Raw genomic sequence first — 115343 nt, forward strand, 5'->3', positions numbered from 1 at the left:
TCCAGACGAAACCCCCAAAACATAAGGATCAGCCAGCGGGTTGCGCAAAATCCCTTGAAACACGGTGCCGGCAACAGCCAGCGTTCCACCGATCAACGCAACCAAAATCACCCGTGGCAACCGCAATTCCCATATGATCACCGCATCCGGCTCCATGCTTGCGCCATTTCCTGTTAAAACATGATCGACAATCACCCGCCAGACTGTGCCGATTCCGATCTCCGCGCTTCCCACCGACACGGCGGCGGCCAACGAAAAAAGAAGGCAGAGGAACAATCCTCCGCCCCAAACTAACGCTTGCCCCTTACTCACCTCTGTTCACCGAATCTTTCAGGGTAAAATTGCTCGGCCATTTCCTTCACCCCTTGGAAGATCCGCGGACCGGGGCGGTTGGTCAGATTCGGGTCAACCACATAGACGCGTTTCCCTTTGACGGCATTCACCGTCGACCAGCCTTGGCGTTTCAGGATTTGGTCTGTGCTTCCATAAGAAGAAATGATAATATCAGGATTCCATTTGACCACTTGTTCGGCCGACACTTGGGGCCATCCTTTCAACCCGGCCGCCACATTCTCACCACCTGCGGTTGTGACCAATTCATTCATAAATGTGTCACCGCCGACAGTGTACAGTGTCGGGTCCAACTCCACAAACACTTTCACCCGCTGATCCTTGGGTACATTGACCACTTTGCCGTAAATGTCGCGATGCTCTTTCTGCATTTTGGCGATCAACAAGTCTGCTTCGCGCGCCGTATTGGTCGCTGTGGCGATGATTGCAATCGAACGGTAAATGTCTTTAAAACTCTTAGCGTCCAATACCAAAACAGGAATGCCCAGTTTTTTCAACTGCTCCAGCGTCGCTTTGTCATTGGCGCCGTTGGCCAGCACCAAATCCGGTTTCAAGCTGACCACTTTCTCCACATTGATCTTAAAGTCGCCCACTTTGGGCAATTTCTTCACTGCGGCCGGATAATCGTCATTAGTCGTAACACCGACCATTTTTTGATCAAGGCCAAGTGCATAAGCGATTTCCGTGTTGCTGGGCATCAGTGAAACAATGCGTTTGGGCTCTTGCTTGATAGTCACCTTGTTGCCCGCTTGGTCGGCCACCTCTACCGGATATTTCACCGCTGCCGGTTTCACTGGCGTGTTGAGGCGTCCCTCCGTCCCACCGGATGGCGCGCAACCCACTGCACCAAGCACCAGCAACAGACTCAGGCACAGCAGTCCCCATCGTTTTTTCCACTTCACACTCATGTCTTCCGCTCCTTTCTTGATGCACACATAAAAACCTGTGCTTCCTTTGAGGGCACAGGCTGGAGAAAGGCATGCGAAACAACGCGGGACACTGACCCGCCACGCACGCGGTTCTCCTTAACCCACGAAGGAGAACGCAAGTGGACGTATGGAAAAGGCAGGTCTCCTGGCTTAGGGTTCATCGTCCAACTGCGCCTTCCCATCGACGAAGCGACAGTGGCCAGCATACGCTTGCAGTTTTCCTCTCCCTTCACAGTGGCGGGACCGCGCCGGATTCGCACCGGTCTTCCCTCTTCGCTCTCTTATATAAGAAAGACCTTTTCCCCTATTCACTTCGTTCGTTATCATTATAATGGAAAGGGAAACCCGTTGCAATTTTGCAAATTCAGGCATCTTATCTCATTCGACCATCACAGGAGGAATGTTATGAACCGCATATCATTTGCGCTCGACCTGGGCAAAGAAGAACGCGTCATCCGCGGAGACTTGTTTCTGCCGGAAGACACCGGTCGACCCGCTCCTACCGTACTCGTCTGTCACGGATTTAAAGGGTTCAAAGATTGGGGCTTTTTTCCTGAGTTGGGGCAAAAACTGGCGGAAGCCGGATTGGCGGCCATCACGTTCAACTTCTCCATGAATGGCGTTGGCAAAGACCTCGAGCATTTCACTGAGTTGGATAAATTCTCACGAAACACCTTTAGCCGCGAACAGGAGGATTTGGTCCGCCTTGTGCAAGCGTTGCGGCAAGGAGAGATCCCACAGGCAACACGATGCGACCTGACGCGATTGGGCATCATGGGCCACAGCCGTGGCGGCGGCAATAGTTTGCTGTACGCATTGGACCATTCCGAAGAGGTGAAAGCGGCTGTCGTCTGGAACAGTATTCACCGCGTTGACTTTTTCCAACCTGAACTGCTGGAAGAATTGCGAAACAAAGGCATTACCCATGTCATGAATGCCCGGACTGGTCAACGCTTGCCGATTCGGCGCGAAGTCTTGGATGACATTGAAGCGAACCGCGACCGTTTTAATCTTTTGGGACGATTGCCTCAACTCACCCAACCGCTGTTGCTGGTGCAAGGAGGACAAGACCTGCCCGGCTTATATGAAGGAGCCGTGCGGATGGCTGAAGCCGCACCACAAGCAACACTGCATGTGATCCCAGAAGCTAACCACACCATGGGCGCTGTACATCCGTTTGCCGGGGTGACTCCCGCGCTGGAAGAAGCAATCCGGGTCACCGCCGAATTCTTCACGCAGCAATTGGAAAAACAAGGATGAGTTGGGATTACCAAGTCCGCAAAATTGCGCTTGCCAAGCAGGACGGGTAGACTAATATATAGGAAGGGCCATGGACTCACCGCCGTGAACAAGTCAAGGAGACGGCCCAACGGCTTAACTACAGGAAGCGGGTGATATGAATGGAACCGCGTCAATCGGAAGAGCATCCCGCCTGTGCCAACCCAACCGAACGGAAAAGCCATCATTCCGAGAAAGTGAAAACCAACCTTACTTCCCGCCTAAACCGGATCGAAGGACAAGTGCGCGGGATCAAAAAAATGATTGAAAATGATACGTATTGCGATGATGTGCTTAATCAGATCTCCGCTGTACAATCTGCATTGAACAGTGTCGGCAAAATCCTCTTGGAAGGGCATTTGCGCAGTTGCGTCACGGAACGTCTCCAAGAAGGAGACACAGAAGTGATTGAGGAACTGCTCACCACCGTAAAAAAACTGATGAAATGAACGAAGCGGCTTGCGCTAAAAGAAGCAAGCCGCTTTCGTTTGTTGACACAGCTCTTTTATTGACAAACTCCAATCTAGACAAAGCACTACCGTTTTAACTTTTGCATTCAGTTCTCCACTTGATTAAAGCTCCAGTAACAATGCTTTTCCCAAAACGATCTGCAATATTAAATCAACTCCCTAACATACTCATTTCATTAAAATCAGCTTTCTCATCACCAGCCAGGATTTTCCTGGATTTTTATATACTTACAAAATTGATTTAAAATAGTTATAAATGTTAGGTGATATATCCTTCAACAAACAACAAACCGCCCTCCCGCGAGGACGGTTTGCTTTCCCCATTATAAACGGCGTAACACCTGTTCTTTTAATCGATGCTTCATTACTTTGCCCAAACCGTTTTTGGGCAACTGCTCCACAAACATCACTTCCGGCACTTTGTAAGCCGCCAACCGCTCGCGGCACAGATGAATCACCTCTTCTGCTGCAAGCGCGCTACCCGATTTTTTAATAATGCATGCGCATGGCGCTTCTCCCATCACTTCATGCGGAACGCCAATTACCGCCACTTCTAACACATCTGGCAACTGATGGATCACTTCTTCGATTTCATCGGGGTACACATTGTCCCCACCATACACGATCACATCTTTATAGCGGCTCGATATATACAAAAAGCCTTCTTCGTCCACATAACCAGCATCGCCCGTATGAAACCAACCATCGCGCAACACCTTGGCCGTTGCCTCTGGATTGCGCCAATACCCTTGGAACAGATATGGACTTCTGACCACGACCTCCCCAATCTCACCCGGCGGCAACGGCGCGCCTGTTTCGGGATCGGCAATTTTCAATTCCACGCCCGGGGCCAGTTTGCCGACTGAATCAGCTTTGTTCAGACCCATGGTCGGATTCCACCCGCTGATGGCCCATGCTTCCGTGCTACCATAACCTTGCCCCATCACCAACCCCAGTTGGCAATACTCTTTGATAAGCGAAGCGGGCACATGTGTCCCACCGGAGGAGAGAAAGCGCAAGGAAGACAAATCCCGGTGTCCATGCTTCAACTCCTCCAGCATGTAGCGGTATACCGCCGGAAACGCGAACATAACGTTGATCTTCTCCCGCTCGATCGTATCCAAGATGGCAACCGGACGATCATCGGCCAAAAATACCATGGTAACGCCATGCTTAACATTGCTGACCATCATCATGGTGCTACTCATGTGAAACAACGGATGCACGGCCAAAAACTTTATTCCCGGTGGAAAGTTCTGCCGAATCTGTTCGGCGCTAAAGTAAGCGTCCACTCCCTTATGTGCAATCATGCAGCCTTTAGGCAAACCCGTCGTTCCCGACGTGAACAGCATAAAAGCGAGATCATCATCAGCCGGCTGAACCTCAGGCGGTTCCGTAACCGGATACTCCGTGAACACTGCCGCAAAACTCTCCACCAACGACAAACCTTTACCCACGGGTAACACATGCGGCACGGTGGCTTTTTCTTTCACAAATTGCAACGCATCTGCATACTCTTCATCATAAAATAAAACCTTTGGTTCAGCGCTCTCCATAATGTTAGACAGTTCATATGCCGTCAATCGCCAATTCAAGGGGATCACCACCGCACCCACCCGAATGGCGGCAAACAGGATTGTTGGAAAAGGATGATGGTTTTTGCACAAGATGCCAATCCGATCCCCTTTTTCCACACCCAGTTCGAGCAAGTAGTGCGCCAATTGGTTAACCCGCTCATAAAATTGCCGATAGGTAAACCGTTCTGCTCCTCCGACTACTGCTTCTACTTCCGGTGTGAGCTCAGCACGTTCCCTTAAGTATGATTGAATGGTTCCCATCGCCCATGTTCCCCCTTTATCTAATCTACTCCCTGTTCTATTTTAATAAATGAACCTGTGTATGTATATTTTAGATTACCGAAATAAATACAAAACAAAAAGACCGGCCCAGAAAGCTCCGGTCTTTTATGCGATAGGGGTTATGGCGTATTCACATGCGTGTGCATCTCCACCTCACTATAACATAAAACTCTCATTATAAAAATGTATTTTCATTAAAACATCACTGAAGAGCTGGTACTTTCAAAAATTTTGATCGCCGTTTTCTCTCGCATGTAAACAAGGTACCTCTTGTACAAACGCCAAATGGCCTGCCACACTTCATCATTGTACGGCATGTAAGTGATCTTCAGCCCGATCGCCATGGCTTCTTGGTAATTGATCACCGACCCATGATTAGGGTACTTTTCGATGTTGGTCAGTGTTTCGGCGATTCGCTTAGCGGCGAGCGGGTTGTTTTTGTACATGGACCGGGACAGCCACTTGACGGCTAAACGTTTTGAATGTTCAATCGATTTATAACAAAAATCGATCAGGGCGGCATCAACGCCTTGCAAAAACGGTAGATACGCCGCATTGAGAGGTTGTCCGGCCGCATGCTCCCGCTTGATCATTTCCAGTCCGTTCAAAAAAGCTTGAGCCGGTCGATACTGATACCCAAAAGCCGTGGGTATGGAAATCTGCGGATCGATCGGCCCCAATTCCGAAGTGTTGCTCATCACGATCTCATCACCGGCGAGGCTGATCAACGTCGCTGCGCTTTTCGCCGCTTGCGGCACAATCACGCGCAAATGACTCGTCTTGGACAACAACGTATGCACCAGCGTCTCCGCCGCATTCGGGTCCCCGCCCGGACTTTCAATAAGCAAATCCACATTGCAATCATCTTCCAAAGAAGCTACAATCTCATGAAATGGCGCAATATCCTCCCGGGTGATGGCACTTTCCGGATGTGTGATATTCGCAATGTACACCAACAGCCTGCGCCCCGTCACCGTCTCGATCTCTTTGATCAGCTCCTGCCGCTCATAGCGATCGCGATGGATAGCATGGAACAAAGGCGTTTGCTTCGGCATATGAAGTTGACTCATAGATTGGTAGTCTCCTTCACTTCGATAATCTATTCCCCTCTAAAAGGTCTGCCATATAACTTCTCCTTACTGGGCTTAATCCCCAGCACTTCCATGTCCTTCTTCAGCTTCTGTACGGACTTGGCGAACATCTCGTACTCGTTCTCTTGGTTGTTATGGCGTTTGGACAACAGCTCATCTCTGGCTGCCAACAGGGCGTGAAACATCATCATCTACCCTCCTTACCTCGTGAGCAACACTAATTACATTATACTATATGCACACCATATCCAAAAGATACAGACAGTTGACATGGAGGTGTAGCATAAACTTTTCCTTTCAGCGCCATATCCGGGATAAAGCGAACCTCCCTCACAATGGATCAAACAAAGTGTCACAAAAAAATGAATATTTCATTCTATCATTTCTTCCAAGTTTCTCCAACCTTGCACCTCCCAATGACCTTCTGCTAGACTTGATGAATGATAGAATCAAACCTGTCGCAATTTCTGAATACCTTCACTCGATAAATAGCACATTCCAATGCGACGGCCACATTTTTCACTACAGATGAAAGGCACAAAGGAGACATTCCCTTGAAACATATCGGATTTTTGCAAGCACTGGAACACGAGCCGGCTGATCGGATCGAATATCAGTTGCGGCTCGACGATGAGAAGATCGCCCTCAACGAACTGTTGGGGCAATCGATTGAGCTCTCCTTCTTGGACGAGCTTCAATGCATTTACTGCGGGCGCATAACCAAAAAGTTTTACGGCAAAAACAATTCCTGCTATCCTTGTTACCGCGATCTGCCTGAAAACGACTTGTGCATCGTCAAGCCGGAGTTGTGCCACTATCATCAAGGCACTTGCCGAGATGCAACTTTTGGCGAACTTCATTGCCTGCAACCCCACATTGTTTATCTGGCTTTGAGCAGTAACGTCAAGGTCGGCATCACCCGCAAAACCAACATGATGAAGCGCTGGATCGACCAGGGCGCTTCACAAGCTGTGGCGATCATGGAAGTACCCAGCCGCAAGGACGCTGGAGACATCGAGATTATCCTCGCCCAATACGTCAAAGACAAAACAAATTGGCGCAAAATGTTAAAGAACGAAATCGCCGATTGCGACTTGCTCGCCATCCGGGAAGATCTTATCACCAAGTTGCCCGAACCTTATCATGCTTATCTTATTCCCGATCCTGAAATTGTTCCGCTCACTTATCCATCCTTGTCCACTTTGGAGAAAATCACTCCTCTCAGCTTGGATAAACAAGCAACCATCAGCGGCAAACTGATCGGGGTGAAAGCGCAATATCTCATTTTGGACACGGGTGTCTTTCAAGTGCGCAAGCATGCCGGGTACAAAGTGGCATTCGCGGTGTAAACCAATCATCGGCACCAAGCCATGTTTTACAAGCGAAAAAGAAGCCGTTCGTTCGGCTTCTTTTCTTGTTCATATAAACGCTCTCCTTGTCTCCCTCACCACCGCTTGCGCCATGGCGGTTTCTTATATTTAGAGTGGTTGCGCGGCGTTTTTCCCCACCATCGCGACAAGATCACCACACACAACACCAACACGATCAACCACACCATCACATGCGTCGCCAGCACCATCCCAAACAAGAACAACGCGGCCCCTGTCAACAGTGTCGCCACAACCAAGCTTCGCATCAACAACAACGCCAATATGAAGATCAGCACTCCCACCACGACCAAAATGGGGCTTAAGATCAACAGCGCGCCCGCCGCCACGCCTAAGCCGGTTCCGCCACGGAAATCGAGAAAACAAGAATACACACTGCCTACCACGACCAAGATCGCCGCCAGATAAGCACCCACCCAGCCCAATAGCGCAATTCCGAGCAAAGTGGCTGCCATCCCTTTCACCAGATCGATCACCAAAAGCAGAAACGCCTCTTTGAGGGGAAGTTGCGTATATCCCACCCCATGTTGTTCTGAATGGGAGCGGGACAATGCCCACCAATGGCAAGGCAAAGCCCCTATCACATAAGCTAAGCCCAAGACGAGTAACCAAGTCATGTCCGCTTTCCTCCCCTATCCCGCCGGCATCCGACGAAAGACCATGAAGCCGAGCACGACCAAGCCGCAATAGCCAAACAGGGGATACAGATAATGTACCAACGTGGGAAAGCCGATCAAGGAAAACACATACCCCATCCCAAATATCAACAACATGATCAGCGGCTTGCGCAATGGCACCACCTGACTCAGATTGGCAGCCAGTCCGTAGACATTGCCGATGAGCGATGTGAAAATCTCTGCCCACATCATCGCCAAAAAGAAAAATTTCACGCCTACGCCAAGTGTGCTAATCACATGGCCCATGGGGATATCCAACCGCGACACTTCCTGCCAGTGCAACTGCAACGCCAGATTGCAAGCAAACAGCATAATCCCTAACCCAATCCCACCGATCCAGCCCCCCAACTTGATCGTCCGCTCATCGGCGATTTCCGCCCCTAGCGGCACCAACACCGCCTGCGTCAACACCAGGTTGAACGACACATATACCAAGGCCGACGGCAACCAGTGGGCGTACCGGGGCTCGGGAATCAGCGAAGCCACAGATGCCAGCTCACCCGCCTGCCACGCATGAGATGCCACCATCACGATAAACAAAAACATGACTGGTACCACCAACGAATTGACCGACAACACTCCATCGATCCCTCGCAAGATAAAAAAAAAGGAAAAAGCCACCGTAAAAATCACGCCAGCATGGAACGACAACCCCAACTGCTCTTCAAACAGCGAACCCGTCCCCGACATCATCGCCGCCGTGACTCCCAGCAACATCACACTGATCATTGCCGCCATCATCGGTCCCCAGCGCTCTCCAAATAAATAGTGGTTAAAATCTTCATACGACCGCGCCTGCAACCGACATCCCAATAGCATCATCCGTGTCCCCAACCAGGCAAACAACACCGCGGCCACAAATACACCCCAGACGCCCCGCTCCCCGAACAACGTGAAAAACTGCATGATCTCCTGCCCAGAAGCAAAGCCCGCGCCCACCACTGTCCCAATATAAGTAAAGCCGATGCGACTGGCGAGCACCCACCGCTCCATCCCCAACACACGTCCCTTCTTGTCCTTCTGTTAGGACTAGTCTATGGGAGGAAGCTCGGGAATAGAACCTAACCCAGTCATCGCTAATGAATATGAGCGCGATATAAAAGTGTCTACAGCCAATACGAAAAAGAGAGACCCCAGCATGAAAGCTGGAGTCTCTCTTCGTTCACTTACGGCGCTGACTCATTAAAACGGCCAACCACCGATATTTCCATTGTCATTGCCATTGTTTCCACCATTGTTATCGCCATCGCCTCTTCCGGGACGGCCATTGCCGTGGTCGCCATTACCGCCGCCATCTTGTTCCTTACCCGTTCGGGTCGGATCGTTCGGGAATTTGTCCTCATGGTCATTGACGCCGTCACCATCGCTATCTTGCTCGCGGTCATCGATGCCATCATTGTTTTTATCGAATTTCGGCTTCTGTTCTTTCTTCCCGGACTTAAGCTCCACGGTGATTTCACTTGATTTCTCTTTGTTGGCCGGATCGGTCGCCTGCGTGTCAATTGCCACCACTTTGTAGCGGTAGACTTTCTTCTTCTCGCCGCCGCCACCAAAGAGGTCGCCCAGGTCAAAGCCGTCATCTTGCGGAGGCAAGGCAGACGGGTCTTTCCAGGAGGTGGAGCCAGCTGGCAGATCAGCTACTTTCACGAAATTGCCGCCATCGGCACGGAAGACTTGGTAAGTCACTTGCTCTGGTTGCTGTTGCCATTTCAACAGAACACCGTCTGGATGCGATTCATAAGACAAGTGTGGTGCTTGCAATTCGAATGGTCGTTTCGGCTCTTCCACACCCGGCGGTTTTTTGAATGAGTGTGGTGGAATTCCTTGGTGTGCCTCAGACATCACATAGCTGAAGATTTTAGCCGGCACACTACCACCTGTCACTTTCACAATCTCTGCGCCTTGTATTGGATACATGACATTGACTGCTGCCACCAGATCAGGGGTGTAACCAACAAACCAAGCTGCTTTTTCACCCTGGATCGTCCCGGACTTACCGGCCACATCCCGACCGTCTTTCAGTCGCGCATTATGACCCGTTCCATCATCATCAGAGATGACATGCTTCATCATCCGTGTCATATACCAAGCCGTTTTTTTGCTGAACACTTCTTTCGGTTGTTTATATTTATCCGGATCTTTAGGTTCCACGACTTCATCGTTTTGTGTTACACTCACAATCGTGCGCGCTTGATAATATTTACCTTCATTGGCAAACACGGCATAAGCTTGCGCCATTTGTTTTGTATTAACGCCGCCGTTTACACCGCCAAGCGCCAGAGCCGCGTACGACGTCCTGTCTGCCTCTTTCAAGTTCAATCCCAGCTTTTGCGCATAATCGAAAGCACTATTCAGGGTAACCACTTCATGTAACAGCCGCACGGTCGATTTGTTAAGCGACTTCTTAACCATTGTCAGCATAGGAATATTCCCCTGCGGCGGCATACCACCATAGTTAGACGGATTCCAATCTCCCGCAAAGTCAACAGTAATATCCTTTACAATCGAGTACTCATTGTAATCATGATCATTCACTGCTGGAGCGTATACAGTTAACGGCTTAATGGTCGAACCCGGTTGCACGGGCAACAGGGCGCGCTTGTCATATCCCGGTTGATACTGGCGACCGTTTCCGACTGCGACGATCAACCCGTTTTTCGGGTTTAGCATCACTATACTTGCATCCGCGTCTTTCATATACTGGCCTTTATTCACAAAAAGCGATTTGTCCTGCAATGCTTTTTCAACGGCCGTTTGTGCTTGCTGATTAAGAGCCGTTTTAATCACATATCCGCTTTTCCCCAGTTTTTCCGGGTTAATACCATAATCTCGTTTCAGTTCTTCTTGTACAAAAGCTTTATAATGATCGTATTTGCCCGCTCTTAGCTTTTGATTCCAACACTCTGTTTTCGGGCATGTCTTGACCGGCAATTTGGCTCTCTCCTCAGCCGTTTGTTTATCCACAATCGGCGGGATCACATCATCGACCGGCAAAACTTGAGTTAAAACCACATTGCGCCGCTCTTTGGCAGCTTCCGGGTTTTTTAGTGGATTATATTTATATGGTGCTTTCGGCATCCCTGCTAACAAGGCAATCTCTTCGATTTCCAAATGATCCCGTGTAGGATCCTTGCCGAAGTATACCTCGGAAGCAAGCTTGATACCATTGACGCCACCAAAATCAATAAAGTTTAAATATGCTTCCAGAATCTTATCTTTGCGCTTTTCACCCAGTTCTTTCTCCAAGTTTAGCGCACAGCCAATCTCTTTAATCTTCCGGGTATAGGTTTTATTAAAATCACCCAGTACAATGTTTTTACAAACCTGCTGGGTAAGGGTACTCGCCCCTTGGGCATTACCCATCGCGATAATGTTTTTGATTATCGCACGTCCCAAGCCTTCATAGTCAATCCCGTTATGCTCATAAAAACGACGGTCTTCCACTTTGACGAAGGCTGTCAATAACTCCGGATTCACTTTCTTAATTTTTTCAATTTCTACCCATTCCCGATATTCGTTGCCAAACACAGCTACTACTTTATTATTGCTATCGAGAAGTTTGGAGTTGGTCGGCATTTTCGTCGGATCTTTCGCTTTTTCCAAATCCAACGTTTCCGCCGACATCATCACCGCGGTACAGCCACCGACCATAATCAATAACGAAGTCAATAAGACCAGCATCATCCATTTCCAGTTAAAAAACCGTTGCCACCCTTGCTTTTGCGGGCCGCGTCCGCCGGTGCCCCTGGGGCCGCCGCTACGGCTAGAGCGGGAACGGGATCCGGCGCGTTCACTGCGAGTCCGTGGTGGCATGGGGCTGTATCCGCTTTTCATGCTCACCTTACGAAAATCGTCCATCGCGTCTACCTCCTGAAATACTGATCGTTCATCGCAGTATCTCTACCTGTCTGGATTTTCCTTCTATTAACAACTTCTTTTTCGGCTTTTGTCGGCTAGTTCCTGCCTCCGCACTTGTGCTATAGTGAAGCGGGAGGTGAGGGATAAATGCACGAGCGAGCCGCTATTTTTGCGTGTCGCTTCACCGGAGTGGTTGGGCTGCTGTTTTCCTTATTCTTATGGAAAGTCAGCGGACTCCCCTCTTTCATTGCCGGCTTAGTCAGCTCCTGTTTCTGGTTTGCCTTGGCGTGGTGGATTCAACGACGCGCAGGGTCTGCGATAAAATAACACATTCCATTATAACGGAAAGCCTATTGAAATGGTTTGTCATTTTTAAAAAATATTACAGTAATATTACAATGACTTATGTAGATTTTACATGAAATCTCCTGATAGTCAAACCCCCGGTTATTGGCATGCGGAACCAACCATGACACTGGCACAGAGCGGGCGAAGAGGAAATCAACTGCATCGTTTGGCCCGCTTCTGGGTCGTGTCTCGCGATTACGTAGATGAGAAATAACAAAGCCCCTTTTCCGATAAGTGCCTCATCATACGAGAAGCAAATGGGCAACGATGCCGCCAGCCCTTGGGGCCCATGAATTCCATTCCCGCCTCATTAGACGGCTAAACGCTAGACCACCGAACATAAGTGGCGATGAACCGGTCTGATTTGCTTCAAGGGCCTACTTTAATTCATTCGACACACTCTACTTTTTTATATTCTATTTCGACACCTTGTCGATGATTGATCACATTTTACCTCCCCTGTTTGCTCACCGGCCACGGGGTCTATGTCTATTATTTATGTAGTATTCTTTCATATTAGAAGCGGTGCCGCACGGCCAAGTTCTGGCGGCAGTTGGCATCAGGCGCATGAACAAGAACAACCCCGGATCACCTTGATATGATCCGGGGTTGTTTCATTTACTTATCGATATATACTGATTTGACCAATGTGCGGGCATACGCTTGCCCATCTTTCGTTTTTCCGCTCAATTCCACGGTGATGTTATACACACCCGCTTGCGATCCCGACACCGCACCAGTCAAGGCGGCGTCCGCTTTTTTGCTTTTGTTCAACGCCATTTCCTTCACTTGTCCTTGGGGATCAACAACCTTGATCTTGCCAGTCAAGGAGGCGAGGTCTACGCTCTCTAAGCCCTTTATCTTCAATTCTGCCGAAGACTGTTTGTTCAGTGCCGGCAGATCCAGTTCAACAGTGGTTTTGCCGATAAAATGGGTTGTCAGCAGGTATGCGTCTTTCTGTTTGGAAAGTAGCTTCACCTGCCAATTGCCCGCTTCTGGCTTGGCGACACGGATCACTTGCACTGTGGCGCCGCGGAAGAACGCCTGATCCTTGCTTTTTAGCACTCGATTCAGCACTTTGCCGGAAGGAGAAACAAGCGTCACCTGAGTGTCAGCAGCTTTGGTACGCACCGTGAAGATGGCTTCTTTCACACCCGGTTCCACAGGAACTTGCTGAACATGTTGTTTACTGATAGGCAATGCGCCACCACGGACAAAGGTTTCTTGTTTGTCGGTGCTGTTTACTGCCGCCGATGGTTGGCTAGCTTTCGGCTCAGTCGAAGCCGCAGCTGTCGCTGTGCTTAAAACAGACTCGATCTTGCTAAACACAGCACGGCCGATGCGAATCTCATCATGGTCGAGGTCAGAGGCAGTAAATAGATGGGTTCCATAAGGGAGGTCGGTGCTCCATACGTTGACTAACCCGTCATTCTCCCCGTATTGGGATAGATAGACTCCACCCAAAGCCAAAGCGGAGAAAGTCGGCCCCCAGCTGGTTCCAGCAGCGGTGTAATACTTGTTCAGGCGAGCGTTGGCGTGGTTATCCGTCTGTGCGCGGTATTTGGCCATCTCCCCTACTTGCAGGGAGTACGTACCCGGATCTTGTTTGCCCAGCAAAGCTGCCAGCCATCCGGCCCAGCTGCTGTACGCCAAGTCGGCCAAATGGGAGCCTTCATGGGGTGAACCCAAGGTGACCACTTTGTTGACATAGCGGTAAGCGCCATAATGGACCAAAGCGGCTTGAGAATCGGGGCCGCCCTTGCTGTGGGCGACAATATTCACTTTTTGGCCGAAGTGATTATAGATTTTCTCCAGCATACCGGCGAGCAGGCGCCCGTTGTCCATCGGAGTGGCCGCATCACCGCCGGGTGCGTCGTACAGCTGAACGAACGCCGTCCGATACCCTTTGTTGTATGCGGTTTCATACATATCATTTACACCGTGGTTCTTGGTTTCTTCCCACCAGCTTTGCGCCCTGCTGTGCAAGCCTTGCACAAAAACAATCGGTGGTTTGCTGAGGTCAGCATTGGCCGGGGTAGCCCCGATGAACCAAGTTCCCGGAGTGGTGCTGTTGCCCGGCGCTGGTAGCGCTTCCATTTGTGCCCCGTCGAAGGAGACTTGCCCCATCGGTTGCGGATCAGGAATTTTCCCGGTTGCTCCAACTGTTTGGTATGGCATAATCAGTAGCACACTGATCAGCAACATCAACCACACCTGCCGGCGCTTTCGCATGTAACATCCCTCCATTTTTAATGAAAACGGTATCCGCTTATCCCCTTTGTTGCTTTTGTAAAATTTCCATAAATTTTCAATCAACCCTGCTCGTAACAAAGGTAAAATAACAATGATTTCTTGCTTGAACACAAAAACGGTGCTGAGATAAGCGCATCCAATCCAATTGTATAATATTAAAAACATTAATTCTATAAAGATTGCATAAAATATTCATTAATTAATTTAAATAATCAATTTATTCAGAACGAATAAACCAAAAAAGCCTGACCACCCCAGATGGGTGTGTCAGACTGGCGTTTACCTCGTCATGCTGAACACATAGGAGAACCGTGTTAGAATCCCCACACTCCTCAACTCCTGCAATCCGTTTGCCGCAACCGCTCCACGAGTTGTTGCATATCAGCAGGCAATGGAGATTCCCAAGCCATCCACTCTTTCTGACGGGGGTGAAACAATTTCAAGTAAGTGGCATGCAAAGCTTGCCGGGCGATTAAATCTTGATCCCCACCTGTGCCATATACTTCATCACCGATGATCGGATGGCCGATGGAAGCGAGATGCAAGCGGATTTGGTGCGTCCGACCCGTTTCCAGTGAGAGCCGCACCAAGGTGGCCGCAGCCATCCGTTCCACCACTTCATAATGGGTCACCGCCGGATACCCTTCACCGGACTCACTGACCGTGCGGCTGATTTTTTGTTCGGGATCGATGTAAATCGCTTTGTCGATCGTGCCTCGGTCACTGGCAAAGCGGTGATGTGTGCAAGCCAGATAAACACGCTCATATCGTTTTTCCGCCATCTGCTCGGCCAAAAAAGCGTGGGCATAAGCATGTTTACCAACGACCAACAAGCCGGAAGTGTCACGGTCCAGCCGGGTGACCGGACGCATACGGTGTTTCTCCCCTCGTTCAGACCAATACTTCATCAAGCCGTTGGCCAAGGTTCCGTCTGGATACCCCCGGGTCGGATGAACCACCAAGCCAGGCGGTTTGTCAATCACGATGAGATCCTCATCCTCGTAAACAACGGTAAAATCGACGGGCTGAGGCGGGATATGATCCGTCTCTTCCGTTTGCATGCGAATCACGATCTGATCGCCGGCCTTAACCCGAGCCGTAAAATAGATGAACTCCCCATTTACCGTCACCAGGCGGTTTAGCTTCATCCGCGTCATAAAGCGCCTGGAAAAGCGATATTGGCGGCGCAACACTTGATGAAGCATCAGGCCGTCTTCCTCCAACGTGACAGTGTGTGTAAATGAAGCCTTGTTTTCTTGTTTCATGAACCGATTCAATCCTTCATCTCAGAGTATGAGTCGATCGCTCCTCAAGTGGCTGATGGTGATCCGCGGCCGCCTTGGGGAGGTTGGCTGATGGATGTAGTATATCACGCCCACCTTGGAAACGAAACGCGCCTCTTCTTGTCTCTGCACATAAATCCCTATGGACAAGCAGGGTTAGTTTCCGTATAATGAGCCCGAAACAACATACAAACCCATGGGGGAGCTGGATAATGGCCGGCTGAGAGTGTGTGCCGACACACAGACCCTTTCACCTGATCCGGGTAATGCCGGCGTAGGGATTTGGATTGATGGACATATCTGTCTGGCTAAACCAACGCCTCCCGGTCAGGGGGCGTTTTTTTGTTACGCGCGCGTTGGCCAATGCATGAAAACGCTATATCCACCTCCATGGGCGCATCAGGGAGCCTAGTGAAAAGAAAAGGAGCGGTTGTTAATGAAGAAACAATGGTGGAAGATCGGACTGACCATTGCTCTCTGCCTGTCCGCCGTGGCTTGCGGCAACCCCGCATCGTCCGGGACGACAGACGAGCAAAACACAGGAAAGAAGATCACCTTGGTCCTTGATTGGACTCCCAACACCAACCACACTGGTCTTTATGTGGCCAAAGAGAAAGGTTATTTCAAACAAGCCGGATTGGATGTGGACATCATTCAACCAGGTGAAAGCGGAGCGGAGCAAATGGTGGCCGGCGGCAAAGCTGATTTCGGCGTAAGCTACCAAGAAGCCGTTACACAAGCCCGCGTGCAAAAGGTGCCGATTGTTTCAATCGCCGCAGTGATCCAGCACAATACGTCTGGCTTTGCGTCTCCTGTTTCCAAAAACATCCAAAAACCGAAGGATTTTGAAGGCAAAACCTACGGCGGATTTGGCTCGCCAGTGGAAAAGCAAATGCTTGCTTCATTGATGCAACGGGAGCAGGCTGATGTGAACAAAGTGAATATCATCAACACCGGAAACACGGACTTCTTCACTGCGGTAAAACGAAATGTGGACTTCATGTGGATTTATTATGGATGGACCGGCATCGAAGCGGAGTTGAAGGGCCAAAAACTGAATATGATCTATCTCACTGATTATGCCAAAGAGCTAGATTATTACACCCCTGTTCTCATCACGAACGAGCAGAAAACCAAACAGGACCCCGCAACCGTGAAAGCGTTCATGAAAGCAGTCAGCCAAGGGTACCAATTTGCGATCAAACAGCCTAAGGAAGCGGCCGACATCCTGAGCCGGGCAGAGCCTGACCTCGACCCGAAACTGGTGCAGAAGAGCCAAGCCTGGTTAAGCCCGCGTTACCAAGGAGATGCTCCCGCGTGGGGAGTGCAAAAGAAAGAAGTGTGGTCGGGTTATGCTGAATGGATGAAACAACACGGCTTGCTGGAAGGCTCGTTTCAACCTGAGCAAGCATTTACCAACGCCTTTCTGCCTGAGGAGGGTAAATGAAAATGGCACAAGCGCTAGTCAGCGTGCAGATTCTGCCGCACACCCCAAATGGAGAAAGCGTCATCCCCTATGTGGACAGAGCGATCGAAATCATTCAGCAAGCAGGGGTACCTTACCGCGTCGGCCCGTTGGAAACGACGATGGAAGGGGAATTGCCTGAGTTGTTGGCGATTATCGAGCGCATGAATGAGGCCATGATCGAAATGGGCTGTCCCAGCGTGTTGCATCAGGTGAAAATCTACTTTAATCCCGCCGGCGCATCGATCCGCGGGTTGACAGGCAAATATGATGAAAAACAGTAAAGCGTTGGCCCCATTCGGCATGATTTTGTTGCTGTTAGCCGGATGGGAACTAACCGTCCGCACCAAACAGGTGGAAGCGTGGCTGTTGCCGTCACCCTCCGCTGTATATGAGGCTTGGACGGCATCTGTGGATCGGACACTGGAACACCTTGGGGCGACAGTGGAGATCGCCTTGAGCGGACTGGGCTTTGGTCTTGTAGCTGGACTGCTCCTCGCCACGCTCTTTCATCTGTCACCTTTGTTGCGCGCCATGTTCCAACCGCTGGTGGTATTGTCGCAAAATGTGCCGATGATCGCCTTGGCGCCACTCTTAATCATGTGGCTAGGCTTTGGCATCATGCCCAAAATCTTGGTGGTAGCGATCGCTTGCTTCTTTCCGATCGCCGTATCTACGATGGATGGATTCCGACAGACCGACCGCACCCTGCTCATCTATATGGAAATGGCCGGGGCCACACGCTGGCAACGCTTTAGCAAGCTGGAATGGCCTTCCGCCTTGCCTGCCTTTTTCTCCGGCCTTAAACTGGCGGCCACATACAGCGTGATGGGCGCCGTGATCGCCGAATGGCTGGGAGCCAAAGAAGGGCTCGGCGTCATGATGCAACTCGCCTCCGCCTCTTTCCGCACGGACCGGGTGTTTTTGGCGATGTTTTTCATCGCCGGAGTAAGCTTGCTTCTGTACGCCGCCATCTGTCTCATCGAGCGGCTGGTGGTTCGATGGCGCCCGCAAGTGAAGGGAGGGGCACCCCGATGAAGTTGGAAGTTAATGGCCTTTCCTTCGCTTATGGACAACGTCCTGTGATCGATGACCTGCATTTTGTTGTGCGTCAAGGGGAGTTCGTCTCGTTGATCGGCCCATCCGGGAGTGGCAAAAGCACGTTGTTTTATTTGCTGGGAGGCCTGCACTGCCCGCAAGCGGGAGACATACTTCTGGACGGCCAACGGATCAACGGTGAGCGTGGTCACTTGGCATATATGCCACAACAGCCCTCGCTGATGCCGTGGCGCACGATTCTTGATAATGTGCGCTTGGCCCAAGAACTGAGCGGGCTCAAGAACCCCACGCAACTCACACATTTGTTGCGTGGGGCTGGATTGGCCGAGGTCGCCGACCGCTATCCGCACGAGCTGAGCGGAGGCATGCAGCAACGGGCGGCTTTTATCCGCGCGTTGGCAAGCAACCGCGACTTGCTTTGCCTGGACGAACCGTTCGGTTCCTTGGACGCACTCACGCGAACCCGCATGCAAACTTGGCTCTTACGTCTCTTAGAGCAAGAGAAGCGCACCATTTTGTTTATCACGCACAGCATTGAGGAAGCGATCTTGCTGTCTGACCGCATCTTGGTGTTAAGCGCGTCGCCGATGAAGGTTATACGGGAAGTGCCAGTGCCTTTTGCACGCGGACAGGCCCGTTATGAACGGCGCGGCACGAAGGAATGGTTGGCATTGCAACGGGAGCTTGAAACGATGTTGCTCGGTTAGGAAATGAAAAAAGCGGGGAAAATGCTGCGAACGTAAAGCTTTCTCCCCGCTTTTTCTTGCTCTCAAACACCATATCACACCAACAATACCAATCCCCTGCACAGCAACATGCGCAGGGGATTGGTATATTTAATAGGAAACGCCAGTCCGCTTGTGTGTCCGTTTAAATTCATCAGGTAACGGATCAAAGAACTGCATATCCAGTCTTTTTACGAAACGGCCATCCGGTGTAATATGCCCGGAACCCCAAGTCGGGTCCATCGTCACCCAACGTCCGTTCAACTTGGCTTCTACCCAAGCATGACGTTGCCCACCCGCCTCGCCTTCCACAAAGCGACTGGGGATGTCTATGCTTCGTAGCAAAGCGAGAGTCAAGAACACATAATCCTGACACACTCCTTTGCGAGTGGACAACGATTTAATCGCACTGTCGTTCCAAGAGAACCGGTTATTCCGAAACTTATCCATGTCATAAGTCATATTTTTGGCTACATAGGTATAGATGGCGCGGGCTTTCGCGCGGTCGGTCAATTTGCCTGCGGTGATCTCTTTGGCCAAATCGACGATCAACGGATGATCGGATTGAATCCCGCGGCCTGGCAAAAGATCACGTCCATCCATTTGCGCCCGGCTGGTCACGCGAAAGGTCGCCACTGTGAAAAAGCGGAAGTAATCGCGGTTTTGCGAGGTGATCTCCGGCGCGTACAACGTCACATTGTATTCTCCCGCTCCAAAGCGTAACCAAATCTTGCTGTCAAATTGATAGCCTCCCACAGGCAAGAAATAGGTCGCTTTGTCCTTGCCTTTCTGTATGCGGACAATCATGTGCGTCGTTTGTTTGGCAAAAGGTGCAGATTCATCAATGCGGCCCGCGATACGATAAGTCAGGTCGGCCTGCTCGCCACCCACCAGCGGTGCTGTCAGGTGAATCCCCCGTTCGGCGTAAAGCCTGGTGAAGCGTATGGGTTCCTTCTCCTCCGCCAGCGGGTGATTCACATACAAGGTGGCCCCGTCCAGATAGGTTCCTTTCCGCTTGCTGTCAGGCACCAATATTTTCAGCTGATGAACCCCTTGCCCGTAAGTCAGGGGAATTTGTTCTTCAAACTGCCCTTTTTCCACAGAGACGACCCGGCGCGTTTCCCGTGCCCCCCGCTTCAACTGCACCAATACGGTACGCACATCGGAACGGATACGCCCTTTTAAGGAGACCGCTTCCCGCTTCTCGCTGTATCCCATGACCGGCTCATCCAGTTTGAGCTTCGCTTTTGCGGCCGCGACGCTGTATGACACATCCCGCTCCACAACATCGTTCAGATTCGCGGCGATAAACGAAGCCATCAAATAATAAGTATCTTCCTGTTCCTCGCTTGGCAATCTCAGTGTAACCCGATATTCCCCTTTGCCTTGAAACAGGCGAATCTTCTCATTAAACTGTCCCTGCTTGACGGGTGCGTAAACATCCTGTTCATCAGGAAGGTCGGGGTTCCCTCCCTTGCCCATGTATTTAATGTGTATCCATACGTATGGTTGGGACAGACTTTGATACTGGGTGATTTTTCCCGCCACAGGCAACATCGTGTCCACATGCATCTGATTGTGCGCAGGCTGGTTTAAGGTGGCTCCCATCTTTTTGGCATAAGGCTCTAAGGTGATCTCCTCGTTACTATGCCGTTTGTTTTCATCTTCCATAAGCTCTTGAAGCGTCGGCTTCTTTAACGCGGACGACACCCATTTGTCAGGGGCGAATCCCCCCTCCTCATATGTAGCCATGCCAATGACACAAACTGTCAGCAGTGCGCAACAGGTCACTATCCATCTCATGTTCATCGCTCTCCGGCCTTTCCGTCATTCTTTTCGGTCAAGCTCTTCGGACAAACGTGTTTTTTCACTTCTCATCACATATTTAAAACAACTCAGAAAAGATTATTTGCGAACCATCCCTTTTCCCCCTACCGCGACGGTTGCCGAATCGATGCCTTCCACGGGTTGGTTCATCTTGTAAACTTTATGGTTAATCACATCGCTGATCGTCTGGATATCCAATTCATCCCGCATCTGGTTAACCAGTGACTGATACAAATTGGAAAATTGAATCGCCACTTCTCTTGTCTCCAAACATTTCGGATTAAACAAAATCCCTCCTGTCTGTGAAACGGAGAAGAGGCTCTGGATTTTGGACAGCGTCGCCAAAATGTCTTCCGGCAGAATCCACATCGATTTGCGACGAAAAGTGCGCAACCGAAAGTGCGACTCAATGATCTGCGAGCGATACTCTTGCTTCTTGAGAAAAAAGTAAGCAAGCAATGCCTGATTGAGATCATGCATAATGGTGCTCAATTCCTTGTACAACGCCAATCGCTCCTGCATCAAGAGTTGCGTTTTGGGCCCCAACTTCAACGCTTCCGAAGTGAGCACCGTATTCACTACTATGGTACCGCAAAACAATAATGTCGAAAACAGGCTGGAGATGATCGCCGCATCGACTTCCGGGCTGAAATTGAGTTTCCATGATAATCCCACCAGCCCCAGCAACAACAAGACAAGCCCCACGCTGATGTATATCCACTTCTTGCGCAATCTCTTCTGCATGGTTTCTCCTCCGTCAAATGAAACGGGGCATGAAGTCCCGCCTCACGCCCCGTTCATCTCGTCACTTCGGCAAATGTGCTAAAAATGTTTCTTCGTCCCAGACCGTGATCCCCAACTTATTCGCCTTATCCAATTTGGAGCCTGCCTTCTCTCCAGCGATAAGCAGGTCAGTTTTCTTGCTCACACTGCCAGTCACCTGGGCGCCTAACGACTCCAGCAATTCAGATGCTTCCTTGCGCGACATGCGCTCCAACGTACCAGTGATGACCACGGTCTTGCCCGCAAATGGACTCTCCTCCGCTCCATCCCCAGCTCGGACAGGTGCAGGGCCGGTATAATGCATATTAACGCCCGCTTCTGCCAAACGACGCAGCGTCTCACGCACTTCTGGCTTCTTCATGTAAGTGGTAATGCTAGCCGCCATCTTCGGACCGATTTCTTCCAGTTGGGTCAACTCTTCCTCCGTCGCCGAAAGCAACGCGTCCATGGAGCCGTAATGTTGCGCCAAGATCTTGGCGCCCTTGGCCCCCACAAAGCGAATGCCCAAGCCAAACAACAGCCGCTCCAGCGAGTTGGATTTGCTCGCTTCAATGGCGCGCAGGAGATTGGCCACCGATTTTTCTCCCATGCGTTCCAAACGCAACAGATCTTCGCTTTTCAGATAGTATAGATCGGCCACACTGCGCACCAACCCCCGCTCAAACAGTTGGGTGACCACTTTTTCGCCCAGACCCTCGATGTTCATCGCGCCGCGCGACACAAAATGGATGATCCCTTCCCGGGTTTGCGCCGGGCATGCGGGATTGATACAGCGCAGGGCCACTTCCCCCTCCAAGCGGACCAGCCGGCTGTCGCATTCCGGACAGTGCGTCGGCATGGTGAAGGGCCGTTCGTCCCCTGTCCGCTTATCGGTGAGCACAGCCACCACTTCCGGAATGATGTCACCCGCTTTTTTCACTATCACATGGTCTCCCAACATCAAACCCTTTTCCCGAATCATGTCTTCATTATGCAACGAAGCCCGTTTGACCGTCGTTCCCGCCAGCGAAACCGGCTTTAGCACCGCGGTGGGCGTGACGACGCCGGTGCGCCCCACATTTAGCTCGATCTCCTCCAACCGGGTGACTGCCTCTTCGGCGGGGAATTTGTAGGCAATCGCCCAGCGCGGACTTTTGGCAGTGAAGCCCATCTCTTCCCGCAACGCTAAATCGTCCACCTTGATTACGATGCCATCGATATCATACGCCAGGTCAGGACGGCGTTCCTGCCATTCTTGCACGTACTGGAGCATCTCTTCGACACCTTCAACCGTCCGCCGTTCGGGGTTTACTTTAAATCCGAGTTCGGACAGGAATGCCAACGCTTCAGTATGGGTCGTAAAAGAGAGTCCCTCGCTCTGCCCAATTCCGTATAAGAAAATGTCCAATGTCCGTTCTGCGGCCAGCTTGGGGTCCAATTGCCGCAGGGAACCGGCAGCAGCATTGCGCGGATTGGCAAACAAGGCTTCCCCGCGCTCCTCCCGCACGCTATTCAAACGCGCAAACGCAGCTCGCGGCATGTACACTTCCCCGCGCACTTCTAAGCTGACTGGCTGACGCAACTTAAGCGGCAACGAACGGATCGTTTTCAGGTTTTGCGTGATATCCTCCCCCACCGTTCCGTCCCCACGAGTAGCGCCGAGCACAAACCGGCCATCCTCATATCGCAGGGAGACAGCCAAACCGTCGATTTTCAACTCGCATACATACCGCACCGGCTTGTCTCCGGCCGCTTTTCTCACCCGCTCATCAAATTCCCGCAAGTCTTGTTCGTTGAAGGCATTACCCAGACTGAGCATCGGAGACAGGTGCTCCACCTTCTCAAAATGGGGCAGGATTTCCCCACCTACACGCTGGGTCGGCGAATCAGGAGTGGAAAGCTCCGGAAACTCGCGCTCTAACTCAATCAATTCCCGCAGCAATTGATCGTATTCCGCGTCAGATATGGTCGGTTGATCCAACACATGATACCGGTAATTGTGTTCATTCAGTATGTCATGTAACGCTTGTACGCGTGCTTGGGCTTGTTCCAAATTCAATCCGTTTCATCCTCCTAAACTTAAGGACTGCATGTGAGTGGGTAAACACAGGCCACATGACGCCTTACGCTTTTTTGATCGGGGCGTACTTGGCCAACAGCTTTTTCACGCCGATCGGCGCCGGAAATGCGATGTTCAATTCCAAGTCCTCGCCTTCCCCTTGTACTTTTACCACTGTTCCCAAGCCCCACTTGGCATGTTCGGCTTTATCTCCCACCCGCCAATCGGCCACCACATTGGGGGTCGGCCGCACGACTCTGCGCGGGGTGGCGTTGCTGACTGATTGCCTGCTACCAACTTCTTCCACCAACTCTGCCGGAATCTCCTTCAAAAAACGTGAAGGTAAGTAGGAGGTGGTTTGTCCATAGATCGTTCGCGTCCGGGCGCGCGTCAGATGCAACACTTTCTCTGCCCGTGTGATGCCCACATAGGCGAGCCGGCGTTCTTCTTCCATCTCGTCTTCGTCATCCAACGAGCGCATATGCGGGAAGATCCCCTCTTCCATACCTACCAAGAAGACGGTGGGAAATTCCAACCCCTTGGCACTGTGCAGGGTCATCAGCACCACTGAATCCCCCTTGTCCGCCTCTTCCTGCTCGTCCCCCAATGCATCCAAATCGGAGATAAGTGCCAAATCGGTCAAAAATGCAACCAGCGACTTATCTTCATTGTGCTTCTCAAATTCTTGGGCCACCGATAGGAACTCGTCGATGTTCTCCAACCGGCTGGCAGCTTCCAAGCTGTTTTCCCGTTTCAATTCCTCGCGATAACCACTACGCTTTAAGACCTCTTCCGTGATCTCCACCGCCGACAAGTACTCGATCATGGCGTGCAGGTGGCGCACCAAGTCCACAAATTCGCTGAGCGGCTTCAATGTGCGTTGCGTCAGACCGATTTCCTCCATTTCCAACAAAGCACCAAACAGCGACAATCCGTGTTCACGGGCATAACTCGCAATCTTGTCCAATGTCGCTGCGCCGATGCCGCGCTTGGGCACATTGATGATCCGCGTCAAGCTCAGATCGTCATGCGGATTGACGATAAGGCGTAGATAAGCGAGCACGTCTTTGATCTCTTTGCGCTCATAGAATTTGATTCCGCCGACAATCGAATAGGGGATGTTGGCCTTCATCATCACTTCCTCCAACACCCGCGACTGGGCGTTGGTGCGGTAGAGAACGGCGAAGTTTTTATAAGGTTGCCTTTCTTTGCGACCCTGTAAAATATGCTCGGCCACATAGTGCGCTTCCTCATGCTCCGTCCCCGCCTCAAACAGGTGAAGCATTTCTCCCTCATCATTGTCCGTCCACAACTCTTTCGGCTTGCGCTCGATGTTGTGGGCAATCACATGGTTAGCGGCGGCCAAGATCTTCTTGGTTGAACGGTAGTTTTGTTCCAATTTGATCACGGTCGCTTGGGGATAATCGCGTTCAAAATTGAGGATATTGGTGATATCTGCACCGCGGAACCGATAAATGGACTGATCCGAATCGCCCACAACACAAAGGTTTTGATGTTTTTCGGCCAGCATCTTGGTAAGGATGTACTGCACATGGTTGGTGTCTTGGTATTCATCAACATGGATGTATTGAAACTTCCGCTGGTAATAATCTTTTACTTCGGGTTGGGTTCGCAACAACTTCACCGTCACCATCAACAAATCATCAAAATCGAGCGATTCGTTGGTGCGCAGTTTGTCTTGATATTTCTCATACACGTCAGCCGCTACTTCATCCATAAACGTCTGGGCATGCGCCTTCATGTCACCCGGTTCGTACAACATATTTTTGGCATGGCTGATCTTGCCCAGCAAAGTGCGCGGCTCAAACTTCTTGGGATCAAGGTTTTGCTCTTTTAACACTTGTTTGATCACCGTCAACTGGTCAGATGTGTCCAGGATAGTGAAATTGCGGGAATAACCCAGCCTGTCGATGTCTCTGCGCAACATGCGGACGCACATGGAGTGAAATGTGGAGATCCAGATTTCTTCTGCCATCGGGCCCACCAACTGGCCAATGCGCTCCTTCATCTCCCGCGCCGCTTTATTGGTAAATGTGATCGCCAACACATTCCAAGGATGAATCCCTTTCTCCGCTAACAAATACGCCACGCGATGTGTCAGCACGCGGGTCTTGCCACTGCCCGCTCCCGCAATGATCTGAACCGGCCCGTCGGTTGTTTCCACGGCCTGCTTCTGCATCGGATTTAGTCCCCGCAGAAGTTCCTCACCGGTTTTTAACACGCTGATCACCCTTTCTATTCGTCTCTTTCACCCACTTGACCGTCTTAGCCGCCCGTTCTGCATGGGTGTAGATCAAATTGCCGACGACGACGGTGTCGGCAAGCTCAGCCGCTGCCACCGTTTGCTCCTTTGTGGTGATACCACCGCCGTAAAAGATACGGCTTTTCCTGCATACACGTTGTGCAGCATCCACCAACGCCATATCACCAAATCGTCCGCTGTATTCGATATACAGCACCGGCCAGCAAAACAAATGTTCGACCAAACGCGCATACGCGACCATTTGCTCCTCCGTGCAAGCCGTCTCCGCCTGCGTGAGGCGCGCCACTTTGGCTTCCGGATTTAGCACCGTATACCCCAATAACAGCACTTTGTCCCACGGGATCAGGTCTCCGTACCTGCGCAAGGCATCCACATGCGCACCGTGAATCCAGCGCGCTTCCTTCGTATTGATAACGGTGGGAATCAAATATCCGTCAAATCCCGGTACCACCGCATTGATCTCCGAAACCTCTTGCACACACAAAACTCCATATTCACGGACACGATGGAGCAAATCCCTTGTGTTTTTAAACGTAATCCCATCCGTCCCGCCGACGATAATCGCATCCGTCCCCGCATTGCATACCAGCTTGAGGGCCAGATCGGAAATCGTCCGGTTCGGGTCTAATTTAAACACATGCCGCCACCTGGCGGCCCGCTCTCTCAATATTGTCATTGCTCATCTCGCCCCCAAACCTACAAGCATTATTATACACTGGGTATTGTGGCAAAAGAAAACCCCGCCTATATGAATAAGCGGGGACTATTTGGTGACAAAGGGCCGGAACCGTTTTTTGCGCGCTTGCCTCCCGCGGTCACGTCAGCGAAAAAAGCAGTTGTTGCCACGATCGCTCTTCGGGGTACCGGCCTTCTTGCCTGCGATCAGGCTTTGTTGCCTTCCTCTTTATACAGGCGATCCAAAGCGAGCTTATACCCATCCGTGCCGTAATGAAGACACCGTTTGACGCGGGAGATCGTAGCCGTGCTCGCTCCCGTCTCCGTCTCAATCTGGTTGTAGGTGTAACCCTCTTCCAACATGCGCGCCACTTCCAAGCGTTGCGCAAGGGATTTGATCTCATTCACGGTACAGAGATCTTCGAAGAATCGATAGCAATCTTCCATATTCTCTAGATGAAGTACTGCATTGAACAATTGCTCGACTTCTTTTTTATTCAACTTGTTGAGTTGCATCCTTTTTCCTCCTCATGGCGAGGGCTTATAGCTTTTACTCTTTAAAGTAACACATTCTTTCATGTGTGAAAAGATTTTTGTCCTATTCCCTTTTAACCAAATGCCCTGATCCCTCCGCATGTGCAGCTTACCGCACGTGGGTGGGAACAGTCGGCAGAAGCCCCACTATTCATAAGAGTAAGCGCTTTCTGTCTGTGTCCATTTACAGTATACAAGAACTACTTGGTTTTGGCACGTCTTTTGCGATCATCCCCGATGCCACTGATCTGCTCGACATAGGTGGCTGAAAAATTATTCACGGGCGAAAGATGCGCACCATGATGCACAATTGGTACAATGGAGGAAAGAGTTTCCACTGACGAAACGAGGTGATGGTTTGTGTATCAAGGTGAAACATAAGAGCTACAAGAGTTCAAGTAATCCACTGCGTCAGCAAAGACCGGAAGCAGCAGGCGCTCTTCCGTGTGGAGCAGCCAGGCTTCGCCGGTTTCGGCATAAATAAATCAAATCAACCTTTCATCCTTCCTCAACCCATTTTTTACAAAAGCCACCTAATATAAAATATAGGGAATTTTTGCTTTCAATGGAGATGACAGGCTTGCGCCGCCTCGTCCATCACCTTCACGGCCAAAGGGGCATCATCCAGCTCCTCGCTCCTGAAGTCAATAAAGGCGAACATGTCGTCGATCAAGTCGCTCTTTCGCGAGTTTTCCCTTTTTTCTGTATCCTGATTGTTTGATTCCCTCTTCGATGAAACGAGTACCGTCGACGGATGCCTGAGAGAGGGCGCCAATCACACATCGGACGGGGTGTCGCCGGGTTGATGGAACCATGTTTGAAAAGAACGGCTCAACTTGCAAGGGAGGCAGAAACATGCACATCGGAGTTATCGGATTAGGCTATGTCGGATTGGTGACTGCGGTTTGCCTGGCCACTCAAGGGCACCGGGTCATCGGCGTGGACGTCGCGCAAGCCACCATCGACCAGTTGCAAAACGGAAAACCACCCATTTACGAAACAGGGCTTGCAGAGCTGTTGCGCCAAGCGCAGTCCGGCGGCGCAATCCGCTTCACGACGGATATCGCACATGCCATCAAAGAATCTACCGTCCTGTTTGTGACGGTGGAAACGCCTTCCCTGCCAGATGGCTCGCCCGACCTCAGCCAAGTGTGGGAAATATGTGACCAGCTAGCCATTTACGGGCAAGCGGGGCAGTTGGTCATCATCAAAAGCACCGTTCCGGTCGGGACAACCGATGCCTTCGCCGAACGGCTATCCAATAACCATCACATCCAATTTCTCGATGTGGTCCACAATCCAGATTTTTTGCAACAAGGGCGGGCGGTGGACGATTTCCTTTCCCCTGACCGCATCGTTGTCGGCTACGAAAACGAATCGACCATTCCTTTGATTAACGAACTGTATCATTTCAATCAAACGCCCATTCAATTTTGCCGGCGTACCAGCGCCGAACTTATCAATTATGCGGCCAACGCTTTTTTGGCGATGAAGATTTCCTATATCAACATGTTTAGCCAACTCTGCGAGACGTTTGGCGCAGATGTCACTGATATCGCGCAAAGCATTGAAAACGATCCCCACATGGCCCCGCATTTTCTCAAAGCGGGTATCGGCTATGGCGGTTCATGCATCCCGAAAGACATCCACACACTGATTCAGACGACTCGGGCGGAGGGAGTCCCCTTGCCGCTATTGGAAGCGGCTGACCGAGTCAACGCTTGGCAAATGACGCGCTTCGTGGAAAGAATCGAACAACGTCTGGACGCGCTAGCCGATAAACGCATCGCCTTGTTCGGACTCTCCTGCAAACCGGGAACTGACGATATCCGAGAAGCCCCCTCCCTTCGGTTCACCGAGATCACCTTGGCCAAGGGGGCCCACATCGTTGCGCACGACCCATTGGTGAAGGCGTTTCCTTATCCTCAAGTGGAATTATTTTCTGATCCATACACCTGCATGCAAGGCGCAGATGCCATCGTCATTCTGACGGACTGGCCCGATTTCCGCGCCATTAATTGGAAACGAATGTGTGAATTACCTAAAGAACCGCTCTTATTTGATGGGTGCAACCTATTCTCCATTCAAGAAATCAAGATGTTAGCCGGGTCTTGCCCGTTGGAGTACCATTCCATCGGTCGCCCCTGTGTAAAGACATTTGAATCCGAGAAACAGGTAAGGTAGAATGAGAAACGTATTGCGAAGAGAGGAGAGTTCCACATGGCGATCAAAGGCCGTATCGAACTGGAAAACGGGGGCCAAATTCTGATTGACTTTTTCCCCGAAGCTGCACCTAACACCGTGAAGAACTTCCAAAAATTGGCGAACGAAGGGTTTTACAACGGACTCACCTTCCACCGGGTCATCCCCGGCTTCGTCAGCCAAGGCGGTTGCCCCCATGGCATCGGCACGGGAGACGCAGGATACACCATCCCTTGCGAAACGAAAAACAACCCACACCGCCATGTACCAGGTGCGCTATCCATGGCCCATCGCGGCCCAGACACAGGTTCCTGCCAATTCTTCATCGTGCATGAGCCCCAGCCTCATTTGGACGGGGTCCACACGGTATTTGGTCAAGTGACATCCGGCATGGAATACGTAACCAGCATGAAACAAGGCGAAAAAATGAAAACCGTAGAAGTATGGGAAGAATAAACCCAACAAAAAGACTGCTACCCTAATCAAGGTTAGCAGTCTATTTCAATTCTTTAGCTGAAAAATCACTAAACACTCGCCTCTTCTTTCCGTCTGCATTTATAAATGCGGGCAATGCCGTCAGCGATGCACTTGGCGTACTCTTCTAAAAATGATTCAAGGGATAACAGGTGATTGTCTTCTTCATGGGTGATATATAATGATTTGACTGCAATCGCCGGCATCTTCACTTGTCTCAGCTCCAACATCTGTCCGTCAATCCACTCCGTGTCGTTCTTCTTTCCCAAATCCGCCACCCCGTGCTTGCGCATGAATAAGGCGATTTGATTATGCAGCCAACATTGGATCCGGCGTGTTTCGCATCCGGCGACCACGCTGACATAGGAAGCGAAGCCCGATGCTTTCGGATCAAGGGAAGCGTTGGTATGGATACTTAAAAATAAATCCGCACCGCACTGATTGGCCCATTGAATGCGCTCCTCTGTACTGGTCGTGACATCCATCGAGCGTGTCATCGTCACCTGAAGGCCATCATAGCGAAGCAGTTGCCTGCGGATGTGACGGGCGATGTTTAAGCACACCTCTTTTTCCGATAATTTATTCCCAACCGCTCCGTAATCCGCACCACCGTGTCCCGGATCTAAGCAAACTAACACCACAATGTCACCTCACGACTCACCATTCTCCACTCCTCGTCGTCTTATCCATTAGTTCCCGTCTTACACTATACCAAAACACCATTCCACGCCAAACTTTTTCTTTTTTCGTGGAGCGGGCCGATTCGGAAAAGAAGGAAGGCGACATTCCACTTGGAACATCGCCTTAAAAACCCGTCACGTCAAAAACGGTCTTGAATCACCAATTGATCGAGCGGCAACCGGTTGGTCGGACGGGCCGGAGCTTCGGCTTTCCCCACAGATATCAACATAACAGGTACATACCGTGCGGGAATGTTAAATTCCTCGATCAGCGCCTGCCGGTTGAAACCGCCCATGGGACAAGTGTCATACCCCTTCGCTTTCGCTGCCAACATCAGTTGCATAGCCGACAACGACGCATTCATTATCGCTTCATCGCGCGCAAATTGCGGGTTGTTGGTATACGCGCCATCAATTTGCGAAATCATGTTGTCGTGGATTTGTTGGGTGATGTGCCCTTCTTTCAACGCTTCGCCATAGATCTGATGCCCCGTTTTATTCGCTTCCAAATCCCCCAGCACCGCTATCGTGACGCAAGAGTCAACCACTTGCTCTTGGTTGTAAGCGATCGGTAACAATTTTTGCTTTTGCTCAGGCGAAGAGATGACGAGATACCGCCAATGTTGCAAGTTCCAGGATGAAGGGGCTTTGGCCGCCAGTGTAAGGATTTCCTCCAGATCCGCTTGTGGCATTTCCACTCCTTTTTGGTACTTGCGCACACTGCCGCGAGCTAGCATCACTTCGATAGCCGACGCTGCTGTCGATTGTGTCATGAGCGATTTCCACCTTTCATAAAAAATAACTCGTTAAACTCATTTTACTATATTATAGTAACTAAGTATACAAAAATAATAAAGACCTCAAAAACAAAAAAAACTTTCTTTCACATGCTTGCCACTGGTTATGAGCGAGGCTCCCTCACCAACAGCGTACAACACTCCACATGGCCCGTTTGTGGAAACATGTCTACCGGTTGCACTTCCTGCACCCGATATCCCAATTCCAGGAGCAACTTGGCATCCCGGGCAAGGGTGGCGGAGTTGCAGGAAACATAAACCAACCGCTCCGGACGCATGTCAGCCACCGTCTTAAGTAACACAGGGTCACACCCTTTGCGCGGTGGATCAACAATGACCACATCCGGTTTAATCCCTTCTTCCAACCATTTGGGCATCACTTCCTCCGCGGCTCCGACGGCGAAATGAGCGTGAGTGATCCCGTTCAATCGAGCGTTGGCTTTGGCGTCGCGAATCGCCTCAGGCACGATTTCCACGCCGTACACCCGTTTGGCGTGTTTAGCCAAGTACAGGGCAATGGTACCGATGCCGCAATAAGCGTCGATGACGGTCTCGTTTCCGGTCAAGGCGGCATAGCGCAAAACCTGATCGTACAGCACTTTGGTCTGGCTGGTGTTCACTTGGTAGAAGGAATGGGGAGAGATGGCGAATTTCACATCGCCAATGGTATCGTGAATCACTTCTTTTCCCCACAATCGCTTGTTTTTGGGACCCAAGATCACATTCGTCCGTTTGCTATTGATGTTTTGCACCAACGATGTCAGCTCTGGAAACGCCGCCACCAGCCGTTTAACCAACTCCTTGCGCTTGGGCAGGGATTCTCCGTTTGTGACTAGCACAATCATCATTTCTCCGGTGTTGGAACCGATTCGTACCATGACATGGCGCAACACCCCCGCATGTTTTTGCTCGTTATAGATGGGGATGCCCAACTCCTCGGCCTGCGCCTTGACGAAGCGAATAGCCGCATCATTTAATTCGTGCTGGATTACGCACGATTCCATGTCAATGATATTATGAGACCCTGGTGAGTAAAAGCCGGCGACTACTTTTCCCTGCCGCCGCCCGAACGGCACTTGCGCTTTATTGCGATAGCGCCACGGATCACTCATTCCCAACACCGGATGGATCAGCACATCATCCATCCCGCCAATCCGTTTGAAATGGTCAGCCACCTGTTGCCGTTTGTGCTTCAACTGCGCTTCATAGGAAAGGTGCTGGGACTGGCAGCCACCGCAAGCCTCATAGACGGGGCAAACCGGTTCGATCCGATCGGGATGGGCTTGCACCAGCTCCAACAGCTTGCCGCGCGCGTAATTTTTTTTGACGGATTCGATCCGTACCCGCACAGTTTCACCGGGCACAGTCAAAGGGACAAAAACGGCGAATCCCTCATATTTGCCCACACCGGCTCCGTCATGAGCCTGTCCCGTCACCTCTAACTCAATCATTTGTCCTGGCTGCACAACCAACAGTCATTCCTCCATTAGCTATCATAATCTTCTATACTGTTCCGCCTGCTACAAGGCCCGATGGGACGTGCGGCTTTTATCCATTCATGAAAAAAACGTCCACCGCTGTATGATGAACGCTAAGGGCAAAAAATCTCGAGACGGCGCGGCATAATCTCAAACCTTCCCACCAAATGGCCGCCATGTTCCCCATCCAAATTCAGCTTCAATGTTTCAGGCGAGTCTACGTCGATTTGTTCCGTTTGGAAATAAACCACCCGCGAATCATGCACATGCTCCCCCTTCATGGCCAATGTTGCCAATTGCAGGAGATCTGTCATGTTGGTCTTGGGCACTACCAATACATCAAACAGACCATCACTGATATCGGCCGTGGGCGCCAACCGTTCAAAACCGCCTACCGACACGCTGTTGGCAATAATAAAGAGCAGGACTTCCGCTTCCCACTCCCCGCGCGGAGTCTGCAAACGCAACGGAAATGGCTTATGCAAGGTTCCCAGCTTCTCAATCGCTTTTGCATAATAAGCGAAAGGACCCATCATGGTCTTCAGGCGGCTGGGCGCTTCATAAGTAACTTCGGTGATTCTTCCCGCAGCGGCCACGTTGATGAAATAACGCTCACCGAATTTGCCCACATCAACCAAGGTGGTTCGGCTCCCAGTGATGACATCGCATGCTGCCAAAATGTCCCGTGGCAACCGCAACGCCCGCGCCAAATCGTTGGTTGTTCCCGCTGGCAAGATGCCCAATTTGGGTGGATGCTCACATCCGGCCAAGCCATTGACCACTTCATGAATCGTCCCGTCCCCTCCCGCAGCGATCACGACATCAAACTTCCGTTCCGCCGCCTGGCGCGCTTCCTCCGCTGCCGTCCAACGTTCGGTCGTTGCATAGCAAGAGGTTTCAAACCCGGCTTGTTCCAATTTGGTCAGCAGCTGTGGCAATTGCTTGACGACCAATTCCCGACCCGCAGTTGGATTATAAATCAGGCGAGCGCGTTTCATTTCACTGCCACCCCCCTGTATGCTTTCACGGATGCTTCCATTATGATTTTAGTTTACCCAACTTCCACCCCGACTTCACATTCAGATCGAACAATCCTGTGTCGATTTCCCCCGCCAACTGCCAACTCCCCGTTATCATGAGCGCAAAAAAGCCTTTTCCCGTAGCCAAATAGCCGGGAAAAGGCCAGGACACATGTTTCAATCAGTGTGGCAAGTAAACCAGTTGGAACAAGAACAGCACAGCAAACATATAAACCAGTGGATGAACCTGCTTACCTTCTCCTTTGCACAGCTTCATCAACGGATAGGAGACAAAGCCCAACGCGATACCGGTAGCGATGCTGGATGTCAATGGCATGCTCAGAATCACCAGAAAAGCAGGAAACGCTTCATCAATGCGATCCCACTTGATATGGGCCACATGCCCCATCATCAGTGAACCGACCACGATCAGTGCGGGTGCGGTGATTGCCGACAGCCCTGACACGGCACCGATCAACGGGCTGAAGAAAGCGGACACCGCAAACAGCAAAGCCACTACAACCGCCGTCAATCCTGTCCGTCCTCCTGTCGCTACACCTGATGCCGATTCAATATAAGCAGAAGTTGGGCTCGTTCCAAAAATCGAACCGATGAGAGTTGCCAGCGAATCGGCCAGGATGGTCCGCTCCCCGCGCGGCAGGTGATCCCCGTCCATCAGCTTCGCTTGTTTAGCCACTCCCAACACGGTGCCGGTGGTGTCAAACAGCGTCACCAGCAAAAAGGAAAATACGACTGCATACAAGCCGAAATCAATCACATCCTGCACAGCGGTGACCGGATTGGAAACCGCCAACTGTTCAGGTATGCGAGGCAAAGACACGATTCCTTTGTCAAATGACAATTTCCCCATCAAGGTAGCGATGATTCCCGTACCCAGCATCCCGATAAACAGAGCACCATTGATGTTTAGTGCCAGGCAGATCAAAGTAATCGCCAAACCGATCAAGGTGAGAATCACCGAAGGGGAGTGCAGATCGCCAAGTGCTACCAAGTTGCTTGGATGATCTACCACCAACCCTGACATGCGCAATCCGATAAACGCGATGAACAAACCGATTCCGGCGGTGATGGCGCTTTTCAAATTGCCGGGAATCACTTCGATCAGTTTGGTTCTCAGAGGAGTCAAGGACAGCAGAACAAACAGCACTCCCGCGACGAAAACAGCGGCAAACGCAGCCTCATACCCCAATCCCTTGTGCCCCTGCACCACAGAATAGGCAAAATAAGCATTCAACCCCATCGCCGGCGCAATCGCAATCGGATAATTGGCGAACAATCCCATGATCAGGGTACCGACAATCGTTGCGATCACCGTAGCCATAAAGCTCATTTCAAACGGAACACCGGCATCTTTCAAAATAATCGGGTTGACCACAATAATATATGACATCGTGAAAAACGTCGTCAGACCGGCGACGATTTCATTTCGTACAGTCGAGCCAGCTTTTTTGATATTAAACATGAATGAGTTCCTCCGAAACACGAATATTAAACATCACAACAACAATATTATTCGTTTTTTAATCTTTTTTCAATGGGTGATTTTTCTATCTGTGCTAACCCGGTCAATAACAGGATGCATCCTCCCCTCCCAAACCATGCAAAAAAACAGCACCTTTCCCCAGTTGATAAGGAAAGGTGCTGTTTTCGCTTTCGTTCTTTTGCCGATTATTTATCCAGCCATTGGGTGTGAAACACGCCTTCTTTGTCCACCCGCTGGTAAGTGTGCGCTCCAAAATAATCCCGTTGTGCTTGCAACAGGTTGGCAGGCAGCTGCTCAGAGCGGTAGCTGTCATAATAGCTCAGTGCGCTGGCAAACGCCGGTACCGGGATGCCGTTGAGCACCGCTGCGGCAACCACTTCACGCCATGCTTCTTGATATTCTTCCACAATGCCTTTGAAATAGGGATCCAAGAGCAGGTTGGTCAAGCCGGGATCGCGGTCATACGCTTCCTTGATGTTTTGCAGGAAGCGAGCACGGATGATACAACCGCCACGAAAGATCATCGCGATTTCACCCGGCTTCAAATCCCAACCAAACTCGTCGGAAGCGGCTTTCATCTGTGCGAATCCCTGTGCGTAAGAACAGATTTTGCTCGCGTAAAGGGCTTTTCTGATCGACTCCACAAACGCTTTGCGGTCTTGAATTACGGTACAGCCCGGTTTCGGCCCAGAGAGCAGCTTGCTCGCTTTGATCCGCTCATCTTTCATCGCTGACAAAAAGCGTGCATACACCGATTCGGTGATGATAGTCAAAGGCACACCCAAGTCCAGCGAACTTTGGCTGGTCCATTTGCCTGTCCCTTTTTGGCCAGCGGTGTCCAAAATCTTTTCCACCAACGGCTCGCCGGTCTCTTCGTCCACTTTGGCGAAAATGTCAGCAGTAATCTCGATCAGGTAGCTGTCCAATTCGCCTTGATTCCACTCGGCGAACACTTCATGCAGTTCCCGGGCATCCATGTTCAAAAGGTGTTTCATCAAGAAGTATGCTTCACAGATCAACTGCATGTCCCCATACTCAATGCCGTTGTGAACCATTTTCACATAATGACCGGCTCCGTCCGGACCGATATATGTACAGCAGGGCTCCCCATTCACTTTGGCGGAGATGGCCGTCAGAATCGGCTCCACCAACTGATAAGCTTCACGCTGTCCGCCTGGCATGATCGCTGGCCCTTTCAACGCCCCTTCTTCACCGCCGGATACACCCGCGCCGATAAAGTGAATGCCCGCTTCAGACAGCTCTTTGTTGCGGCGAACCGTATCCTGATAGAACGTGTTCCCACCGTCGATCACGATGTCCCCAGGTTCCAAATACTTTTTCAACTGGGCGATCATATCATCCGTCGGCTTGCCCGCTTTCACCATCAACAAAACCCGTCGCGGACGTTCCAACGAATTGATAAATTCTTGCATCGTGTATGTGCCGACCAGTTTGCGTCCTGCATGCTCTTCCAGCATTTGTTTTGTTCTTTCCGGTGACCGGTTGAACAAGGACACGGTATATCCTCTGCTCTCAATATTCAAGGCCAAGTTTTTGCCCATGACTGCCAGGCCGATTACGCCAATATCACTTTTCGCCATCAGGCTCCACCCTTTCTTCTCATCACATTGGCCTCATCGGTGTCAATCTACCGTGAGGCTTTACAAATCAAACATCGGAATGTCCCATGCAAACGCCCGTTCCACAAACCAAGCCAGCCCGAACAAGGCGATTACGATGGTTAAGCCACGTGCCACAAGGACAGATGGCTTGTACCGCCAGGCATAAGTCAGCAAGGGCCACACCAAAGCGACTAGGACGATTTGTCCCACTTCTATCCCAATGTTAAACGAAAACAATGCCGTCAACAAATGGTTTTTCGGCAACTGGATATCCGCCAAAGAACCCGCAAATCCCAAACCATGAATCAATCCAAAATAAAATGTCAGCACCCAGCGCTTTACCCATGGTTTCCCTTGGGCCAACCAAACATTTTCCAACGCCACGAACAAAATGCTGAGGGCGATCAACGCTTCCACCCATTTAGACGGAACAGCCAAGATATTCATCATCGCCAAGAACAATGTGATGGAATGCGCGACGGTGAACGAAGTAACCACCTTAAGCATCTCCCGCCAATGATCGCGCACCAGTAGAAGCGCCAGCAAAAAAGCCAAGTGGTCAAACCCAAACCAAATATGCTCCACGCCCAGCTGGAAAAATTCTTGCGCGGCCACCCACCAAGACAGAGCCGTTCCGGCATGAACCGTCAACTCCCTGACACTCTCGCTGAAGACAAATGTGCTCTTCGTTCCATTTTCCAAGAGGGTCAGCACATTTTGATGCTGTTTACCTGCTACGTCAAAAAACAGGTCGTCTACAAAGGATAGCTTGCCCAATTTTTGATTGGATGAATAAACCAACTTCAGTTCCACATGCGCATGGTTCTGCCACTCTGCAGCCATTAAGCGCATCTGCATCGGCTGATCTTCATTGCTGATCTTAAAAGATTGACGGATTACGCGCTCCAGTTTGGATTTGGTTTCAGGTGACAATGGTTCATTTTGTTGCAATCGAATCCCATCGATCCGCGCCAATAAGGCTGCTTCCACCAACATCTCCACGGTGAGAGATGTCTTTTGCAACGAGGCTTTCGTCGACACAATGGTCAACGGATGGGCGGACGTTTGATGCACAGGCAATAACAAAAATAAGGCCAGGACGAAGGTCAACCACCTGCACCACCCGTTTTGCATCGGCATCACTCCTTGTCAAACATACTCACGATTATATCACGTTTGAACGAAGGCATTTGCCCAACTAGCGAAAATGTTCATACGCCTATGCACCTCGGGTGTTGTCCTTTTGCTTTGAAATCATTAGAGAGTAGCATAGTCTGAAGCCCCCCTTATAGTCAAGGGGAGCTTATCGGTTTCACTGCCCATACTTCCTGCACAACCGCCTCGATCCAGCGCGGAATCAAAGGGCTGGGCAAATAAGCTTGCCCCGTGTACAGCACCTCGGCGCCACTGAGTCGCTTTGGCAACTTGTTCCGGGTAAAAGTGCCCTCGCTCAAAAAGAGGGGCACAACCAACACCCGGTACCTTGTTGACAACGCTAAAAGCTGCTGTCGTACATTGTCTGGCAACAAGGTCGCACAGGCAACAGCGGCAAATCCCAGCTTGGCTTGCAATTGCCGAGCCAAACTCTCCATCATCGCCTGCCACCGTTCCTGAAAACCAGTCTGGTCACTCCCATGCCCCACCAATAATAACGCTTCTTCTGCTGGCTGGGTAGATAGAGAACCCGCCCGTTCGGCCAGTACCTTCACAATCAACGGATGATCATCCATGGCTGGGCACAAGCGAACAACCAGATCGCCTGGCACCGCCTGCTGAATCATTTCCTTGTGAGATTCGCCCCCCATGCCCAGCAGGTGACGGATCTCTTCTATATGGGTGCTTCCAGAGGAAACGAATAGTGGCACCGCGGCAAGGTCAGTCACCCCTTGCTGTTTCAGCGACGCGATCCCTTGCGCTACCGACCGTCCAGGCACATACTCCAAAAAACTGGTCGCCAGCGGAGCATCTACTGCCGCTTGGGACACAGCACAGTCAACCAAGTGCACCCAATCTTTGTTTTTTGAACCATGCGCGATCACCAGCACACCGCGTTTACCCATCCAGCCTCACCCCTGTGTTTTCAACTGCCTGTTTATGCTCTTTTTCGATAGATGCGGCGGTACGATTGCAGGCAGAGAAAAGCGAAAAACACGCTAACCAACCCGCTCAATATGCTTTCAGACACCAGCAATAGATTCACCAACCCGTCGGCCACCAGCAACCCGATTGTAATCAAATACACATAACGGGAAAACGGCTTACCTCTCAGCTCATAAAAAGTGACATAAAAATAAAGTGCTACCAAAAATGAATGTACGGCAAAGACGGGCAATTGAGCGACAAACAGTTGATAAAGCCCTCCGCCGAGAAACAAGACAGCGATGATCAGGTAAAAGCCCAACATCTCTGTCGCCCCCTTTTTAAAAGGAGCCCGCCTCTTTGAAAGGCGAGCTCCCCAACCTTTTATAGTCCGATTTCTTCTTTAATCAATTTATTGACCAGTTGCGGATTGGCTTTCCCTTTGGTCGCTTTCATCACTTGACCCACGAGGAAACCGAGTGCGCGGTCTTTGCCGTTTTTCAAGTCTTCCACCGACTCTTGGTTGGCCGCCAACACTTTGGTCACTTCCTCACGCAACTGCCCTTCGTCGCTGATTTGGACAAGGCCCTTCTCTTCGACGATCACATTTGGTTCTTTACCAGTTTCAAGCATCTCTTTAAACACTTTTTTAGCGATTTTGGTGCTGATCGTCCCTTTTTGGATCAGTTGAATCATGCCAGCCAGATGAGCGGGCGTCATCACGATGTCCGTGATCTCTTTCCCTTCCGCATTGAGGTAGCCCAACAGATCAGTAATCACCCAGTTGGAGGCCAATTTGGGGTCGACATTGGCCGCAACCACTTGCTCATAATAATCGGCAACTGCCTTGGTATTGGTAAGAATCGTGGCATCGTAGTCGGACAGTTGGAATTCTGTCATATAACGCTCCTTACGAGCATCCGGCAACTCCGGCAACTCGCGACGGATCGCTTCTTTCCAATCCTCTGAAATATGCAGGCGCACCAGGTCCGGTTCTGGGAAATAGCGGTAGTCATGCGCTTCTTCCTTGCTGCGCATCAACTTGGTGCGATTTTCATTTTCCAACCAGCGCAAGGTCTGCTGAGTGATCTTCTCGCCCCGATCCAACATCTCCGCTTGGCGTCCTTGCTCATACTCCAGCGCCCGCTCCACATTGCGGAACGAGTTGAGGTTTTTCATTTCCGTTTTGGTGCCAAACTCTTTTTGTCCCACCGGCCGTAAGCTGATGTTGGCATCACAGCGAAGCGATCCTTCTTCCATCTTCACATCGGACACGCCGGTGTACTGAATGATCTGCTTCAATTTCTCCAGATATGCTCTGGCTTCCGCCGGAGAGCGCAAATCAGGCTCTGATACAATCTCGATCAATGGCACTCCGACCCGGTTGAAATCGACGAGAGAGCCTTCTCCCTCTTCCAGGTGGTTCAGCTTTCCTGCATCCTCTTCCAAATGCAGGCGTGTGATCCCGATTCGTTTTTTCTCCCCATCCACCTCAATCTCAATCCAGCCGTTTTGCCCGATGGGTTGGTCATACTGCGAGATTTGATACGCTTTGGGTGAGTCTGGATAGAAGTAGTTTTTCCGATCAAACTTGCTGTATTCGGCGATCTCGCAGTTTAAGGCCATAGCAGCCTTGATCGCGAAGTTGACCGCTTCTTTGTTAAGCACCGGCAGCACTCCGGGATGTCCCAGGCACACCGGGCAGGTGTGGCTATTTGGCGGAGCCCCGAATTCCGTAGAACAGCCGCAGAAAATCTTGGTTTTCGTGGAAAGCTCCACATGGACTTCCAGTCCGATCACCGTTTCATATTTGCTCATGCTTGTTTCCCTCCCAACGGCGGAACAGGCAGTCGTTCCGTTTCTTGCTCAAACGCGTGTGCCACACGGAGTACGGTCGCTTCGTCAAATGCTTTGCCGATGATTTGCAGGCCGACCGGCAAACCTTCAGCCAAGCCGCACGGCACGCTGATCGCGGGCAATCCAGCCAGGTTGACAGGGATGGTCAAGATGTCGTTCATGTACATCGTCAACGGATCGTTGATGTTTTCTCCGATCTTAAAGGCTGTCGTCGGCGTCGTCGGACCAACGATGACGTCATAGTCAGCGAATACCCGTTCAAAATCTTGACGGATCAAGGTGCGCACTTTTTGCGCTTTCAAATAGTACGCATCATAATAACCCGAGCTAAGCGCATACGTACCCAACATAATCCGCCGTTTCACTTCCGAGCCGAATCCTTGGCTACGCGTTTCAAGGTACATGTCCAACAGGTTTTGCCCTTGTTTGCGCACACCATAACGAACCCCGTCATAACGGGCCAAGTTGGACGATGCTTCCGCTGGAGCGATCAGATAATAAGCAGCCACGGCATAGTCGGAGTGAGGCAACGACACCTCTTCCACCACCGCTCCCATTTGTTCCAGCTTCTTGATCGCCGCTTGAACGCGCTCTTTAACCCCCGCATCGATCCCTTCACCCATCATCTCTTTGGGCACTGCCACTTTGAGCCCTTTGATATCGCCCGTTAAGGCGGACAAGAAGTCAGGCACGTCCACTTGGGCCGACGTAGAGTCTTTGGCATCATGCCCGGAAATCGCCTGCAACACATAAGCGGCGTCTTCCACGTTTTTGGTCAACGGACCGATCTGATCCAGCGATGAAGCAAAAGCGACAAGACCGTACCGGGAAACCCGTCCATAGGTAGGCTTAAGGCCGACCACGCCGCAAAACGCCGCTGGTTGCCGGATCGATCCGCCTGTGTCAGAGCCCAAAGCGTAATAAACTTCTCCCGCAGCGACAGCTGCCGCAGAACCGCCACTAGAACCACCCGGCACCCGGGAGAGGTCCCAAGGATTGTATGTAGGATGGAAACCGGAGTTTTCCGTAGAGCCACCCATGGCGAATTCATCCATGTTCAGTTTGCCGACAGTCACCGATTCAGCTTCAGCAAGCTTATCGACAACGGTGGCATTGTAAATCGGGTTGTAGTTGGCAAGCAACTGGCTGGCACAAGTAGTCGTCAGCCCCTCCGTGCACAAGTTATCTTTGAGCCCGGCCGGCAATCCTGCCAACAAGCCGCGTGTGGAGGAATTAGCCCACTTTTCATCCAGCTCTGCTGCTTGTTTGCGCGCCCCTTCTTCATCTACTTTCAAAAAAGCGCGCACGTCGCCGTCCACTTTCGCAATTTGCGCCAAGGACTCTTCAACCAAGTCACTTGCCGACAATTCGCGAGTGGAAAGTCGTTTATGTATTTCCTTCAATGAGTCACGCAATAAAGACATTCCCTTTCCCCCCTATTATTCAAATACAGCTGGCACACGGAACATGCCGTCTTGTTGCTCCGGCGCATTGGCCAATGCTTTGTCCCGCTCAAGCGAAGGCCGAACCTCATCTTCCCGAAGCACATTCTGCATGGGCAGGACATGGCTCGTCGGTTCCACGTTTTCTGTGTCCAACTCGTTCAGCTTTTCCACAAATTGAAGAATATCGTTAAGCTGGGTGGTGTATTGTTCCGCTTCTTCCTCGGACAACTTCAATCGGCCCAGCATCGCTACTTTTTGCACTTGTTCTTTGGAAATAGACAATTTTCTTCACCTCCGCAAACAATAAACCTTGCATCATAAGTCAAATCTTTTCACAGTATAGCACAAAAAGAAAGCCAACACTCACTAAGGAGTGCCGAGACGGATGACAAAGTGCCCTGAAGCGGGCTGTCTACCATCTGAACACTCGCAAAGGAATGTCGGCAACAGCCTGATTCACCTTTTACACAATAACAATCGAAATATTCCATCTCTTCTTGACGAAGCTTGTCTGCTTGTGAAATTATGTTCTGTATTGGCGGAAGTAGTCCTTGATGATCGCCACAAACGGCTCCAGTGTCTCCACTGCTTCCTCTTTGCAAATGAATACGATGCTCTCCTTTCGGTATTGTTTGGGGATGGGATAACTGCGAATCCATCCTTCCTGCACCAATTTGTCGCTCATGGAACGAGAAACGAGCGCCACTCCCATTCCAGAGCGCATGCACCCCAGCAAATTTTCAATCGTATAAAATTCTATTTTTTTATGAGGGATGATCTGTTCCTCAGTCAACCACCGTTCCAACTTGGCCCGGTATCGACATCCCTGCCGCAAAAGAAGCAGCGTTTGATTTTGCAAGTCTTTATACGAGGTCAACGGGGGATGAGAAGCGTTCATAATCAAAACCAATTCTTCGTCGATAATGTACTCTTTGGCGAGCTTCACTTCTTTGTCGAAGTCAATCACCAACGCGCCATCCAATTCATTGGCAAGCACGGCATTGGTAAGCTCTTCGGTGGTGCCGGTCGACAAGGATAGGTTTACTTGGGGATGCAATTGATGGTAAAGGGAGATGATGGGTGACATGTGGAGATTGGATGTAATGACTGTCGCACCAACAGCCAAAGAATCGGGGGCGGGTGGCAGGTGATGGATGGACTGTTTCATTTCTTCATAAAGAGCTAGAATTTTTTTGGCGTATTCCAAAAAATCTTTTCCCTTCGGTGTCAATTCCACGCCCCGACCTGTTCGGTAAAACAACTGTGTCTGAAACACCGACTCAATCTTTTTGATCCGGTTGGAGACATTGGCCTGAACATAATTCAAGCGGACGGCCGCCTTGCTGATGCTTTTATGGGTGGCCACGGATTTAAATACTTCCAAATCACTGATATTCATGTCCCAGCATCACCTGTGTATGATTTTTTTTGATATCTATTATTAACACTAATAGTTTAACATAAATAAATTTAAACATTATAATGCAACCGCAAAATAATTGTTTAAATATTCCGTATAATGGAAGTGGATAGCATGGCTTTAACTTATCCAAAAGTGATCTCAAACCGCTATGAACAATGCGATCTTCAAGTGGGCGGACTCTGGCATCCGTGACATCCTCATCGGTTCCGAAAACCACCTTTTTAACTTTGCTTCCCTTCCCTCTTTTCTCTTTACCGCTCACAGTATGCATCATTACGATGCAAATACGATTTGCCATTTTAAAAATTGTATATATAATTAGAATAAAATCTCTATTTTAACACTGCTCTCTTGAGGAGGTAGGGTATGATCCGTTCTCGTTGGCTTTCTTATCTGCTATGGACAGGCATCTCTGTGCTTGGCGCCGCCGCTTTCGCCATCCTTGCACTACAACGCGGTGAATCGGTCAACGCCATCTGGCTACTGACGGCTGCCATCTGCTCTTATGCCATCAGCTACCGCTTTTACAGCCGTTTTTTGGCCAGAAAAGTATTTGAATTGGACGACAATCGCAAAACGCCAGCCGAGGTTCACAATGACGGCAAAGATTTCGTCCCCACCAACAAATGGGTCTTGTTTGGGCACCACTTCGCAGCAATCGCTGGCGCCGGCCCGCTCGTCGGTCCGATCTTGGCCGCGCAAATGGGATATCTACCAGGCACCCTGTGGATCATTGTCGGGGTCGTAATCGGTGGCGCCGTGCATGATTTTATCGTTCTCTTCGGTTCCATGCGCAGAAACGGAAAATCCATCGGCGACATCGTCAAGGAAGAGATCGGGCCCGTCGGGGGCTTCACCGCCCTGATCGGCATTCTCGGCATTCTGATCATCTTACTCGCCGTGCTGGGCTTGGTAGTCGTCAAAGCGCTCGCCGACAGCCCTTGGGGCATGTTCACCATCGCCATGACCATCCCCATCGCCTTGTTCATGGGCGTTTATATGCGTTATTTGCGGCCGGGGAAAGTGCTGGAAACCTCATTGATCGGATTTGCCTTGCTCCTTCTTTCTCTCTATCTGGGGCAATGGGTGTCCACCCATCCCACGCTAGCCGCCTACTTCACCCTGGAAGGCACCACCATCGCTTGGCTCATGATTATTTACGGCTTTATCGCTTCTGTTATCCCGGTTTGGTTATTGTTGGCTCCCCGCGACTATCTGAGCACCTTCCTGAAAGTGGGCACGATCTTCGCGCTGGCCTTCGGTATTTTGCTTGTACTTCCTGATTTGCAAATGCCCGCCATCACTAAATTTATCGACGGCACTGGCCCCGTGTTTGCCGGCGACCTCTTCCCGTTCGTCTTCATCACCATCGCTTGCGGCTCCATCTCCGGGTTTCACGCCCTGGTGTCATCTGGCACCACTCCCAAAATGATTACGCGCGAATCCCATGCGCAGATGATCGGCTTCGGGGGCATGCTGATGGAGTCACTCGTCGCGGTGATGGCACTGATCGCCGCCTGCCTGCTCACACCAGGCGTCTACATGGCCATGAATAGCCCGGCAGCCATCATCGGCACCGACGTAGCCTCCGCTGCTGCTACGGTTTCCAAATTCGGCGAAGTATTCACGATCACACCGGCCGACCTGCAAAATTTGGCCAACGACATCGGTGAACAGTCGATCTTGTCACGCACGGGCGGCGCCCCCACCTTGGCAGTTGGTATTGCTACCATTTTCTCCAGCGTGATCGGCGGAAAGACACTCATGGCCTTCTGGTATCACTTCGCCATCTTATTTGAAGCGGTGTTCATCCTGACGACGATTGACGCCGGCACACGGGTCGGCCGTTTCATTTTGCAAGATCTGCTGGGGCATTTCCATCCCAAGTTAGGAAAAACAGACTGGTATCCCGCCAACATCATGGCCAGCGGTCTGGTCGTGGCCGGATGGGGTTACTTTTTGTACCAGGGCGTAATTGACCCACTGGGCGGCATCAACACCCTGTGGCCGCTATTCGGCATCGCCAATCAGATGTTGGCGGTTGTGGGATTGGTGGTAGGCACGACGATTCTCATCAAAATGGGTAAAGCGGTGTATGCTTGGGTTAGTTTTGTTCCGCTCGTTTGGCTCACAACGGTGACGATGACCGCGGGGTGGCAAAAACTATTCCATGACTCCCCCTCTGTCAGTTTCTTGCAGGCAGCCGATAAATACGAGCAGGCAATCGATTCCGGACAAGTGCTGGCACCGGCCAAATCCATTGCAGAGATGGAGCGCATCGCGTTCAACAACCACATTGACGCGGTGATGACTATCCTCTTCATGGCCTTGGTGGCAATCATCATTTTCGATGCGGTGCGCGTCTGGTACAAAGTGCTGGTCAAGCGAGAAAACCTTCCGCTGAAGGAGGCACCCTATATCCCACGCCAACCTGGAGTATAAGGGAGGGAAAGTCATGGAGAAACAAGCGACTTGCCCAATCTGGCTTAAAATGTTGAAAGCGCTGGCATCCTATCTGAACGGCATGGCCGGGGTACCAGACTACGAGCGGTATCTCGCGCATTTTCACAAGCATCATCCTGGAGAAACCCCACTTACCGAAGCGGAATTCCATCGTCGGGCCACCGATGAGAAATATGGCGGCGGGAGCATTCGCCGGTGCTGTTAAACAAAAAGCCAGACGGCCATATGGCTGTCTGGCTTTTTGTTTGCCGGCGCATCAGATCCCTTAGTTAGTTTGCGGCTTCACTTCTTCTTTCTTCACTTCGGCTTTAGCGGAAGCAGGTTCCGTCACAGTCGCCTCAATTGCCTGAGGCTTCTCTTTTTTGTCGTCATCATCCATCAAGCCATTGGTCGCGTTTTTAAACTCGCGAATCGACTTGCCAAGGGCTCGTCCCAAATCCGGCAACTTCTTCGGCCCAAACAGAATCAAGGCCACGATAAAGATCAGAATCCACTCGATCCCATTGATGCCCATGATTTCCCTCCTTCCGGCAAAAAAAGATCGGGCACATGCTCAGTTGTATTATACAGCTATTTGCCACCAATAGAAAAGAAAAGCCTATTTTCCCCTCGCACTGGGCTTTTCCTTTTAAATCTTCACCTAAACAAAAAAAGCACTGTCCAACAGCGCTTTTCACATCAACCCACGCTTTTGTCCATCAGCTTGGACAACTCCTTTTTTTGCTCCGGCGAGCAGAGCGCCAACGCTTGCATGATCTTAGATTGCCATTCTTCCTCTCGTGCCAGCTGTTCATCAAATGTTTGTTGCCGATGTTGCATCGACGCGATCTCCTGCTTGATCTCCTTCATGTCCTTTTCCAATCCGACCCAATGTCGCTCCCACTTCTCCAAACGCTGTTCCAACCGCACCATATCTTCATGCATCCGGTTCATGTCCGTCTTCAACTGCTCCACGCTCGCTCCTTGGACATCTAATCGTTCAAGCACCGCATAGATGAGCGATTTGATCTCCTCCATAACCATCAGCCCCAACCCTCTTAGTTATTCTCTTACGCTTCTCTTTTCTATCATCAACCTTCTACAAAAGCCTTGTTACTGATCGGCTCCTTCCCAACCCGCACGACAATCTCATGTATATTATATAATAACCTGAATATCCAAAATATGTCTATCCTGCTAATTTTTTCTCCAACTGTCTGCTTGCTTGCGAGAGACCATAATTGATCACAAAATAGACCAACGACACAAAAATCAGCAATGGAACGGTCATGTTGTAATAACGGCTGTACACGATTTGTGCGTTATGCATCAATTCGGGCAATGAAATGGCTACCGCCAGTGAAGTATCTTTCAATAATGAGACAAATTGGCTCACCATCGGCGGTATCATGCGTCGCAATGCTTGCGGCAACACAATGTGCCACAAGGTTTGCACATAAGTCAAACCGGAAGCCCGCGCTGCCTCGATTTGCCCCTTATCAACCGAATTTAGGCCACCGCGCACGATTTCCCCGACCAGCGCTGATGTGAAAATGGTCATGCTGATGATCACCGATATGGTGATCGGCAATTCCCAGCCCCATTCTTTGAAAGCAAAAAAACCGAAGAAAATGATCAACAAAAGCGGGAGGTTGCGAACCGTTTCAATATATAGTGCCGCCAAGTGGGACAACACGGGTATTTTGGTGTAGCGTAGCGTCCCCAAAACAATGCCGCAGATGAAACTAAACAAAATTGAAAACAAGGCGACTTCCAAGGTGACCAACAGCCCGTCCAGCAATGTCTTCATGATGTCGGCGCGTGTCAAGAAAGAAAAATCCATCGCTTCCCCCTCCATCTAACTTGATTTCCTGCCCAGCCAACAGCGTTCTAAAAAATGGACCAACAGACTGAGCGGAACAGTGAGCAGCAGATAAACGACGGCAACAAAAAGATATACGGGCGTCACATCGGCTTCCGTCGTCGCCACATCGGTGAAATACATCAGTTCTCCACCCGCGATCACCGCCAACACGGACGAGTTTTTCACCAGATTGATAAACTGGTTGCCAAGCGGCGGGACAATCAGCTTAAACGCCTGTGGCAAAATAACGTACCACATCGCCTGGACATAAGTCATTCCCGACGACCTGGCCGCTTCCATCTGTCCGCACGGCACGGATTGAATTCCGGCCCGAATCACTTCTGTAATATAAGAACTGGTGTAAATGGACAATCCAATCGTCCCCACCGCAAACTGTGAGAGCTTGATCCCCACCGCAGGCAAAGCGAAAAAGACAAAGAAAATCTGCGCGACGAGGGGGGTGTTGCGGATGAACTCAACATACGCCGTTCCAAAACCAGCCAACGCCTTAACACCGGAGATGCGCAACACGGCAATCACCGTACCTAAGATCAGGCTGAAGACCAGTGCGAACAAACTAACGGAAATCGTTGTCCACAACCCATCATAGAACTCTTGCTGATAAAACTCCAAAAAACTGAAATCCACCTGCACACCACTCCTTTCTCATTCCCGCTCGGCTGAAAGCAACTTTCACATCATTTCAGCGGAAAAGGATGTTTTCCGACCACAGATCAGTGACACCGTTGGAAAACATCCTTTCCTTCCTTTGCTCCCGCTTCTATTTCCCAGGCGAAGCTTGTACCGCCTGTCGGGGCAGATCTTTAGGCGGCGCTTGTTTAAACCACTTCATGTACAGATTGGCATAGGTACCGTCCGCGATGATTTGATCGAGAAATTGATCGACATAAGCTTGTAGCTCAGTCGCCCCTTTTTTCAAGCCAATGCCGTAAGGCTCTTTGGTGAATTGGCCCCCAACCAATTTGAAATTAGGATCTTGTTGTTGCATACCCATCAATATACTGTCATCCGTGGTCAAGGCGTCCACTTGACCCGCGCGCAAAGCAGTAAACGCATCAGCATAATTTTCGTACAATTGAATTTGCGCGCCAGGCTCCACTGACTTCAGGTTATTTCCGCTGGTCGCCCCTTTGGCCGTGGCCACTTTTTTCCCTTTGGTATCATGCACTGTTTTGATGGAACTGTTGTTGGGAACAAGCAACGATTGACCAGCCATGAAATAAACGCGGGAGAAATCGACTTCTTTTTCTCGTTTCTCCGAAATCGTCATTGTAGCGCAGATCAGATCGATGTCTCCGCCATTGAGCAGCTTGATCCGCGTTTTGGAATTCACTTCTTTTAACTCCAACTTGGACTCATCGCCCAGCATGCGCTTAGCCAACTCTTTCATCAAGTCGATTTCAAACCCTTTGACCTGTCCGTCCGCAGGATCTTTATATCCAAACAGGTACGTATCGTATTTGACACCGGCAACCAGCTTTCCACGTTGCTTAATCTGTTCGAGCGAGTTGTCATCGGTTCCCTTTCCTCCACCGCCGGTTCCGTTGCAAGCGGCGCCAAACAACGCCAAGGCGACGATCAGTAAAAGAGCGCACCATTTGCGCATGCCAATCTCCCCTTTTCATGTGCCTTCTCTCCACTCCACTGTTCCTATAACACGTCCTGCCCCACGCGTGGCTCAATGTTTTAAGATTTTGCTCAAAAAGATTCGTGTCCGCTCTTCTTTCGGGTGATTGAAAAATTGGTCAGGAGTAGCGTCTTCCAAGATACGGCCCCCGTCCATAAAAATAATCCGGTCGGCCACTTCACGGGCAAATCCCATCTCATGTGTCACCACAACCATGGTCATCCCTTCATTGGCCAGCGTTCGCATCACATCCAACACTTCACCGATCATTTCGGGGTCCAGTGCCGATGTCGGTTCATCAAACAGCATGATCTTTGGCTTCATGGCCAACCCACGGGCAATAGCCACGCGTTGTTGCTGTCCGCCTGACAACTGAGACGGATAGCTGTTCGCCTTTTCCGGAATGCCCACTTTGGCCAAGTATTGACACGCGATGCGTTCCGCTTCCTCTTTGGGCATTTTGCGCACTTTGCGGGGTGCCAACGTAATGTTTTCCAACACTGTTTTATGCGGATACAAATGAAAATGCTGGAACACCATACCAATTTCTTGGCGCAAGCGATTGATGTCCGTTTTTTTGTCCTGCACATTGCATCCATCCACAATCAGCTCTCCGTCCGAGATCGTCTCCAACTGATTGATACAACGCAACAACGTGCTTTTGCCCGAACCACTCGGGCCCAAAATGACGACCACCTCACCTGCTTTGATCTCAAGATGGATATCGCTTAAAACTTGAAAGTCGCCATACCATTTATTCACTCCCTTAAAACGGATGATGGCTAATCCCCCCTTCATTGCAAAAACAGCAGCAATATTCAATCCTTTATTCCGGTCACCCGGTCATGCTTTTAGCTTACATTGAAGGTTTCAAAAAACATCAAATCGCTACAATAAGTTACAATTCGCCGCCATTTCTTTTTTCCATGGCAAATAATAAACCCCGAACCCCACCTGCACGGGTGAGATTCAGGGTCTTCCGCAGTGTGATGAAGGAGGCATGCCAATGCCAACCCAGTCGCTCGCGAGGCGTAATGTGAACGTCACCATCCCTCCTCTTTATTCAGTTGAGCAAACCTAATCGATATGATTTTAAAGCCTTTGAGATCTCCTCCATCACAAAATGATCCTGGCTGTCCCTGTAAAGAAACAAAGGTTCCAGATGATGCGTCAAAATGGCGTCAATCTTGGCTGGCGGAAACTTGTCCGGTCGGAGAATGCTATGTATTGCTAATCCGTCTACCAACGCATACAGCCGCTCTGTCTCCAAATCAAGGTCAAGATCAGGTTTTAATAAGTTCACCTGCGTCAGCAAGCGTAACGCTCCCCGAATAATTTGGTGCAAGTCTTCATACATCTCTTCATTCAGCGGCTGTAGCTCAGGATCATGCAGCGCCTTGGCTGAAAACGAATGCCACACTTCCACTTCCAATTGCCTGTCCTCATCCAATGGGATGAACTGCTCCAGCAACAGCTTGAGGTCATTGAAGGGAACTCCCGTGTAAGGGATGGTTTCCAACCGATGCGCGATGCGGTCAATCAGATGCTTGGTGGCAAACACGAACAGCTGCGACTGGTTGGAAAAATAATAGCGCATCGAGCTGACCGGCAATCCCGCTTCTTTGGCAATGTTGCGCACAGTGCATTGCTCCAGCCCTTCATTACGAATGACCCGCCAAGCAGCTTCCGCGATTTTCTGTTTTTGTTTTTCGTGATCCACTTTTTTTGGCATGACCTGATTATAGCATACTTGATTTATTTAGCACAATTGTGCTAATTTTTATTCAGCACTGTCGTACTAAATAAAACCAAAGGATTGGAGAGGAAGCATAAAAGATGGCACACGCCAAGCGAATCAAAACGCTGGATATTTTGCGGGGGTTGGCGATCTTAGGCACATTGGGGACCAATATCTGGCTATTTGCGTATTTGGGTGACTTAAATTATCTTTTAACCTTTACCCATAGCGAATGGTGGTCCTCAGCAGACACGTTTTTGCGCATCTTGATGCTTGCTTTGGTCAACGGAAAATTGCTCGGTTTGTTAGCAATCATGTTCGGTATCGGATTAGAGTTGAAATATCAACAAACGCAGCGATTGGGACGCCCCTGGCCGGGCATGTATATATGGATTTCACTCATTTTGCTGTTGGAAGGGTTTCTGCACTTCACCTTGGTGATGGAGTACGACATTTTGATGTCCTATGCCGTGACGGCGATGTTAGTCGCCTTCATCGTCAAGGGGGGAGAAAAAGTCATACGCATCGCCATGATCGTCTTCGCGGTCATTCACGCTTTCTTCATCGGCTTCGTCAGCTTGGGGGTGCTGTCTCATCAAGTCAACGCCGACACAATGTCCACTCCCCAAGCAGTGCTCACCCTCTATCAAAGCGGAACCTGGTGGGAACAGGTGCAATATCGGCTCAGTGATTTTTGGCTTCTGCGCCTCGAAGCGATCTACGCCATTCCTTACAACGCCCTTCTGTTTTTGATCGGTGTCAAATTGATGCGAAAAGGGGCCTTCCAAGATGACGTCAACGGACGGAACCTGCGGAGAAAATTGATGAAAATCGGTTTGCTCGTCGGCTTGCCTCTCAATATGTTGTGGTTTGTTCCTGGCGGTTATTTCGACTTTCCGGTGCGATATCTATTCGCCCCGATTCTGTCGCTCGGTTACATGGGGTTGATCGGGTGGTTGGTAGACAAATTTCGTTCCTTGTCTCTGTGGGGCTTCTTGGAGAACACAGGTAAAATGTCTTTGAGTTGTTATGTATTGCAGAATATCGTGTGCTCCATTTTGTTTTACGGATGGGGATTTGGCTTGGGCGGCAATCTCAACTCACTTGCGGTCATCGTCATTTGGATCGCGGTCTGCCTGTTTCAACTGCTTTTCGCCTGCTTATGGCTCCGGCGCTTTCCCATGGGACCGATGGAAACCGCCCGCAAGGTGCTGACCGGATTGCTGGAGAAAGAAAAACAGACGGAAAAAAGCTTGCGCGCCTGATTGCGGGGCGATACGACAAATAAGCCGCCGGGTCGATGCCCGACGGCTTGTTCTTTGCACAAGCTTACAGTGCTTCGGATACCAATTTTGCTTGGGTGAACAGCAACAGGTAGTCACGGCCACCTGCTTTGGAGTCCGTACCAGACATGTTGAATCCGCCAAACGGATGAACACCTACCAGCGCACCCGTGCACTTACGGTTGAAGTACAGGTTACCCACGAAAAATTCTTCGCGTGCGCGTTCCAAGTGCATGCGGTTGCGGGAGATGACGGCACCGGTCAAACCATAATCGGTGTTGTTGGCAATTGCCAAGGCATCCTCAAAGTCTTTCGCTTTGATGAACGCCACCACCGGACCGAAAATTTCTTCTTGGGCAATCCGTGCATCAGGTGCCACATCCGCAAACACGGTCGGCTGGATGAAATAACCGTTTCCTTCGGCTTTGCCACCGCCAGCCATCAGGCGGCCTTCTTGTTTACCGATCTCAATGTATTCAAGGATTTTGTTGTATGCTTTGTCATCCACAACCGGACCCAAGTCAATGCCCAAGGTTTGTGCTTCGCCAACGTTAAGTTCTTTCGTTTTGGCAACCACTTTTTCCAACACTTCATCATACACATCTTGGTGGATGATGGCGCGAGAGCATGCGGAGCATTTTTGGCCGGAGAAACCAAATGCCGACTTCACAATGCTGTCTACTGCCAAATCGATGTCGCAGTCACTGTCTACTACGATGGAGTCTTTTCCGCCCATTTCAGCCACTACGCGCTTAATCCATTTTTGGCCTGGCACGGTTTTAGCCGCCAACTCGTTGATGCGCAAGCCGACTTCACGGGAACCGGTGAAGGAGATGAAACGGGTTTTCGGATGGGTCACAAAGTATTCTCCCACTTCTCTGCCTGGTCCTGGTACATAGTTGACTACACCATCAGGCAGGCCAGCTTCTTTGAGGATCTCCATGAATTTGTAAGCAATCACGTTGGTTGGGGTCGCTGGTTTCAGCACGACGGTGTTCCCTGCCACTACTGCGGCGGTGGTCATACCTACTGTGATCGCGAGCGGGAAGTTCCATGGCGGAATGATCGCACCCACGCCAAGCGGGATGTAGTAAAGGTTGTTGTCTTCGCCCGGCAATGGGGTCAGCGGTTGACGTTCGCTCAAGCGAATCATTTCACGGCCGTAGAACTCCATGAAATCAATCGCTTCCGCTGTATCCGCATCTGCTTCTGGCCAGCTTTTGCCCGCTTCCAATACCATCCAAGCCGAGAATTCATGCTTTTTGCGGCGCAGGATGGCAGCAGCTTTAAACAGCACACGCGCGCGTGCTTCCGGGCTCACTTTTTTCCAGCTTTCAAAAGCGGTGAGAGCCGTTTGCATCGCTTTTTCAGCCAATTCGGTATTGGCTTCGGACACAATCCCGATCACTTCATCCACATTGGATGGGTTGATCGATTTTACTTTGCGATCGGTTTTGATGTGCTCGCCGCCGATGATGATGTCATATTCTTTGCCCAGCTCAGACTTCACTTTGTTTAAAGCGGTTTCAAAAGCGCGACGATTAGCTTCTTGGGAAAAATCCGTAAACGGTTCGTTGCGGTACTCGATCATTTCATAACCTCCTATAGCTTGATCGTTCCTTGATAGTGTAGCCCACTACCCACCCTACCATGAAACGACGGGCAAAACGAGCCTTGTTTATTTTTATTTCAAACTATATAATAAAAAGACCTTTTCACCTAATACTATACAATAATAAAATTCCAAATGAAAGTAAGAGTTCCTTTAACCTGTGACCGCTCCAACTTAAGCACCCATCAATAAAAAAGGCTGGTTCCCCATCAAGGCTATCGCTTCCACTTTTCACTCTCCCTCTTATTCCATTTTCATCCATCCGGTATTCCATCAAACCAATTCACTCTCTCCACAAAATAATATTATCATCTGTCTTTAAAATTTTATAATCATGCAATAAATTGCATAAACATTCGCTTTATTCCCGCGACTACTGCCCATTTTCTCCGCATAACATGGTACGGAAATCGCATGCAAGGAGGAACAAACATGTCCGATATCAAACAGGCCACACATTTTGAACAGCGGTTTTGGCTGGCTGTGTTGCGGGATCATTGCCAATTCATTCTTGATGCACTCGGCCCCTCCGAGGAGAAAGAAATCGCCCAAGCGCAGGCGCTGTTGCAACGGTTTACCCATTTGGCTGACCACACCCCCTTTGACCTAAACGCGTCACAGGAAGCCGCTCAATCGTTGAGAGAGCTGAAACTCTATCTTTTGCGCCGCTTGTTAACCGAATCCATCACCTTTCATTTGCCGCCAACCTTCATCAATCATATGGTGAACGAAATCGATGAGTATCTACGCATTTTGGGATGCCTGATCAACAATCAAGTTCCGCCCCTTGAGCATCCTTTGCACCACCACCTGCTTTGGTTGCCCGACGCGGCCGGACACGCGGAAGGGATTCAAATCAATACGGATGGTACGGAAAAAGAATTTAAACGCAAACAACGCTATTTCATTAAAAAATTTGAGGAATTTTACATAAAAGCTATCGAGTTAACCGGGTATTTACGCACCCAGCTGGCTCATTTCCCCGCCTTGTCCCGTTTTAACAAGGAAGTGGATTTGGAGATCCGAGTGTTTCAATCATTTTTGCGAGAGGTAGAAGAGCTTCGCCTCAGCAACAAGTTGTTGGGCACCCTCGCCCCGCTGATGGCCGACCACATGTACAGAGAAGAATGCTATTATCTGCATAAGCTGGCACAAGTATCAGAAATTAAAAAACCCCGTTGCCGCCCAATAGAAAATTAGGCGGGCCCCCTAGTCATTCCACCACACTTCATGTTCCTCCCCTCATAGGATATAGCAATACCAATATTCTCTTAGGGGAGGAACATAACCGCCATGGACAATATCATAAGCAAGCAGCATAACAAACGATTGCTGCAACAAGACCCTCTCTTGGCTCCCCACCTACCCAAGACGCTCCCCCTCACTTTGTCCAACCTCGATGACATGCTAAAACGGTACGCTTTTGTTTATTTGAAACCGGATAATTCCTGCCAAGGCAAAGGGTTATTTCGTGTCGACCGCCTCGACCCTTTCCATTACGCCTTGCGTTCACGCGAAGAGCACCGCCCCCGTGTCTACCAATCCCTTCACACCCTATACACTGATCTGCTCAAACATAAAATGCGCCGTCGGTATTTGATTCAGCGTGGAATCCGTAGCCAGACATTAACTGGGCAAATGGTAGACATCCGCGTGCACTTGTCCCGTGTGCACGGCAAGTGGGTGGTGGCAGGGATCGTCGGACGCGTCGCACCCCATCGCCGGATCGCCACCAACGCCTACAGCGGCGGAAAGTCTGTTCATGTCTATCCCCTCCTGACCAAAGGCATGGGATACACACACCACGCCGCGCTGGCGACCATTGACGACATGATCACGCTATCCCGTCGGGCTGTTGCGGTCATGACCGCCCGTTATCCCAAATGGCCGGAATATGGACTGGATATAGGCATCGATGGCAATGGTCACCTGTGGATCTATGAAATCAATATTAAGCCTGGCGGTTTGGTGTTCAAAAACTTAAGCGCCAAAGCGTATAGGCGGATTCTGCTGATGCACCGCCTGGCTCGCTGACGAGGAATTGGGCGATTGATTCTGTCTGGGGAACGGGTATAAGGTACTTTCATCCGTGGCATGCTAGAAGGAGATGACAAACGCAAGGGGCGAAGGTTGATGAGCCATCCGTTTCAGTTATTAGTGAAATTTATTTATACCAGTCTCATTCTCTACCTCATATTGGGCTTTGCCTATCATGTCCCGACCGCATGGATTTTGCTCACCAGCATTGCCTTGACTTTATCGGGCTATGCAATGGATGTCTATCTCCTGCCGCGGATCGGCAATCTGTTTTCAACCCTCTCCGATTTATTTGTGAGCTTCACTTTGGTCTGGTTGATCGGCACCTACACATTTGATAGCGACATCGGACTGCAATTGTATAAGCTTCAAAACATCCCGCTTTTTCAGCTTTCGCTGACGGTTTCCATCATCTATAGCGCGATTGAATGGTTCTTTCACCGCTGGATCCATCGTCTGAGCGGAAAGGAAGAAATTTTTCCGTAAAAAAGCAACCCCCAGCCTTGGGCCGAGGGGTTGCTCTTTTTCCTCGTTCAATTATACAACGTATTTTTCCGCATCCAAGATGCGCGCAGCAATGGTCCGTTTCAACGCCACTTCGTTCAGCGGTTCGAGGCGTGTGAGTCTCTTCAGGATAGACAGTTGCGTACGCAACACATCTCCCTCTTCCAACGCTGCCAGGGTGTGGCGAGCGAACGATTCCACCCGCTGGAACGATTCGTAGATGAACGCGCGAGTCAAATCGATTTTGGCTTGCTCTTTGTCTTCGCCATTTTTGGAGATGGCTTTTTTGGTGCGCAACAGCGCGCTTTCCATAGCGAACGTCTCAATCGCGATGTCTGCGATGTCACGCAGAATCTCTTGTTCTTTGTTCAATTCGGCCTCGTATTTTTGCACAGCCAAGCCTGCGACCATCAGGAAGACCTTTTTGGCGTTTTCCACCAGATGCTCTTCCGCTTCCAAAGCAGGAGCGTCTTCTTCTGGGATGTATGGCATCATGGACAGCAGCTCTTCTTGAAGTTCCATTCCCGCTTGCAGGAGCGGCAGCTCGCCTTTCATCGCTTTTCTCATCAAGGTCGCCGGAATGAGCAAGCGGTTGATTTCGTTGGTTCCTTCAAAGATGCGGTTAATCCGCGCGTCACGGTACATATTTTCGATCTCATACTCATTCATGAAGCCGTAACCGCCGTGGATCTGTACCCCTTCATCCACCACATAGTCCAGCACTTCCGAACCGAACACTTTGGCGATAGAACACTCAATGGCGTATTCTCCGATCGCTTCAGCAACAGCTGCACCTTCAGCGTCTTCTACACCTTCCAGTCCGGCGTCAAACATGCCGCCCACCCGGTAGGCCAAGCTTTCCAACGCGTAAATTTTGGTAGCCATCGTCGCCAACTTCTCTCGAATCAAGCCGAATTTGGCAATCGGAATATTAAACTGTTTGCGCTCTTTAGCGTATTTGGCGGAGATCTCCAATGCCCGCTTAGCCGAACCCAAAGTACCTACAGCCAGTTTATAACGGCCGATGTTCAGGATGTTGAAGGCAATTTTGTGCCCTTTGCCTACTTCACCGAGCAGGTTTTCCACAGGCACTTGCGCATCTTGCAGGATCAGTGTCCGCGTGGAGGAACCTTTGATCCCCATTTTCTTCTCTTCCGGACCGACGGATACGCCCGGGAAATCACGCTCAACGATAAAAGCGGTAAACTTGTCGCCATCTACTTTGGCGTACACGACAAATACATCAGCAAAGCCGGAGTTGGTGATCCATTGCTTTTCACCGTTCAAGATGTAATGCTTGCCGTCCGGGCTTAACACTGCAGTGGTTTTAGCTCCCAGCGCGTCGGAACCGGAGCTCGGCTCGGTCAAGGCGTAAGCGGCGAACTTTTGTCCCGTAGCCAAGCCGGGCAGGTATTTTTTCTTTTGTTCTTCATTACCGAAGAACACAATCGGCAACGTACCGATTCCGACATGAGCACCGTGGGACAAGCCGAAAGCGCGACCCAGGGAGATCTTTTCGGTAATGAGGCTGGAGCTGATTTTATCCAAGCCGAGTCCGTCGTATTTCTCCGGCACATCGGCACCAAGCAAACCCAATTCGCCCGCTTCGCCCAAGAGGCGCACCGTGTGCTCAAATTTGTGCTCTTCGATTTCGTGCAACACTGGCCACACTTTATCTTTAACAAAGTCTTCTGTTGTTTTGGCAATCATCTTTTGCTCTTCGTTGAACTCTTCCGGAGTAAACACATCTTGCAAGTCCGCCTGTTCCAGCAGAAAAGCGCCGCCTTTTACTTTTTTATCCGCCACTTTTGTCATCCTCCCATAGTCAAAGTGAATATAAGATATGCTGGCGTTTGCCGGCGCCGTGCTGTCGCGCCGGCATGGTTGTCTGTGTTACGAAACCCGTTCAATCAAGCCGGCCGCGCCCATACCGCCGCCGATACACATGGTTACGATTCCGTATCTTCCATTTCTCCGTTCAAGCTCGTTTATGATGGAAACAGTCAGCTTCGCTCCGGTACATCCCAGCGGATGGCCCAACGCAATGGCACCACCGTTGACATTGACGATCTCCGGATTGATGCCCAGCTCCCGAATCACCGCTACCGCTTGCGAAGCAAATGCTTCATTCAGTTCAACCAGGTCGATCTCATCCAAGGAGACTCCCACTTTGTCGAGCAGCTTCGGTACAGCTGCCACCGGTCCGATTCCCATGATCTCCGGAGCTACTCCGCCCAAAGCGAACCCGCGGAAAATGGCTAGCGGCTTCACACCCAATGCTTCCGCTTTCTCACGGGACATGATGATTACCGCTGCCGCGCCGTCACTGGTTTGCGATGCATTTCCCGCGGTCACCGTGCCATTCACATGGAAAACGGGACGCAGCTTGCTGAGTGTTTCCAAGTTGGTGTCCGGACGAACCCCTTCGTCGGTGTCAAACACTCGCTCCGTAAACTGCAACTTGCCTTTGGCATCGAAGGAATGTTCTTTCACCGTGATCGGTACGATTTCGTCTTTGAATTTGCCCGATTGGATGGCCGCATACGCTTTTTGATGGCTGGCGAGCGCAAACCGGTCTTGGTCTTCACGGGTTACATTAAACCGCTTCGCCACTTCCTCGGCCGTGTGTCCCATGGACATGTACGCCTCCGGCAAGTGCTCCATCAAATAAGGGTTGGGTGCTGGCTTGTAGCCACCCATCGGCACCATGCTCATGCTTTCCACTCCACCGGCGATGATGATGTCGGCGAAACCGGCCATGATTCTCTCCGCAGCGATTGCAATCGTCTGCAAACCGGAAGAGCAGAACCGGTTTACTGTCATCCCCGGCACATCGTTTGGCAATCCGGCACGCAAAGCGACGAGCCGAGCCATGTTCATGCCTTGCTCTCCTTCAGGGAAAGCACACCCCAACACCACATCTTCAATCTCTTTCGGGTCCACCTGCGGGACGCGGCGCAATAAATCTTTTACCACCTCTGCGGCCAAGTCATCTGGGCGGGCATGTTTCAAAGACCCTTTCCCCGCTTTGCCGACCGCCGTTCTCGCCCCGGCGACAATCACAGCTTCACGCATAATCTTTCCTCCTTCTCCCTCTAGTTGCGCAACGGTTTGCCTTTTTTCAACATGTATTGCATCCGCGCCTGCGTTTTCGGCTCCCCGATCAAGCTGAGGAACGCCTCCCGCTCAATATCAAGCAGATATTGCTCGCTCACCAAGGTTCCTTCCGGCACGTTGCCTCCGGATAAGACAAACGCAAGCTTATCTGCGATTTTATAGTCATGTTCGGAGATGTGGCCGGATTTCAGCAGGCCGTAAGCACCCAATTTCAAGACGTTGTACCCCGTTTCGCCGACTACGGGAATCATGCGCGGCTTCGGAGCTTGGTAACCGGCTTTATATAGACCCAGGGCGACTTGTTTCGCATCGTGGACGAGATGGTCGCGATTGGCGGTGATGCCGTCATATGCGCGAAGGAACTTATACTTCCGCGCTTCCAAGGCGCTTGTCGACACTTTGGCCTGACCGATAGCCATAAAGATGTGATTAACCAGCGGTTGCAACGAGATGCGATCTTTCGGATCAACCCCTTCCGTCCAGCGCAGCAACATCTCTTTGTTGCCGCCGCCACCCGGAATGAGACCCACGCCGACTTCCACCAATCCCATATACGTTTCTCCCGCCGCTTGGATGCGATCGCAAGGCAGACACATTTCTACACCGCCACCCAGCGTCAAGCCGTACGGAGCAGCCACAACCGGACGATCCAAGGTACGCAGGGAACCCATCGCGTTTTGGAATTGGCGCACCATCAGATCGAGTTCAAACCAGTTTTGATCTTGCGCCTCCATCAGCATCATCATGATGTTGGCCCCGACGCAGAAGTTGGCAGCTTCCGCCGAGATGACCAATCCCCGGTAATTGGCGGCTACTTCTTTGACGGCAGCGTTGATCATGGAGATCACATCTGCACCGATGGCCTGCTTCAGCGGATGCAATTCCAGGCAGGCGATGTCGTCCCCGATATCGATCAAGCTGGCCCCGCGATTGCCTTTGATAAGCTTGCCTTGCTCTTTTAAGTGAGCGAGGGAAATCACTTTTTCGTTTTCTTCCACTTCACCCCACTTGCCGCCGATATGGAAGGAATGCCGCTTGCCTTCCTTCACTTCGTAGAAGCGGGTGTTTCCGTCCGCAATCCACGCCTCTACCCAAGCCGGAATGGTCTCTCCTTCTTCTTTCATCCGTTCTACCGATTTTACCAATCCGATCGCATCCCAGGTTTCAAAGGGACCCAAATCCCAGTTGAAGCCCCATTTCATCGCTTGGTCCACACTGACGATGTCACCGGCGATCTCTTCCAAGCGCTTGGCGGAATACAGCAACACTTTCTTAGTGATGGTCCAAGCCAATTTGCCCGCCACATCGTCGGCGTACACCAGTGCTTGCAATTGCTCCGGCAAGCTTTTAGCCTTCTTGGCCTGCTCCAATGAGCGCGTTTTCAACTTCTTGCGCGGACGATACTCCATCGTCGCCAGATCCAATGCGTGAATCTCTTTTCCGGACTCGGTTTTCACTTTCTTATAGAAGCCTTGGCCCGCCTTTTCACCCAGCCATTTTTTCTCCACCATCTGTTTCAAGACGGGGGATACTTCAAACGCTGCTTTCTCCTCTTCATCACTCGCGTTTTCATGGACATTGCCTGCCACATGCACAAAGGTATCCAAGCCGACCAAATCCAGTGTGCGGAACGTGGCGCTCTTGGGACGGCCCATTGCCCGCCCGGTTACGTCATCCACTTCATCCGGCCCCATGCCCAGATCGACCATCGCTTGCAAGGTGATCTGTAAGCCGTAGGTACCGATGCGGTTGGCGATAAAGTTTGGCGTATCTTTGCAAAGGACAACTCCTTTGCCCAGCACCTCTTCGGCAAAGTGTTTCATCTCTTCAACAATCTGAGGATCTGTATCGTTTCCGGGAATGATCTCCAACAACTTCATATAGCGGGGCGGATTGAAAAAGTGTGTCCCCAAAAAGTGACGGCGAAACGCTTCGCTTCTTCCTTCCACCATCTTATTGATGGAAATGCCAGAAGTGTTAGAACTAACTACCGTTCCCGGTTTCCACACTTTTTCGAGGCGTTCGTATAAGCCCTGTTTGATAGCGAGATTCTCCACAACCACTTCAATGATCCAATCAACTTCTGACAATCGGTCGAAATCATCTTCCATGTTGCCGATTTCAATCAGTGCCGCTACGTCCTTGGTATAGAGCGGTGCAGGCTTCTCCTTGAACAAGCGCTCTTTTCCTGCTTGCGCCAACCGATTGCGTTCTTTCTTATCCTTGCTCTCCACCGACTCGCGAGGCACGATGTCCAAGAGCAAGGTGGGGATGCCCACATTAGCGAGATGGCCGGCAATGGCTGCCCCCATGACGCCTGCGCCCAAGACTGCCGCTTTTTTGATGCGTGCCAACGATGATTCCTCCTCTCAAAGTCCGCCCCTCATCTGAATGAACAGTCATTCATTAAGAGGTCTGAAAAAAACCCCTCCAACCGGATAGAGTTTCGAGTAAGCGTTATCATTTAGAAATGGGTAAATTTTATATCATTTAATAATATTATTTCTCTGTTTTTTTCATGCGTCAAGGGGCTAATAAAAATTTTTTGCCAATTTCTTTTCTGAATAAACAAAAACCCTTGCCGCTGAAGGTATATCCTCTTTCCCCAAAACATCATCTCTTTGGTGTATCTGGCAAATCAAGTGGACGGGAAAGAAGCAGCAAAATGATGAACATGGTTTTGATGCGCTGACCTATTCATCAGACACGCCCTAGTAAAAACAGCACGAACATCCCACACCTCCTATCGGTTTAGCGGCTTGTCGCACACCTTGGAAAGGCCCCTTTTCCTTTGCACAGGAATGAGGTATACTCGGCGTATAAATTATAACCTGGTACTAATATAAGGTACTAATACCAAGTATCAAGGAGGCCCCATGATGCATTCCCTAGCGAAAATCACCGGCATTGGTACACATGTGCCAGAAGAGCGGCTCACCAATGCCGATTTGGAGCGAATGGTTGACACCTCTAATGAGTGGATCGTCCCCCGCACCGGCATCAGAGAGCGGCGCGTCTCGGCACCTGATGAATGGTCAAGCCATCTGGCAATCAAAGCGGTGGACAATATGTTGGCACGTTATCCAGTCACCTTGAACCAGGTCGATCTGATCTTGGTCGCCACTGCGACGCCTGACACCACTTTTCCAAGTGTCGCCTGCCAGATCCAAGACCATTATGGGCTGCCCGACACAGGAGCCCTTGACATCTCTGCCGCTTGCGCGGGTTTTGTCTACGCCCTTCACCTCGCCAATGGCATGATCACATCAGGGCTTCACCGCAAAATCCTCGTCATCGCCGCAGAAACACTGACCAAAATCACAGACTACACGGATCGCAACACCTGCATCCTGCTGGGGGATGGCGCCGGCGCAGTCATGGTTGAAGCCTGTCCAGCCGACCAAGCGAGTTTTATCCACACCCGCATGACAACAGACGGATCAGCGGGCATCCATTTGTACAAAAGCGACCTCGCCACCCATATACGGGGGCAGGAGATCATCAAAAACGGATACATGATCCAAAACGGACGAGAAGTGTTTAAGATCGCCGTCAGCACCTTGTCGCGCGAAATCCCGCTCTTGTTGGAACAAACAGATTACACGCTTGACGACATTGATTGGTTTGTGCCACACAGCGCCAATTTGCGCATCATTGACGCCGTCTGTGGGCGGCTTGATTATCCGACCGAAAAGACCCTGTTTAGCGCGGAGTATTATGGCAACACCTCGTCTGCTTCGATTCCGCTGGCATTGCAAATGGGGATAGATGAAGGCAAAGTGAAACAAGGGGATTTGTTGTTATTGTCCGGCTTTGGAGGAGGATTTGTTCACATGAGCTCACTGCTTCGCTGGACCGCGTGAAGGCGTCAAGCGTGGAAACAGAGCACAAAAAAAGGGGTTCTACCTGTTTGGTAAGACCCCCTCTCTCTGGCGCGCTTTCCTGAATCTGCCCATCCAATCCCTTCCTTACGCTTGTTGCACCCGCGAAGGTGACGTCCGCGGCCGCAAGGCAGGTGTTTGTGGGATGTACTTTTTCATTTGCTGAAACGACAAAAAGACCCACCACAGATAATGAATCAAACAAAAAACAATGGCGTGTATCCACCATTCCATCTGCGGCAAGATGTCTATCGCAATCAAGTAGGAAGGCAAGATGGCCCATTGTGCCTTTTCGCCAACTGCTTCCGCCATATCCCAATAGTACACCTCTTCCACCCGATTCACTCGGTCACGATAGGCCAGTTTCAGAAACGGACGGACACAGTTGTAATAGAAAAAGCCGGGGATTCCCAACAATCGGCGATTCGCGGCCATCATCAGATAGGTCAGGATGATGAGCAAGAGATAGGTCATGTGATCACCCCGATGCGAAAGTTATTATTTAAAATAGTACTATACACTCTTCTTTGTTTTTGACTGATTTCCTGCTTTAATCCGTTAATTTCACACCGATTCCAACACATTTATAAGAAAAGGGAAAAACAAAATACAATTTAATAAAATAACAAATTTTCTCCGCAAAAGCAAGTGGCAATCACAGCAGCCTATTACGAGCCTTTATCATCCTTTTTATCACAACACAAGCCGGGTAGTGTTTAACGCACCACCCGGCTTGTTTGGCATGTTTTATCCGTTTTTTTCCCTTCCAACAGCAACACGTGATAAGTGGCCATCACCCCGTCTGGTACCGCATATTCGCGGTCATACCGGTTCATGACTTCTTTGAGCAACCGCCGTTCGGTCGCCAAGGGTAAGCGAGATTGGCTGTGGCTGGCCCCCGTCTTTTTCAACACCGATAAAAATTGACGACAAGATGCGAATTCCACTGTTACCCTCTCTTCCCGTACCTCCGTCTCCATCCAGCCAGCACCATCTAGCCACGCTTTCCAACGCGCTGCCGACAACAGCGGCAAACCATGCGTCTGCGGCGGCAAGCCCCACTCTTTTTCAACTGTGGCACAGATGCGGTGCAACTCCACAAATGTATCTGACCCAAATGTGCCCGCAACCATCCGCCCACCCGGACACAACAAGCGGAACCAATGTTCAAGCACCGTTTGCGGCTGGGTAAACCACTGAATGGCGGCATTGGAGATAATCAGGTCATAGCTTCCCTTGGCCGTAGCCGACCATGTTTCCGCATCGGCCACAATAAATGTAACCCTATCAGTCGCCACCCGCCGTTTCGCCTCGCTCACCATCGCTTCGGCCAAATCGAGCGCCACCAACTCTGCTTTCGGGAATACCTCCGCCAACAACGCCGTCAAATACCCCGTTCCACACCCCACTTCCAACACCCGCTGAGGCGATGGACCCCCTTGTATGACAGAGTCGAGCAATTGGCGAGCCATCTTCCGTTGCACGTCCGCATATCGGTCGTAAGTGGCCGCGGCCGCATTAAAACTGCGGGCGACTCGTTGTTTGTCAATCAATGTTGCACCTCTCCTTCATCCATGCGACAAATCGATCCGGTTGGCTCAAAAATGGCGCGTGCCCCACCTCCGGCCAGACTGTCAGATCGCCTTGCGGCAACAGTTCCGCCAACTCTTCTGCGCCAGCCACAGGGCAAATCGGGTCCGCAGCTCCACTGAGCAAGTGAACAGGAAATGGCAGCCAGGGCGCAAGTTTACGAACGGAAACCGTCCGTAAATAGCCAAGGCCGTCCAGCAACATTTTCGCATCAGGCACACAGCCGCGAATCACTCGTTTGGTAGCGGAAATGCACTTGACTTCCATAGCGGTGAACAAACGCCCGTCAAACTCCTGCAACACCTGCTCCAGGTCTTCAGTCACTCTGCGCATCATCCTCTCAAGCAGGCGCGCCTCCCGTTTCTGTGTGATGAATTGGCTTGCACCACTGACCACGCACACCTCCGTCACATGTTGCGGATATGCGGCTGCATACTGGAGCGCCAGAAAAGCACCCATAGACCAGCCAATCAGCACAAACGGGGGTGCAATGTGAAGGCGGCTCGCAATCTCCTCCGCAGAGGGCGGCATATCAAGAAAAGAGATCACCTGGTGTTCAGCCTCTGGCAAGCGCTCGATGACTGGTTGCCAACAGCGCTCATCGGCCGACCAACCCGCCAGCCAAACACAGCGAACCCGTTGATTCATCGCACCGCCCCCTGTTCAGCCACCCGACGGATCGCCGCTACCGCCTGTTCCACCTCTGCCTTCGTATGGGTGGCCATCAGAGAAAACCGCAGGCGGCTCTGCCCTTCCGGCACAGTCGGCGGACGGATGGCTACAGCCAACACGCCTTCCTCAGCTAAAGCCCGGCTTAGCTTAATCGCCTGTTCGCTCTCGCCCACAATCCACGGGACGATCTGGGTAGTCGATCCGCCGATGGATAGGCCTGCCTCTTGCAACTTTTGTCGAAACCACGCGCTTCGTTCATGCAGATCGCGGCGCAGATTGTCCCCCGCTTCAACCAGACGCAAGGACGTGCGGATCGCCGCCACTAACACCGGTGGCAAGGCGGTGGTGTAGATTAATGGGCGACAACGGTTTACTAGATATTGAATCCACTCCTTTTTACCAGCTACATATGCGCCGTACACGCCAAACGCTTTGCTAAAGGTCCCCATATGCAGATCGACGTCCTCCGCCACCCCCAGATGGTGGGCCATACCCGCCCCGCCGGGTCCCCACACCCCTGCAGCATGTGCCTCGTCCAACACCAATGCGGCGTTATACTTCCGCTTCAATTGCACCAGATCGGATAATGGTGCCACATCGCCATCCATGCTGAACACCGAATCGGTAACAATCAGCTTGCGCTTGGCTCCTTTGGCATCGGCCCGCTTCAACAGAACTTCTAAATGTTCCAGGTTCAGGTGACGGTAACGGTATGATTGGGCACCGCTCAACCGAATCCCGTCTACAATGCTGGCATGGTTGTACTGGTCGCTGAATACCGCATCTGACGGCTTCAGCAAGGCGGACAACAAACCCAGGTTAGCCATGTACCCGTTGGGAAACAACAAGGCCGCTTCGGTCCCTTTGAAACGGGCGATTTCCCGCTCCAGCGTCTCCGTTTCCTCGTTGTGACCGATAATCAGCCGGGATGCCACCCCGCCAACCCCTTGAGATGCCGACTCAGCCACAGCCAGCCCCAACTTTGGGTGAGTGGCCAAGCCGAGGTAATTGTTAGAAGAAAAATTAAGGAGTCGCCGCCCCTCTCGGATGAGAACAGTTTGGCCCGCCTGTTGTGCTGGGATGAGCGTACGGAGCAAATGCCGCTCCGCCCACGCCCCCGTTTCTTCGCGTAACGTGCTCTCCCAACTCTCGCTCACTGTGCGCACTCCTCAATCTCAAAACCCATGTCCATTATCATCTGATGGTCAGTCAAAACAGCTTGCCCTTCCGTCGTCAAATAATCGCCGACAAAGATGGCGTTGGCAGGGTATAGAGACAACGGTTGCAACTGACGCAAATTGGATTCGCGCCCTCCGGATACCCGGATCTCTTTGTCGGGCAACAGGAAGCGAAACAGAGCCAGCACTTTGAGGCAATAGAGCGGGTTGAGCTCATCCAAATGTCCAAGCGGGGTACCCGGGATAGCGTGCAAGAAGTTGACCGGTACCGAATCCGCATTCAACTCCCTCAACCCATACGCCATCTCAACTACTTGTTCCATCGTCTCGCCCATGCCGATAATGCAACCCGAACAAGGGGAGATTCCGGCCGCTTTGGCCATCTCCACCGTACGCACCCGGTCTTCATACGTATGGGTAGTCGTAATGTTGGCGTAATGTCCGGCGCTGGTATTCAAGTTGTGATTATATCGGTCCACACCGGCTTCTTTCAGCTGTTGAGCTTGCTCTTCAGACAAAATTCCCAAGCAGGCGCAGATCTTTAACGGCATCTCTTGCTTAATTTCTTTCACCGCGGCGATGACTTCCTCCAATTCTCCTTTGGTCGGTCCCCGGCCGCTGGCTACAATGCAATAAGTTCCCGCTTTGCGGCGTTGCGCCTCTTTGGCCCCTGCGATCAGCTGATCTTTCTTTAGCAAGGTGTACTTCTCGATGGGCGCCGTGGAAACGATCGATTGCGAACAGTAGCCGCAATCCTCAGGGCACAAACCGCTTTTGGCGTTCATGATCATGTTGAGCTTTACCTTCTTGCCAAAATACGTCCGGCGCACGCGGAAGGCCGCCTGCAACAGGGGCAACACCTCATCGTCCGGCGCTTTTAGCACCGACAACCCTTCCTCCAACGACAATCTTTCTCCCGCCAAAGCCTTATCCGCCAGCCGTTCCCAATTACCCATTTGTGTTTCCCCCTTTTAACGTTTCCATGACCAGTCCGACATCCAGGTTCGCGCACCCCGCTTCTTTAAGCACTGCCCCGGTAAGCTTCCCCGCAAGCCAAGGCAGACTTCCCCAGACAGGGAGTTTCGCCACTTGCCTGATCAGGCGCGGATTGTCCGCAACGCTCGGATCGTCCAGCCCCGCAGACCAGCCGTTTAAGATGACCCCAGCCGGCGTCAAACCTTGCTGGCGAATAGCTAAGGCCGTCAACGCCGTATGGTTGACCGTTCCCAGGTGTCCATGCGCAACGATCACCACCGGCCACCCGATTTCAGCAGCTAAGTCGGCAATGGTCCAATCCGCGCCAAGCGGAACCAGCCATCCACCCGCTCCCTCAACCAGCATCACATCGCATGCTTGCACCTGTTTTGCCAGCCTGTGCAAGATCGACTCGCGCGCAATCTCCACCCCGGCCCATTCAGCGGCCAGCCCTGGTGCCACCGGTTCGGGAAAGTGGTAACAGACGATCTCATCCACTGGTTCAGAAAGATCCAGCCACGTCTTCAACCGCATCCCATCCGTGTCAGGGTCTGTCAAACGGCCTCCGCTTTGCACCGGCTTCATCACTCCGACGCGGAGTCCCTGCTCCCGCAGAGCCCACGCTAAGGTTGCCGTGACCACGGTCTTGCCAACTTCCGTTCCCGTTCCGGTGATAAACAAGCCGCTGCCCGGAATCACGCTGTCCCCTCCCTGATCGCCTGTTCGAGAATCCCAACCATCGCTTGCAAATCGGCGAAGGGGGTAGCTAGTGGTGGCATAAAGGTGACGACATGATCCAGCGGCCGGGTGATCAGACCCAGTTCCCGTGCCCGCCGGCAAACCCGCGCCCCGATCGCTTCCTCCCACGGATACGGTTCTTTGGTTACCTTATCCTTCACCAGCTCAATGCCGACCATCAAGCCGAGTTGACGCACTTCTCCGACGTGGGGCAGAGCCTTCATCGGCTCCAGCAACTCCGCCAGAAGCTGGCTGGCCTTAGCCACATGCTCCAGCACACGCTCTTCTTCATACAATGCCAAATTGGCTAACGCCACCGCACATCCCAGCTGGTTTCCCGTATAAGAATGTCCGTGATAGAACGTTTTACCTTCATGGTGTTCGCCATAAAAAGCGTCATACACCTCATCAGAGGTGAGTGTCGCTGCCACCGGCAGATATCCGCCAGTCAGCTTTTTGCCGACCATCATGATGTCCGGTTGCACCGCTTCGTGCTCACAGGCGAACATCCGCCCAGTCCGTCCAAATCCGGTAGCCACTTCATCAATGAGCAACAACACCTTATGCGCCCGGCAAAGCTTTTCAATCTCAGCCAGCGTTCCTGGCGGCATCATGATCATGCCTCCCGCACCCTGCACCATTGGCTCGACGATCAATCCTGCCACTTTGTCCCCATGTTCCGCCAACACGCCAGCCAACTCATCCAAACAGGCTTGCCGGCAGGCCTCCGGTGAACCATCAAAACGATACGGATACGGGTAAGACACTTTCAGCGTTGGAAACAGCATCCCGGAAAACGTGGCGTGAAACGTATCCATCCCTCCTACGCTCACCGCTCCGACCGTATCGCCGTGATAAGCGTTCTTCATGCTGATGAACACTTGTTTCTCCGGACGTCCCCGCAATTTCCAATACTGGTAAGCCATTTTTAACCCGATTTCCACCGCTTCCGCCCCGCTGTCGGAATAAAACACTTTTTGCAACCGTTCCGGGGTCAACTGCACCAGTTTCTCCGCCAGCAGCAACGCGGGGACATTTGACATCCCCAACAACGTGCTGTGGGCCACTTGATCCAGCTGTTCTCGAATCGCAGCATTTAGCTTCGGGTGCCCGTGGCCATGCACATTGAGCCATACTGACGCATTGCCATCGTAATACGCCCGGCCCCGCACATCGTAAAGCTTAACCCCTTCTCCCCGTTCGATGATCAAGGGCTCATCTTCCAAATACCCCTTCATCTGTGTAAATGGATTCCATAGAAAGCGCCGATTTTTCTCCAGCAACTCGTCATAACTCCACGTCGCCAAGCCACCATCCCCCCTTTTTGTAAACCAAAAACAAACAAAAGGTTTACATTAATGATAGAAATGATTCCGCTATATTGTCAACAAGATTACATCATTAAGTTTACAATCGTTAACCAACCACTCTCCAAGTTAGCATGAATGAAACAGGTGCCTTCCGTGTAGGCGAGATACAATTTCATCTCCGTGTTGTACTGTCAGCTAAGGAAACCAAACCGAAATCTTCGTTCCCGTCCACTTGGCTACGGATGTAAATATCACCCCTATTCCTTGTCCCGTAATACGCACAAAAAAGCCACCCATTTGCAAGGTGCCTTTCCATCATGACTCTCCCGAACAACGTAAAATACCATGTGATAAGCGGCGTAGAAAAAAGCAAAAACCAAGCCTGATCTCACATGGCTTGGTTTTTGCGTCTTTATCAGCGCCTGTCGGCATCTTGTGCTGGCCGCTTAGCCAGTTAGCCGATCAAGTCTTTGGAGTGGTGATTGATAAACTGCCGAATCGTTTCCGCGGCGTACTCGCCAGAAGTGAGATCGGCTTTGGTAAACACAAACCGTCCCTTCTTTTCATCCAAATCCAATTCATCAGCCAACAGACCGAGTAAGCCTTTGCCCTTTTTGTCCAGCTCGAAAAAGCCAGCCACCCCGTTTTGCGTATGTGCCGGCTGGAACATAAAGACGATCTCGTCATATTCGCCGCGCAACCATTCCGTCGGCCGGAACTGGATGATTTGGAAGCCGCCGCCTTTCTTACCGGTGTAACCTTCTTCTTGCGGCACAAAGCCGAGCTTGTTAAACCCATCCCAGAAATATTCTTGCAGGCCGGATGGGTAAACATCCACAAAGTCGCGATCCTGCGCATCAATGCCGCTTTTGATCTCCAGATTGGTTTGGAAATAATATCGCGTATTCACTGATGACGCCGGAATAAATTCTGGGCAAACAAAAGTGAATGGATACTCTCTCGTTTCTTCTGGGGCCACCTGAAAGGTTTCCTCGGTAACCGGAATGGTTGCGATCGTTTCGTTGACATTGACGATATTGTCCCCACGCTGATAAGCGGAAGCCAAGCGAAACTCCACTTCCAACCCTTCGATGGCTTGTTCGACCTGCCCTCCGGTCAAGACGATTTTCCCTGTCACAGGCTGTCCCATTTTCAGCCGAAAATCATCTAATACCAGGTCGACCTTTGCAGCGCCGAACCCAAAAGAAGCAAAGATGTTTTTTAACATTCATTTTCAGCCCTTTCGATGTTTTCAACCTAATCCTATCATAAATTCATGTTATTTAAACAGCATTACCTCTGATGGGTCATCTGTCTTTTCAAAAAGAAACTGCAAAAAATGCATGGTGGCATACACTCCGCTTCCACATCGGTGTGCCCGTTCATAACGCCGGATCACCTCCAGAAGTATGCGCCGTTGAAGCCAAAGGGGATGGCTCGTCCGACCAGCCGCTTCCCCCACCGCCTTGATCGCTTTCAAAAAGGAAAGGCCGTTCGCATATTCCAAGCGCATCCAACTCTCCCACGAGTCGATTTTGGCAAGTCCAGCTGCCGTCAATAACTCTTCCCACTCTTTCGATGAACGGGTGGGAAACAAGTGTTGCTCGCGAGGGAGATTCCATTCTTCCTCCACTTGGCCAAACAGCGCACCCAATTCAGCGCAGTTGTCCGGCCCGTAAATGGAAGCTAGCAGGCGGCCGCCCGTTTCCAGATTATCCGCCAATCTGCCAAACGTCTTCAGCGGCTCCCGAAACCAATGGCACACCGCATTGCACACAATCAGACCAAACGGCCCCAACCCGCTCAAGTCGACATCCTCCACATCGCCGACCACCACTTTCAGCCGGGAGCGATCATCCCCCACCTTCTCACAGGTGGCCCGCACCATGCGGTCAGCGATATCCAGAGCGACGACCTCCGCTTCCGGAAATGCCTCCAGAATCAATTGCGTCATATGGCCCGTCCCGCATCCGACATCCAATATCCTACGCGGTGGCGGCCACCCATGGCGATCCAGTTGCATCAGCAGACGACAAGCGACTTTCCGGTAACTCTCCGCATAATCGTCATAAATGAGCGAAGCCCGGTTAAAGCGATTGACGCGCTGTTGCTTCTCCTTCTCCCTATCCACCGGCTTCTCCTCCCCTTTTGACACCTTTGTCGCCATCTTCGGCGGCAACCAAATGCTCAAGCCGCTTACAGCAGCTTCTCCGGGGTCATCCCGCCCAAGGGTCGCTAGAAACAAGATCGCCTGCCGACGGGATAACTTTTCTTTCATCTGCCTCTGATCTCCTGCACTCCGCCGAAAAGGGAAAAATCCGGTGGAATCCCAGCCGGATTTTTATTATTGCTTCTGTTTTTTCTCCTTCTGTTCTCTCAGATACTCTTCGTAATTATCCTTGTACAACTGTTTGTACTTTTCGTAGTAATAGCTTACACGAGCCACATAATGGCGTGTCTCACCGTATTTGATCTGATCGAGGTTTTGCCTCGTCCCGTCCCAGACCCCGGAGCTTATCCATTTGTCCACATTTCCCAAGCCGCCATTGTACGCGGCAATCACAGCTACATAATTCCCTTTGTAACGGTCACTTAAAAACTTGATGTACCAGCTACCCAACCGGATATTCGTCGCTGGGTCAAACACATAGTCGCGAACAGCTGGCGAAAAATGTCCGTCCCGAATGATATCATTGACTGTTGACGGCATAAGCTGCATCAGCCCTTGCGCGCCAACCGCCGATTTCTTGTCTGGATCAAACTTGCTCTCCTGGCGGATCACCGCCATGACCAGAAATGGATCCGCTCCCGTCTCTTGTGCACTATCAAAGATGTACTCTTCATATTCAAGCGGATACATCAAGCGATTAAACAAGGGAATAGCTACCATCACAAACACCAGCAGCACGGCAAACGCCAGCAGAATCACCCGCTTAGACGGAAGAGCTTCCACCGCTGGCTTGATCCACTTTTTTATATTCATCTGCTCCATTATTGATCAACCTATCTTTCCCCTTGTGGAAGTCCGATTGTCATGCTTGTAAACATTACCGTCAATAATCTATCTTCCACGATAAACTTAATTTTAAGCGGCGTCAATTCACAACCTTCGCGATCAATTAAACGATTTGTGTATATTTTTCGCACACAGACGAAGACGGCCCAGCACCAAACTGCCCCACCCCCGCGAGTTATGATGCGCAGGGATGGGGCGAGGCTTAACGCCCGAGGTGCAACTCGTCTGCTTTCCGCTTCAGATAAGCGATGTAAGGAGCAATCGTCATCTCAGAACCGGTCGCTCGCCGCACCAACTCCTTCGCCGTCCACCTGCTTCCGTGGCGGTATACGTTCTCCTTTAACCAACCATGGAGGGTCGATACGTTTCCGTCCGCGATTTCGTCCGGTATCTGCGGATGGACGCGGCATGCGGCCTCATAAAATTGGCAACTGAGGATGTTGCCAAGGGTGTATCCTTGAAACATTCCGCCGATGAAGTCTGCGTACCAATGAATATCTTGAAGCACTCCGTGGTTATCATCCGTCGGACTGATACCAAGATCGCTTTGGTAGCGGGAGCGCCACATCTCCGGCAAATCTTTGACTTCCAGTTTTCCTTCCAGCATGGCCAATTCCAAATCAAAGCGGATGATTACATGCAGATTGTATGTGAATTCATCTGCTTCAATGCGAATAAGCGACTTCTCCGCCCGGTTGATCGCCCGCACGAAGTCATCCAAGGAAACATTCCCCAGCTGGGAGGGAAAAGCGGCTTGTAAAGAAGGATAGTGCGCTTGCCAGAATGCCCGGCTTCGGCCGACGACATTTTCCCACAAGCGGGATTGGCTTTCATGGATCCCTGACGAGGCTCCCTTGTGCAACGGTGTTCCTTCCAAATCAGCGTCTATGCCCAACTCATAAAAGGCGTGACCCGTTTCATGGATGGTGCTAAACAGCACCTCCGTCACATCCTCTTCATTGACCCGCGTTGTAATTCGCACATCATCGTGTGCCAATCGAATCATGAACGGATGAGGTGACAAGTCAAGCCGCCCACGGTTAAAATCAAATCCCATAGCGCTGATCAGTTGCTTCACATAAGCCAATTGCTTTTCTTTAGCAAAGTGCTGTTTAATGCAGGCTTGCGACACCTCCGGACCGGCTGTCACCTGCTCCACCAATGGTACCAACTGCTTGCGCAACTCCCCGAACAACGCTTGTAGCTCTTTGGCTTTCATGCCATAGTCGGTGCGGTCGATCAGCGGATCAGCCACATGATCAAACCCGAAGAAATAATGGGCGTATTCCCGGCTCAGCTCCAATGTCCGTTCCAGATGCGGAACCACCTTGTCAAAACGATTTTCCTCCCGGGCGGCCACCCAAGCCTGATACGTTTCGGCGGAATTTTGATAGAAGCGGGAAATAAAATCAGCCGGCACCTTTGTTTCCCTGTCAACTTCTCTTTTTGCCGCACGGATCAAATCCGCTTCAAGGGAGTCAGACGGCCATTGACCATCCAGTTCTTCCAACAGTTCACCCAAGCGGGGATCAGTCAGCTTATCATGCGCAATTCGCCCCAATGTCGCCAATTGGCTACCCCGCGCACCTCCTGCCGCATGGGGCATGTATGTATTTTGATCCCAATCCAACAGTGCGATCACAGATTGCAAATCATAAATTTCCTTGAGCCGCTTTTTCAACTCTTGCCATTTCTTTTCCATTTTGTTCCCTCTCTTATCTTATGCGCTGAATCGGTCATTCTTAATTGAATTTCTTCATATAAGACATTCTTCCTGCTCTCGAAATAATTTCCGCAGAAAACAGCGCTTCTTAATCCCTTAACTTGCCAATCAATCCTAAGGAATCCAATCGACAATTACTGTGCAAAGTGTGTATGATAAAATCACCAACTTTTACACGGAGCGAAAAGAAGTATGAAAAAACTTGATGCCATCCATCAACAACTGAGCAAACAGCCAGCAGGAACCACTGCGGGAGAGTTGGCAAAGCAGTTGGACTTAGACCGTTCAACCGTCAGTCGTTACCTCAACCAACTTGTCAAACAAGGGTTAGCGGAAAAAATTGCCGGACGACCAGTTTTGTACCGTCCAACCCAGCCAGAGGCTCCATTCCCGATGCAAGCGGCCCATTCCGGGATCGCCGACCTGTTGAAAGAAGCATTGGCGGCTTTATTGTATCCCCCACACGGATTACCCATCTTGCTCACTGGTGAAACGGGGGTAGGAAAAACGTACATGGCGCAAACACTGGTTCAAGTGGCCACGGAAGCAGGCCACTTATCGCCGGGCACACCGTTTATCACCTTCAACTGTGCCGAATACGCCCAAAATCCGGAACTCTTGCTGGCCCAGCTATTCGGGGTGAAAAAAGGCGCCTTCACCGGAGCCGTAGAAGACAAGCCAGGCTTGGTGGAACGAGCCGATCGCGGCATTCTTTTTTTGGATGAGATCCACCGCCTTCCCCCATCGGGCCAGGAAATGCTGTTCTCCCTGATGGATCAGGGGAGCTTTCGTCGGCTAGGGGAGACCCATGCTGAACGAACGGTGGCCATCCGCCTGATCGGTGCTACCACGGAAGCACCAGATACCGCCTTACTGCCCACATTGATGCGCCGTTTTTCAGTCAAGCTGACCATTCCTCCGCTGCGTGAACGCCCTCCACAAGAACGGGCGAAACTACTCTCCACTTTCTTAAAAGAGGAAGAAACCCAAATGGGAGTACCCTTGACTGTAACAGAGGAATGCCGGGCCCGTTTTTTGTCTTATCCCTGCCCGGGCAATATCGGCCAATTGAAAAGTGACATTCAAATCGCTTGCGCCAGGGCCTTTTTGCGTCAGCTTGGTCACCGCAAAGACCAAGTGATCGTCACCATCAACGATTTGCCGACACACTTGCGCCAACAAGGGCCGGTGACCACGGCCATCGCTTCCCGCTTGAAACAGGTACCCTCAGACAATATTTATGAGCAACTGTTGCATCGCCATGCCCTGTTGTCACAGCAAGGAGCGACACCGCTGGAAATGGAACGGGAACTTCAGGAAACTGTCAATTCCTACATCCGCCGCTTGGTCACCTCATTCAAGCCGGGCGATTCCCAGGAAAGCGAACCGCCGCTGGACCCACAATTGCTCCAATTGTTGGAGCGGACACTATCACCGTGGCGTGACAAACTCCCGCAAGCGGCACAGTCATTTCCCTTGAAAGCATTGGCATTGCACATCCAAGCCTTCATCCGGCAACCCGAACGGCGCCCAGCCCAACCCGTGCCATCCGACTTGCCTGTCCTGCCTCTGCACAAAAAAATAGCGCGGCAAATCGGCCGTGCTTTGGAAGAGCATTACCGACTGCGCCTGCCTGAATATGAATTGGACTTGATCGCCCTCTTTTTCTCGCTGGATGGACAAACCGATCAGACCAAACAGCGGTGCATCGCCACAGTCTGTCTCACCGGGGAAGGAGCCGCGTCCACGCTGGAAAGTTGGTTAAAAAAGCGCCTGCCGGCCGCCGACAGCGATGTGGTCATCCGCTCGGCGCAAATCGATCCGTTTACGCGCCGGTCCCAAGGGTTAGTACAACTGCAGGAAACCTATGACCTGATCGCCATCGTAGGCACGGTTCCGCCCGCTTTGACGGATATCCCTTATTTCCCGGCATGGGAGTTGTACCAACCAGAAGGATTCCGCAAGTTGACGCACCATTTGGCTAAGACCCGCAAACCACAGTTGGTGCAAGAATCGGAAATCCCGTTGACGCCGAAACGGGTGCCCGAACTCATCCTTCAAGGGCTTTTGGACACAATAACCCATTATAACCCCAAACGATTGGTGCGATTGATTGAGCAAGAAGCGCCCCGCTTTCGGGAACTGTTCGATTGGACGCCCGAACGGGAAATGGGTATGTGGATGCACGTGGGCATTTACATGGATCAACTCCTCGCTGCCCAATTACACCGGGCGCAAGCCAAAGTGACCACCCAAAGTCCACCTGCTCCCAAACCGCCTACCGCCCATCTGACGCTGTGGGAGGGTTTTCTGCAACAATTGGAACAAGACATGGGTGTCCGTTTTCCGCCCGCCGCCGCGCATGAACTGGCTCGTTTGTCTGCTGAACCACCAAACAGACCCATTTCTTCATGAACCGTGCGAAGTGTGCAACCTGTTTTTGCACACTTTCCCGGTTCATCTTCATTTACCGCCCGTTACGAGGGTTGGCATCAAAATTGCACGTCATATGGGTGCCATCCCCCGAAAACGGTTTTTCCATCTTGAAGTAAAAAACCTGTCACCGGGGAGGGACAAACCGATGGGTCGCACCATCCGTTTATTGCTTGTGTGCAGTTGGGGCGCCTCTTCCGGCGTGCTTTGTCGAAAAATCAATGAAGCCGCGCAGGACAAAGGGGTTCCATTAGTGGCTGAAGCCGTCGGGATCCATGAGTGCCAAGCGAAGTTGCCGCTGGTTGATGTGATTTTATTGGAGCCGCAAATCGGACATCATAAGCGTGACCTGCAAAAAAAGGCGGATGCCCATGCCATCCCCTTGGCCATGGTGAACCCGGTAGCCTTCGCCACCATGAACGGCGAAAAAGTGTTGGAGCAAGCAATGGCGCTCGCCTCCATTCCTTTCTCCTCTTGAACCATAACGCCTTTGGCACACAGACAAATGAAAGCGTACAACAAAAACGCTGTTTCATCTGACACCTTAAACTGTCACAAACAGCGCCAGAAGATGAAAAAAACATCGCGGATCTTCCCGCCAAACGGGGGCATCCATTCTGGCAGGCATGCGAGCCATTCTCGGGAAGGCCGTACGCCCCATTCAAATAAACCGTAAGAAAGGATTTGTGAAGACCTATGGAAAAAACAGTAACCATTACCAACGCAAGCGGATTGCATGCACGTCCAGCAGCTCTTTTGGTGAAAGAGGCTTCCGCATTCAAAAGCGTTATCAAATTAGTGAAAAACGGAAAAGAAGTAGACGCTAAAAGTTTGCTCGGCGTAATGTCCTTGGCTGCCAAACAAAATGATGAGATTACGATCCGCGCTGAAGGCGAAGATGCAGAAGCAGCTGTCAATAAATTGGCGGAAATCATCGCAACGCTTTCGTAATGATTAAGGGGGATTCCACAGTGAGCCAAACCATCCAAGGCGTAGGCGCCGCACCGGGCATCAATCTGGGTACCGCTGTATGGTGGCGCAAAGAGCAACCCACAGTCACGGTGAAAACGGTTGCCGACACGCAAGCGGAAACGGCAAAGTTGAAACAAGCCATCAATCAAACCAAAGAGCAAATCAACACTTTGCGCCAAACAGCGGCGGAGCGCATGGGCGAGGAAGAAGCGCAAGTGTTTGACGCTCATTTGGCGTTTTTGGACGACCCCGGTTTCACCGGTGAAATGGAAAACCGCATCCATAGCCAGAAAAAAAACGCAGAGGCGATCTGCCAAGAAGTGACGGAAGAGATGAGCGCGTTGATGGCGTCGCTCGATGACGAATACATGCAGGCCCGTGCCGACGACATCCGTGATGTGGGCTCTCGGTTGTTGCTGAACCTGCTTGGCAAAAAGCCGTTCGACCCCTCGCAGTTGAAAGCGGGAGATGTGGTTGTCGCCGAAGAATTAACCCCATCAGACACCGCACAGTTTCCGGAAGGCATCGCCGGCATGGTGACAGCCAAAGGAAGCAAAACCGCGCACGCGGCAATCATGGCTCGCACCTTGGGCATTCCGGCAGTGCTAGGGTTGGGTGCATTGATTAACCACATTCAAGATGACGACAAATTGATCGTGAACGGGGATAAAGGTACGATCATCCTCAACCCTGGCGAAGCAGAAGAACAAGAGGCTCGCAAACTCATCGCCGCCCAAAAAGAAGCACGGGAAGCCGCTTTGAAAGAGGCAGCAGCTGATGCCTATACGGCAGACGGCAAACGGATTCAAACATTCGCCAACATCGGCAGCTTGAATGACATCGAGCTGGCAGTCAAAAACCATGCCGAGGGAGTCGGCTTGTTCCGCACCGAATTCTTGTACTTGGAAAGCGATCACTGGCCAACCGAGGAAGAGCAATACCAAGCTTATGCCAAAGTGCTCTCCGCCTTTAACGGACGACCAGTGGTGATCCGTACCTTGGATATCGGCGGGGACAAAGACCTGCCATATGCTGATTTGCCGAAAGAGGAGAATCCTTTCCTCGGCCACCGCGCCATCCGCTATTGCTTAGCCAACCCAGACGTCTTCAAAACGCAATTGAAGGCGCTGTTGCGGGCAAGCGTACATGGTAACTTGTGGATCATGTTCCCGATGATCGAGAACCTGTCTGAAATCCGTGCAGCCAAAGCCTTGTTGGAAGAATGCCGGCAAGAACTCACCAGTGCAGGGACAGAGGTCGCCGACGACATCAAAGTCGGCATCATGATCGAAGTACCGGCTGCAGCCGTGACCGCCGATCTCTTGGCAAAAGAAGTAGACTTCATGAGCATCGGCACCAATGACTTGACTCAGTACACCTTGGCCGCAGACCGTGGCAATGAGCAAGTGGCCCATCTGTACGACGCTGCCCATCCCGCGGTGTTGCGTTTGGTCAAAATGACTTGTGACGCTGCCGATCAAGCGGGTATCTAGGTAGGCATGTGTGGAGAGCTGGCCGGAGATGTAACCATGACGGAAATCTTGGTCGGTCTCGGATTGCATGAGCTGTCCATGAGCGCATCCGCGATTCCGGAAGTGAAGCAACGCGTGCGCCTCATCGACAGCGCCAAAGCCAAAGCGCTGGCGGACAAAGCCCTTCAGTTGGAAGATGGCGATCAAGTCCGCGCACTGATTCATTCCCAACAATAAAAATAAAAAAACCGACTCGCTAGCGAGTCGGTTTATTTTATTTCTTCATGCGCAAAATTAAGTAAAGCCGACTAAAATCTCCCATCGTGAGACCTTAGTCGGCTACCACATGTTTTCTATGTTCAAACAGTCACTTCTTCTCTAGTCAACGTAGCTACGTCTGGTTGGATGACCTCAATCGGCCCTACACCTCTGCGAAGCACTTTCGAAAATGCTTGCGTCGGCTTCAGCACATCGATCATGTATTTGATGGCGATCATGGGATCAACAGTGTGACCACAGGTGTAACAATCCAGGGCAGCGAACCCTTTTTCCGGATAGGTATGAATCGTCAGATGACTTTCTGAGAGCATCACAAGCACTGTGGCCCCCTGGGGCTCAAATTGTTGGGATTGTACAGACAAAATCGTCGCCCCACATGCTTTGGCAGCTTCTTTCATATGATGCTCCAAAAACGCAACATCATTGATCAGATCAAAGTCAACGCCCCACGCGTCCATCGCTACATGTCTTCCGAAAGTAGAAAATTCCATATCTTTCGGCCCCCTTCCTAGCAAAAAGTTGGTGTGAGCCAAATTCCGCTAGGATCTGCTTGTTCACCACGGGGGAAGGTTAGTCCAGTGAGGTCCCAACCCTTTAAGTGAATCCTGGATCCTACTAGCTCAATGTCACAATCATTAACTTAACACATCTCTTTATGAACTGCAACAGTTATTTTAGGCAAAAATGATCTCACTCCTGCCCCGTTTTTTACCACAACCAGATGGACACACTCATCCCGTCTTCATTGTAAATTAATGTCATTTCAGCCGTTTGCTTTCAAAGGGTTTCATGCTCCTGGCAGAGAATAAATCCGATTAACCGTTTTGCCATTTCCAATACACAACAGAAAGGATGAGGAGCATTGACCGCCATTTGCCAAATCAGGCAACACCTCTTTGAAGAGTTGGATTTAATGGTTCGCACCACTGCTGCATTGATTGAAAAAATCGAAGACAAGGATTGGCATTACCAACCGCAATCCGCGATGCGCACTCTCCTTGAAGTTGTCAATCATCTCGTCCAAATCCCCACTGTCGATTTAGCCATCATTCAGGAACAAGACGAAATCTCCATACGTAAACTGGAAAAGGAACTGTTTACCCACAATGCGGTGGAACTGCTGAATCTCTTGCACTCCGGCGCAGACCGCCTAAAATCATACATGGCGGACTTAACCGTCGAGGACTTTGTCCACAAAACGGGCAAACCGTTTTACAGCCAGGAAGGCATTGCCTATTCCAAATGGCTGATCGAAATTTTGACCCACCTGTCCCATCATCGTTCCCAACTCTTTGAGTATTTAAAGGAATTGCACTACAACGTCAATATGTTTGATCTATATTGATTCCAAGAGGTGTCTGTTAAATCAAGTTGGTGGGGAAGGAGCGCCGATGCACCAGTGAAGTAAATAAGAAAATGGTTTGGGAGCCGCTGGCCTATTTATCAGACACACCTCTAGTCCCGAATGTCTAAAACCCTTTGAAACGGGAAGGATAAGGCATTAGGGTAATCGGATTCGCAGAATTCGCCCCATACGCACATCCTTCACCGCAGGAGGCTGAACGATGTACTTATCCCCCAGAGAGCGAGGTATCGTCATTCGGGCGCTAATTAAAGTGCTGGCGATGGAGCCGCGCGCAAATGAATATAAAAAATTGTTGGATCGCTTGCGAGAAGAACATGAACGAGAAGGGGAAATCTTGTTGTTTAACGGTTTCATCTGCAACATGGACGATGGCTAAAATCATAGGAGCATGCATCACTCCTTTTCTTCGTATGTTGTAGAAAAGGAGTGATTTTATTATGTATTTGATTGTGATTGAATTAAAACGATTTCGGCTATACCTATACCAAAACGGCAAGCTGATCAGATCTTATCCCATCGCAATCGGCCGGGCGGCCAGCGCCACCCCCGAAGGCACGTACCGCATCATCAACAAAGTCCCCTACCCTAACAGTTATCCCGGCGGACCCCTTAGCCCCTTCGGCACATACTGGCTGGGACTGTCTCGGCCCCATTATGGCATTCACGGCACCAACCGCCCGTCTTCGATCGGCAAACGGGTTTCCAGAGGTTGCATTCGCATGTACAACCATCATGTAAACGAATTAGCCCGCTTGGTTCCGATCGGCACCACTGTCATCATCCGCTGATTCACCATCCAGCCTTGGGGTGTTTTTTCAACACCACGTCAGAGATCAGCAAGTAAGGGGAATATTCTTCAGCGGCTAATGGCTGTGCCGTGATCAACATAGCAAACGGCTCCTTTGTCCGCTCGTCCGCCAACAGCACCCCGGCGTGTTCTTTGGCAAAAGCAATTGCATATTCTTGGCCGTCAGCCAATTTGAAACAATACAAATAAGCATCATTCGCCCGATCATACAACCAGACGGATTGCATTTCCCGGGTCAGTGCCTGATTCGATTCCGTCCATTCCGGAATGGACAATATCAGCACTGCGCCGTTACTCAATTCCGCCCATCCTCCGTCTTCCGGTATGACTGCCTGCCGAATCTGTGGAATATACCTTGTCGACATCTTAGCTTTCTCCTTTCTGGCACCGTTCCACCAACCGCTGCAGCAGCGGTGCAATACAGCATAAATTCCACTCAGCCACTTGCCCGTCTTCGATCGCCCCGATATCTCCGGCCACCAATGTCGGAACCGGGTTCATGGTATGGGTGCGCACGCGCAAGTCCTCCATATTCCCATGGTCGCTCACCAGCACAATCGTATCTTGGCGTTGACGCAACCGTAGCATGGCTCCCAGGAACCGGTCCAATGTCTCCACCACCCACCGCACCAGCTCAGGATCATGCTTGTGCCCCGCGCGATCACTCAAAAAAAATTCATGCACCACCAAATCATGGTCGCGTCCCAAGCGGGTGAGATGTTCGGCCGCCGTTTCGGGCGTAATCTCGTCCACCTCGGGCAAATGCTCCTTCAACGTGTGCCTGGTCAAATCATGATATACCGCTTCTCCCCGCAACAAATCTGGCAGGTATCGAACCGGCATCTGCGCTGAAAGCATCGTCGCGGTTGACACGGAAATCCAACCACGTTTGGTCGCTGGTCGCTCAAAATATTCCTGCGTGTAGCTATTGGCAAATGTCGCTTTCCAACCTTTGCGGGCAAATTGCTTATAGATATTATCTTCCTGAACCCATTCGCGCAACCGGCGAAACGGCAGCCCGGCCATATGCATCCCCATTGCTTGCGGCGCATTTCTACCGGTAAAAATGGCCGCTTGGCCTGTTGCACTCTGCGGCAATCCCTCCACCCCGAGCCGGGTGTCCGTCGCAATCAGGTGCACTTCTTTTCCATGTACACCAACCGCCGCACGGCTAAGGGGTATTCCGCTCAACCAGCTTCTGATATGCGGCGTCGGCTCAGTCACCCAAGGATTGTATTCCGCATCGTCACCCAACCCTACTCCATCGACAAATAGCAAGAAAACAGTAATCCCCTTCACCTCCAGTCTTTTTCATTGTAACATGTGATTGTAATACAAAGGAGGAAACGAAGATGCGCTTCAGCCAGATGGACAAAGAAACCCTTGCCGAAACGATTCGCCAGCTGGAACAGGAAGAGAAGTGGGCGAGAGAACACGGATTAGACAGCCAAGTAAATATCATCAGCCAAAAACGCAAACTGGCCCGCTCGTATTTAATCGATCCCGCCACCATCCCTCCGAAACAATGGTATGCGGTGGAAGGAGAAACGCGCCGCTTCTATGTGGATTATCTCAACGGGGTGATGGCTTGGGGGAATTGGGAAGGGACTGAAGAATTGGTCGCTCTCCCCTTGGCCGTGCTAAAAAGTTAATTTTTTTGGCAAATCCGGGTTAAATTTCGTCTTTTTGAACATACTACATCTAGGAGGTGTGTTCAAAAAGATGTATTATGTCATAAGAGATTCTGAAAAATTACCACCATCCATCATTCACGAGGACAACTACTTCGCCTGGTATAATCCCATGAAAAAGGATCATCAGGTGGAATTCCGCGGTACCATGAACCAATGCTACGACTTCATGGCTACCCGCTACCAACAAAGATGACATGCTTACGTTTCACCTAATTGTTAGAATAATCAAGCACATCCATCCAACAAAAAACCGGGGTTACCCCGGTTTTCTATTTTTGCCGATTTAACTTTTTCTCTCGCACTGGCGGCAAGATTTTCTTCATGTCCACTTTGCGCTCAATCACCCAAGTGCTGGGATCGTTCTCATCAAACTGCTCCAGAAACTGAATCACTTCGCGGGTAATCGGCGTCGGGGTGGATGCGCCCGCCGTCACGCCCACTTTTTTCTTCCCTTTCAGCCACTCGATGTTCAATTCCGTCACATCGCTGATCCGGTACGCCTCTACGCCGGCGATCTCTTTGGCCACCTGTGCCAAGCGGTTAGAATTGTTGCTGCGCGGATCTCCTACCACAATCACCAAATCTGTCTCTCTGGCTTGTTCGGCAACTGCTTCTTGTCTCTCTTGCGTTGCAAGGCAGATTTCATTGTGAATCTCAACCGTCGGGAACTTGGCGCGCACTTTATTCATCAAATGCGCTGTATCCCATTGGCTCATGGTCGTTTGGTTGGTAACCAACAGCCGATCTGTGTTCAGCTCCAGCTTCTCGATATCTTCTTCCTTCTCAATCAGGTGCACACGCCCCGGAGCGACGCCCATGGCTCCTTCCGGCTCCGGATGGTTCTTCTTCCCAATGTAGATCACTTCATATCCGTCAGCCACTTTTTCGCGAATCAAATCATGGGTACGAGTTACATCCGGGCATGTGGCGTCCACAATCGTCAGCCCTTTGGCCCGCGCCTTCTTGCGCACCTCTGGCGAAACGCCGTGAGCCGTGAAGATCACCGTCCCCTTGTCCACTTTATCAAGAAGCTCGAAGCGATTTTCTCCATCCAGGGTGATGATGCCTTCATCTTCAAAGGCGTCCACGACATGGCTGTTGTGAACGATCATGCCCAAAATGTATATCGGACGCGGCAAGTCCAGATTTTTGGCGGCTTGCCGAGCCAAAACCATGGCATCGACCACGCCATAGCAGTATCCGCGCGGTGTGATTTTCACTACTTCCATTCCTGTTTCCCTCCCGACCCCGTTTGGTCCGAGGCATAGTCCATCTCATTATAGCTTATTCTCCAACTGGAACCAAGGGAAGGTCGCCCGGCTCAGCCATCCCAAAAGATGGGCTGGTCTGCACGGTACATTCGCACGGGGGCATTCATAAGATACACTGTCATCACAAATGAAGGAAGTGAGAACATGGAAAGACCGCAAAAACCTTACACGCCGCCGGCACCACCTGCAAAGCCGATGCCACCGATGCCACCAATGCCGCCCATGCCACCCATGAAACCGATGCCGCCATGCCCGCCCATGAGACCTTGCCCGCCGGCGCAACCGATGCCCATGCCAATGCCCATGCCAATGCCGCATCCATATCCGGGGCACCATCATATGATGCACCGTTTGCCGTGTGATCCCCATGCTTTGAGAAATCTGTATATGCAATTGAAAATCTGCCATAAATTCGAAATGGCAATGCTGAAGTGGCATATGAAATATTGTTGCAGCCGCCGCCGTCCCCATCCCGTTCCTCCGCGTCATTGTTCTTCCTCACACGTATCTTCATCAAGACGGCACGAAAGCAGTTGCTGTTGTTAACAAACCGCCTTCCCTCCATACAATTTGGGAGGGCATCCTTTCTTTTTTGCACAAAAAAACCCCACCATGCTCCGCGAGGTTTTTAAACCAATAATGAGTGCTTATAAAAAACGGGTTCGACCGAGCAAAGCGGGTCCGGCGATTGTGGCCGGGTGAAGTTGCAAGCCTAGCTCTCCTTGTTTTTAATGCGTTCGCGTATGTACAGGCCCGCCAAAATAAATGAGATCAGCATGGAGAACAGCAACAGGCCATGTTCCAGAATATTCGCATACATCTCCCCGGCTTCCCTCCTTCGACTCATTCGCCTTTAAATTTATACTATATAACAGAATAAACGTAAAGAAAAAGCTACTTTAATTCAAAATATGGACAATTCATCCCTGTTTCTGTTCAATTGTTACTGTTTGTTAAGCAAATTTCCCCATTTGGAAAATGATTAACTCCCAGGACACGACCAACCTCCTGCCCAGGAGACTCAATTTCTCTCACCTAATACAAAATTAAAATTCATCTTTTCTCATGATTTTGACATCTCTTGTCTTGTTGTGTCGAATGAAAGGAATGCAACGAATGCTCGTCAAATAGTTATCCGAAAGTCCAATCATTCCAATGGTTGCAACATAAAATCTAAAAAAATGATAAAAAGTTGACACAAAATCGTTTGTCGCCTCGAATGATTATGTACCTGAACTTTTTCATCTCAGTTTTGGTTTGGTTTTGGGTGTTTCCATGGTTATCCCCCCTGTAACAACAGGGGGGATTTTTTTTGCCTGTGCAGAGCCGGTCTCCATCAGGCCCGCAAAGCAATGTGTTGGCTGTCGTATTGATGGATGAAGCGGATCAGCTCCTCAGACATCTGCCAATATGAGAAGGGAGTAATCAAGTAAATCCCGTTGAAACGGGATAATGCCACTTCCAGCAATTCCTTCGCTATCGCCACGCCTTCCCGGCGCCCTGCCGCTTTGTCTGGCTGTTGCTCCATGCGCTTTAACACTTCTGGCGAAATTTTTATCCCTGGTACTTCATTATGCAAAAATAGCGCATTGCGATACCCCGTCAACGGCATGATCCCGATGAAGATGGGAATGGGGATGTGTTTCGTCGCTTCATGCACATCGATGATTCCTTGGGCGTCGTACACAGGCTGAGTCATAATGAAATCGGCCCCTGCCTCCACTTTTTTCTCCAAGCGGCGCACAGCAGCGTCCAATTGGCGCACGTGCGGATTAAACGCTGCCCCGACGACAAACCGGGCTTTTTGTTTCAATTGGCGTCCGGCAAAGGAGATTCCCTCATTTAGTTGCTTCACCATGCGGATCAGCTCAAACGAAGTAACATCATAGATGGAGCTGGCCCCCGGCAAGTCGCCCATCCGCGTGGGATCTCCGGTGATGACGAGGATTTGGTCGATGCCTAACGCATGAAGGCCCATCAAGTGTGATTGTTGCCCCAATAGGTTGCGGTCGCGACAGGCAACATGGACAAGTGGCTCAATTCCCATCTTCTCTTTTAAAATCGCCCCCAAGGCCAAATTGCTCATGCGGGCAGTGGCCAAGGAGTTGTCGGCCATCGTGATCGCATCAACCCCTGCTTGTTGCAATCGGCTGGCACCATGCAAAAAAGCAGAAATGTCCAAGTCCTTGGGTGTGTCAAATTCGCACACGATCGTCCGTTTATGGCGCACTTTCTCTACAACCGTCGGTTTGACGCGCTCGGTTATCTCCACCGCTACCGGTTGTGCTGTCTCCCGATTCTGCGGATTGCGGCGTGGCACCGGCTTTCTTCCTTTCAGGCTTTGGGCCAGCAACCGGATGTGTTCAGGGGTCGTGCCGCAACATCCCCCCAACAAGCTGACCCCTTGCTCCACCAACAACTCCGCTGTTTGTTCAAAATAGGCGGGATTGGATTTATATGCCAACTCCCCATCAGTGATCCCTAACCGGCTGGCATTGGGAAACGCGGTAATAACCAATTGTTCCGGCACCACCGTTTTCTCCAATCCGCGCAATAATTCCATCGGCCCCAAACGGCAATTGAGACCGACGCCATCTACCCCCTGCTCAGCCAACAACTGAAACGCGGTAGAGATGGAAAACGCATCACGCGTCCGGCCCACTTCCAACATGGAAAACTGAGCCAGCAACGGAAGGTTGGTCAGAGGACGGATCACTTCGACAGCCAACAGCATTTCCTTTACATCGAGAAATGTTTCCAACAGAATGCCATCCACTCCGGCATGCAACAGCGCTGTAGCTTGCTCTTCATACATGTCGCGGTATTCCTCTTCATCATAGGCGGGCACACGCCCGGCACAGATGGAACCGATCGAGCCCAAGATGTAGGCATCATCCCCCACCGATTCCCGGGCCAATCGCACCGCTTCCCGGTTGAGGCGCGTCACTTTCCCTTCCAGCCCATACCGCGTCAACCGCTCCCGGTTGGCACCATACGTATGCGTCTCTATCACTCGCGCTCCCGCTTCATAATAAGCTTGGTGCACTCCCGCCACCAGTTTGGGATCGCTTAGCACCAACTCTTCGGTACATTCGCCGATGGAAACGCCCTGCTGATACAAATAAGTGGTCATCGCCCCGTCGCCCACGAGCAACTCGCTCCGCAACCGTTCAATCAAATTTGGTCTGCCCATTCATTTTCCTCCTTATACCACACTGAAATAACGGGCTTCAGGGTGCGCAAACACCATCGCCGACACCGACGCTTCTGGCTCCATCATAAACCCTTCCGTCAGCGCAACCCCGATCTCTTCCGGCTCAAGCAATCGGAACAGCTTGACTTGGTCTTCCAGGTCGGGACAAGCCGGGTAACCAAACGATACGCGAATCCCTTGATATTTGGCGGCAAATCGTTCTTTCATGGTCATGGTGACCGGGTCAGGGAAGCCCCAAGCACTACGCATCACCTGATGAATCCGTTCCGCAAACCCTTCCGCCGTCTCCAATGCCAATGCTTGCAACAAGTGGGAACGCAAGTAGTCGCCCTGCTCTTTCCACGTTTCCGCTTGCTCACGCACTCCCAAACCGGCGGTGACGGCGAAAAAGCCGACAGTATCCATCTCTCCCGACTCCACCGGCCGCACAAAGTCAGCCAAACAGAGATAAGAGCCTTTTGTCTGTCTTGGGAAAGTAAACCGTTCAATAATCCGACTGTGATCGTTGGGGTCATAAATCAGAATTGTATCGCCATCCGCTTGTGCCGGAAAAAACCGATAGCAGCCGTGCGGCCGGATCAAGCGGTCGGAAATAGCCGCGGCAAACAACTCATCCACTTGTGCTTTCAATTGGCAAGCTTTCTCATCACCAGCTGCCAACAGCTCCGCCACATTTCCCTTCAGGCCCAAATGCTTGCCCAAGAGCATCTGCTCATTGATATAAGGACGCAATTGCGCGAGCGGCACATCCCGATACACATGTTTTTCATAGTCGGGCGGGACGAACACCGGGGCTTGGCGGTTGATCTCACTGACACGCCGTACAGCCACCTGCACACTCGCTTTCACTTCGGTGTTCGCCGCTTTCGCTTCAACCCGCTTAGCCCGCAACTCGGCCTCCAACGCAGCTCTCTCTTCCGGATTCATCAAACGATTCGCCAATTCAAGCCCATTCATGGCGTCCCGGGCATACAAAACGGGGCCATTGTATTCGGGAGAGATGCGGGTATCCGTAAATTTGCGTGACAGCGCTGCCCCACCGACGAGCATCGGCACATGGATGTCCGCTTTTCGCAAATCCTGCGCAGTCACTACCATCTGTTGGGCGGACTTCACCAACAGGCCGGATAGCCCGATCATATCTGGACGCTCACGCCGCGCCGCTTCGATCAGTTGTTCCGGCGGCACCTTGATGCCGAGGTTTACCACCTCGTAACCGTTATTGGCCATGATGATTTCCACCAAATTCTTGCCGATGTCATGGACATCACCTTTTACTGTCGCCAAGATCACTTTCCCCCTGGCATGCGTCTTCGCTTTGTCCATATGCGGCTCCAGATAAGCAACGGATGCTTTCATCACCTCGGCACTCTGTAGCACCTCAGCCACAATCAGTTGGTTGTCGTTGAACAAGCGCCCCACTTCATCCATGCCCGCCATGAGCGGCCCATTAATAATATCAAGCGGTTTATATTTGGTCAGCGCCTCATCCAGATCGGAGAACAGGCCGTCTTTGCTTCCCTCCACCACATAGCGCGCCAAGCGCTCCTCCAATGTCAGATGGTCTGATTGCTTTTTCTCTTCCACTTTTTTGTCTCGATAAAAGGCCGTAAATTCAGCCAGTACCGCATCGTAATTAGCTTGGTTGGTATCAAAGAGCAATCGCTCCGCCAATCGGCGTTCTTCTTCCGAAATCGAAGCGTAGCGCTCCAGTTTTTCGGTATTCACGATGGCATAGTCCAAACCGGCTTTGGTGCATTCATACAGATAAACAGCATTAAGGACTTCGCGACCGGCCAATGGCAAGCCGAAGGAGACGTTGGACACACCCAAGATGGTGGCAGTGCCGGGAAGCGCCTCTTTGATCAGGCGGATCCCCTCCACCGTTTCCACAGCCGACCCAATGTACTGTTCATCACCTGTGCCCACGGGGAACACCAAGGGATCGAAAATGATGTCCTCTGGCGCGATGCCGTATTTCTCCACCAACAACTCATACGATCGCAATGCCACTTCCAGCTTGCGCTCCCGTGAAACAGCCATACCCTGTTCATCAATGGTTCCTACCACCACCGCGGCTCCAAATCGCTTCACCAGCGGCAAAACCTCTTGGAAGCGCTCTTCGCCGTCCTCCAAGTTGATGGAATTGATCACTGCTTTGCCTTGCGTGTAGGTCAGTGCGCGGGCAATCACTTGGGGGTCAGTGGAGTCGATCATCAGCGGCGCTTTGACTTTCTTGGTGACAAACGTCAAAAACTTCTCCATATCGGCCAATTCATCACGGTCAGGATCAGCCAGGCAGATGTCGATTACCTGGGCTCCCCCTTTCACCTGCTTGCGAGCGATCTCTGATGCTTCCTCATAACTCCCTTCAGCGATCAAGCGTTTAAACTTGCGCGAACCGATAACATTGGTCCGCTCCCCTACTAAAATAGGGCGATTGTCTTCCAAGAAGACCGCCTCAATTCCCGATACAGCGGGAGCATGCGTAGCTTGCAACTGGCGTGGCTGAATGCCGGCCAATGCTTCACTCATCGCCCGGATGTGATCAGGCGTGGTGCCGCAACAGCCTCCGGCGATATTGAGCCAACCGTTATTTGCAAATTCGGCCATTTTACGGGCCAGCGCTTGCGGCGTTTCCAAATAGTCACCATTTTCATCAGGCAAACCGGCATTCGGGTAGCAACTGACGGCGCACCGAGCCATCCCCGCCAGGGTGCGAATATGGTCGGTCATAAACTCGGGGCCAGTCGCGCAATTCAAGCCGACAGCAAACGGTTTGAGATGCTCGATCGACACATAAAAAGAGTCGATCGTCTGTCCCGCAAGCATGGTTCCCATCGGTTCAATCGTGCCGGAGACCATCACCGGCAGAGTGACACCTAATTCAGCAAATGCCCGCTCAATACCCACACTCCCTGCTTTGACATTTAACGTGTCTTGCGATGTTTCCAACAAGAGAAAGTCAACGCCCCCTTGAATCAAAGCTTTCGCCTGCAAATAATACCCTTGGGCCAGCTCGTCAAAGGTGGTGCCACCTGTCACGGACAGCGTTTTGGTGGTCGGACCCATCGCTCCGGCAACATAGCGCGGCCATTCCGGCGTTGAGAACTTGCGGCATGATTTCACCGCCAACCTCGCCGCCGCCAAGTTGATCTCTTCCGTCAATTCAGGCTTTTCATACTCTGCTAACACGATGGGAGTCGCTCCAAAGGTGTTGGTTTCTACAATATCTGCCCCCGCCGCAAAATAAGCATCGTGGATCGACTCGATCAGATCAGGTCGGGTCAGGTTCAGCATCTCGTTACACCCATCTAAGGCTTCCCCCCCAAAGTCCGCCGCCGTCAACCCAGCTTGTTGCAACATCGTCCCCATCGCGCCATCCAAGATGAGGATTTTCTCTTTCAGTCGTTCAGACACACACTGCTTGGCCATGCTGGCTCCACCCTCTCCTCAAAATAAAAAAAACACCATTCATCTCCGAAAGATGAAAGGTGTTTGCCGCTCGCTTATCACTCTCATCTTTCAGAGAGAACACTCTCTGACAGGAATTAGCACCACATTGGAATATCCAACAGGTTGCCGGGCTTCATTGGGCCAGTCCCTCCGCCACTCTGGATAAGAGATTATTTTTATATCTCAATAATATAGCTATTTCGCAAAACCGTGTCAATCAAATTCACAAATACAGTTTGTTTTTGTTGAGCTCTTTCTGCGTTTGATACATCAGTTGGGTCGCTTCCTGAAATTTCGCTTCTTCACCAATTTTTTCATAACAATCTGCCAGTTCATAATAACACAGGTAGACGCGGTCTTTTAACTTATTTTTGTCCGCAATCTTGCCAGCGCTTTGGAAATATTCAATAGCATCCAGATAATGGTTCATATTTTTCATCGCTTGCCCCAACAAGATCAGTGCCGTGCTGGTCAACAAACCATGGTGAATGCGTTCGGCCATATCCAAAGCCTGCTTCAGTATATCTCGCGCTTGTTCCATTTTCCCTTGCATGAGATAAACCTGTCCCAACGAACAGCTCGCCTGCACCAAATCTTCTTTATCGTTCACATGCTCTCCCAGCTCCAGTACAAACTCAAATGCAACCTCTGCATCAGCCAATTGGCCCGCGTCTTGATAGGAGTGTGCCAGCACCGACCACAACCGGAACATTCCCCCATACTCCTTGCTGCCCACGGCGATTTGGCTTCCTTCGCGAGCATAGCGGATCGCATCTTGGTAAAGCTTCATCTTACGCAGGAGTTCTGCCCGAAGCGCATACGTCTGGAGGATCAACTGGCGTGAGCGAATCTGCGGCAACAGAGCCCATACCTCGTCAACACCGCGCAATGCCTCATCGGCCCGATCCAGCTTTTGCAGATTTTCAATACGAGCGAGCAAAAGCTTTACATGCATTTGTTCGAAAATTTCTTCTTCATCAGTTAAAGCGTCCAGCCCTCGCTCAACATATTTCAGCGCTTGCTCCCAGTCCTTGTGTTGCATACGGCATTCCGACAGACACAAGTAACTGGCCGCCTCCAAGTTGACTTTGGGGGAGTAGGGGTCCTGATAAGCGAGACGGATGGCTTCGCTCAGTTCCCTTTCTGCTTTGCGCCAATCTCGCTTGATAAAGTGAATGCGCCCTTTGAGGTAGTGAATCGTTGCTTGGTGTTGAGAGGTAACCTCATCGGATAAATCGGACAACAGAGCTAAAGCACGCTGGTAGTTGCCAAGTTGGATCATGGTTTCAATCGCGGTGAATCTCACTTGCAAGCTTTCGATGCTCCCAGTGTCCTTTTCAATCATGTCGGGCACTTCACTCAGATCCAAACCCAGCTTGTTCATGAGATACAACACTTTGTCTTTGTTCACATGAGGTACGCCACGCTCGATATTACTGATCGTGGCCGTGGAGATATGCTGGTCAGAGAGATCTTCCAGCCGCAATCCCCTTTCCTTTCTCACTTTACGAATGTATTTGCCCACTTCACTCATTTCCAAAATGTTCATCGCGACCTATCCTTTCCGAATTCTTGTTATTTCTATATTACTCCATCTATTTCATTTTATAAAGGAATAAACATATAAATTTTTCCATATAAAGGAGTGTAATTTTTTCCAACTACTTAATTTTTTATTCCTTGCCCTCGAAAGCCCCCGCAATATCACATAAAACGATAAATAATCTGAAAAAAACACAAAAAGAAACCGTTTCCTCAACTCTTTCGGGACAAGAAATATTTTCTCATTACCTCTATCTTCTCCATAAAATGAATCTTTATGCCAAATTTATGATTTTTGTTTTATTTAATTAATTGGACCAACTTTAGTGCACCATCCACCACGATGACAGAAAGACCCCAGCCGCTGAGCAGGCCCGTCGCCACGCGGAGCAAATTGTTGCTCTGGCGCCAACCCAGCCATTGTGTCCCCCCGTCGATCAGCATCGGCATCTGTGCCAACAACCCGAATGGCCAAGGCGGCACAAGCGGAATCAACAGCAGAATCGGAATAAACAAATAGCCCATCATGATGCCCAGGCAGCGCGCACAGACGGGTAAGGGTTGTCCCCCCATATGAAAACACCGTTCTGGCTTGCGGTGGCAGGGCACGAACTTCAACCAATCAAGCCAGTGTTCCATTCGCTTCTCCCCTCGCTTTAGTCCGAACAATTGCAGTCCACGCACTTGCAATCCACGCAGTCACAGTCAATCACATCGCATCCGCAATCAAAGTCGTCACACTTCTTCCGGCGCCGCCTGTAATAGATGAACCACAGCAAAAAAAGGACGCCACTCGTAACCAAACAGGCACTCCCTTCCAAGATCAGCCCCTGCGCCAACAAGATTCCCCCGGCAACCGCCAACAACAGAATCAATGCCAGACTCACGAAGAACAATCAGCTAGCCCCTTTCTTACCAATGTGTTCGCTTGCCGTGGTGATCGGCGACGCAAGTCAAATCGAGCCAACTGCGCCCGCCAACAGTAAACAAAACATCCGGAAACAAGCTTTTCGGCAATCATGTTGCAATCAATGGAAATTCTGGAGATGAAGCTGTTCATCTCCCTTGTGCGGGACTCACCTCATTTGTCAACGCGTTCCCATCCCTTCGTCTTGACCATTATCGGCCACACAGTGAAAGGAATGCTGTTGCACCAACAAGTGTGAATCAACGCTTGGGATTGGCGCTTTCTCACTATCCCTGTTACCTCAATTCATAATCAACAGAAGGCAATCTGTTTGTCAATATGATTTTGTTTACCGTCATGATATTTCCTCTTTTGATTTTACTAATTTGGTTACAAATTATTTGTAAAAGTTTGCATTTTATGTAGATTTATCCCATTTGTTTTGAATGAAAAAGATAGAAAATGAAAGAAATTGATTGATTAAGCAAACGACATCCGCTATGATAAGAAGGAAGCGAGGTGAACGAAAACGCTTACAATTCAACGACACCAAGTGATCTTGGATCTGCTGAAACAAAAGGGTGCTGTCAAGCTGCAAGAGCTTGTCCTAGCGACAGATTCGTCAGAATCCACCATCCGCCGCGATTTGATCGAGTTGGAACGGCGCCGTCTCCTCAAGCGGATTCACGGCGGAGCCGCCTTGCTACAAACCAAGGGAGCCGAACCAACCATTGCTGAAAAATCAACCAAAAACCTTCAAATCAAACAGCGCATCGCTGCAGCCGCCGCTTCCTTGGTTGAGCCCGGTGATTGCATCTATCTCGATGCGGGCAGCACCACATTGGAAATGGTGCCCCACCTGCAAGCCAAAAATCTGACCGTTGTCACCAACGGCTTCGCGCAATTGGAAGCACTGGCTGAACGGCAAATCCGCGCCTACTTGCTGGGGGGAATGATCAAATTGTCCACCCGCGCGATGATTGGGAGCATGGCCTTGGAGTCCTTGCGCCTCTATCGTTTTGACAAGTGTTTTTTAGGCACCAATGGCATTGATTTGGAGCTGGGATACACCACACCCGATCCCGAAGAAGCCATGATTAAAAAAACGGCGGCGCGCTTGGCCAGCCAGGCATATGTGCTGGCGGACGGCCAGAAGTTCCATGAAGTGGCCTTCGCTAAAGTCGCTGACATCCATGAGATGCGCATCATCACCGACAAGCTCCCGGAAGAACAGCGGCAATCCTATTTAAATCAGACCGACATTATTGAGGTGGACACATGATTTATACAGTAACACTCAATCCATCAATCGACTTTACCGTCCATGTTCAAACCTTGCGCCGAGGCGAATTGAATCGCATGGACCAGGAACAGAAATACCCAGGCGGCAAAGGAATCAATGTCTCCCGCATTTTAGCGCGGATAGGGGTGGAAACCACCGCCCTCGGCTTTGTCGGCGGGTTCACCGGCACCTATCTCACCGAAGCATTGACGAGTGAGGGAGTGGCGCATGATTTTGTCCATATCGACGGGGATACACGCATCAACATCAAACTAAAGGAGCAGAGCGGGGAAACAGAAATCAATGGCGCAGGCCCTTCCATCCCCCCTGATCGCCTACAGCAATTTCTGCAAAAGCTGGAACGCCTCCAGCCCGGGGACATGCTGGTGCTCGCTGGCACCATTCCTCCTTCGCTCCCTCCTGACCTGTATCAAACACTGTTGGTCACCTATGGCAAACGCGGCATCAAGGTGGTAGTCGATACGAGCGGTGAAGCACTCGCACGGGCGGTTCGCCACCATCCCTTTCTGATCAAACCAAATCACCACGAGCTGGGTGAATTATTTAACACGACCTTCACCTCGCTCGACGAAACGATCCCTTATGGCGAAAAGCTGTTAGCCCAAGGAATCAAGCATGTCATTGTATCGATGGCCGACAAGGGCGCTCTGTTGTTCACCGCCGAAGGGATCTACCGATCTAACGTGCCACGCGGCACCGTAGTCAACTCTGTGGGCGCGGGTGATTCCTTGGTCGCTGGCTTCATCGGCCATCTGTCGCAACATGGTTCAGTGCCGGACGCATTCCGCTATGGTATTGCGACTGGCGGCGCTACCGCTTTTTCAGCGGACTTGGCCAACCTAGACACGATCGAAGCCGTTTATCCACAAGTCGAGCTAACCAAACTGTAAGGAGGGGCCTCATGAAGATTACAGACCTATTAAAACCGGACACCATCATCATGGAACTCCAAGCGACCACCAAAGAGGCAGTCATCGATGAACTGGTCGCCAAATTAGATGAAGCGGGACGGCTCGCAGACCGCAACAAATTTAAAGAAGCGATTCTCAAGCGGGAAGCGTCGGGATCGACGGGCATCGGCGACGGCATCGCCATTCCCCACGCCAAAACGGATGCCGTCAAAACACCGTCTATCTGCTTCGGCAAAAGCGTTCAAGGCATCGATTATGAAGCGCTTGACGGCCAACCAGCCCATTTATTCTTTATGATCGCCGCTGGTGAGGGGGCAGATGAAGCCCATCTTGAAACCTTGTCGCGCCTGTCCGTTCTTCTGATGGACAGCACCTTCCGCCAACAGTTGGAACAAGCCCACACGGCGGAAGAGTTGGTAGCGCTCATCCAAGACAAAGAATTGGAAAACGAGCCGGAAGAAACGGCATCCACCGACACCACCGAACAGCTCATATTGGCGGTGACCGCCTGCCCCACGGGCATTGCCCACACATATATGGCCGCTGACGCGCTCAACGCAAAAGCGCGGGAAATGGGCCTTACCATCAAAGTGGAAACCAATGGGTCAACCGGTGTGAAAAACAAACTCACACCAGAAGATATTGCTCAAGCGACCGCCATTATCGTAGCCGCCGACAAACAGGTTGAGATGAGCCGTTTTCATGGAAAGCCCGTCATTCAAGTGCGTGTCGCCGAAGCCATCCATCAGCCGGAACGGCTCCTTACAGCCGCTCTCCGGCAGGAGGCCCCTCTCTATGTTGCGGACAACACCTCAGGCAGCACGGAATCCTCTCGGGGAGGTGCTGGTTTCTACAAGCACTTGATGAATGGTGTGAGCAACATGTTGCCGTTTGTGGTGGGGGGCGGTGTGCTGATCGCCTTGGCCTTCGCCTGGGGTGGCATTGAGGCCAAAGGGCCTGTCGCCGAAATGTTGATGAAAATCGGCAGTGAAGGAGCGTTCCATTTCCTCGTGCCCATTTTGGCTGGCTTTATTGCGATGAGCATCGCTGACCGTCCTGGCTTCGCTCCCGGGGTTGTTGGCGGTTTCTTGGCAGCCTCTGCGCAAGCCGGTTTTTTGGGCGGGTTGATCGCCGGTTTTTTAGCCGGATACATCGTGGTCGGCCTGAAAAAAGTATTGGCCTTCATACCTGAACAGCTCGACGGGATCAAACCGGTCCTCTTGTATCCCGTGTTGGGCATCCTGTTCACCGGCATCCTGATGATCACCGTTGTCAACGGCCCGGTAGGCGCGCTAAACAAGGCGCTTTCCGCTTGGCTTAGTGGCCTCTCCGGCACCAACGCTGTCCTGTTGGGTGTGATCTTGGGTGGCATGATGGCCGCGGATATGGGAGGTCCCATCAACAAAGCGGCTTTCACATTCGGCCTCGCCTGCATGGAAGCGAGCAACTTCGGCCCACATGCTGCGGTGATGGCTGGCGGAATGGTTCCACCATTGGGCATCGCGTTAGCCACCACATTCTTCAAGCGCAAATTTAGTGACTCTGAGCGGAAAGCGGGTTTGACCAATTATCTCCTGGGAGCCTCATTTATCACGGAAGGAGCGATTCCCTTCGCGGCCGCTGACCCCTTGCGTGTTTTGGCAAGCTGCATTGTCGGAGCGGCTGTCGCTGGCGGATTATCCTTGTGGCTAGGGATCACACTGCCCGCGCCTCACGGTGGATTGTTCGTCATCCCCCTCGTCAACAAGCCGTTCCATTACGCGGCGGCCATTGTGGTGGGTTCTCTCGTTACTGCCATCGCACTAGGCATTTGGAAACAGCCAAGGCAGGATTAACACCAAGGTGTGTCTGATAAATAGGCTAGCGGCTCCAAAACCATTTTCTTATTCGCTTCACGCGTGGCGAGGCGCTCATCGAGAAAAGGTTTTTTCGCCGCTTCTTCCCCACAAACTTGATTTGCCAAACACGCCCTGGCGGCAAACGGACAACAGATGGCTTTTTTTGCAAAAACTGATCTCATCCTCCCCATTTTCAGCTATAATATACTTTTGTAAGCAACTTCTAATTTGGAAGGTGAATCTTGATGAGCAAAGCAAACGGTTTTGTCAACAGTTGGTTGCGTCACCGCCTGGTCCTCTTGGAGTTGTTGGAGCATTTGCAAGACGAGCATTTGGATTATCGCCCTTGGGAAAAAGGCATGTCCCTGAAAGAATTGGTCTTGCACATACTGCAATCCGCTGACATGTTTGTCAATTCGGTTATCGCAGGACATTTTGTATCCCCTGCTGAGCCGGAAAAAGCTGTGAACACCGTCGCCGAGTTGCGGGAGTTGGCGCAAGCACTGACCGACAAAAACCGCCAATCCTTGTCCAGCCTGCCGGATGAAAAGTTTGCCGCGATGGTGGACGTGACCAAACCATTTGGTCGTCCGTTTTCGGGTGAAGTGCTCTTGCAAATGATGCGGGATCATGAGATCCACCACAAAGGGCAACTGTACACTTATGCGCGGATCGTCGGGGTGGAAACGCTGCCACTGTTTGTCAAATTACAATTGGATTAAGGGCGACGCGCCGTTGGCAACTGCCATCGCTGTTCAGCCGAGTCGTGGATTCCCTTCCATGACTCGGCTTTTTCTCATAATCTGAACAGATTCCAAAGGCCACCTTTTTTCTTTTTCAACCATTGTCCGGCTTTGGCATCCCCTGCCTCCGCCGCTTTGGTCAACCATCTTTCTCCCGCGGCAATATCTTGCGCCATGACCTTTCCTTCGATCAGTGCACAGCCATATTCCCGCATCGCGATCACCTCACCCGCTTCCGCCGCTTTGCGGAGCCAATATTGCCCCTCCACCAGGTCTGGAACATATCCGATACCGTATAACAAGCGGTAACCCAAGACGCGCATGGCGATCGGCTCTTCTTTCTCCGCCGCCCACCGCAACCACGCTTTGCCCTCGGCCACATTTTGCTGCAAGCCGTCCCCTTCCATTAAACGATGACCTAGAATCCGCATGGCCACCGGATATTCCGCTTCTGCCGACCGGCGTAACCACATCTCCCCTTCGTGCGCATTCTGGATCAATCCATCTCCCGCCAGCAGACGGCGACCCAACTCCATCATCGACCATTTTTCACCCGCTTGCGACGCTTTCCTGAGCCATTTTTCCCCCCCGATCATATCTTGCTGCAGTTGTTTACCAGTCAGTTTCTTATAAGCCAGATGAGCCATCGCCAACTCATCCCCTGCCTCTGCTGCCTTGGCTAGCCACCGTTCCCCGGAAATCACATCCTGGCGCAGGACCGTTCCTTCGATCAATGCCATGCCCCACTCCCTCATCGCAACCACTTCACCCGCTTCTACGGCTTTGCGGAGCCAGTACTCACCCTGCTCCTGATCCCGCTCATACCCAACGCCGTGCAACAAGCGGTAGCCTAAAATGCGCATAGCAATCGGCTCTTCTTTCTCCGCCGCCCGCTGAATCCACCGTTTTCCCTCTACCTCGTTTCGCTTAAGACCGTCTCCTTCCAGCAAACGGTAACCCAAGATGCGCATCGCATCTGGATATTCCGCTTCTGCCGACCGGCGCAACCACTTCTCTCCTTCCACCGCATCCTGACGTAACCCTTCCCCGACTATCAAGCGATAGCCCAATTCCATCATCGACCATCTGTCACCTGCATGCGACGCTTTTCTGAGCCATTTTTCCCCTTCGACCACATCTTGCTTCACTTGCTTGCCCGTCAAATGCCGATAGGCCATCTCCGCCATCGACCATACATCCCCTGCCTCTGCCGCCTTGGCCAGCCATTTCATTCCTTCTGAGACTTTGTCATTATTCTCTATCAGGTTTGTTTGCGCTGCTATCGCCGACTCCTGTTCCATGGTGCCGGTCGCTCCGGGATCAGTAGACATGACCTGTTTCAATTTCTTCTCCAGCGCCTTTTCCAAGATCTCTTCAATCCGATCCAGACTAATGTTTTCCGGACTTGTCGGGCGAGGATGAACATACCCCTCATGCATGAATGACGGGTTTACGTACTGTTTCATAAACCATACACTTAATTCATATAAGATGCGGTGTGCGCGCAAGGCTTGTTCAATGCTCTCGTATTTCGGATTGTGAACGGCCTTGTTCCCTTCTGTCCGCACAAAATCAAAGTGGCTCCGCATCACTTCGGTGATCGCCCCTTGTTGCGCCAACGCTTTCAACCTTTCGTATTGGGTGGCGGATACCAGCTTGGCTCGCCCTTCCTTGGCGGCGATCAGCTTGGCCAATTCTTCGCCGAACACCCTCGCTTTAGCCAACGATGCGTGGGGATCATCAAAAAGATTTCGTTCTAACTGTTCACCTAACCTCACCAAATCGACGGATACATCTGCTAAAAAAGAAAACAATCCATGGTTGCTCACCATCAAACTCTCCTTATTGGATAGATCATGCATGAAGTAAATCCTTACATCATAAATAATTCATCAGTTCGTATAAAACGAATAACCCGGCATTCCCATGACGGGCGAATGCCGGGTCTGGCCACAGCGCACGGCTACTTCTCCACTGCCGCCACAATCTGTTCCAAAGCGTCCGTATTTTCTTGAAACAAATAAAAGTGACCCCCTGCAAACTGCTGCATAACAAACCCACCCGCTGTCATCTGTTGCCAAGCCGCCAACTCCTCCTGTTTCACATCAGGGTCCTCGATTCCGCCAAACGCCAAAATGGGGCAGGCCAACGGCTCCTCTTCACGGTAAACGTAGCGGTCCACCAACGCAAAATCGGCTCGAATGATGGGAAGGATCAATTCCATCAACTCCCGGTTCGCTAATACCTCTTCCGGAGTACCATTCAATTCGCGCAACTGATTGATCAATTCCTCGTCGGAAAAGTCATATCCGAGAGGTTTGCTCCGGGGGATGTGCGGCGCCTGTTTGGCAGAAACAATTAACTTCTGCGGCAACGGACGGTTCCGCCTGCGCAATTCCCGCGCCAGCTCAAACCCGATCAACGCTCCCATGCTATGTCCAAAAATAAGGAAAGGTTGATCCAGATAGGGCTCCAATTCATCAGCCAGTTGCGGCACCAGTCGCTCAATCGAGGACACCGGCTCTTCCAATAGACGATTTTCGCGGCCCGGCAACTGAACCGGACACACCTCGATCCGATTGGAAAACCGAGCTTGCCATTGGGTGAAAATCGAGGCACTGCCCCCTGCGTATGGAAAGCAAAACAGACGCAGCTCCGCTTGCGGATTCGGCTTGCGGTACATCAACACCTGATTTGTTTTGGTAGTCATCCCGACACTCTCCAATCTATGTAGACGCGATTTCAAATCTTGCTCGCCCCATGAAGGGCTTTGGCATCGACTGGCTGCGAATCCGGAGGAGTGGCGACCTACGCCCCCACTCCCTTGCTATATCAGACCGTTCTTCTTGCAGGGCATGATGGGTACGGTTACTTTTTGGAGACACCGTTGATCAAGTAATTGCCCCACTCACGCATGGCCACCACTTCACCCGCTTCAGCCGCTTTTTGCAACCAAAGCTCTCCTTCTTCGATGTTTTGCGGGAAGGTGATACCATTGAGCAGACGGTAACCCAGAATCCGCATTGCAATCGCCTCACCTGCCTCAGCTGCTCTGCGAATCCAGACTTCCCCTTCTTCCAAGTCTTGTTCCAAACCGTCACCTTCCAACAAGCGGTAACCCAAGATGCGCATGGCCACCGGATAATTGGCTTCAGCCGACAGTCGCAGCCACTTCTCCCCTTCGACTGCATCCTGAGCCAATCCTTCTCCCACGATCAACCGGTATCCAAGCTCCATCATCGCCCACTTGTCATTGGCCTCAGCTGCTCTGCGCAACCACTTTTCACCTTCAACCAGGTTTTGCCGCACCTTGTTGCCTGTCAAAAGCAGGTATGCCAACTCCGCCATGGACCATACATCCCCCGCTTCGGCGGCTTTAATCATCCATTTAATGCCTTCATCCTGGCGCAGGCGTTCTTTCTCTTCATGAAAGTCAAGCACTTGCCCATTTCCTTGTGCTTCTGTCTCTTGATTTTCATGTTCAAATTGACTCACTGCCCCATCTCCCCCTATAAAAAAATGAATAAATACCTTTCAACGATTCTATTATACTAAACCTGCACTGATTAAAAATCTTAATTTTGTAAAATACAAGTCAAAATAGGAACGATTTAACGCTAAACCTCCCCTTTTTGAAATAAGTAACACGAAAAAATGTTTCCGGGCACGCGCTACAAGCCGCTTACCGGAAACACTTTCTCTTGCGATCAACGTCAGCGAAGTGACGCATAACCCAATTGGCGAAATGCCTCAGCAATCAGCCGTTGCCCCTGGTCATTGGGGTGAACACCATCCCAAAAAAGTAATCCTTTGGCACCCGGGTCTTGATCATGATTCGGGCCATTAAAGGCATCGTAAACCTTAGCTACGGCATACCCCTTGGTTTGCCGCTCGTGAATATGGCGGTTGATCTCATCGAGATAAGGCTTCAATATTTCAAACCGGCTTTTGCTTCGGTCTGCACCAGCGGCATGTTTGTCTTCATCGACAAAGGGATTGTACACATCCATCGTCCGGTACAAGGTTGGTTGCCCAGCGCGCAAGCGTTGGATACTGTCGACGATCTGGTCCCAATTCCGCTTGAAATGAGCAACGGCTTGGCGCAGACAATCCTCTTGGTCAACGCCCCCGCACGTCCCTCTGATATAGCTGTTGCGCGCACCAAGCAGATCATTGCCGCCGATATTCCAAGTAATCACTTGGGCGCTGGCAACCGCATGGCGCAAATCTGCATCCGTTTGTAACGCCTTTGCCAAATCAGCGCTCGTCCAGCCATTTACACTCTGATTGGTCAACAAAACATCATTTCCCGTATCAGCTGCGATATAATCCCGGTAGCGATATACATACCCATACCAAGAACCAAAACCGGTGCCAAGCGAGTCACCCAAAGCAGTGTAGCGCCAGGTGGTAGCAGCAAAAGTTGGAGAAGCAGTCGACAGGAGGGAGACAAGCGTTGTCATCAACACCAGTAACAACAGGCGGCCTTTGTTCACAACAGTCACCTCATTTATATCGAGCATGGTTTTATACTTATGTTATCATATTATTCTGAATAATCATCAGCAACACCCCTTTCACCTCCCGGCCGGCCGCAAGTGCATGTACGCACCCTGCAGCCGGCAAGCCGTTCACTGCCGCATCATCCATTGTTTCTCCTGTTTGGCTCCTTTTCGTACATATCGATTCAAAGCCAAGACACTCACTGCGGACAAAATGACGAACAATCCTAACCCAACCCAATGAATTCCCCACCATTTGGGACTGGGCAAATCTTCGAACACAATTTCAAACAAACCGCTAAACAACGCCATGGGAAACCCGAAAATCGTAATTAAGTTAATTAGCCGACCGACGCGCAATTCGCTGTGGCTTTTGATGATGTTCTCCAATTCGGACACCGTGTTGTACAACTCATTTAGCTGCGTGCCCAATCCCCATCTCTTCTTCACAGTCTCACGGAACTGGTCGAGGTAATAATCTACGGAAGATGGCATCGTCGCCAATATCTTGTTACGAATCTCTACCTTCTTGACGGTAATCCACCGATTCAGCTCCATCAACTTCTTCCCGGACAGGGTTTGATTTTGCTGCAACAGTTCTTCCACCGACTCCATCACCTCCGCACATTCTTCGCGGATGCGTTGGAATGTGTTCACCCTTTCGACCAGTTTTTTCACTTCTCCCGCATAAAGCGCAAAATCAAGCGGTTCGCTGTTCCAATCGTCCAAGATTAAGATGCCGCCAGGATGAATCAGCGCATAGCCGCACGGCAATTCAATAAAATCAAATGAATGCTTTGGCGGCAAAGGATGGATGGGTGGCACCCGGTTCTGGTATGTGCCCGAAGCGCAAACCGCCAAATATCGCTGCATCGTCGGCGAACTGACAAACACTTGTTGTTTCCCCAATGAATTCCACTTGGCGGCGATAAATACTTTTCCGTTGTGATAAATGGGTTCGCACTCATAAATATTGCACGCAGCCCCGATGGAACCATCGGCCAGATAAGGGTTCACCTTGATGGAGTTAGCGGGGTTGTACAACTCCCAGATCGCTCCGACCACCTCGGCCCATTCCAACTTGGAGCCCATGGTACCATCATCCAACTGCCGCGGTGCAAATAACGCGGTCATATTTTCATTGGAAGCCATCCATGGGCGATTGGCCGGGGATCGCTCCGGAACCAGCGGTTGGTCACAGGGACGCTCGCCGCCCCAACGTTCATCCTCCATCTCCTCCAATTTTCGCCACAAATCCTGTAGATGTAGATTCATCGTGGGATCAACTTGGATCACCATGTCCCGACCCGTCCCTTTCAGATCAGGACGGTAGATAGCGATAAACTGGAAACCCGACTGGAGCCAAGTCCGTTCTTCATCATGAATCAGAAAGGATTTCAACAAGCCGATGTTCGTGTTCTCCCTGGTGATAAAAGCGTCAACCAGCACGGTTCGGTTCGCATGGATCACTGGAAGCTCTAACTGCGTCACCGTCGCATTTTTCAAGCCTTGCAAATATTTTTGATACTCCAGGCGCAAATGGGTGATCGCCGCATTGTATTCTTCGATGTGATCCAGCTCAGGCACTTCATATGGTGCCACCTCTTCCAAAAGCAAAAGAATGACCAAATACAAGCAGGAAAGCAACCCGCGTTGCACATGCTCCGGATCGATCCGCACCGCCATCTCCCCAGTCGCATGCATCTGCTCTTCCGTCACATAGGAAGCGTAAGCCAAGGCACTGTGTAAGCAACCCCAAGATTCAAATGGTTTCCCTGTGGTTTTCACATCGCCCATTTCCCAACGGATACTGTAATCCAACCACTCCAGCGGAAACTCTTGCGCACTCACTCCCTGATGGCGACAATAAAACAAGACAAAGGCCAAACAGGCGTCGGGGGAGAGATCGGCAAAGAAAAATTGCAACTGTTTGGCCGGTAAATGGCGCCGTAATTCCAACGAAGGGAGTTCCCGCACGAATTCGGTCGTTGAGCCGGCATCCGTTCCCCAATGGGTTAACATCAATCCATTTGTCGGGATGGGAAACTCATCAGCAAAGAGGATTTCATGTTCTTCCTGAACCTTTCGGTGGGGGGCGTAAGTGATCGACAACTCTTCCAATTCGTCATACAGTTGTTTCAAACATTCGTTCAGCTTCATTGTTGTCACCCATATTCTCTTTTGTTTTTTGGCGTTTTATCGGGCGACGAACAAGCATCCACGCTCACGTTACACTTCCTCACCGCCCGATTCACCCAGCCCATGCCGCGCCGCTTTTTCCAACAGCGGAGAAGGGCGCTCAGAAGACATTATCACCAAATGATGCAAAGCCCGGGTACAACCTACGAACAACAGTTTAGCATGAAGCTCATCTACAGGATAGCGCCCCTCATCCACTTCCACCAAAATGACGGCGTCAAACTCCATTCCCTTGGTTAAATAAATCGGGATCACCGAAATGCCCCCGTGATATTCTGCCTGCGTGGAAGTGATCAGATGCACTTCCACCCCTTGTTCGCGCAACTCGGCCGCTACTCTCTCACTCTCCGCTTCTGTCCGCGTCACCACGGCCACGGTGCCAACCCCTCGCTCGATCAAAGCCTGCACTTCCTGAGCCAACAACACACTCCGTTCCGTCGCCGACACGGACAACATCCGCACCGGGTCCCCACTTCGATAAACAGGCGTAGCCACAGCCACTCCTTTGGCATAATCCCGGACAATCTCATTGGCAAACTGAATGATTTCCATGGTTGAACGATAGCTCTTGTTCAACTGCACATACCGGCACGTGCCTTTTGCAAACAAGTCCATCAATTCGCGCCACTCGGTAATCCCTTTATGGACATGGATGTTTTGTAACAGATCACCCAATATGGTGAAAGAGTTGCTTTGGCAAAACCGTTGCAACACTGCCAACTGATAAGGAGATACATCTTGCGCTTCATCGATCACCACATGATCAAACGTTTTTTCGTTGGAAATCCCGTGTAACGCAACATGGATGTGCAGCAATGGAGCCAAATCGGTAACACCGACCTGCTTTCGTTTCACCTTTTGGACAAACGCCGCTGGTGGCGCAACTTCAAATACGGATGACTTCGTGCTGATTAAGTGCTGATACCATGACCAAGGAGTGGGTTGGGGCCATGCCTTCATATAGGTGCGCAATCGCTGGTTGGCTTGTTTGCGAATCTTCCCCCGCGGATCGATATCACGTATTTCTTTCAACTCCATCTCCAACCAGCGCTTCATTCTCGCAAATACGCGTTCTTTCCGCTTCAGAAGTGGATAATGCCGATACTCTTCCGCAAACCAACGCCGGATCTCCTCCGCTGACAATACTTTGCCTTCCCAAGGCGAAAACGGCTTATCCGGCACAAACGTCGCTTCCAACTCCGTCAAAGACGCTGCCACCCGATCATAAAACGCAAGGCTTCCTTTATATCGGAACCAGGCCAACTCCGCTTGATCGACGTTGCCCCCCATCATGAATTCATCCGCCCATTCCTTTTCCTCAGGCGGCGGCAACTCGTCGTCAAAAAAATCATAGGCCCAGTCGGCAAAGGTGAATTGCTGCACATCGCCCACGCCCAATTCCGGCAACACGTCTGAGATATAATCGACAAACATGCGGTTGGGAGCAAAGATGACAAACCGTTCCGCCCGTAGCTGTTCTTGATACTGGTACAGCAAATAAGCCAAGCGGTGCAAAGCGACTGTGGTTTTACCACTCCCCGGTACCCCTTGGATTACGAGCGGGAGGTTGCGTTCGGCGCGGATAATTTGGTCTTGTTCATGCTGGATCGTGGACACGATATCCCTTAAGCGGTTATCTTTCTTTTCACCCAAGCGGTAAAGCAAAAACTCATCCACCATCCCCGATGACTTTTCACCCCGCACATAACTGTCAACCACCCGCTGAATCTGTTGCTTGCGAATCGCGATATTCCGCTTCAAATACACCGTCCCCTCAATGACTCCGTCAGGGGAGGTGTACTCAGCACGGTCCGTCTCTCCTGTAAATGAATAAAATAAGCTGGCGACAGGAGCCCGCCAGTCAATCACCAGCGGCGCGTTCTCTTTGTCATCCTGCACACCGAATTTGCCGATATAGAGCGGTGTCGGCTCCTCTTTTCCGTCTTCTGCAAAATCCAGTCTTCCAAAATAAGGCTCATTTCGGGCAATACGCAATTGTTTTAACCGATTTTGCCGTTGATGGTCGAGCGCCTGTTCCACCAAGTCCTTGCCTCGGTAACGCGGAATCCCCTCCAACTCGACCAACTGCTTTTCGATTTTTTTCAGCATCACTTGCAATCGGGCTTCTTCCTGTGCGTAAGCCTCGTTCAACTCTGTCACACCCCTTCACTTTTGCTATGAGACAGTGAAAAGCACCCGCTCTGCGCCAGGTGCTTATGCTACAGATGTATCCGTTTTCAATTTTGTGCCTCGAAAGACATTATCGGAAATATAGCATAAAAGAACAAAAGTTAAAAATCAATAGATGATCTTGCCTAACAACTGATCCTTGTGGATGGTTCCCAGCCGGCGACTGTCAAGCGTGTCCAGCCGGTCGTCACTTAAGAGATAATACTCGTCTTCGGGAATTTGAACAGGCGCGGTATCAATAATACCCTTGGCTCGGGCCACATAAGGCTCGCGCACCAATTGCCCGTTGATATAGACCTTGCTGTCTTTGATCTCAACTTTTTGTTTGGGCAGGCCGATCACCCGCCTAACCAGCGGTTTGCCCGAATTTGAACGAAATACGACCAGATCCCCTTGTTCCAGGGACAGCGGATAGTTCGCCACCAGACAAAGCTCTTTATTCTTCAGTGTGGGTTCCATTCCGACACCATGCACCTGGTAAATTCCGAAAAACAACCGCAAGCCAAGCGCCAGGCCGGCTAAACCGATCATGGCATACAACAAAAGGTGGAGTGTTTTGTGTGAATCGGACAAATGGGATCCCTTCCTTTGTTTCTACATGGGTGTGATGGCGTTGGCAACGACACTTTCTTTTCATCATAATATAACAACGGTTAAAAATAATCTAACATTTATTTAGGTATAATAGTAAGTATCATTATTTTTAAAATAATTATTTCTTATCTTTATGCACACTTCATCTATCCGCTATCATCTTTCACAATACCATGAGAAGTTTTCTAGGGACTGGACCAAGAGAAAACGCACGGCTTAAGCCGTGTATACGGAGAGATAAAAGCCCGGGAGGATATCAACGAGGATATTGCTTCCGGGCATTTTACGCCATCAGGTTTTTACCTGTTGCGCCAATCACTGACAAGCTGTCCACTCAACCAAAAAACGCCCTTGCAAATGCCGCCGACCTGCGGGTGCCCCTCGACAGTTTGCGGCGCGGACACCACATCGATCGTTCCACCCGGCGTCTTGACCAACAACGCCCAATAATCTTGGCCGGAATACGCGTTGGTTTTCCGCTCACAGGCCAGCACGCGGCCCGACAGCATCGCTTCTGCGCGGGGTTCACCGCCTCCATCCGGATCGGCAAACAATCCAGTCGGGATAAATGATTCCACCGCCATCGGCATATCTGGATCATTCGCTGCTTGATACTCCGCTTCATCTGCATAGCAACTCAATTCATAAGCAAATGCGGCGATCTGCACAGAGACCGTCTGCGGCAACGATTGCAAGTGACGCATCGTCCCATACTCCGGCACCTCGAACAAGAAAGGATAATCGCCCCGCGCCTCCTCCCCCACCAGACCGGCTTTGGGATTGGCCCAAGCGAAGTAAGAGAGCTCCAACGGCAACTGATCGTGAGTCAGCACTTTTTCCAGCCGGGCAGTCATCCGCCCCTGTCCCCGATAATGGGGATGGAGATCGATGATACGCCCTTGCTCATCGAAAGGTAACGTTAATTGCTCCCCGCCGGGCAACAGATATTCCACATAGTGGCTGTCCGGTGTCTTCACTTCCCGCCCAGCCCCCTGCAAAATGTGCTGGTCAACCAATGCTTCTATATCGTCGTCTGTGGCAATGTGAAACCCAATGCTACGGTAATGATTGGACACGTCATCCGCTCCGTTTCTGTTAAAGTCGAAGTCCATTGTATACGAAGACCAGCTACACGCGCCAGCCACTTCCATAAAAAAACATGCCCGGTACATTGATCTCCTCCGGCGCCAGTAGGTTTCCCGCCTGGGCCGATTTACTTGATTCGAGCCAGCGAACATGGTAAAGATGAGAGGTGGAGGGATAAAGCGTGAGATTAAAAGTGATGTTGTTAAACATGCACCACGGCCGCGGATGCGATGGACGGTGGGACATGGAGAGGGTTTTGCATGTGCTCAGAACCGCAAATGCGGATGTGATCGGATTAAATGAAGTGGATCGGTGCTTTTCCAGACGAAGTTGCTATCTGGATCAAGCCCATTGGTTGGCCCAACGGCTGGGGATGCACCATTTGTTCGGCAAAGCCCACACTCTAGGCCCCGACCGCCAATTTGGCAACGCCATTTTATCCCGTCTGCCCATTCTTGCGTCACAAAACCATCTTTTTCGAAGCCGCATCGCCGAAAACCGGTCCTTGCTGGAAGCCAAGCTGAAGTTTCATGGGCGAGCGATCAAGGTGTATCTCACCCATCTTCCTCTCAACCCTTGGCTTCACCGCAAGCAGACAGATTTCATCCTGCATCGGGTGACGCAAGAAACCCACCCTGTCATTCTGATGGGTGATTGGAACATGCGTCCCGATTCCGCCGCTTGGCGAAAGCTGTCATCCCACCTGACGGACATCAGCCGGGCCAAAGAAAAAAAACCTTTGCTCACCTATCCGGCACCCCATCCACGCTGGCAATTGGACTATATCTTTGTCAGCCCGGAATGGCGAGTGATCCAGGCAGAAGTCTCCACTCCCCTGCCGCAAGCTTCCGACCATCTTCCCTTAATCGCCAAACTGCGGCTGGATGATTAAGTCTTAGACACAATTTCCTTGACCCGACCCACTTGCCCATCCTGCAAACGTACTTTGATCCCGTGCGGATGTGTCGGTGAATGCGTCAAGATTTCCTTCACTACTCCTTGAGTTAACTTCCCCGTCTGCTGATCCCGCTTTAACACAATCCGTACTTCCATCCCTGGTGCAATGTTAGCGCGTGTCCGCCCATCCATCTGGTAAACCTCCCATGAGAAAAGCTTGCCATATGGCAAGGCAAGCTTTTTCCATAGTATATCCCGATTTACCCACCCCTGCGAAGCAGAAGAACCCCATCCGCTGCTCCGCCACGGGACAACTGCCCTTCATCGCTAACAGCAATCCCAGAAAAAACTCCCTTCGGGCCGCTCGCGATCAGGTCGGATGAAGAAATATCCCATCCCCGAATCGCCAAAGTTAACAAAATCGAGGTAAGCGATGCCTTCTTCTTTACTGCGGCTCATAAAAAGCGATCCCTCTGTGGGCGACTGATAAATCGAACGCCCAAACTGATCCTTCTGCCACAGCTCCGGCGGAATGTTGTCTATCACTTTCAAAAAGCAATCGATCTGCCCGGCAAAAGTAGACGCATCCCCACCCGGCTTTTGGATGAATGTGGGGGTTCCCTTCAGCTTGGTCTCCATCTCATGCAGGCTCGACCAGGCTTTCCCACCTTCCTCCAAGCGCTGGAAAAAACGAACATACTCCTCCGGTGAAATGCCATCCTCCTTCTCACGCCAACCGACAACAGTGACTGATGGCAACAGCGTGGAGGCTGAAGTGGGCCGCTCCGTCCATCTGCCCGTACACTGCTCTGCCTCCAAGAAAACAAAGGCATGTCCCTCATAACAGTGATCCTCTTCATTTTGGCATAAAAAAAGATAGACACGCCTGCCCTCGCGTCCGAGATCGATCCGCTCCGGATGATGGGCAAATTGTGCCAGCAAAGGCATCGCCCGGCCGCAATCTGAACAAGACGGCCACAACGCTTCCGGCAATCCCCAAGGCCGTCCCCCATACTGATCGACAAAAGAAAAAGGTTCGGGCCAACATTCACTCATGACCAAAGTGGGAACGAAGCTTTTCATCGCTGATCAACCTCCGGATACGAATGCATGTTCGCATTCCATTTTATAATAAAAACGCTGGCGGGACAATCCCATTTTTCCAGCCGTCAATGTCCCCGCCTGCGCTTGCTCATAAAAAGATTCCTAAGCCGATGTTAAATTTTCGCCCCAGGTGGTCAGCATCCCCATCTGACCTTTTAAAACACTTTTGTCGTCCACGCTTCGCAATTCCATACATCAGTCACCACGTCTCGATAAAATTCCGGTTCGTGGCAGATGATGAGCACGCTCCCTTTATACGCTTTTAATGCCCGTTTCAGCTCATCTTTGGCATCCACATCCAAGTGGTTGGTCGGCTCGTCCAAGACAAGCAAGTTGGTTTCTCTGTTGATCAGCTTGCACAGGCGCACTTTGGCTTTCTCCCCGCCGCTTAGCACCTCCACTTTGCTTTCGATATGCTTTGTTGTCAATCCGCATTTGGCAAGGGCAGCGCGCACTTCAAACTGTGTAAATCCGGGAAACTCATTCCAGATCTCTTCGATGCATGTGTTGTGATTGGCCGTCTTGATCTCTTGTTCAAAGTAGCCGATGTGTAAATACTCCCCCCGTTCCACCGTGCCGGAGAGGGGTTGAATCTCACCCAAGATACTGCGCAACAATGTCGTTTTCCCGATCCCGTTCGCCCCGATCAAAGCGATCTTCTGTCCACGCTCCATCCGCAAATCCAGCGGGCGGGACAATGGCTCGTCATAGCCGATGACCAATTGGTGCGTCTCAAAAATCAATTTGCCGGACGTACGCGCTTCTTTAAAGTGAAATTCCGGTTTCGGCTTCTCCTTGGCCAGCTCAATCACTTCCATTTTGTCCAGCTTCTTCTGGCGGGACATCGCCATATTCCTTGTGGACACCCGCGCTTTGTTGCGTTGCACAAAATCTTTTAGCTCCGCGATTTCTTGCTGTTGCTTTTTATAGGCCGCTTCCAACTGTTGTTTCTTGGCTTCATATACCTGCTTAAACCGGTCATAATCACCCACATATCGGTTTAGTTGCTGGTTTTCCATATGGTAGACCAGATTGATCACACTGTTCAAAAAGGGAATGTCATGCGAGATGAGGATAAACGCATTTTCATATTCTTGCAAATACCTCTGTAGCCAAGTGATATGTTTCTCATCCAAATAGTTCGTCGGCTCGTCCAACAGCAGGATATCCGGTTTCTCCAGCAGGAGCTTGGCCAACAGCACCTTTGTCCGTTGCCCCCCACTCAACTCATGCACATCCCGATCCAAACCGATATCCTCCAACCCGAGTCCTCTGGCGATCTCCACCACCTTGGCATCGATCGTATAGAAATCGTTATTGGTCAGCAAATCCTGCAAGGGGGCCACCTCTTCCATCAGCCGTTCCAGCTCTTCCGGGGTGGCCTCCGCCATCTTGGCGTATTTTTCGTTCATTTCCGCTTCGATGTCAAACAAATATTGAAACGCGCTTTTCAGCACATCGCGAATCGTCATCCCTTTTTTCAGCGCGGCATGTTGATCCAGATAGCCGACGCGCACTTTGGAAGCCCACTCGATTTTGCCCTCATCCGGCTCCAGCTTCCCGGTGATGATGTTCATGAAAGTGGATTTCCCTTCGCCATTGGCCCCGATCAGGCCGACATGTTCCCCTTTGAGCAACCGGAACGACACATCTTGAAAAATCGCGCGGTCACCAAACCCGTGGCTTAAGTTTTTAACTGTCAGAATGCTCATGTGCGACACTCTCTTCCATTTATACTGATGCTTCTCGTAAAGCTTTCATCCACACCCAATAGCCCCCGACCGGTCGGGAGCGCATCCATTTGAGTGTAGCATGTCTTTCCCACTCGCACCATCCCGGATTTGTTTTAAACATGCGCCAAAGCCGGACTCAAAGCAAAAACCCCCATCGGCTACAGTTGCCGATCGGGGCTTCACTGATAGGGCAATGGTTGTTTAGATCGTTTCCACGCCCGCTTCTGCGAGCATTTGGGCAGTCAACACAAACATCGCGTGCGACCAAGTGAGCGGCACTACCCATGCTGGCTCCCCGGTCGCTTTATCCACTTGCTCCGGCAAAAGATCTAGCGCTGTGGCATGCTCTACCGCCCAAGTGAAATGTTTTTTGGCTTCGCTCAAACGGCCCTGCAAGATGCGATATTGCGCCAGCCACAGAGTGGTCAAGATCCACGGGTTCCCCCCGATATACGTATCATCTTCATAACGGCGAATCCCACCCACTTCTGGGGCGGTGCATGTCTGTTCGATCGCATCCGCCGTAGCGACCATCCGCGGATCTTCGGGATCAAACACCTGGAAGGGAACAGACAAACCGATCAAGCTGATATCCTTCACATCATCTTGCGCCAACTGGCGGCGAACATAACCCTTGTCATCCGTCACGGTGGCGACTGGTTTTCCTTGAGCCACTGCTTCCTCATACTCCGCTTCGCTCACAGATAGCTTGATCCCACGCAGAAACGTTTGCGTCCGTTCATCAATGGTGTTCTGTTCCATCCCCCTCTTAATGCTGTCAGCCGCCTTAAGCCAAGCATCAGCCAAGGAGGCGTAACCCAACTCTCGCGCAATGGCAGCCGCACCAGTCAAGCCGCCGAACACAGCTGCCGCCGAATAGGTGTGCTCCGCTTCACGCTCTTCCCAAAGATCCTTGCTGGGAAGGGGCAACCCTGTCTCTTCATCTAAGAAGCTGAGCAAAAAGGTAACCCCTTTTTCCACAGCCGGCCACATTTCTTCCAGGAAAGCCCGGTCACCGGTCACAAGAAAATGTTGATGCATTCCCCATAAGATCGAACCACCTTCATCAATCTGCAATCCCCACGACGGAGCCAAGCGACCATCATGATAGTGGCGCTGTTGCCAAGAACCGTCCGGATCCTGCGCAAGCACCGCCCAACGGTAAAATGCCCGGGATAGCGAAGTTAATCCTGCTCGGTCAAACGCCGTAGTGATGTATGCTGCATCGCGCCCCCAACAGTATGCATAACCGCCGCAGCGGGTAAAGGCCTCATCAAACTCCGGCGCCGCAATCACGCACCCTGTCTTCTGGTCAGACATCAACTTAAATACGAGCAACGATCGCTCATAGATCGCTTGCACCCGTTCATTCGCCAAGGCTAACGGTTTGGCCTCCTGCAAGTATGCGCGCCAATATGCTTCCGTCCGGGCCAACCATTCGTCGGCAGCTACCTGCTTGGCCTCCTGCATGTTGGCCATCGCCTCATGCACAGTCGAGCCAGCAGCCAAGTAGAGCGGCAACAACTGCGTTTCTCCCGGAGCCAAGGTCATTCGAAAAGACAAAGCCCCGTGCGGCACCATGCCAATCGCATCACCCGGCAGATAGCCTGCGGACGCATGATGAAATGCATCTCCGATCGCATAGCCTGCGCAATCGTTTGCACCAGACAGCGCAAAAGCATACTGGTGGCGGAAATAAAGCAATCCGTCGATCTGCCGCTCAAACGCTACGGTGTTGTACAAAGG

Annotated in this window: 106 protein-coding genes, 1 pseudogene and 3 riboswitches (2 of these 110 running past the window's edge); of the genes and pseudogenes, 31 read left to right on the top strand and 76 right to left on the bottom strand. The window is 51.1% G+C overall.

Features of this window, described 5'->3' with window-relative positions; translation table 11 throughout:
* A protein-coding gene (locus EDC32_RS07410; RefSeq protein WP_132221091.1) for a FecCD family ABC transporter permease crosses the window boundary here: on the bottom strand, nucleotides 1-312 show its 5' portion. 717 nt of this gene lie to the left of the window's left edge; the window shows 312 of its 1029 coding nt (coding positions 1-312); its start codon is at nucleotides 310-312; its stop codon lies off the left edge, out of view.
* On the bottom strand, nucleotides 309-1259 hold the full coding sequence (locus tag EDC32_RS07415) for an ABC transporter substrate-binding protein (protein ID WP_132221093.1): 951 nt from the start codon (nucleotides 1257-1259) through the stop codon (nucleotides 309-311). The genes EDC32_RS07410 and EDC32_RS07415 overlap by 4 nt, the downstream gene beginning before the upstream one ends.
* Nucleotides 1260-1398: 139 nt before the next feature.
* Nucleotides 1399-1595: riboswitch (cobalamin riboswitch) on the bottom strand.
* Nucleotides 1596-1685: 90 nt separating this feature from the next.
* On the opposite strand from EDC32_RS07415, the gene EDC32_RS07420 reads away from it, so the two are divergent.
* Both EDC32_RS07420 and EDC32_RS07425 read left to right on the top strand, forming a co-directional pair.
* The gene (locus tag EDC32_RS07420) at nucleotides 1686-2540 is read left to right on the top strand and encodes an alpha/beta hydrolase family protein (RefSeq protein ID WP_132221095.1); all 855 of its coding nucleotides are present in this window, start codon (nucleotides 1686-1688) and stop codon (nucleotides 2538-2540) included.
* 140 nt (nucleotides 2541-2680) lie between these two features.
* Nucleotides 2681-3007 (top strand): metal-sensitive transcriptional regulator, encoded by a 327-nt coding sequence (locus tag EDC32_RS07425; RefSeq protein WP_022737019.1) that lies wholly within the window; start codon nucleotides 2681-2683, stop codon nucleotides 3005-3007.
* Nucleotides 3008-3351: 344 nt separating this feature from the next.
* Here EDC32_RS07425 and EDC32_RS07430 read toward each other — a convergent pair whose 3' ends face one another.
* The 3 genes from EDC32_RS07430 to EDC32_RS07440 all read right to left on the bottom strand — a co-directional run bounded on the left by EDC32_RS07430 (nucleotide 3352) and on the right by EDC32_RS07440 (nucleotide 6169).
* A complete protein-coding gene (locus EDC32_RS07430; RefSeq protein WP_132221097.1) occupies nucleotides 3352-4866 on the bottom strand; it encodes a class I adenylate-forming enzyme family protein in 1515 nt (504 codons plus the stop codon).
* A 215-nt stretch (nucleotides 4867-5081) separates the two neighbouring features.
* A complete protein-coding gene (locus tag EDC32_RS07435) occupies nucleotides 5082-5957 on the bottom strand; it encodes an SDH family Clp fold serine proteinase (RefSeq protein ID WP_132221099.1) in 876 nt (291 codons plus the stop codon).
* 29 nt (nucleotides 5958-5986) lie between these two features.
* Complete coding sequence (locus EDC32_RS07440; protein ID WP_145958369.1) at nucleotides 5987-6169, bottom strand: hypothetical protein; 183 nt, start codon at nucleotides 6167-6169, stop codon at nucleotides 5987-5989.
* Nucleotides 6170-6526: 357 nt separating this feature from the next.
* Between EDC32_RS07440 and EDC32_RS07445 the strand changes: the two genes are divergently transcribed.
* A complete protein-coding gene (locus EDC32_RS07445) occupies nucleotides 6527-7327 on the top strand; it encodes a DUF2797 domain-containing protein (protein WP_425460168.1) in 801 nt (266 codons plus the stop codon).
* 95 nt (nucleotides 7328-7422) lie between these two features.
* Here EDC32_RS07445 and EDC32_RS07450 read toward each other — a convergent pair whose 3' ends face one another.
* From EDC32_RS07450 to EDC32_RS07460, 3 genes are all read right to left on the bottom strand, one after another.
* Nucleotides 7423-7983, bottom strand: coding sequence for a glycerol-3-phosphate acyltransferase (locus EDC32_RS07450; RefSeq protein WP_132221103.1), 561 nt, complete (start codon nucleotides 7981-7983; stop codon nucleotides 7423-7425).
* A 15-nt stretch (nucleotides 7984-7998) separates the two neighbouring features.
* A complete protein-coding gene (locus EDC32_RS07455) occupies nucleotides 7999-9036 on the bottom strand; it encodes a YkvI family membrane protein (protein ID WP_158283271.1) in 1038 nt (345 codons plus the stop codon).
* Between the two features lie 189 nt (nucleotides 9037-9225).
* Nucleotides 9226-11901 carry a transglycosylase domain-containing protein gene (locus EDC32_RS07460; protein WP_132221107.1) on the bottom strand — a complete coding sequence of 892 codons (2676 nt, stop codon included), beginning with the start codon at nucleotides 11899-11901 and terminating at the stop codon, nucleotides 9226-9228.
* A gap of 418 nt (nucleotides 11902-12319) precedes the next feature.
* Here EDC32_RS07460 and EDC32_RS16330 point away from each other — a divergent pair, with 418 nt between their 5' ends.
* Nucleotides 12320-12463, top strand: coding sequence for a hypothetical protein (locus tag EDC32_RS16330; RefSeq protein ID WP_158283272.1), 144 nt, complete (start codon nucleotides 12320-12322; stop codon nucleotides 12461-12463).
* 404 nt (nucleotides 12464-12867) lie between these two features.
* Here EDC32_RS16330 and EDC32_RS07465 read toward each other — a convergent pair whose 3' ends face one another.
* Both EDC32_RS07465 and EDC32_RS07470 read right to left on the bottom strand, forming a co-directional pair.
* Nucleotides 12868-14481: an esterase/lipase family protein gene (locus EDC32_RS07465; protein ID WP_158283273.1), complete on the bottom strand. Its 1614-nt coding sequence runs from the start codon at nucleotides 14479-14481 to the stop codon at nucleotides 12868-12870.
* A 353-nt stretch (nucleotides 14482-14834) separates the two neighbouring features.
* Complete coding sequence (locus EDC32_RS07470; RefSeq protein ID WP_132221111.1) at nucleotides 14835-15767, bottom strand: RluA family pseudouridine synthase; 933 nt, start codon at nucleotides 15765-15767, stop codon at nucleotides 14835-14837.
* A 206-nt stretch (nucleotides 15768-15973) separates the two neighbouring features.
* A riboswitch (TPP riboswitch) is annotated at nucleotides 15974-16083 on the top strand.
* 138 nt (nucleotides 16084-16221) lie between these two features.
* Here EDC32_RS07470 and EDC32_RS07475 point away from each other — a divergent pair.
* From EDC32_RS07475 to EDC32_RS07490, 4 genes are read left to right on the top strand one after another with little or no spacing between them, the layout of a single operon-like run.
* Entirely contained in the window at nucleotides 16222-17232 is a 1011-nt protein-coding gene (locus EDC32_RS07475; RefSeq protein ID WP_132221113.1) for an ABC transporter substrate-binding protein, read from the top strand.
* A gap of 2 nt (nucleotides 17233-17234) precedes the next feature.
* Complete coding sequence (locus EDC32_RS07480) at nucleotides 17235-17534, top strand: thiamine-binding protein (protein ID WP_029071908.1); 300 nt, start codon at nucleotides 17235-17237, stop codon at nucleotides 17532-17534.
* The gene (locus EDC32_RS07485; RefSeq protein WP_132221115.1) at nucleotides 17518-18288 is read left to right on the top strand and encodes an ABC transporter permease; all 771 of its coding nucleotides are present in this window, start codon (nucleotides 17518-17520) and stop codon (nucleotides 18286-18288) included. The genes EDC32_RS07480 and EDC32_RS07485 overlap by 17 nt, the downstream gene beginning before the upstream one ends.
* Nucleotides 18285-19016, top strand: a complete 732-nt coding sequence (locus tag EDC32_RS07490) for an ABC transporter ATP-binding protein (RefSeq protein ID WP_132221117.1) — start codon at nucleotides 18285-18287, stop codon at nucleotides 19014-19016. The genes EDC32_RS07485 and EDC32_RS07490 overlap by 4 nt, the downstream gene beginning before the upstream one ends.
* A 129-nt stretch (nucleotides 19017-19145) precedes the next feature.
* Here EDC32_RS07490 and EDC32_RS07495 read toward each other — a convergent pair whose 3' ends face one another.
* The 6 genes from EDC32_RS07495 to EDC32_RS07520 form a co-directional block, all read right to left on the bottom strand.
* Nucleotides 19146-20837 carry a transglutaminase domain-containing protein gene (locus tag EDC32_RS07495; protein WP_158283274.1) on the bottom strand — a complete coding sequence of 564 codons (1692 nt, stop codon included), beginning with the start codon at nucleotides 20835-20837 and terminating at the stop codon, nucleotides 19146-19148.
* 102 nt (nucleotides 20838-20939) lie between these two features.
* The gene (locus tag EDC32_RS07500) at nucleotides 20940-21605 is read right to left on the bottom strand and encodes a hypothetical protein (RefSeq protein WP_132221121.1); all 666 of its coding nucleotides are present in this window, start codon (nucleotides 21603-21605) and stop codon (nucleotides 20940-20942) included.
* Between the two features lie 61 nt (nucleotides 21606-21666).
* Complete coding sequence (ligA, locus tag EDC32_RS07505; RefSeq protein WP_132221123.1) at nucleotides 21667-23682, bottom strand: NAD-dependent DNA ligase LigA; 2016 nt, start codon at nucleotides 23680-23682, stop codon at nucleotides 21667-21669.
* 64 nt (nucleotides 23683-23746) lie between these two features.
* Nucleotides 23747-25924, bottom strand: coding sequence for a DNA helicase PcrA (pcrA, locus tag EDC32_RS07510; protein WP_281275216.1), 2178 nt, complete (start codon nucleotides 25922-25924; stop codon nucleotides 23747-23749).
* Nucleotides 25908-26642 (bottom strand): heptaprenylglyceryl phosphate synthase, encoded by a 735-nt coding sequence (gene pcrB, locus EDC32_RS07515; protein WP_132221125.1) that lies wholly within the window; start codon nucleotides 26640-26642, stop codon nucleotides 25908-25910. Before pcrB ends, pcrA begins: the two co-directional genes overlap by 17 nt.
* A 206-nt stretch (nucleotides 26643-26848) precedes the next feature.
* Nucleotides 26849-27157 carry a YerC/YecD family TrpR-related protein gene (locus EDC32_RS07520; protein WP_132221127.1) on the bottom strand — a complete coding sequence of 103 codons (309 nt, stop codon included), beginning with the start codon at nucleotides 27155-27157 and terminating at the stop codon, nucleotides 26849-26851.
* 873 nt (nucleotides 27158-28030) lie between these two features.
* Between EDC32_RS07520 and EDC32_RS07525 the strand changes: the two genes are divergently transcribed.
* Together EDC32_RS07525 and EDC32_RS07530 are read left to right on the top strand one after the other, a co-directional pair.
* A complete protein-coding gene (locus EDC32_RS07525) occupies nucleotides 28031-29359 on the top strand; it encodes a UDP-glucose dehydrogenase family protein (RefSeq protein WP_158283275.1) in 1329 nt (442 codons plus the stop codon).
* A 36-nt stretch (nucleotides 29360-29395) separates the two neighbouring features.
* Nucleotides 29396-29833: a peptidylprolyl isomerase gene (locus tag EDC32_RS07530; RefSeq protein ID WP_022737042.1), complete on the top strand. Its 438-nt coding sequence runs from the start codon at nucleotides 29396-29398 to the stop codon at nucleotides 29831-29833.
* 68 nt (nucleotides 29834-29901) lie between these two features.
* Here EDC32_RS07530 and EDC32_RS07535 read toward each other — a convergent pair whose 3' ends face one another.
* The 14 genes from EDC32_RS07535 to EDC32_RS07600 form a co-directional block, all read right to left on the bottom strand.
* Nucleotides 29902-30489: an N-acetylmuramoyl-L-alanine amidase family protein gene (locus tag EDC32_RS07535; protein ID WP_158283276.1), complete on the bottom strand. Its 588-nt coding sequence runs from the start codon at nucleotides 30487-30489 to the stop codon at nucleotides 29902-29904.
* 182 nt (nucleotides 30490-30671) lie between these two features.
* Nucleotides 30672-31304: a nitroreductase family protein gene (locus EDC32_RS07540; RefSeq protein WP_132221133.1), complete on the bottom strand. Its 633-nt coding sequence runs from the start codon at nucleotides 31302-31304 to the stop codon at nucleotides 30672-30674.
* A gap of 128 nt (nucleotides 31305-31432) precedes the next feature.
* Nucleotides 31433-32794: a 23S rRNA (uracil(1939)-C(5))-methyltransferase RlmD gene (gene rlmD / locus EDC32_RS07545; protein ID WP_342774502.1), complete on the bottom strand. Its 1362-nt coding sequence runs from the start codon at nucleotides 32792-32794 to the stop codon at nucleotides 31433-31435.
* A 125-nt stretch (nucleotides 32795-32919) separates the two neighbouring features.
* Entirely contained in the window at nucleotides 32920-33804 is an 885-nt protein-coding gene (locus EDC32_RS07550) for a diacylglycerol kinase (RefSeq protein ID WP_132221135.1), read from the bottom strand.
* Between the two features lie 202 nt (nucleotides 33805-34006).
* The gene (locus EDC32_RS07555; protein WP_132221137.1) at nucleotides 34007-35308 is read right to left on the bottom strand and encodes an NCS2 family permease; all 1302 of its coding nucleotides are present in this window, start codon (nucleotides 35306-35308) and stop codon (nucleotides 34007-34009) included.
* Between the two features lie 206 nt (nucleotides 35309-35514).
* A complete protein-coding gene (gene gndA / locus EDC32_RS07560) occupies nucleotides 35515-36930 on the bottom strand; it encodes an NADP-dependent phosphogluconate dehydrogenase (RefSeq protein ID WP_132221139.1) in 1416 nt (471 codons plus the stop codon).
* A 60-nt stretch (nucleotides 36931-36990) separates the two neighbouring features.
* Nucleotides 36991-38085: a HupE/UreJ family protein gene (locus tag EDC32_RS07565; protein WP_158283277.1), complete on the bottom strand. Its 1095-nt coding sequence runs from the start codon at nucleotides 38083-38085 to the stop codon at nucleotides 36991-36993.
* 158 nt (nucleotides 38086-38243) lie between these two features.
* The gene (locus EDC32_RS07570) at nucleotides 38244-39011 is read right to left on the bottom strand and encodes a sirohydrochlorin chelatase (RefSeq protein ID WP_132221143.1); all 768 of its coding nucleotides are present in this window, start codon (nucleotides 39009-39011) and stop codon (nucleotides 38244-38246) included.
* A 32-nt stretch (nucleotides 39012-39043) separates the two neighbouring features.
* Nucleotides 39044-39355: a hypothetical protein gene (locus EDC32_RS07575; protein ID WP_132221145.1), complete on the bottom strand. Its 312-nt coding sequence runs from the start codon at nucleotides 39353-39355 to the stop codon at nucleotides 39044-39046.
* 59 nt (nucleotides 39356-39414) lie between these two features.
* Nucleotides 39415-40848, bottom strand: a complete 1434-nt coding sequence (gatB, locus tag EDC32_RS07580; RefSeq protein WP_022737052.1) for an Asp-tRNA(Asn)/Glu-tRNA(Gln) amidotransferase subunit GatB — start codon at nucleotides 40846-40848, stop codon at nucleotides 39415-39417.
* Nucleotides 40845-42311 carry an Asp-tRNA(Asn)/Glu-tRNA(Gln) amidotransferase subunit GatA gene (gene gatA / locus EDC32_RS07585; protein WP_132221146.1) on the bottom strand — a complete coding sequence of 489 codons (1467 nt, stop codon included), beginning with the start codon at nucleotides 42309-42311 and terminating at the stop codon, nucleotides 40845-40847. The genes gatB and gatA overlap by 4 nt, the downstream gene beginning before the upstream one ends.
* Nucleotides 42312-42326: 15 nt before the next feature.
* Nucleotides 42327-42614, bottom strand: a complete 288-nt coding sequence (gene gatC, locus EDC32_RS07590; RefSeq protein WP_022737054.1) for an Asp-tRNA(Asn)/Glu-tRNA(Gln) amidotransferase subunit GatC — start codon at nucleotides 42612-42614, stop codon at nucleotides 42327-42329.
* Nucleotides 42615-42855: 241 nt separating this feature from the next.
* Nucleotides 42856-43731 (bottom strand): LysR family transcriptional regulator, encoded by an 876-nt coding sequence (locus tag EDC32_RS07595; protein WP_132221148.1) that lies wholly within the window; start codon nucleotides 43729-43731, stop codon nucleotides 42856-42858.
* Entirely contained in the window at nucleotides 43718-44017 is a 300-nt protein-coding gene (locus tag EDC32_RS07600) for a hypothetical protein (RefSeq protein WP_132221150.1), read from the bottom strand. The genes EDC32_RS07595 and EDC32_RS07600 overlap by 14 nt, the downstream gene beginning before the upstream one ends.
* A gap of 104 nt (nucleotides 44018-44121) precedes the next feature.
* Here EDC32_RS07600 and EDC32_RS07605 point away from each other — a divergent pair, with 104 nt between their 5' ends.
* Nucleotides 44122-46197 (top strand): carbon starvation CstA family protein, encoded by a 2076-nt coding sequence (locus EDC32_RS07605; protein WP_132221152.1) that lies wholly within the window; start codon nucleotides 44122-44124, stop codon nucleotides 46195-46197.
* Nucleotides 46198-46210: 13 nt separating this feature from the next.
* Entirely contained in the window at nucleotides 46211-46423 is a 213-nt protein-coding gene (locus EDC32_RS07610; RefSeq protein WP_022737057.1) for a YbdD/YjiX family protein, read from the top strand.
* Nucleotides 46424-46483: 60 nt separating this feature from the next.
* On the opposite strand, the gene EDC32_RS07615 is transcribed toward EDC32_RS07610, so the two are convergent.
* The 7 genes from EDC32_RS07615 to EDC32_RS07645 form a co-directional block, all read right to left on the bottom strand.
* Nucleotides 46484-46732 carry a twin-arginine translocase TatA/TatE family subunit gene (locus EDC32_RS07615; protein ID WP_132221154.1) on the bottom strand — a complete coding sequence of 83 codons (249 nt, stop codon included), beginning with the start codon at nucleotides 46730-46732 and terminating at the stop codon, nucleotides 46484-46486.
* Nucleotides 46733-46896: 164 nt separating this feature from the next.
* Nucleotides 46897-47235, bottom strand: a complete 339-nt coding sequence (locus EDC32_RS07620; protein ID WP_132221156.1) for a hypothetical protein — start codon at nucleotides 47233-47235, stop codon at nucleotides 46897-46899.
* Nucleotides 47236-47386: 151 nt separating this feature from the next.
* Entirely contained in the window at nucleotides 47387-48040 is a 654-nt protein-coding gene (locus tag EDC32_RS07625; RefSeq protein ID WP_132221158.1) for an amino acid ABC transporter permease, read from the bottom strand.
* Between the two features lie 15 nt (nucleotides 48041-48055).
* A complete protein-coding gene (locus tag EDC32_RS07630; RefSeq protein ID WP_132221160.1) occupies nucleotides 48056-48715 on the bottom strand; it encodes an amino acid ABC transporter permease in 660 nt (219 codons plus the stop codon).
* Nucleotides 48716-48842: 127 nt separating this feature from the next.
* Nucleotides 48843-49688 carry a transporter substrate-binding domain-containing protein gene (locus EDC32_RS07635; protein ID WP_132221162.1) on the bottom strand — a complete coding sequence of 282 codons (846 nt, stop codon included), beginning with the start codon at nucleotides 49686-49688 and terminating at the stop codon, nucleotides 48843-48845.
* A 72-nt stretch (nucleotides 49689-49760) separates the two neighbouring features.
* Nucleotides 49761-50507: an amino acid ABC transporter ATP-binding protein gene (locus EDC32_RS07640; protein WP_132221164.1), complete on the bottom strand. Its 747-nt coding sequence runs from the start codon at nucleotides 50505-50507 to the stop codon at nucleotides 49761-49763.
* 265 nt (nucleotides 50508-50772) lie between these two features.
* On the bottom strand, nucleotides 50773-51441 hold the full coding sequence (locus EDC32_RS07645) for a TetR/AcrR family transcriptional regulator (RefSeq protein ID WP_132221166.1): 669 nt from the start codon (nucleotides 51439-51441) through the stop codon (nucleotides 50773-50775).
* A 104-nt stretch (nucleotides 51442-51545) separates the two neighbouring features.
* Here EDC32_RS07645 and EDC32_RS07650 point away from each other — a divergent pair, with 104 nt between their 5' ends.
* Nucleotides 51546-52712 (top strand): DUF418 domain-containing protein, encoded by a 1167-nt coding sequence (locus EDC32_RS07650; protein ID WP_132221168.1) that lies wholly within the window; start codon nucleotides 51546-51548, stop codon nucleotides 52710-52712.
* 64 nt (nucleotides 52713-52776) lie between these two features.
* Here EDC32_RS07650 and pruA read toward each other — a convergent pair whose 3' ends face one another.
* Nucleotides 52777-54321, bottom strand: a complete 1545-nt coding sequence (gene pruA, locus EDC32_RS07655) for an L-glutamate gamma-semialdehyde dehydrogenase (RefSeq protein ID WP_132221170.1) — start codon at nucleotides 54319-54321, stop codon at nucleotides 52777-52779.
* 453 nt (nucleotides 54322-54774) lie between these two features.
* On the opposite strand from pruA, the gene EDC32_RS07660 reads away from it, so the two are divergent.
* The 3 genes from EDC32_RS07660 to EDC32_RS07670 all read left to right on the top strand — a co-directional run bounded on the left by EDC32_RS07660 (nucleotide 54775) and on the right by EDC32_RS07670 (nucleotide 56865).
* Complete coding sequence (locus EDC32_RS07660) at nucleotides 54775-55542, top strand: DUF2935 domain-containing protein (RefSeq protein WP_132221171.1); 768 nt, start codon at nucleotides 54775-54777, stop codon at nucleotides 55540-55542.
* Nucleotides 55543-55635: 93 nt separating this feature from the next.
* The gene (locus EDC32_RS07665) at nucleotides 55636-56376 is read left to right on the top strand and encodes a YheC/YheD family protein (RefSeq protein ID WP_132221173.1); all 741 of its coding nucleotides are present in this window, start codon (nucleotides 55636-55638) and stop codon (nucleotides 56374-56376) included.
* Nucleotides 56377-56475: 99 nt separating this feature from the next.
* Nucleotides 56476-56865: a DUF2512 family protein gene (locus EDC32_RS07670; protein WP_054096248.1), complete on the top strand. Its 390-nt coding sequence runs from the start codon at nucleotides 56476-56478 to the stop codon at nucleotides 56863-56865.
* A gap of 51 nt (nucleotides 56866-56916) precedes the next feature.
* Here EDC32_RS07670 and EDC32_RS07675 read toward each other — a convergent pair whose 3' ends face one another.
* From EDC32_RS07675 to EDC32_RS07685, 3 genes are all read right to left on the bottom strand, one after another.
* A complete protein-coding gene (locus EDC32_RS07675) occupies nucleotides 56917-58698 on the bottom strand; it encodes an acyl-CoA dehydrogenase family protein (RefSeq protein WP_211341906.1) in 1782 nt (593 codons plus the stop codon).
* Nucleotides 58699-58776: 78 nt separating this feature from the next.
* Nucleotides 58777-59958 (bottom strand): acetyl-CoA C-acyltransferase, encoded by a 1182-nt coding sequence (locus tag EDC32_RS07680; protein WP_132221175.1) that lies wholly within the window; start codon nucleotides 59956-59958, stop codon nucleotides 58777-58779.
* A gap of 20 nt (nucleotides 59959-59978) precedes the next feature.
* Nucleotides 59979-62354 (bottom strand): 3-hydroxyacyl-CoA dehydrogenase/enoyl-CoA hydratase family protein, encoded by a 2376-nt coding sequence (locus EDC32_RS07685; protein ID WP_132221177.1) that lies wholly within the window; start codon nucleotides 62352-62354, stop codon nucleotides 59979-59981.
* A gap of 525 nt (nucleotides 62355-62879) precedes the next feature.
* On the opposite strand from EDC32_RS07685, the gene EDC32_RS07690 reads away from it, so the two are divergent.
* Nucleotides 62880-63863: a ketoacyl-ACP synthase III gene (locus tag EDC32_RS07690; RefSeq protein ID WP_132221179.1), complete on the top strand. Its 984-nt coding sequence runs from the start codon at nucleotides 62880-62882 to the stop codon at nucleotides 63861-63863.
* A gap of 105 nt (nucleotides 63864-63968) precedes the next feature.
* Here EDC32_RS07690 and EDC32_RS07695 read toward each other — a convergent pair whose 3' ends face one another.
* The 11 genes from EDC32_RS07695 to EDC32_RS07745 form a co-directional block, all read right to left on the bottom strand.
* Nucleotides 63969-64355: a hypothetical protein gene (locus EDC32_RS07695; protein WP_022737075.1), complete on the bottom strand. Its 387-nt coding sequence runs from the start codon at nucleotides 64353-64355 to the stop codon at nucleotides 63969-63971.
* A 242-nt stretch (nucleotides 64356-64597) separates the two neighbouring features.
* Nucleotides 64598-65434, bottom strand: a complete 837-nt coding sequence (bioC, locus tag EDC32_RS07700; protein WP_132221181.1) for a malonyl-ACP O-methyltransferase BioC — start codon at nucleotides 65432-65434, stop codon at nucleotides 64598-64600.
* Nucleotides 65427-66119 (bottom strand): alpha/beta fold hydrolase, encoded by a 693-nt coding sequence (locus EDC32_RS07705; protein WP_132221183.1) that lies wholly within the window; start codon nucleotides 66117-66119, stop codon nucleotides 65427-65429. The genes bioC and EDC32_RS07705 overlap by 8 nt, the downstream gene beginning before the upstream one ends.
* Nucleotides 66116-67300, bottom strand: a complete 1185-nt coding sequence (gene bioF, locus EDC32_RS07710) for an 8-amino-7-oxononanoate synthase (RefSeq protein ID WP_132221185.1) — start codon at nucleotides 67298-67300, stop codon at nucleotides 66116-66118. The genes EDC32_RS07705 and bioF overlap by 4 nt, the downstream gene beginning before the upstream one ends.
* Nucleotides 67297-68277, bottom strand: a complete 981-nt coding sequence (bioB, locus tag EDC32_RS07715; protein WP_132221187.1) for a biotin synthase BioB — start codon at nucleotides 68275-68277, stop codon at nucleotides 67297-67299. The genes bioF and bioB overlap by 4 nt, the downstream gene beginning before the upstream one ends.
* Nucleotides 68270-68995 carry a dethiobiotin synthase gene (gene bioD / locus EDC32_RS07720; protein WP_132221189.1) on the bottom strand — a complete coding sequence of 242 codons (726 nt, stop codon included), beginning with the start codon at nucleotides 68993-68995 and terminating at the stop codon, nucleotides 68270-68272. The genes bioB and bioD overlap by 8 nt, the downstream gene beginning before the upstream one ends.
* Nucleotides 68992-70341, bottom strand: coding sequence for an adenosylmethionine--8-amino-7-oxononanoate transaminase (gene bioA, locus EDC32_RS07725; protein ID WP_132221191.1), 1350 nt, complete (start codon nucleotides 70339-70341; stop codon nucleotides 68992-68994). The genes bioD and bioA overlap by 4 nt, the downstream gene beginning before the upstream one ends.
* Before the next feature lie 457 nt (nucleotides 70342-70798).
* Nucleotides 70799-71572: a sporulation protein gene (locus tag EDC32_RS07730; protein ID WP_132221193.1), complete on the bottom strand. Its 774-nt coding sequence runs from the start codon at nucleotides 71570-71572 to the stop codon at nucleotides 70799-70801.
* 51 nt (nucleotides 71573-71623) lie between these two features.
* Nucleotides 71624-72622 carry a methyltransferase domain-containing protein gene (locus tag EDC32_RS07735; RefSeq protein WP_132221195.1) on the bottom strand — a complete coding sequence of 333 codons (999 nt, stop codon included), beginning with the start codon at nucleotides 72620-72622 and terminating at the stop codon, nucleotides 71624-71626.
* Between the two features lie 66 nt (nucleotides 72623-72688).
* Nucleotides 72689-73336: a lytic transglycosylase domain-containing protein gene (locus tag EDC32_RS07740; RefSeq protein ID WP_054096239.1), complete on the bottom strand. Its 648-nt coding sequence runs from the start codon at nucleotides 73334-73336 to the stop codon at nucleotides 72689-72691.
* Nucleotides 73337-73562: 226 nt separating this feature from the next.
* Entirely contained in the window at nucleotides 73563-75062 is a 1500-nt protein-coding gene (locus EDC32_RS07745) for a carboxypeptidase M32 (RefSeq protein ID WP_132221197.1), read from the bottom strand.
* Nucleotides 75063-75275: 213 nt separating this feature from the next.
* Between EDC32_RS07745 and EDC32_RS07750 the strand changes: the two genes are divergently transcribed.
* The 4 genes and pseudogenes from EDC32_RS07750 (at nucleotide 75276) to ptsP (ending at nucleotide 80197) form a co-directional block, all read left to right on the top strand.
* Nucleotides 75276-77498: a sigma 54-interacting transcriptional regulator gene (locus EDC32_RS07750; protein WP_132221199.1), complete on the top strand. Its 2223-nt coding sequence runs from the start codon at nucleotides 75276-75278 to the stop codon at nucleotides 77496-77498.
* A gap of 166 nt (nucleotides 77499-77664) precedes the next feature.
* On the top strand, nucleotides 77665-77994 hold the full coding sequence (locus EDC32_RS16335; protein ID WP_022737088.1) for a PTS sugar transporter subunit IIB: 330 nt from the start codon (nucleotides 77665-77667) through the stop codon (nucleotides 77992-77994).
* A gap of 218 nt (nucleotides 77995-78212) precedes the next feature.
* The gene (locus tag EDC32_RS07760; protein WP_022737089.1) at nucleotides 78213-78467 is read left to right on the top strand and encodes an HPr family phosphocarrier protein; all 255 of its coding nucleotides are present in this window, start codon (nucleotides 78213-78215) and stop codon (nucleotides 78465-78467) included.
* 20 nt (nucleotides 78468-78487) lie between these two features.
* Nucleotides 78488-80197: pseudogene (gene ptsP, locus EDC32_RS07765) on the top strand (phosphoenolpyruvate--protein phosphotransferase).
* Between the two features lie 122 nt (nucleotides 80198-80319).
* Here the strand turns inward: ptsP and speD are convergent.
* Nucleotides 80320-80730: an adenosylmethionine decarboxylase gene (speD, locus tag EDC32_RS07775; protein WP_022737091.1), complete on the bottom strand. Its 411-nt coding sequence runs from the start codon at nucleotides 80728-80730 to the stop codon at nucleotides 80320-80322.
* Between the two features lie 371 nt (nucleotides 80731-81101).
* On the opposite strand from speD, the gene EDC32_RS07780 reads away from it, so the two are divergent.
* The 3 genes from EDC32_RS07780 (at nucleotide 81102) to EDC32_RS07785 (ending at nucleotide 82393) form a co-directional block, all read left to right on the top strand.
* On the top strand, nucleotides 81102-81584 hold the full coding sequence (locus tag EDC32_RS07780; RefSeq protein WP_132221207.1) for a DinB family protein: 483 nt from the start codon (nucleotides 81102-81104) through the stop codon (nucleotides 81582-81584).
* Between the two features lie 220 nt (nucleotides 81585-81804).
* A complete protein-coding gene (locus tag EDC32_RS16340) occupies nucleotides 81805-81981 on the top strand; it encodes a hypothetical protein (RefSeq protein WP_158283280.1) in 177 nt (58 codons plus the stop codon).
* Between the two features lie 61 nt (nucleotides 81982-82042).
* Nucleotides 82043-82393, top strand: a complete 351-nt coding sequence (locus tag EDC32_RS07785; RefSeq protein ID WP_132221209.1) for a L,D-transpeptidase — start codon at nucleotides 82043-82045, stop codon at nucleotides 82391-82393.
* 1 nt (nucleotide 82394) lies between these two features.
* Here the strand turns inward: EDC32_RS07785 and EDC32_RS07790 are convergent, their stop codons facing one another.
* On the bottom strand, nucleotides 82395-82778 hold the full coding sequence (locus EDC32_RS07790; RefSeq protein ID WP_022737095.1) for a hypothetical protein: 384 nt from the start codon (nucleotides 82776-82778) through the stop codon (nucleotides 82395-82397).
* Nucleotide 82779: 1 nt separating this feature from the next.
* The gene (locus tag EDC32_RS07795; protein WP_158283281.1) at nucleotides 82780-83691 is read right to left on the bottom strand and encodes an alkaline phosphatase family protein; all 912 of its coding nucleotides are present in this window, start codon (nucleotides 83689-83691) and stop codon (nucleotides 82780-82782) included.
* A gap of 74 nt (nucleotides 83692-83765) precedes the next feature.
* Here EDC32_RS07795 and EDC32_RS07800 point away from each other — a divergent pair, with 74 nt between their 5' ends.
* Entirely contained in the window at nucleotides 83766-84065 is a 300-nt protein-coding gene (locus EDC32_RS07800; protein WP_132221213.1) for a DUF1811 family protein, read from the top strand.
* Between the two features lie 100 nt (nucleotides 84066-84165).
* On the opposite strand, the gene EDC32_RS16345 is transcribed toward EDC32_RS07800, so the two are convergent.
* The 8 genes from EDC32_RS16345 to EDC32_RS07830 form a co-directional block, all read right to left on the bottom strand.
* Complete coding sequence (locus EDC32_RS16345; RefSeq protein WP_158283282.1) at nucleotides 84166-84303, bottom strand: hypothetical protein; 138 nt, start codon at nucleotides 84301-84303, stop codon at nucleotides 84166-84168.
* Between the two features lie 73 nt (nucleotides 84304-84376).
* On the bottom strand, nucleotides 84377-85336 hold the full coding sequence (locus EDC32_RS07805) for a 4-hydroxy-3-methylbut-2-enyl diphosphate reductase (protein ID WP_132221215.1): 960 nt from the start codon (nucleotides 85334-85336) through the stop codon (nucleotides 84377-84379).
* A 206-nt stretch (nucleotides 85337-85542) separates the two neighbouring features.
* Complete coding sequence (locus EDC32_RS16350; protein ID WP_158283283.1) at nucleotides 85543-85683, bottom strand: hypothetical protein; 141 nt, start codon at nucleotides 85681-85683, stop codon at nucleotides 85543-85545.
* 1031 nt (nucleotides 85684-86714) lie between these two features.
* On the bottom strand, nucleotides 86715-88571 hold the full coding sequence (locus EDC32_RS07810; protein ID WP_132221217.1) for a bifunctional homocysteine S-methyltransferase/methylenetetrahydrofolate reductase: 1857 nt from the start codon (nucleotides 88569-88571) through the stop codon (nucleotides 86715-86717).
* Nucleotides 88572-88583: 12 nt separating this feature from the next.
* On the bottom strand, nucleotides 88584-92027 hold the full coding sequence (metH, locus tag EDC32_RS07815; protein ID WP_132221218.1) for a methionine synthase: 3444 nt from the start codon (nucleotides 92025-92027) through the stop codon (nucleotides 88584-88586).
* Between the two features lie 80 nt (nucleotides 92028-92107).
* Nucleotides 92108-92217, bottom strand: a riboswitch (SAM riboswitch).
* A gap of 54 nt (nucleotides 92218-92271) precedes the next feature.
* Complete coding sequence (locus EDC32_RS07820; protein ID WP_132221220.1) at nucleotides 92272-93597, bottom strand: tetratricopeptide repeat protein; 1326 nt, start codon at nucleotides 93595-93597, stop codon at nucleotides 92272-92274.
* A 293-nt stretch (nucleotides 93598-93890) separates the two neighbouring features.
* Nucleotides 93891-94229 (bottom strand): DUF2085 domain-containing protein, encoded by a 339-nt coding sequence (locus tag EDC32_RS07825; protein ID WP_132221222.1) that lies wholly within the window; start codon nucleotides 94227-94229, stop codon nucleotides 93891-93893.
* Nucleotides 94230-94246: 17 nt separating this feature from the next.
* Entirely contained in the window at nucleotides 94247-94486 is a 240-nt protein-coding gene (locus EDC32_RS07830; RefSeq protein WP_132221224.1) for a hypothetical protein, read from the bottom strand.
* A gap of 135 nt (nucleotides 94487-94621) precedes the next feature.
* Here EDC32_RS07830 and EDC32_RS16725 point away from each other — a divergent pair, with 135 nt between their 5' ends.
* The 4 genes from EDC32_RS16725 (at nucleotide 94622) to EDC32_RS07845 (ending at nucleotide 98546) form a co-directional block, all read left to right on the top strand.
* Entirely contained in the window at nucleotides 94622-94756 is a 135-nt protein-coding gene (locus EDC32_RS16725) for a hypothetical protein (RefSeq protein ID WP_281275218.1), read from the top strand.
* 279 nt (nucleotides 94757-95035) lie between these two features.
* Nucleotides 95036-95779, top strand: a complete 744-nt coding sequence (locus EDC32_RS07835) for a DeoR/GlpR family DNA-binding transcription regulator (RefSeq protein ID WP_132221226.1) — start codon at nucleotides 95036-95038, stop codon at nucleotides 95777-95779.
* Entirely contained in the window at nucleotides 95776-96690 is a 915-nt protein-coding gene (pfkB, locus tag EDC32_RS07840; protein WP_132221228.1) for a 1-phosphofructokinase, read from the top strand. Before EDC32_RS07835 ends, pfkB begins: the two co-directional genes overlap by 4 nt.
* 11 nt (nucleotides 96691-96701) lie before the next feature.
* On the top strand, nucleotides 96702-98546 hold the full coding sequence (locus EDC32_RS07845) for a PTS fructose transporter subunit IIABC (protein ID WP_132221230.1): 1845 nt from the start codon (nucleotides 96702-96704) through the stop codon (nucleotides 98544-98546).
* On the opposite strand, the gene EDC32_RS07850 is transcribed toward EDC32_RS07845, so the two are convergent.
* A complete protein-coding gene (locus EDC32_RS07850; protein WP_132221232.1) occupies nucleotides 98543-98731 on the bottom strand; it encodes a hypothetical protein in 189 nt (62 codons plus the stop codon). The two genes, EDC32_RS07845 and EDC32_RS07850, sit on opposite strands and share 4 nt — an antisense overlap.
* A gap of 63 nt (nucleotides 98732-98794) precedes the next feature.
* On the opposite strand from EDC32_RS07850, the gene EDC32_RS07855 reads away from it, so the two are divergent.
* Nucleotides 98795-99271, top strand: coding sequence for a DinB family protein (locus EDC32_RS07855; RefSeq protein WP_132221234.1), 477 nt, complete (start codon nucleotides 98795-98797; stop codon nucleotides 99269-99271).
* A gap of 74 nt (nucleotides 99272-99345) precedes the next feature.
* Here EDC32_RS07855 and EDC32_RS07860 read toward each other — a convergent pair whose 3' ends face one another.
* The 8 genes from EDC32_RS07860 to EDC32_RS07895 all read right to left on the bottom strand — a co-directional run bounded on the left by EDC32_RS07860 (nucleotide 99346) and on the right by EDC32_RS07895 (nucleotide 109949).
* Complete coding sequence (locus EDC32_RS07860; RefSeq protein ID WP_211341908.1) at nucleotides 99346-101124, bottom strand: SEL1-like repeat protein; 1779 nt, start codon at nucleotides 101122-101124, stop codon at nucleotides 99346-99348.
* A 131-nt stretch (nucleotides 101125-101255) separates the two neighbouring features.
* Nucleotides 101256-102002, bottom strand: a complete 747-nt coding sequence (locus EDC32_RS07865; protein WP_035952075.1) for a thioesterase II family protein — start codon at nucleotides 102000-102002, stop codon at nucleotides 101256-101258.
* A 158-nt stretch (nucleotides 102003-102160) separates the two neighbouring features.
* Nucleotides 102161-102787, bottom strand: coding sequence for a tetratricopeptide repeat protein (locus EDC32_RS07870; protein WP_022737112.1), 627 nt, complete (start codon nucleotides 102785-102787; stop codon nucleotides 102161-102163).
* 218 nt (nucleotides 102788-103005) lie between these two features.
* Nucleotides 103006-103788: an SGNH/GDSL hydrolase family protein gene (locus tag EDC32_RS07875; protein ID WP_158283285.1), complete on the bottom strand. Its 783-nt coding sequence runs from the start codon at nucleotides 103786-103788 to the stop codon at nucleotides 103006-103008.
* Between the two features lie 135 nt (nucleotides 103789-103923).
* On the bottom strand, nucleotides 103924-105954 hold the full coding sequence (locus tag EDC32_RS07880; RefSeq protein ID WP_132221240.1) for a hypothetical protein: 2031 nt from the start codon (nucleotides 105952-105954) through the stop codon (nucleotides 103924-103926).
* 69 nt (nucleotides 105955-106023) lie between these two features.
* Entirely contained in the window at nucleotides 106024-108153 is a 2130-nt protein-coding gene (locus EDC32_RS07885; protein ID WP_246026893.1) for a HelD family protein, read from the bottom strand.
* A 138-nt stretch (nucleotides 108154-108291) separates the two neighbouring features.
* Nucleotides 108292-108756, bottom strand: coding sequence for a signal peptidase I (gene lepB, locus EDC32_RS07890; RefSeq protein ID WP_132221242.1), 465 nt, complete (start codon nucleotides 108754-108756; stop codon nucleotides 108292-108294).
* Nucleotides 108757-109076: 320 nt separating this feature from the next.
* Nucleotides 109077-109949 carry a hypothetical protein gene (locus tag EDC32_RS07895; protein ID WP_132221244.1) on the bottom strand — a complete coding sequence of 291 codons (873 nt, stop codon included), beginning with the start codon at nucleotides 109947-109949 and terminating at the stop codon, nucleotides 109077-109079.
* 95 nt (nucleotides 109950-110044) lie between these two features.
* Here EDC32_RS07895 and EDC32_RS07900 point away from each other — a divergent pair, with 95 nt between their 5' ends.
* A complete protein-coding gene (locus EDC32_RS07900) occupies nucleotides 110045-110755 on the top strand; it encodes an endonuclease/exonuclease/phosphatase family protein (protein WP_029071924.1) in 711 nt (236 codons plus the stop codon).
* On the opposite strand, the gene EDC32_RS07905 is transcribed toward EDC32_RS07900, so the two are convergent.
* From EDC32_RS07905 to EDC32_RS07920, 4 genes are all read right to left on the bottom strand, one after another.
* Nucleotides 110752-110952, bottom strand: coding sequence for a YwbE family protein (locus tag EDC32_RS07905; RefSeq protein WP_132221246.1), 201 nt, complete (start codon nucleotides 110950-110952; stop codon nucleotides 110752-110754). The genes EDC32_RS07900 and EDC32_RS07905 overlap by 4 nt on opposite strands.
* Before the next feature lie 135 nt (nucleotides 110953-111087).
* Entirely contained in the window at nucleotides 111088-111843 is a 756-nt protein-coding gene (locus tag EDC32_RS07910) for a hypothetical protein (RefSeq protein WP_132221248.1), read from the bottom strand.
* 176 nt (nucleotides 111844-112019) lie between these two features.
* The gene (locus EDC32_RS07915; RefSeq protein ID WP_132221250.1) at nucleotides 112020-113576 is read right to left on the bottom strand and encodes an ABC-F family ATP-binding cassette domain-containing protein; all 1557 of its coding nucleotides are present in this window, start codon (nucleotides 113574-113576) and stop codon (nucleotides 112020-112022) included.
* A 222-nt stretch (nucleotides 113577-113798) separates the two neighbouring features.
* Nucleotides 113799-115343: the 3' portion of a glycoside hydrolase family 15 protein gene (locus tag EDC32_RS07920; RefSeq protein ID WP_132221252.1), read on the bottom strand. The gene runs 417 nt beyond the window's last position; only the last 1545 of its 1962 coding nucleotides appear in the window; the start codon falls outside the window, past its right edge; it ends in the stop codon at nucleotides 113799-113801.

The organism is Laceyella sacchari, from assembly GCF_004343255.1.
GTDB classification, from domain to species: domain Bacteria; phylum Bacillota; class Bacilli; order Thermoactinomycetales; family Thermoactinomycetaceae; genus Laceyella; species Laceyella sacchari.

Coding starts and splice junctions, on each gene's coding strand:
- EDC32_RS07495 (WP_158283274.1), bottom strand. CDS start 20,837: ATGAGATGGATAGTGACCTGTTGCGCACTGCTGACAGTTTGTGTCATT.
- EDC32_RS07760 (WP_022737089.1), top strand. CDS start 78,213: ATGGAAAAAACAGTAACCATTACCAACGCAAGCGGATTGCATGCACGT.
- EDC32_RS07785 (WP_132221209.1), top strand. CDS start 82,043: ATGTATTTGATTGTGATTGAATTAAAACGATTTCGGCTATACCTATAC.
- EDC32_RS07675 (WP_211341906.1), bottom strand. CDS start 58,698: ATGACAAAAGTGGCGGATAAAAAAGTAAAAGGCGGCGCTTTTCTGCTG.
- EDC32_RS07490 (WP_132221117.1), top strand. CDS start 18,285: ATGAAGTTGGAAGTTAATGGCCTTTCCTTCGCTTATGGACAACGTCCT.
- EDC32_RS07790 (WP_022737095.1), bottom strand. CDS start 82,778: ATGTCGACAAGGTATATTCCACAGATTCGGCAGGCAGTCATACCGGAA.
- EDC32_RS07645 (WP_132221166.1), bottom strand. CDS start 51,441: ATGCCAAAAAAAGTGGATCACGAAAAACAAAAACAGAAAATCGCGGAA.
- EDC32_RS07550 (WP_132221135.1), bottom strand. CDS start 33,804: ATGAAACGCGCTCGCCTGATTTATAATCCAACTGCGGGTCGGGAATTG.
- EDC32_RS07665 (WP_132221173.1), top strand. CDS start 55,636: ATGGACAATATCATAAGCAAGCAGCATAACAAACGATTGCTGCAACAA.
- EDC32_RS07805 (WP_132221215.1), bottom strand. CDS start 85,336: ATGGAAGTAGTGAAAATCACACCGCGCGGATACTGCTATGGCGTGGTC.
- EDC32_RS07430 (WP_132221097.1), bottom strand. CDS start 4,866: ATGGGAACCATTCAATCATACTTAAGGGAACGTGCTGAGCTCACACCG.
- EDC32_RS07420 (WP_132221095.1), top strand. CDS start 1,686: ATGAACCGCATATCATTTGCGCTCGACCTGGGCAAAGAAGAACGCGTC.
- gatB (WP_022737052.1), bottom strand. CDS start 40,848: ATGAGCAAATATGAAACGGTGATCGGACTGGAAGTCCATGTGGAGCTT.
- pfkB (WP_132221228.1), top strand. CDS start 95,776: ATGATTTATACAGTAACACTCAATCCATCAATCGACTTTACCGTCCAT.
- EDC32_RS16335 (WP_022737088.1), top strand. CDS start 77,665: ATGGGTCGCACCATCCGTTTATTGCTTGTGTGCAGTTGGGGCGCCTCT.
- EDC32_RS07605 (WP_132221152.1), top strand. CDS start 44,122: ATGATCCGTTCTCGTTGGCTTTCTTATCTGCTATGGACAGGCATCTCT.
- EDC32_RS07660 (WP_132221171.1), top strand. CDS start 54,775: ATGTCCGATATCAAACAGGCCACACATTTTGAACAGCGGTTTTGGCTG.
- gatA (WP_132221146.1), bottom strand. CDS start 42,311: ATGTCTTTATTGCGTGACTCATTGAAGGAAATACATAAACGACTTTCC.
- EDC32_RS07470 (WP_132221111.1), bottom strand. CDS start 15,767: ATGAAACAAGAAAACAAGGCTTCATTTACACACACTGTCACGTTGGAG.
- EDC32_RS07750 (WP_132221199.1), top strand. CDS start 75,276: ATGAAAAAACTTGATGCCATCCATCAACAACTGAGCAAACAGCCAGCA.
- EDC32_RS07810 (WP_132221217.1), bottom strand. CDS start 88,571: ATGGGCAGACCAAATTTGATTGAACGGTTGCGGAGCGAGTTGCTCGTG.
- EDC32_RS07460 (WP_132221107.1), bottom strand. CDS start 11,901: ATGGACGATTTTCGTAAGGTGAGCATGAAAAGCGGATACAGCCCCATG.
- bioB (WP_132221187.1), bottom strand. CDS start 68,277: ATGGGTAATTGGGAACGGCTGGCGGATAAGGCTTTGGCGGGAGAAAGA.
- EDC32_RS07865 (WP_035952075.1), bottom strand. CDS start 102,002: ATGACTACCAAAACAAATCAGGTGTTGATGTACCGCAAGCCGAATCCG.
- EDC32_RS07620 (WP_132221156.1), bottom strand. CDS start 47,235: ATGGAGGAGATCAAATCGCTCATCTATGCGGTGCTTGAACGATTAGAT.
- EDC32_RS07705 (WP_132221183.1), bottom strand. CDS start 66,119: ATGAATCAACGGGTTCGCTGTGTTTGGCTGGCGGGTTGGTCGGCCGAT.
- metH (WP_132221218.1), bottom strand. CDS start 92,027: ATGGCCAAGCAGTGTGTGTCTGAACGACTGAAAGAGAAAATCCTCATC.
- EDC32_RS07530 (WP_022737042.1), top strand. CDS start 29,396: ATGGCGATCAAAGGCCGTATCGAACTGGAAAACGGGGGCCAAATTCTG.
- EDC32_RS07525 (WP_158283275.1), top strand. CDS start 28,031: ATGCACATCGGAGTTATCGGATTAGGCTATGTCGGATTGGTGACTGCG.
- EDC32_RS07880 (WP_132221240.1), bottom strand. CDS start 105,954: ATGAAGCTGAACGAATGTTTGAAACAACTGTATGACGAATTGGAAGAG.
- EDC32_RS07745 (WP_132221197.1), bottom strand. CDS start 75,062: ATGGAAAAGAAATGGCAAGAGTTGAAAAAGCGGCTCAAGGAAATTTAT.
- EDC32_RS07905 (WP_132221246.1), bottom strand. CDS start 110,952: ATGGATGGGCGGACACGCGCTAACATTGCACCAGGGATGGAAGTACGG.
- EDC32_RS07475 (WP_132221113.1), top strand. CDS start 16,222: ATGAAGAAACAATGGTGGAAGATCGGACTGACCATTGCTCTCTGCCTG.
- EDC32_RS07640 (WP_132221164.1), bottom strand. CDS start 50,507: ATGAAGGGGGGATTAGCCATCATCCGTTTTAAGGGAGTGAATAAATGG.
- EDC32_RS16725 (WP_281275218.1), top strand. CDS start 94,622: ATGGAAATTCTGGAGATGAAGCTGTTCATCTCCCTTGTGCGGGACTCA.
- EDC32_RS07465 (WP_158283273.1), bottom strand. CDS start 14,481: ATGCGAAAGCGCCGGCAGGTGTGGTTGATGTTGCTGATCAGTGTGCTA.
- EDC32_RS07850 (WP_132221232.1), bottom strand. CDS start 98,731: ATGAGATCAGTTTTTGCAAAAAAAGCCATCTGTTGTCCGTTTGCCGCC.
- EDC32_RS07595 (WP_132221148.1), bottom strand. CDS start 43,731: ATGAATATCAGTGATTTGGAAGTATTTAAATCCGTGGCCACCCATAAA.
- speD (WP_022737091.1), bottom strand. CDS start 80,730: ATGGAATTTTCTACTTTCGGAAGACATGTAGCGATGGACGCGTGGGGC.
- EDC32_RS07555 (WP_132221137.1), bottom strand. CDS start 35,308: ATGTTTAATATCAAAAAAGCTGGCTCGACTGTACGAAATGAAATCGTC.
- EDC32_RS07670 (WP_054096248.1), top strand. CDS start 56,476: ATGAGCCATCCGTTTCAGTTATTAGTGAAATTTATTTATACCAGTCTC.
- EDC32_RS07610 (WP_022737057.1), top strand. CDS start 46,211: ATGGAGAAACAAGCGACTTGCCCAATCTGGCTTAAAATGTTGAAAGCG.
- EDC32_RS07575 (WP_132221145.1), bottom strand. CDS start 39,355: ATGTTGGGCTTTTACCTGATCATCGCTGTCTTGTTTCTCGGCGGAGGG.
- EDC32_RS07565 (WP_158283277.1), bottom strand. CDS start 38,085: ATGCAAAACGGGTGGTGCAGGTGGTTGACCTTCGTCCTGGCCTTATTT.
- EDC32_RS07860 (WP_211341908.1), bottom strand. CDS start 101,124: ATGGTGAGCAACCATGGATTGTTTTCTTTTTTAGCAGATGTATCCGTC.
- EDC32_RS16345 (WP_158283282.1), bottom strand. CDS start 84,303: ATGTCATCTTTGTTGGTAGCGGGTAGCCATGAAGTCGTAGCATTGGTT.
- EDC32_RS07520 (WP_132221127.1), bottom strand. CDS start 27,157: ATGCAACTCAACAAGTTGAATAAAAAAGAAGTCGAGCAATTGTTCAAT.
- EDC32_RS07800 (WP_132221213.1), top strand. CDS start 83,766: ATGCGCTTCAGCCAGATGGACAAAGAAACCCTTGCCGAAACGATTCGC.
- EDC32_RS16350 (WP_158283283.1), bottom strand. CDS start 85,683: ATGGGCATTGGCATGGGCATCGGTTGCGCCGGCGGGCAAGGTCTCATG.
- EDC32_RS07450 (WP_132221103.1), bottom strand. CDS start 7,983: ATGACTTGGTTACTCGTCTTGGGCTTAGCTTATGTGATAGGGGCTTTG.
- EDC32_RS07650 (WP_132221168.1), top strand. CDS start 51,546: ATGGCACACGCCAAGCGAATCAAAACGCTGGATATTTTGCGGGGGTTG.
- EDC32_RS07695 (WP_022737075.1), bottom strand. CDS start 64,355: ATGACCTATCTCTTGCTCATCATCCTGACCTATCTGATGATGGCCGCG.
- EDC32_RS07440 (WP_145958369.1), bottom strand. CDS start 6,169: ATGATGATGTTTCACGCCCTGTTGGCAGCCAGAGATGAGCTGTTGTCC.
- EDC32_RS07820 (WP_132221220.1), bottom strand. CDS start 93,597: ATGAACATTTTGGAAATGAGTGAAGTGGGCAAATACATTCGTAAAGTG.
- EDC32_RS07740 (WP_054096239.1), bottom strand. CDS start 73,336: ATGGAGCAGATGAATATAAAAAAGTGGATCAAGCCAGCGGTGGAAGCT.
- pcrB (WP_132221125.1), bottom strand. CDS start 26,642: ATGACAATATTGAGAGAGCGGGCCGCCAGGTGGCGGCATGTGTTTAAA.
- EDC32_RS07915 (WP_132221250.1), bottom strand. CDS start 113,576: ATGAGCATTCTGACAGTTAAAAACTTAAGCCACGGGTTTGGTGACCGC.
- EDC32_RS07690 (WP_132221179.1), top strand. CDS start 62,880: ATGCATTCCCTAGCGAAAATCACCGGCATTGGTACACATGTGCCAGAA.
- EDC32_RS07455 (WP_158283271.1), bottom strand. CDS start 9,036: ATGGAGCGGTGGGTGCTCGCCAGTCGCATCGGCTTTACTTATATTGGG.
- EDC32_RS07540 (WP_132221133.1), bottom strand. CDS start 31,304: ATGACACAATCGACAGCAGCGTCGGCTATCGAAGTGATGCTAGCTCGC.
- EDC32_RS07730 (WP_132221193.1), bottom strand. CDS start 71,572: ATGTTAAAAAACATCTTTGCTTCTTTTGGGTTCGGCGCTGCAAAGGTC.
- EDC32_RS07910 (WP_132221248.1), bottom strand. CDS start 111,843: ATGAAAAGCTTCGTTCCCACTTTGGTCATGAGTGAATGTTGGCCCGAA.
- EDC32_RS07415 (WP_132221093.1), bottom strand. CDS start 1,259: ATGAGTGTGAAGTGGAAAAAACGATGGGGACTGCTGTGCCTGAGTCTG.
- EDC32_RS07425 (WP_022737019.1), top strand. CDS start 2,681: ATGGAACCGCGTCAATCGGAAGAGCATCCCGCCTGTGCCAACCCAACC.
- EDC32_RS07435 (WP_132221099.1), bottom strand. CDS start 5,957: ATGAGTCAACTTCATATGCCGAAGCAAACGCCTTTGTTCCATGCTATC.
- EDC32_RS07855 (WP_132221234.1), top strand. CDS start 98,795: ATGAGCAAAGCAAACGGTTTTGTCAACAGTTGGTTGCGTCACCGCCTG.
- EDC32_RS16340 (WP_158283280.1), top strand. CDS start 81,805: ATGTACTTATCCCCCAGAGAGCGAGGTATCGTCATTCGGGCGCTAATT.
- EDC32_RS07680 (WP_132221175.1), bottom strand. CDS start 59,958: ATGCGTGAAGCTGTGATTGTCGCCGGGGCGAGAACGGCGGTCGGCAAA.
- EDC32_RS07635 (WP_132221162.1), bottom strand. CDS start 49,688: ATGCGCAAATGGTGCGCTCTTTTACTGATCGTCGCCTTGGCGTTGTTT.
- EDC32_RS07500 (WP_132221121.1), bottom strand. CDS start 21,605: ATGCAGAAGAGATTGCGCAAGAAGTGGATATACATCAGCGTGGGGCTT.
- EDC32_RS07615 (WP_132221154.1), bottom strand. CDS start 46,732: ATGGGCATCAATGGGATCGAGTGGATTCTGATCTTTATCGTGGCCTTG.
- pruA (WP_132221170.1), bottom strand. CDS start 54,321: ATGATCGAGTACCGCAACGAACCGTTTACGGATTTTTCCCAAGAAGCT.
- EDC32_RS07570 (WP_132221143.1), bottom strand. CDS start 39,011: ATGGGTAAACGCGGTGTGCTGGTGATCGCGCATGGTTCAAAAAACAAA.
- EDC32_RS16330 (WP_158283272.1), top strand. CDS start 12,320: ATGAAATCTCCTGATAGTCAAACCCCCGGTTATTGGCATGCGGAACCA.
- EDC32_RS07735 (WP_132221195.1), bottom strand. CDS start 72,622: ATGAAAGAAAAGTTATCCCGTCGGCAGGCGATCTTGTTTCTAGCGACC.
- EDC32_RS07485 (WP_132221115.1), top strand. CDS start 17,518: ATGATGAAAAACAGTAAAGCGTTGGCCCCATTCGGCATGATTTTGTTG.
- EDC32_RS07845 (WP_132221230.1), top strand. CDS start 96,702: ATGAAGATTACAGACCTATTAAAACCGGACACCATCATCATGGAACTC.
- EDC32_RS07625 (WP_132221158.1), bottom strand. CDS start 48,040: ATGGATTTTTCTTTCTTGACACGCGCCGACATCATGAAGACATTGCTG.
- EDC32_RS07895 (WP_132221244.1), bottom strand. CDS start 109,949: ATGTACCGGGCATGTTTTTTTATGGAAGTGGCTGGCGCGTGTAGCTGG.
- gndA (WP_132221139.1), bottom strand. CDS start 36,930: ATGGCGAAAAGTGATATTGGCGTAATCGGCCTGGCAGTCATGGGCAAA.
- EDC32_RS07825 (WP_132221222.1), bottom strand. CDS start 94,229: ATGGAACACTGGCTTGATTGGTTGAAGTTCGTGCCCTGCCACCGCAAG.
- EDC32_RS07480 (WP_029071908.1), top strand. CDS start 17,235: ATGGCACAAGCGCTAGTCAGCGTGCAGATTCTGCCGCACACCCCAAAT.